Genomic DNA, 115,343 nt, shown 5'->3' with positions numbered 1-115,343 from the left:
AATCTGATAAAATATAAGAGATATTGTTCTCTGGGAGGCGATTTTGTGAGCAATAAAAATAAAGAAAAAATTATGTTTACTTTACCCGACTATATTTTATCTGAGGTGGATCAAATAGTTCAGATGGAAAATAGTAATAGGGAAGATTTTGCAAAAGCTGCTTTTCAGTTTTATATAACCCAAAAAAAGAAAATTAATTTAAAAGAAAGTATGATAAAGGGTTATAAAGAAATGGCTAAAATCAACTTATCATTAGCAGAGCTTGGTATGACAGATGACGTATCTTTGGATGATGATTCTGAAGGAGATATAGCTAAAGTTGAATAATCTTGGCTTAGATATTAAGCGAGGAGATTTATTTTATGCAGATTTAAGTCCAGTTATTGGCTCGGAGCAAGGAGGCGTTAGACCTGTTTTAATAATCCAAAATAATATAGGAAATAAATATAGCCCGACAGTCATAGTGGCGGCTATAACATCCCAGATTAATAAAGCAAAATTGCCTACTCATATAGAAATAAGCTCCAGTGAATATGGGCTTAATAAAGATTCTGTAATTCTCTTAGAGCAAATTAGAACCATAGACAAAAAGCGACTGAGAGAAAAAATAGGTTATCTAGATAATAAAACTATGCTAAAAGTAAATAATGGACTGCAAATAAGTTTAGATTTATTTAGCATATAAAAAATTATTGATATAGTAGCATATCAATAATTTTTTTGTTTTATATACAAAAAACACAAAAAAACATCATAAAGATGTTATAATATAATGAGATTTAAATACAATATGGCTAATTAACCAATAGCCTCAGTATATAACTTAGGGAGGTAAATTACATGAGAGACCATAAAGGATTAAATGAAATTACTAATGTAATAAGAAAAGACATTGTCTCAATGATATGTAAATCAAAATCAGGACATCCGGGAGGTTCATTATCAGCAGTTGAGATTTTAACAGCTCTTTATTTTGATCAAATGAATATTGACCCAACAAATCCAAAAATGGAAGATAGAGATAGATTTGTTTTATCAAAAGGTCATGCAGCTCCAGCTTTATATGCAACATTAGCTGAGAGAGGATATTTTGAGAAAGAAGAGTTAAATCATTTAAGAAAATTAGGAAGTATGCTTCAAGGGCATCCTGATATGAAAAAGATACCTGGTGTTGAAATGTCAACAGGTTCATTAGGACAAGGTTTTTCTGTTGCGTGCGGAATGGCTATGGCAGCTAAATTAGACAATGCTCCATGGAATGTATATGCATTATTAGGAGATGGAGAGGTTCAAGAAGGAATAATATGGGAAGCTGCTATGAGTGCGGCCCATTACAAGCTTGATAATATGATAGCATTCCTTGATTACAATGGACTTCAAATTGATGGAGAAGTTGATTCAGTAATGAGCATTAATCCTATAGAAGATAAGTTTAGGACTTTTGGATGGAATGTAATAACTATTGATGGTCATGACTTCGACCAAATATTTGCAGCTCTAGATATGGCAAAAGATACAGTAGGTAAACCAACAATGATAATAGCTAAAACAGTAAAAGGTAAAGGCGTGTCTTTCATGGAAAACCAAGCGTCATGGCATGGAAGTGCACCAAGTGAGGAACAACTTGAACAAGCATTATCAGAATTAGGAGGTGCTTTCCATGAGTAAAATAGCAACTAGGGAGGCTTACGGAAAAGCTTTAGTTAAATTAGGAAAAATAAATGATGATGTAGTAGTTTTAGATGCAGATTTATCTAAATCAACTAAAACAAATGACTTCTTAAAAGCATACCCAAATAGATTTTTTAACATGGGTATAGCAGAGCAAAACTTAGTAGGAGCTGCTTGTGGTTTTGCAGCAGCAGGTAAGATACCTTTTGCAAGTACATTTGCTATGTTTGCAACTGGAAGAGCGTTCGAAGTAATAAGAAACTCAGTATGCTATCCTAAATTAAACGTTAAAATATGTGCTACACATGCAGGTATAACTGTTGGAGAAGACGGTGGTTCTCACCAAAGTGTGGAAGATATATCTTTAATGAGATCTATTCCAAATATGACAGTAGTTGTTCCAGCTGATGGAGTTGAAGCTGAAAAGATGATATTTGCTGCAGCAGAGTTTAATGGGCCAATGTACGTTAGACTTGGAAGAAGTGCAGTTCCAACAATATTTGAAGAAGATTATAATTTTGAAATTGGAAAAGGTGTTGTTCTTAGAGACGGTAACGATGCTACAATAATAGCTTGTGGAATAATGGTTAACGAAGCAATAATAGCTGCAGATATGTTAAAAGAAGAAAACATAAATGTTAGAGTTATCAATATGTCTACAATAAAACCAATAGATACAGAACTTATCATAAAAGCTGCTAAAGAAACTAAAGCAATAATAACAGCAGAAGAGCACAGTATAATAGGTGGATTAGGGTCAGCTGTAAGTGAAGTTGTATCTGAAAATCATCCTACAATAGTTAAAAAAGTTGGAGTAAATGATAGCTTCGGTGAGTCAGGAACACCAAATGAATTATTAGAAAAATATGGTTTAAATGCTAAGAATATAGTAGAAAAAGTTAAAGAAGCATTAAACTAATAATATATATAAAAGGCGTATTTAATATTTTATTAAATATGCCTTTTTATGTAAAATCATATCGTTTGGGTATATAAACAAAGTGAATTTTTTGATTCTATCAAAGATTATTTCCTCATATATTTATAAGAGATAGGAGGGATAATGTGGAGATTAAGTTTAATATCAAAGGAGTAATATATGGTGTAATACTAATATTATTTATAGTTTTAGGATTTGTTTTTATACCTAAATTATTTTTAGATACTTCAAAGCCTGTAGATTTTACAATGGTGCAAAGAGAATCTATTCCAGAAAAAATATTAGATATTATGGATAAGTACGAAGATGAAGAAAGAGCTTTAGCAGTAAAACTAGATGATAAGATATATGTTATAGTAACAAGAGGAGAAAAAGAGCATGGTATAGACATAGACAAAATCACCATGGATACAGTGGAAGAAAAAACTGTTATGACAGTAAATATTACATATAAAGACAAGGATAAATCCTATCCTTTTGTAGTTGCTGAAACAAATCTTAAATCTTTGCCAGACAAGATACAATTAAATGCTTCAAAAGAAGAAAAATAAGAAATTTGAACCCCAACGCTTAGTAACAGTTGGGGTGTTTTTTATAGATGTATTCCTAATGATTATTTGTCAGAAAATTAATAATTTTCATTAAGCTTTTATATTTAAATCCGTATATTATCCATACAGTAATATTTTGGTAGAAATGGAGCTTATGCCTTTATATTATAAATATTATTTTTTGATCTATAAATCGAACAATATAAGGTGGAATTGGAAGGGGTAAACTTATGAAAAGTATTAAGACTAAAATTTTAACAATGATTGGTGGTATTGCCATTTTAGCTATGATAATTTCTGGTGTATTTACTATGAAGAATACAGTAAAAACTGTATCTAAAAATCAAGAAAGTATTTCAACACTAACTACAAAAAATATAGTTTCCAACATAAATGAATATTTTACGAGATATAAAACAATGGCAATACAAATGGCAGGGAATGCATCTATAAGAAATGTATTAACAGATGCAACTAGAAAGGATTATAAGAATCATTCATCTTATAAAGATGCCTATAAATCACTTGGATATGTAAAGGAAAAAGATACTCAAATTTTAAATGCATATATTGCTTCAGCAAATGAAGATTTAGCATTTGATAGTGGAACCTATCTTAGCGATGAAGGATTTGATTTAAAATCAAGAAATTACTGGTTTTCAAATAGTGAAGATATTGAAAATGGATTTATTATATCTGAGCCATACGAAGATTCAGTTACTGGAAATATGGTTGTTACATTTTCAGCTCCAGTATATGATGTGAATAATAAAGAAATTATAGGTGTTGCAGCAGTTGATGTTTCTATTGAAGATATAAGTCAACAAGTGGCAACAATGGAGACTGACTTTAAAGATGGTGGATACACAATGCTTATCTCAAATACTGGACAAGTATTGGCAAGTAAAGATACTGAGAAGGTTCTTAAGAATGTTAGTGAAATAGGATTTGATGATAAAATACTTAATGAAATAGATAACACAACAAATAGAATAATAGAATATACTGAAAATGGTAAAACGCGCTATAGCATAGTAAGTGGTACAAGAGATGCTGGATGGAAAGTACTTCTAAGTATTAGTAAAGATAGTTATATGGCTTTAGTAAAAACATCTATATCTACTACATTAGGAATTTATTTAATAGCATTTTTAATTCTTATAGTAGCAATCATAGCAGTAACAAAAAGTTTAGTTGCACCAATTGAAAATCTTATGAATGTAACAGAAGAACTGGCAGCAGGAAATCTTAATGCAGAAATAAATATAGAAAGTAAAGATGAGACTGGAAGACTGGCTGAATCAATGAAGAAACTTGTTTTAAGGTTGAATGAATATATTATTTATATTGATGAAATATCAGAATCATTAGATAAGTTTTCAACGGGAGATTTAAAGATTGATTTAAAGCAGAACTATGAAGGTGATTTTGCTAAGATAAAGAATTCGTTATTGCAACTTTCATCTATATTTAAAGAGACTATAGGAAAAATTGTTGAAACATCAGAAAACGTTGCAGTTGGTTCAAAAGAAATAGCAAATGCCGCTCAAGTACTTGCTGAAGGCTCACTATATCAAGCAAGTACAACAGAAGAATTAACAGCTACAGTAAATGATTTATCAGATAGAGTATCAACAAATGCAAATAATGCATTAAATGCCTCAAAACAAGTTAGATCTGCTGGAGAACTTGCTATAACAAGTAATGATCAAATGAAAAAAATGATATTAGCTATTGAAGAAATAAATTCCAAATCATCACAAATAAGTAAAATTATTAAAGTAATTGAAGATATTTCATTCCAAACAAATATATTAGCTTTGAATGCAGCAGTAGAAGCGTCTAGAGCAGGGGAAGCAGGTAAAGGATTTGCAGTTGTCGCAGATGAAGTAAGAAATCTAGCTACAAGATCTTCAGATGCATCAAAAGAAACAAATCATTTAATTGAGGAATCAGTTAAAGCTGTACAAAATGGTAACCTTATAGCCATTAAAACTGGAAAAATGCTTGAAAATGTACTTGAAGAGGTTTCTCAATCTGTAAAATTAATAGATGAAATTTCTTCAGCATCTGTTGAGCAAGCTGCAGCTCTAAAACAAACTTTAGAAGGAATTGAACAAATAAGTTCTGTTGTTCAAACAAATGCAGCAACAGCCCAAGAAAGTTCAGCAGCAAGTAACGAGTTATCAAACCAGGCTCAAATACTTAAAAATGTTGCATCGGGTTTCAAAGTTGAAAATTAAATATAAAAATCATTATAATAAAAAAACTGGTTCCTAAATTGGAATCAGTTTTTTATTTATTAATTTAAAATGTAAATATTTTTAATTTATTTTGGTGTTAATATTGTAGATTCAGTCACTAGGTAGTTTAGTTGCGCATCGTGGTCTTCTTTTGGAACTTCATCAAAAACCTGTAAATCAAAAGCTATTCCCACAGTAACCGCATCTTCTCTTAGATTCTCAAGAAATCTATCATAAAAACCGCCACCATAGCCAAGTCTATAGCAATTTTTATCGTAAGCTACAGCTGGTACTATAACCACATCTAAATCTTTGATGTCTATAGCAGGTGAGCATTCAGGTTTTGGCTCTCTAATATTATAAGCGCCATATTGAATTCCATTTTCTAGATCTGTAATTTGAGAAGGTATCAATTTTCTTTCTTCTTTTAAAGTTATAGGTGAAGCCACAGTTTTACCTAAGTTTATAAGTGTAGTAATTAAACTATCTGTGGCGACTTCGTTATTAAAGTCTAAATAAAGCATAATAGTTTGTGCGTTTTTAATACAGTCTAACTGAAGTAGTTTTTCTGTGATTATATCTGAGTTGTGTTTAATAAAATCCTTGTTTTTTTCTTTTCTAAGCATAATAACATTTTTTCTAAACTCTTTTTTCATATAATCTACACCTCTTAATTGTGGTATTATATAATTACCTAAATTTTACTTTCCTAATATAGATTTTAGTAAAATTATAGATTTAAAGCAATATAATTGATAAAGAGTAATAAAAAGACAAGCTAGTCATATAATATATAGTAGATTGATTAAAGGAGAGATGAACAAATGATATCTAAGAAAAGGGCCCTTATATATTCTATTATTCTTGTAATAGTAACTATAATTGGTACAACAATGTTTCAAATTACGTTAGGAAACAAAGTAATAATATCGAAAGACTTATATGAATCTTATGCAAAATATAACAAGCTATTGGGTTTAGAAGAACTTATTCAGGAGGATTATTACAAAGAAGTATCTAGAAATAATCTAGTTGATGGAGCATTAAAAGGATTATTTGAAGGCCTTAATGATCCATATTCACAATACTACACAGCAGATGAATTTGAAAGCTTAAAAGAACAAACAAGTGGTTCATTTGTTGGAATTGGAGTATATATAGGTGTTAATCCTGAAAACAATAAGTTAACAATAATTTCTCCAATAGAAGGTTCACCCGCAGACAAAGCTGGAATTAAATCGGGAGATATAGTTCTAAAAGTTGATGGCGAATCTGTTGAGGCTAAAAAAATTGACGATGTAATTAAACATATAAAAGGAAAAGAAAATACAACGGTTAAATTAACTATTCAAAGAAAGGGAGAAGAATTAAGTTTTGATATTAAGAGGGAAACTATAGTAACAAAGAGTGTATCAAATGAGGTTATGGATAATAATATAGGTTACTTAAGAATAAAATCATTTGATGAAAATACATATAAAGAATTTAAAGAAAACTTAAGTCAATTAGAATCTAAGGGAGTCAAAGGCTTAGTAATAGACTTGAGAGACAATCCAGGTGGATTATTAGATGTTTGCGTAGATATAGCTGATGACTTAATAGGAAAAGGAACTATTGTCTATACAAAGGATAATACAGGCAATAAAGAGTATTATAAGTCAGATGATAAACAAGTTGATATGCCAATGGTTGTTTTAATAAATGGAGGAAGTGCATCGGCATCAGAAATTTTAACAGCAGCATTGGTTGATAATAATAAAGCTATAGCCATAGGTGAAACATCTTTTGGTAAAGGTTTAGTACAAAGTGTAAAAGGATTAAAAGATGGTACTGGATATAAATTAACAACTGCTCAGTATTTTACACCAAATGGAGATTATATAAACGGGAAGGGAATTACACCTAAAATTCAAGAGACAAATGAAAATCAACAACTTAAATCAGCATTAGAATATATTAAGAAGGAAATTAAGTAATAAATATATAAATAAACTATATGTAACAAAAAATAGTTTGAGTAGATGACTCAAAATATAAATGTTGTCAATAATTAATATATAAGTAATTATAAAAATAATAGTTATTAAAATATTGATTAAAGATGGATTAGAATACATGCTAAATAAGAAAATAACAAATATTTCTACAAATTTTGATTTTAAAAATTAAAAATCTAATATTTTTTATAAAAAATAATAAAAAATTTAGAGGAAAAAGGTAAATAACCTAGAATTACTTATATAAGTTAATAATCTTAGTTGGGAAGTGAGTTTATGAAGAAAACTATGGCAAAAGTTGTTAACTTTCAAGAATATAAGGAGAAAAAGAAGCATTTAGAAGTTGACAGGAAAGAACTTTTAGAGCTTATTAAACAAATAGTAACTACAAAATAGAAAAAATTGTAACTCTTGATTAAGTTTTTTGAAAGAATAAAAGTAAAAATCATACACTTAGTTGCAAAAACATATATAATTTTGTCATTTCGTTTTACCGTAATAAGAGGGAGCTTTTGCTCCCTTTTATTATGACATTCTTAAACCACCAACGTAATCTTGGAACTGTGAAAATTCATTTTCATCTTGAAGATTTACAACTGTAGATTTCTCTTCATCAAAATTTTTTAGATATATATTTCTATCACCTTCAGTTCCGTCTTGATAAATACATCTATAACCGTCTTCGTATAGGTTTTTTAAATCATTGAAATTATTCATTCAATCATCTCCTTAAATATATTTATCTATTTATATTTTTTGTTTATTAATAAATACTATTCTCTAAAATAAAAATACCTTAAATTCCAAAAAATGTTTAAAAAGTTAATAAAATACTAGATAGTTTTTATATATAACAATATAATTATTGTAGGAAACTTAACAAACAATATAAATTTTAGACAAATTACAAAAACAAAAAGTCTAGGGGGGATGGCAACCGTGAATTTAATAGAAAATATATCAAGAAATATTTATCCATTAGAAGAAAAATACATAAAACAAGCAGAAGAAAGATTAAATAGGCTTATAAAGCCAACAGGAAGTTTAGGTAAATTGGAGCATATTTGTGCACAACTTGCAGGAATATATGGAAGAAAATATTTTGATACATCAAAAAAGGCAATAATAGCTTTTGGAGCAGATCATGGAGTTTATGAAGAAGGTGTAGCTCCAGATCCTCAAAACATTACTATACTACAATTTCAAAACTTCCCTAAAAAAATAAATGGTGTGGGGACAATTTCAAAATTTGTAGGAGCTGATGTGTTAGCAGTTGATGTAGGAATAAATTGTGATGAAAAAATAGATGGCGTAATTGATTATAAAATAAGAAAAGGAACGTCTAATATGGCAAAAGGACCTGCCATGACAAGAGCAGAAGCAGAAAAATGTATATCAATAGGAATAGAAATGGCAGAAAAGTGTATCCAAGATGATTATACTTTAATTGGGATAGGAGAAATGGGAATAGCTAATACTACCCCATCTACTGCTATAGTTTCAGTTTTTGGAAATTATGATCCAGAGGAGATTACTGGTATAGGAGCTGGTCTAAAGAAAGAGTTAATTAAGCATAAAGCAGAAGTGATAAGAAAGTCTATAGAATTAAATAAACCTAATCCAAAAGATGCAATAGATGTGTTAGCTAAAGTAGGTGGATTCGAAATAGGTTCCATGGCAGGTGTAATTATAGGATGTGCGGCTAATAGAATACCTATTGTGTTAGATGGATTTATATCTTATGCAGCAGCATTATTAGCTTATCATATTAATCCAAGAACAAAATACTACATGATAGCTTCTCATTTATCTGCAGAACCAGGAACAAAGAAAGCCTTAGAGATTATGGGATTACAACCATTTTTAGATATGGATATGAGGCTAGGAGAAGGAAGTGGAGCAGCACTATCTTTTAATATAATAGAAGCTGCAAATTATGTATATAAAAATATGGCAACATTTGATGAGATAGATATGGGAAGATAGATATCTGAAGGAGAGCATTTATGAGTAATATTATTTTAGTTACAGGTGGAGCAAGGTCAGGTAAGAGTAGTTTTGCTGAATCACTTTGTATAAAAAAAAACAACAAAACGGCATATATTGCCACGTCAGTAGCATTTGATGATGAAATGAAAAATCGAGTAAAAAAACATCAAGAGAGTAGGCCAAAAGATTGGAAAACTTATGAGATATATAAAGATATATATTCTGTAGTGGAAGAGTTGGACAACAATCATGATACAGTAATAATGGACTGTGTAACTCTTATGGTTAATAACTTAATGTTTACTCATGGGATAGAAGTTGAAGAAGCTACTTCTGAAGAATTAAATGAATTAGAAAACTATATAAGAGACCAAATAACTAAATTATTAGAAGCTGTTAAAAAAACAAATTTATATTTTGTAATAGTAACTAATGAAATTGGAATGGGAATTGTGCCAGAAAATAAACTATCTAGAATATATGGTGATTTTGTTGGAAGAGCAAATCAATTAATAGGTAGTTATAGCGATGAAGTTTACTTTGTTGTAAGTGGAATTCCTATGAAAGTGAAGTGATAATTATGAAAAGATTTATAGGATTATTACAATTTATGACTAGAATACCTATTAAAGCAGATATGGGGTTTGACGAAGAGTTCCACAAATCTATAGTGTATTTTCCATTAGTAGGATTTGTAATAGGGTTGATTTCTTTTATTATAGGAAGTTTGGCAATTCAAATATTTGATCCATTTATAACATCTATAATTATTGTGGCAGGAGAAGTTATATTAACTGGTGGATTACACATTGATGGTTTGGGAGATACATTTGATGCCATATATAGTAACAGAGACAAAGAGAGAATGCTGGAGATAATGAAAGATTCAAGATTAGGAACTAACTCTCTTCTAGCTATATTATTTTTAGTATTAATAAAAATAGGATTATTAAATTCTGCTATAAATAGCAATCTTATGTGTTTAATTATATTTATGCCTATGATATCTCGTTTGGGAGTTATAGTTATGCTTTATAAAACTGTAACACCAAGAAAAGTAGGTATGGGTAATATATTTATTGGAAAAGCAACTAAAGGCATGTTTATAACAGCCATATTATATACGATTGTTATTCTTGTAGTTATTAGTAAATTCGTATTTTTATCAACTACTTTAAATATAATAAAATTGCTATTATCAATTGTAGCGGTAATGTTATTTGATTATTTATTTAAAAATCATATTTATAAGAAAATTGATGGTGTAACAGGAGATATATTAGGATGTACTATTGAGTTGGGAGAATTAATATTTTTATTATTTTCCTATATAGTTATTCTAATTTAAGGTGATGAAATGATAAAGTTAATTTTGGTAAGGCATGGTATAACTGTTTGTAATGAAGTAGGGGATTTGTCAGGACTTACAGATAGTATATTAAGTGAAAAAGGAAAGTTGCAAGCAAATAAAATTGCAGAGTATTTAAAATATGAAGTCATAGATAAAATATATACTACACCTTTTTCTAGAACAAAAGATACAATTAAAAAATTGGCTGAAGTTAAAAATATTCAAGCTAAAGAGACTTGTCAATTGAATGAAATAAATTTTGGTGATTTTGAGGGATTATCATTTAAAGTAATTGAAGAAAAATATCCAGAAGAAGTTGAAAGAATGATAAAAGAAGGATTTGAATATAAGTATCCTAATGGTGAAAGTTCTAAAGATACTTTTATAAGAGTAAAAAATGAAATGAGTAAAATTATAAATAGTAATGATAATTCTACTGTATTAATTTGCTCCCATGGAGGTACAATTAGAAATATAATCTCTTATCTTTTATGTGATGATTATAAATATCATTGGAATTTTAAAATAGATAATGGATCTATAACAGAGATAGAAGTAGATAATAATTTTGCAGTAATCAATAAATTGAATGATACATCATATATGAATCTGTAAAATAATAAAGAGAACCTAGTTTGACAATAGGTTCTCTTTGTTATTTTTAATATAAAGATTTATAAATATTATAAACAATATCTTTATTTAGAGAAACATAAGCATTTGCCATTAATCTACTTTGTTTAACAAGAACATTTTCAGTGAAAGATAATAAATCTTCCTCAGTGACACCATAGCCTTTTAAAGATTTCTTTGGAAGTATTTTATAAAGTAAGTTATCCAATTCTTCAAAGACTTCTTTCTTAGGACAATTAAGAATTTCTGTCAAAATATTATTAAGTCTTTTAATTTTTCCACTTGGATTTAATTTTTCGTATGTTTTAAATATTTCTGTAAAACAAACATAATTAGATTCTCCATGGGGAACGTGATAAATTGAACCTAAAGGATAGCTCATGGCATGAACGGCTCCACAACCAGCATTTCCAAAAGCTATACCAGCATAAGTGCTAGCAATTAAGAAGTCATCTAAAAGATTATTCAGATCATCTTTTCCATTAGCTACAATATTCTTAAATCCATTTATAATCATTTTTATAGCTTCTATGGAACACATTTCTGTAAAAACAGAAGCTTTTGGAGATACAAAAGATTCAATTGCATGAATGAGAGCATCAATTGAGCTGGCAGCAAAAACTTTAAAAGGCAAAACCTTTAATAATTCAGGAATTAATACGGCATAGTCTGCTAGAATTTCATCATTAGCAAGACCAAGCTTACTGTTTATAGAGCTTAAATGAAGTACAGATATATTAGTAACCTCGCTACCAGTACCACAAGTTGTAGGGATAAGTATTAATTCTTTATTTTTTACAGGTTCAAATTTCTTTTCAAATAAATCATAAATAGGTGTAAGTTTTTCTAAAGCAAAAAGTTTTGCCACGTCTAAAATACTTCCTCCACCAATTCCTATAACTCTTTTATAATTAGTGTCTTTAACTTGGTTATATATTTTTTCAACCATTACGTCAGTAGGCTCGCCACTGCCAAAATCTCTTCTGTATATTACAGTAGCATCTTCAATAAAGTTTTCGAAAAATGGTTTGTAAATATATTCATTTGTTATTATTAAGTCATTTTTATTTATATTGAATTTTGAACAAAATTCTTCACACTTATTAAAAGTAAGTATTTCTGGAGATAATTTAAAGCTTTTCATATGTAATCCCTTCCAATAATTTAAATTTTATTTAATTTTAATATGAATCGTATCATGTTTATTATATCATAATATATTTAGGAAAATTATTTATGAAATGTATGTGTAAATAAAAGGTTAATTGTTAAATTTTATTGTGAATTAAGTATAACTATTGGTTTAATATATAATTAATAAATGGCAATATAAATATATAACTAGAGAGTTGCAAAAGATAAATTAAATAATATCTTGCAACTCTTCTTTATTATTAAATACTAAAAATATTACTGAATTTTAAACAAATAGACTATACTTTTATTAAGTGTAAAATTAAAGGGTTTTATTTGAAAATAAATTAAAAGGATATAATAATAAGAAGTATTACTTACAAAAGGAGATTATTATGTATATAATAGAAAACTTAAGAACTCAAGGGGTAAGTGAGTCTCTTATAGAGGATGTACAACATTTTAGAAAAGAATTTAAAGTAGACAAAGAAGTGGAGCACAGAGTGACAAAATCACCGGCTTTTTATATTGGTGAAGATATTCTGTCAATGTGTATCTCTGCTATTTTAGAAGAAGAAAATATATTATTATCTGGACCTAAGGCTACGGGGAAAAACTTACTTTCAGATAATTTATCAGAGATATTTGGAAGACCTCAATGGAATACTTCCTTCCATATAAATACAGATAGTTCATCACTAATTGGAACAGATACTTTTATTGATAACGAAGTAAGACTTAGAAGAGGGTCTGTATATGAATGTGCTCTTCATGGTGGATTTGGTGTTTTTGATGAAATAAATATGGCTAAAAATGATGCAATAGTTGTTGTTCACTCTGCCCTAGATTACAGAAGAGTAATAGATGTGCCAGGATATGAAAGAATAAACCTTCATCCAGCAACTAGATTTATAGGTACTATGAACTATGAATATGCAGGTACAAAGGAGTTAAACGAAGCTTTAGTCTCTAGATTTTTAGTAATAGACATTCCAGCAGTAAACGAAGATAAATTAATGATGATTTTAAAAAGAGAATTTCCTCGTACTGATGAGGAAAAATTAAATCAATTTGCAGGAATTTTTTTAGATTTGCAACTAAAATCCCAAAATGGAGAAATATCTACAAAGGCAATAGATTTAAGAGGATTAATAGGTGCTCTAAAAACTATAAAAAGAGGACTTAGACCATCTCTTGCCATAAATATGGGCCTTACAGGAAAAACTTTTGATATTTATGAAAAAGAAATAGTTGATGATATTATTAGGACAAGAATACCAGAAAAATGGGAAAGTAAAGATATATTTCCTAATTTAAAATAACCTGAAGTAGGTGATAAAATGAGTGGAAATACTAATTGGATATATAATAATTATGAATTTGAAAATAGAGTAAATAACCTAGCGTGGACTGTTTCTGGTATGTATGATGAAGATATAGATTCCAGTGAAAAAGATTATTCATCTAAAGATGTTTCTTTGTATTTTGGTATAATTGCTGGCGCAAGAAGAAAGTATTTAGATTGGGATATAATTAAAAAATATATAATGAGTAGAATAAAAAAATCCTACGACAAAGATATTTTATATACATTGATTGAGCTTGTTCTTAACTCTGTAGTAGAAGATAAAGTAATAAATGAAAGACCCGGCGTTGAGGAAATAAGAAGTAAAGCATACAAAGATGTTCTTGTGAATTATAGTAAAATTCACAAAGAAGATATATTACAGACTTTAAGGTATACATTTATTCTTCAAGCTATGAATAGACATCCTGCAGTAGATGGTTTGACAAGAAGAATAATGAAAGATATAAAAGCGATTGATTGTAACGATGATTTAATGAATATATTAAAAAGATTAGATGAGATTTACTTAACTTATTTTGAGTTTATAATAAACTCTCAAAGAGAAAATTTACAAGGAAATGAGCAAGATATAAAAAATGTAAACGTGGATTTTGATACTTTCTCAGATTTTATGTACGAAGAGCTGTATATGGATGAGGAAATAGAAACCATAGAAAGTGAAATTAATAATATAAGTAATACCATGCTAGTAGAAAATCTAGGTGAAATGGGTAGCGGAGATCTGGAAAAATCGCAAAATAGAGTAATCTATGTAGATGAAGTTATGGCTCAGAAAATATATGATAAAGTAGAATATTACTACGGTAAAACATTTCTAAGTGAAAGTGAAATAAGAAAAATTGAAACTAAACACTGTAGAGATGTTCATGAAGGGTGTAGAGTTCATTTTACAGATGGAGTATTACGTAGTGAATGTAACAACGCTTTTCAGTTAAAATACGTTACGAGACAAAAAGAAAACAATTTATACAAGTATAGAGATAATATTAAGCTACATAAAAGAAGCATTAATAAATTAAAAGAAAACATATCAAGAATCCTAATAGAAGAAAGTGCAATTGATAGAATTTACTCTGATGGAGGAACTATTTGTGCTAATAGAGCTTGGAGAGTAGGAAGAAGCAACAATACAAAAGTTTTTTATAAGGATATAAGAAATGAAAAAGGAAAGTATGTTATAGATATATTACTTGATGCCAGTGGCTCCCAAAGTAGAAACCAATTTAATGTAGCAATACAGGCATATATAATTGCCACTGCTCTTACATCAGTTGGTATTCCAAATAGAGTTATGGGGTATTTGAGTTTTTTAGATTATACCATATTAAAAAGATATAGAGATTATAATGACAATATCAATTCTTGTGAAAACATATTTGAATATTTTGCAGCAGGAAATAATAGAGATGGATTAGCAATAAAGGCAGCTAGTGATTCTTTATTAGAAAGAGAAGAAGAAAATAAAATACTTATAATACTTAGTGATGGAAAACCAAATGATGTTAAAATAGGAAAAGATAGATCAAGAAGTTTAAGAGGAGAAGCATCTTACAAAGGAATGGTGGCAGTAAAAGATACAGCTTTAGAAGTTCGAAAAGCGAGAAAACAGGGAATACTTGTATTAGGAGTTTTCACTGGTAAAGAAAAAGATTTAGAAGCAGAAAAAAAGATTTATGGAGGAGATTTTATTTATACTAAGGATATAGAGAGATTTTCTGATATAGTTGCTATGTATTTGAAAAAAATAATAAAAAACTAAGATATTCTAGCGAAATATATAATAAAATAATTAGTAAAAACTAACAAAAATTCTTTTTTATGTGTTATACTTATCTTAGTTGAAAATTAAATTAATTAAAATATTTTAGGTTCTTAAACTAAGATTAATAGGGAAAAAGGTGAGATACCTTTGCAGCCCCCGCTACTGTAATGTGGACGAAACTTTTAACCACTGTGGAAACATGGGAAGGGAAAGGAGTAGAATGAAGCAAAGCCAGGAGACCTGCCTACAATATAAAGTGATTTCTTCGGGGTAGGAGAAATATCTTAATAAAAATTTTTATTTGAAGATATTGTGCCTAACTTGGAGTTAGGCACTTTTTTAATAGCCCTCAACCTATTTTATTTCAAAATAGTTTGAAAATAGAATAACCCTTAACCTATGCCTTAGGATTCTCCAAAATCCTAAGGCCTTTTTTTAACGATAATTTACAGGTTAAGTATTTTATATTTTATTCATGGGAATTATTATAGTATTATGGAGTTTGAAGAAAAAATAGAATTAGATTAAAATATATTTATATGAGCATTATAGGAGGATATATATGATTTCAGATATAATAGAAAAATTAAATCCAGCTCAGAGAGAAGCAGTAGAAAATACAGAAGGACCTGTTTTAATACTTGCTGGAGCTGGATCAGGAAAGACTAGAGTTTTAACTACTCGAATCGGTTATCTTATGGAAGACAAAGATGTTAAAGCTGAAAATATTTTGGCAATAACATTTACAAATAAAGCAGCCAATGAGATGAGAGAAAGGGTAGAAGAAACTTTAGAGGGAACAGACACTAAGGAAATGTGGATTACAACATTCCACTCTTGTTGTGTTCGTATCCTTAGAAAAGGTATAAATAAAATAGGCTATAATAGAAGTTTCGTAATTTATGATAGTCCAGACCAAGTTACTTTAATTAAGGACTGCATGAGAGAATTAGATATTAGTGATAAAGCATTTGATCCTAAATATGTATTAAGTTGCATATCTAATGCAAAGGATAAATTATATTCTCCTAAAAAGTTCTTAAAATTAAACGAAGGCGACATATCTAAAACAAAAGTAGGAGAAATCTATGCACTTTATCAAGATCGTTTAAAAAGAAATAGTGCCTTAGATTTTGATGACTTAATAATGAAAACAGTTGAACTATTTAAAGAATGTCCAGATGTATTAGATTTCTATAGAAATAAATTTAGATACATAATGGTAGATGAGTACCAAGACACAAGTAAAGCCCAATATGAATTAATAAAATTATTAGCTAAACAACATCAAAATATTTGTGTTGTTGGAGATGATGACCAAAGTATTTATGGTTGGAGAGGTGCTGACATAAGAAATATCCTAGAATTTGAAAGGGATTATGACAATGTTAAAATAGTAAAACTTGAGCAAAACTATAGGTCAACACAAGTAATACTAGATGCAGCCAACCACGTTATTGCAAATAATACAGAAAGAAAAAGAAAAAGGCTTTGGAGTGACAAAAAAGAAGGACAATTAATAAAAATTCAATTAGCAGAAAGTGAAATTGATGAGGGTGATTTCATAGTAAATACTATTTCATATATGAAAAGATATGAAGATAGAGATTACAAAGATTTTGCCGTTTTATACAGAGCCAATGCACAAGCTCGTTCTGTGGAAGATGCATTAAATAGGGCAGGAATACCATACAACATTTATGGTGGTATTAAATTCTACGAGAGAAAAGAAATAAGAGATATTATAGCTTATCTTAGAGTAATACAAAACCCTCAGGATGATATATCTTTAAAAAGAATAATAAACGTTCCTAGAAGGGGAATAGGCCTTAGAACTATAGAAAAAATAGAAGATAGAGCCAGCTTAAAGGAAGAAAGTATTTACTCAGTATTAATTGATATAGAAGATAACTCAGATATATCAAGAAAAGCTAGAGCGAGTATAAGTGAATTTGTAGATTTAATGTCTACATTAAGAAGCTTTACAGACGTATATAGTGTCAGTCAAGTAATTGAAAAAGTGTTGGATGTAACAGGGTATAAAGATGAGTTATTAAAAGAAAAAAATAATGAAGGTGAAGATAGACTAGAAAACTTAGAAGAACTTATATCAGTAGCTTTAGAATTTGAAAGTTCAAGCGATGATAAGAGCTTAGAAGCATTTTTAACAGGAGTGGCTCTTAGTGCTGAACCAGATAGTGAGGAAGAATCTGAAGATAGAGTTTCTCTAATGACAATACATTCATCAAAAGGTCTTGAGTTCCCAGTAGTATTTTTAGCAGGAATGGAGGAAAAAATATTCCCAATTGCTAGAGCGATACAATCAATGAGTGATAGTGACATAGAAGAAGAAAGAAGACTTTGTTATGTTGGAATAACTAGAGCAAAGGAAGAGTTATTCTTAACCTTAACAAGAAAAAGAACCTTATATGGTAGAACTAATCCTTCAATTGCATCTAGATTTATAGAAGAATTGCCAGGTGATTGTATAGAAAGATTAAATAAAGACCAAAAAGAATTATCTTTCTCAAAGGCAAATTATAATATTCTTGATAAATATACTCAAAAATATAAGATGAACAATATGAATAAGGTTGAAGTTGCTAAAAAAGCAAATGCTACTATAAAAAATACATCAAATGAAAGTAATATAGACGACTTAAAACTTGGAGCTAAAGTACATCATCCTAAGTTTGGATTAGGAACAGTAGTTGCCTTAAAAGGTCCAGATGTGACTATAGCTTTTGATAACCAAGGTATAAAAACTATAAATAAAGAATATACAACTTTAGACTTAGTTTAATAGGAGGAGCTATGAAAAAACAATTTGCTGAAAATTTAATAGATTATATTTATAATAGTCCAACTGCATTTAATGCGGTTGAGACTAGCAAAGATTTATTATTAAAAAATGGATTTAATGAATTGAAAATGAATGAGAAATGGCAACTTAAGGTTGGTGGAAAGTATTTTATAACAAAAAATTCATCTTCACTGACAGCCTTTGTAATAAACTCTGACAATATGCAAGAGGGATTTAGGATAATAGGTTCCCACAGTGACTCACCAACCTTTAGAATTAAACCTGATGCGGAAATGACTGTGGAGAATACGTACTTAAAATTAAATACGGAAGGTTATGGTGGTGCTATACTAAGTACTTGGTTTGATAGACCATTGTCTATTGCAGGTAGAGTAGTATTAAAATCCAAAAATGTATTATGTCCGAGAGAAGAGATAATAAATATAAATCGACCAATTTGCATAATACCAAATATAGCTATTCATATGAACAGAAGTATAAATGATGGATATAAGTTTAATAAGCAAAAAGATACATTACCTTTAGTAGGACTAATTAATGGTACTTTAGAAAAAGATGATTTTCTATTAAAAGAAATAAGTAAAGAACTAAATGTGGATAAAAAAGATATTCTTGATTTTGATTTGTATTTATATGAATATGAAAAAGGAAATATAATTGGTCCAAATGAAGAGTTTATATCTTCTTCTAGGCTTGATAACTTATCTATGGCTCATGCTAGTTTATATGGATTAATAGACTCAAAAGGAAAAAATGGCATAAATATAGCTTCCATATTTGACAATGAAGAGGTAGGCAGTTCTACTAAGCAAGGAGCTGATTCTAATATGTTACTAAACCTATTGGAACGAATTTGTATAAGTCTAGGTAATGGTAGAGAAGAATTCTTTTCAGCTATTTATTCATCTTTTATGATATCTGCAGATTTAGCTCATGCTCTTCACCCAAATCTTGTTGAAAAGCATGATCCAACAAATAAGCCTATTATGGGTGGTGGGCCTGTAATAAAAATAAGTGCAAATCAAGCCTATACAAGTGATGCTTTTTCATCAGGAGTATATAAAAATATATGTGAAAAATGTGGAGTGAAATATCAACAATTTGTAAACAGATCAGATGAGAGAGGTGGATCTACAATTGGGCCAATTTCATCAACACATTTAGACATTAATTCTGTGGATATTGGTAGTCCAATTTTATCTATGCATTCAATCAGAGAACTTGGAAGTGTAGAAGATCATTTTAATATATATAAGACGTTTGTCGAATTTTATCAAATATAAAAGAATAATGCTGAAAAATTCTGTGAATTGTCAATAAAAATGTGGATAAAGACTGAATAAGATGTTAATAAATTGTAGATAAGTGGATAACTATGTGGATAAAGTGGTAATAAAACGTAATGTTTTAATTTTATATATAAACAAAAAAATTGTAATACAGTGGAAAACTTTGAAATTTAAGGTATGTGGATATTGTGGATAAAAATGCCAAGATATCCACAGGGAAATCAATAAACTGTTTTTAAATATTGTAAAATAATAATAGTGTAGTTATTTTTTTACAACTTAGTATATAATAATATATGAAAATACATAACAACCAAAGAAAGAAGGTAGAAATATGGAAAATAAAAATCCTATAGTAACTATAGAAATGGAAAATGGAAAAACTATAAAAGTTGAACTATATCCTCATATAGCTCCAAATACAGTTAATAACTTTATAAGCTTAATAGATAATCATTATTATGATGGAATTATATTCCATAGGGTAATAAGAGGATTTATGATTCAAGGCGGATGCCCACAAGGAACTGGAATGGGTGGACCAGGATACTCAATAAAAGGTGAATTTAACAGCAATGGATTTGCAAACAACCTAATACATGAAAAAGGGGTAATCTCTATGGCAAGAACTATGATGCCAAATAGTGCAGGATCTCAATTCTTCATAATGCATAAAAATTCTCCACACTTAGATGGTCAATATGCTGGATTTGGTAGAGTAATAGAAGGAATGGATGTAGTAGATGAAATAGCAGATACTCCAGTTGATAGAGGAGACAGACCTAAAGCTGATCAAAAAATAAAAACTATGACAGTTGAAAAGTTCGGAGTTGACTATCCAGAAGTAGAAAAAATGTAATAAATGTAATAAATAGAAATAAATACTATTTACAACTTGTGTTATATGATTTACAATATTTAAAGTAAATCCTAAAAACATAAACACAAACACCAGAAGAAATAAACCATTGTAATAATAAACAAAAGATTATTTTATAATAGTATTATGAAATGATGATTTAAAAATAAAAAATGACACAGATTAATCTGTGTCATTTTTTGCTTTTAATAAATTGTATTTTTATATAATTAAATTAAATGTTTTTAACTGCATCAGTTAACTTAGGCACTAATTGTTTCTTTCTTGAAACAACACCTTCAGCAAATACACCTTGAGTTGCATTTACACTGAAAGCTTCAGATATTACTTTATCTTCACATTTGTAGATTAAGTAAGAACCTTCGTTTATTATATCAGTTACAGCAAGTACTAACATATCAAACTCAGTTGCATTTATATAAGCTAAGAATTCTTCTTTTTTAGATAAAACAGCATCTATATCTAAAGTCATAACTTGTCCTATACCAACTTTTTTACCACTCATATCAAATTCTTTGAAATCCATGTTTACTATTTCTTCTATAGAGAACCCATCTAAAGAAGTACCAGCTTTAAACATTTCCATTCCATATTTTTCGTAGTCAACCTTAGCTATTTCAGCTAATGCTAAAGCAGCTTCCTTATCTTTTTCAGTAGTAGTTGGAGATTTGAATATTAAAGTATCTGATAATATTGCAGATAATAATAATCCAGCTATTTCATAAGGTATTTCCACATTATTTTCTTTATATAAGTTGTATATTATTGTGCAAGTACATCCAACAGGCATTATTCTTACTGATATTGGAAGATCAGTAGAAAGGCATCCTATTTTGTGGTGGTCTATTACTTCTACTAAATTAGCTTCTGCTATTTCATCAGCAGTTTGTGCGATTTCGTTGTGATCTACTAAAACAACGTCTTGTCCTTTTATTGCTCCAACTTGTAAAACTTCTGGTGTATCTACTTTAAAGTAGTCTAAAACAAACTTAGCTTCTTTTCTAGGCTCTTCTAAAGCATAAGCTTTAGCGTCAACTCCTAATTGTTTTTTTAAATATGCTAATGATACTGCTGAGCATATTGAATCAGTGTCAGGGCTTTTATGTCCGAAAACAAATAAACTCATATGTAAAACTCCTCTCGTAAATTACTAATAGTAATTAATTTATTGTATTTTTATTAAAACTACATATGAAAATTAATATGTAATATTATTTTATATAACAATAATTATATCAAAATCTTGGTAAGAGTGACAATAATCTTATTATTGTCTATTATTCTAGATGTAATAACAAAAAAGGAATAAATAGTAAATGTAGATTTAAACGTTAAAAATTTATCAATATATATAAAAAATAATGTATATAAAACAAAAAATTTAAAATATTCAGAAAATTCCTTGACACGAGAAAATTTTGGTATTACAATTGAATTATAAATAAAGAAATAAATAAAAATTGGGGCCTGTTAAGGCCCCCTTAATTTTTTTGAAGATTAATTTTTACTTATAATAACTTTCTCTTGAAGGTTTTTAATTTTAAAAATACTATTAAAAAAATCTACTTCAAAGTTTGCAAAAGCAGAAAATAAGTCGATATCCCTCATAAGATGTACAGTCATTAAGTGGTCTTCTTTATTAATTCTTAAAAGAATGGATCTAACGTATGGAAATTGAATTCTAGAATTAAATATTTCTGATTCTCCAACATTTATATCTACACATCTATAATTTATATCTATATATAAATCTACATCATTGTCTTCTTCTCTTATTATTCTGTAATCAAAATCACTATCTAATTTTAATTTTCCTATTTCAATCATTATTTCACCTCTTAAATAAGTATTTATATTCATATGCTTAGTATACAATATAAGTTATGTTACCATAATTTATCAATAAAAATTTAATTTATGTACTTGATAATTGCTAAAATAATAACATAGAACTATTTTAATAAAAAAATAGAGAAGAATAAATTTATTCTTCTCTATTTAGCAAAAAACGTAGCTTCCACTGGGGAAATGAAAGCTTATATTGGGGGAGATTGAGTTAAATATTTAAATTACATTAGTATTATTGTCCTTGGAATGAAAATTTATACATAAAAAATAAAAAATCTATTTAATCATATGGCTAAGGGGTTATTCACTTTGATATTACAGATAATTTTGTTTTTTAAATTAAAAATTCCGAAAGTCTTATAACTCTCGGAAATTTTATTATCTTTTAGGATTTATAAACGAAGCTCCTAAATATTTTTTTATATCTTCATCTGAAGAAAAATCGTCGATAAGTATTTCGCGCCCAGAATCTTCCAATATAACTAAAACTTCAGTATTTCCTTTTAAGAAAGCTTTTTTAACAGTTTCTTCTTTTACTTCTCTAGTTTTAGTTATTCCTTTTTTAGCTTTATCAAAATCCTTAGTGAAATAACTTTCCATCATATTGATAAATTTTGTATATCTGTTCATTTAGTAAGATACCTCCTACAATTTATAGTAATAAATGTGATATAATAAGTTTTTGTATTAACCTAATAATTATAACAAGGAGAATGTACAATGGCTAGTATAAATAATACAGATATTTTAAAAAGCATAGATTATGCTAAAAAAAATCAACTATTTGAAAAGCTTAATAATATATATGATACTTTGCCAAAGGGTGAGTGTACAGGTTGTGGAAACTGTTGTATGGAATCTGTGGGAATTAATTTAATAGAATTTTTGAATATATTTAACTATTTACAAGATAAGGATGAACTAAGAAAAAAATCTCTTGATAGCATAATAGATTATTATTTTATGGAGTTTATGGAAAAGAAAAGTTGTCCTTTCAAAGATGAAAACAATAGATGTGAAATTTATGAAGTAAGACCATTAAATTGCAGGCTATTTGGTCATTGGAAAAAGGAAGATTATAATAAAAACTTAAAAGATGTAACAGATAAAAACAAACAGTACAAAAATATTATGAAAATTAAATATGGGTTTGATATAAGTGATGAAGTAGTAAATTACAAGATAAAATATTGCGAAGAATTTATACCAGAAAATAGATATTTATCTAAAAGTGAAAGATTAAACTTTGCTGATAATATAATGGTGTTAGACTCTAGGCTTTTTTCAAAGAGAGTAATTGATATAGAATTTAGAGATAGAGGAATTGTAGAATATTTTATTGATTCACTATTAGATCAAAATATGTCTTATAATATTAAAGTGAGGATTTCTAAGGGAAGAAACATATCAAAAAGAACAATAAGTAGACTAAAAAGAATGTTAATTAAATAGAAGAATTGGCAGGTGGGATAAGTGAAATTAACAAATATAAAAGGAAACACTTATTACATTAAAGGTGGGACAAATACAGGTGTAATTAGACTAGATGATAATAAGGCCTTGATAATAGACCCAGGTCTTGGGGGAATAAGACCAAGAAAGATGATGGACCTGCTAAAGGCAAAGAATATGGATATAAAATATATTATTAATACCCATGAGCATGGTGATCATTATGGTGGATGTAGCAAACTAAAAGAACTTGATAAAAATATACAAATATTATCATCTTCAGAAGCTAAGATATTTATAGATAATCCTAGTAAATTTTCAGATTATACTGTAGGGGGAAAAACTAATAAATTTTGGAAATTCAAAGTATCTGAAGAGAAAAACAATTTAACTAAAGTGGATGATACAATTGAAGAAGGTAATATAGTATTAAATAATAAAAAAATTGAGATAATTAAACTAAGAGGACATAGTGAAGGAAGTATTGGAGTTTTAACACAAGATAAGGTTTTATTTGTGGGGGATTTATTTGTAGGAAGTCACATATTAAACAAATTCGAATTACTTTTATTATATGATGTAAAAGAATATTTAAATTCTATTGATAAAATAGAAAATATGGATTTTGAATTTATGATTTTAGGTCATGGCAAAGAAGCTTATTCAAAATCAGATAGCCAGAGTATTATAGATAATCATATAAGCGCAATTGATAAATATGTGAGTCAAGTGAAAGACTTGTTAAAATCACCTACAACTATAGATAACATATTAAAAAATATAATAATCAATAATAATTTAAGTTGTAATTATACAGAATATCACTTTTTTAGAAGTAGTATAGTATCTATAATTAGTTATCTATGCGATTTGGATCAGGTAAGTTATAGTATAGAATTGGGAGAAATGCTTTATTATTCTAAAAAAGAATAAATTATGTTAAAATATATATGATTTGAAACTAGTATAAAGGGTGAATAATATGAAGTATGAAAAATGGGATGAAGTATTAGCTCCTTACGAACATGCAGTTGAAGAACTAAAAGTAAAATTTAAAAATATAAGAAAAGAGTTTCTTACAAAGGGTGAATATTCTCCTATAGAGTTTGTTACAGGTAGAACAAAAAAAATATCATCCATAATATCTAAGGCAAATAGATTAGAAGCTGAAGATATTGAAAGAGAAATTGAAGATATAGCTGGAATAAGGATTATGTGTCAGTTTGTAGAAGACATATATACTTTAGTAGATTTAATAAAATCAAGAACTGATATGACTGTAGTATACGAAAAAGATTATATTACTAACTTTAAAGATAGTGGATACAGAAGTTATCATGTTATAATTAATTATCCGATTAACTCTATAGCAGGATATAAAGAAATATTATGCGAGATTCAAATAAGAACATTAGCTATGAATTTTTGGGCGACTATAGAGCACTCTTTAAAATATAAATATGAACATTACATACCAGAAGATGTAGCAAACAGACTTAGAAGAGCTGCAGATGCTGCATTTTTATTAGACCAAGAAATGAGCGAAATTCGAGAAGAGATAATGAAAGCTCAAGTTATGTATCAAGCCAAATCACTTACAATTAGAGAAGTTTTATGCAAGATACAAGAACTATATGATTTAGGTGAAATCAGTAGAGCTATAAATTATCAAAGAAGGCTTGATAGAATAGATAGTCAAAAAGATATTAAGGAAATTGTAGCATTAAAAGAAGAAATAGAAGAAATACTACAGTATTATAAAAATAAAAAAAGAAATAATTAGTGGGGGCTGTCTTAATTAATTTAAGGCAGCTTTTTAAAATAAGGAAGGATGAAAGTATGAGTTTATATGCAATAGGTGACTTACATTTCTCCACATCGGTAAATAAACCTATGGATATATTTGGAGATAACTGGGACAATCACCAAAATAAAATAATAAACAATTGGAAAGAAATTATAAAAGAAGATGACACAGTATTAGTGTTAGGAGATACTTCTTGGGCTATGAATATGAAAGAGGCAAAAGAAGATTTGGATATAATTGACAATTTACTAGGTAAGAAAGTGTTCATAAAAGGAAATCATGATTTTTGGTGGTCATCACTAAGTAAATTGAAATCAGCTTATAAAGAAATTACTTTTTTACAAAATAGTTATTACAAATACGGAAATATTGGGATTTGTGGAGCTAGGGGTTGGCTTTGTCCCAATGAAGTAAAATTTGATGAAGATGATGAAAAAATATATAAAAGAGAGCAACTGAGATTGAAAATGTCTTTAGAAGCAGCTATAAAAGATGGTTGTGAAGAACTAGTAGTAATAACTCACTATCCACCTACTAATGATAAGCTTGAGGAATCAGAATTCACAAAGATTTTTGAAAAATATAATGTTAAAAAGGTTGTATATGGTCATCTTCACGGAAAAGAGTCTTTTGAAATGGGCCTAAAAGGAGAAAGAAATAATGTGGAGTATATATTGGCTTCAAGTGATTATATAGATTTTAAACCAATAAAAATAATGGAGTAAGAAATTAAAAAAATGTAAATACTATAAAATATAATGTCAAGAAATAAATAAGTGGGGAATATTAGCAATTTTACTTAATTCAAGAAGGAGTGTTAATAAATGAGATGGATATTAGTATTAATACTTTTATATTTTATACCACTTACAGTGCTATTTAAAAATTATAAAAGTTTTAAAAGAGCCTGTATTTATGGAAGTATTTATATTGTTTTATCGACGACTATGGTAATTACAAATATATATTTAAGCGGTCTTAGAGTTTTAGAGGATACTTTAGATTTTGAAAATGATTTAGTATTGGAAACTTATTTAGATCAACATAATACACAAACTGTGTATTATGAAGAAAATATAAAAAAGTCAGATTTGCAAAAAATAGATGAATTTAAAAAAGATATTTATTCAATTGAAAGAGCTGCTTTAATACCTATGAGAGAATGTCTTCCTTACACTAATAATTTGCAAAAAAGCTTGGAAAATTTAACACAAATAAAAGACGATTTGGTTTATGCAAAAGAAATGTGTGAAGATGTGGTAGAAATATACGATAATATGAAAGTTCCAAACTTATCTAAAGATGAATATACTCAAGTTTTAGATAGAGCAAAAGTAAATGTAAAGAAAACTTATGAACTAAGAACTCTAGCTATGGAAAATTCAGTAAACTTAATAGATACAAAAAACCCTATTTATATTAATAAGATAACTGAATATCTAAAATTATCAGATAAAGAAATTACAAATTTCAAAAATAAAATCGATGAATTAAAAGAAACAATTAAAGAAGAATAATCAAAAATCCTATGGTTATATAGAAATAACCATAGGATTTTTTTGTAAAGTAGCATATTAAAAGGATTTAAAAACATATTACTAAAAGACCGTGGATTAAGGTTCCTAAATTTTTGCCCAAATAAGATAGTTATTACTGGTCTTTTGATTTATACTTATTTATATGATATAATTATTTTTTCATAAATATAAGATTATCAACTAACATAAAAATTTGCATGTTAGATATTGATTATAAAATAGATAAGGTAAAAGAGTTAAAATATGATATATTTATAAAGGATGACTCTTATAATAACCTGTAGTTAAATTAAGAAGTGGTAATGGTATAATTATAATAAAGACACAAAATATGACACTAGAACTAAGATTAAAAATTGGGACATCTAAAATATAATTAATAGTATGTAATCAAGTTTTAATTATTAGAAAAGGAGGCGAAGATTATGATACAACTTAAATTAAAGAATAAAAAAGGTCAGTTTAATGTTAATAGTAAGGAAGTTAAAGATATACTAGGAATTAGACAAGATATAGATTTTGTACAGGATATATCAAATACTATAAATCAAAAAAATATAATGGTATTTGACTGTAAACTTGCTGAGAGCATATTTTCAAAAGAGTTAGCACAACAACTCATTGAAGAATCAGTTGGTGAAATAGATGAATCATTCTTTGAGTTATTCTTCGAAGATGTCAGAGCCTTCTTAAAAGATACGACTGATGAAATTGAGGCAGAACTGCAAGAAATATATTTAGTAGATAATATAAGATGTTGTTCTGATATTTATAGCATTAATGATGAATTTACAGACTTTAAGTTTGTATTTGTTGTTAGCTTTAAAGAAACAACTATTGCTGTTTTAGAAAATTTGGCTAAAATTGTTTCAAAAAGACAATTAGCAGGGGCATCTAAGTTCTACTGTTAATATAAATAATAGTTTTTATATAATGATTTAGATAGTTTTGCTTATTTTTACAAACTTAAATTATTAAATTGACAATGAAAATTGTAATAATTACAATTTATTTAGGAAGACTATTTTTAATAAGAACCTAAAAGACACTTTTAGAAAAGTAAAATTTAGACAGATTATAAATATTCTATATATCCTGCTTAGTATATATAAAATATGAAGTAACAATCTGTCTTTTTTTATACGAAAAATTATGAATTAACAGAGGGGAATGAAGATTAATGAAAGAAATAAATACTGAAGACGCAATAGGACATGCTTTATGTCATGATATAACTCAGATAGTTAAGGATAAGGTAAAGGGGGTTGCTTTTAAAAAAGGTCATGTAGTAAAAGAAGAGGATATAGATATTTTATTATCTCTAGGTAAAGATCATTTATATGTTTGGGAGAAGAAAGAGGGGATGCTTCATGAAAATGAGGCAGCAATCATATTAAGAGATATATGTAAAAATGAATATATGGAAGAATCAGATGTAAAAGAAGGAAAAATAGAGCTTTCTGCGAGTATAGATGGTTTATTAAAAATAGATATCGATAAGCTTAGGGAAGTAAATTCTCTTGGTGAAATGATGATAGCAACAAGACATCAAAATTTTCCTGTGAAAAAAGGAGACAAATTAGTTGGGACAAGAATAATACCATTAATAATAGAAGAAGAAAAAATGAAAAAAGCAAAAGAATTATGTAGTAATGGCCCTATACTTAGTATCAAACCCTTTGTACATAAGAAAGTTGGAATCGTAACAACAGGTAATGAGGTATATTACGGAAGAATAAAAGATACTTTTGGACCTGTAATTATTGAAAAAGTAAAAGAATTTGATGTGGAAGTACTTGGACAAAGTATCGTAAGTGATGACCCTAAAAATATAACAAATTCAATTTTAGAGTTTATTGAAAAAGGTGCAGAAATGGTTCTATGTACAGGAGGAATGAGCGTTGATCCTGATGATAAAACTCCTAAAGCAATAAAAGATACGGGTGCAGATATTGTTAGCTATGGATCACCAGTACTACCAGGGGCAATGATGTTAGTGTCATACTATAAAAATAATGATAAACTAATACCAATTATGGGACTCCCAGGATGTGTTATGTATGCTAAAAGAACAATATTTGATTTGATTCTACCACGTATTATGGCAGATGAAAAAATTACTAAAGATGATTTAAGTAAACTAGGATTAGGTGGTTTATGTTTAAATTGTGATGTTTGTCATTATCCAAATTGTGGATTTGGGAAAGGAGTATAAAGATTCTTAATAGAAATATAGAGGTGATACTGTGAACATAGGAGCCTTAATACTTATGGGTGGACAAAACAGTCGTATGGGAGGAATGATAAAAGGTCTTTTAAAAATAAATGAGGTAACTTTTCTAGAACGAATAATAAGTGTTTTAGAAGATTTTCCTACTATATACTTGTCGGTAAATAAAAAATTTTCTTCAGAAGAAATAAAAAAATATAAAGAAATGGGATTATCAGTTGTAGTTGATATCTATGATGATATTGGTCCTATGGGAGGGATTTGTTCAGCGCTTAAAAACTGCAAAGAAGATTACCTATTTATCACAGCATGTGATATGCCTTTTATAAATAAGAATTCAATAGGCGAATTGCAGTTAAATATGAAACAAAACATAGATGCAGTACTTTTTTCAAAGAATAAATTATTATACCCAATAGGAGCTATATATTCAAAAAATATGATTCATTATATGGAAGAGTTAATAAGTAACAAAGAGTATAAGCTTTTAAAGCTAATTCGAAATAGTAATTTTATTGAATTACCATTAGAAAATACAGATTTATCAGATGATATTTTAAAAAATATTAATACAATAGAGGAATATGAGCAATTAATAAGGTGTTACAATAAGTAAAATATAATATTCTCAAGCTAACGTATCTAAGGATAATAATCTATGATACCTAGCCAGGTAATTTATATTACCTCGGGTTAATATGGAAACATGTTGGCCTTCCATTATTTGAAAAGAGAATCTATTATTAGTTAAGGGATGTTTATACCTTTAGCTTTATTTAACTATGTTTTCTTTTTAATAAAAAGAGACATAGTTTTTTTATTATAATCATCTAAAAAATATATTAAATATAATAGATTGTATAATAAGTAAATATCAAAAGGAGATTATCTATGGAAAATATTGAATTAGAGTTTGCTTTGCAAATTATAGGAGAGTCAGTAAATAGAATAAGTAGTACAGAAAAAATTAATATAGAGGAAGCACGAGGAAGAATAATAGGAGAAGATATTTATGCGCCAATAAATCAACCTCCTTTCAACAGATCCCCTCTTGATGGATACGCAATGATAGCAGAAGATACTGTAGGTGCAAGTAAAAGCAATCCTATAAAACTAAAAGTTGTAGATGAAGTTTTTGCTGGAGGAGATATAAGTACTTCAGTTAAAAACAATGAGGCCATAAGAATAATGACAGGAGCAGAAATACCTGAAGGTGCAGATTGTGTAATTAGACAAGAAAATACTAATTACAATATGGAACAGGTGGAAATTTATTCTGAACTAAAAAAATATGAAAATTACTGTTTTGCTGGCGAGGATGTAAAAAAAGGAAGTAAGTTAATTTCTAAAGGTGAAAAATTAACATACATACATATTGGATTATTGGCTATCATGGGAATTACAGAAGTATTGGTAAAAAGAAAACCTAGAATAGGAATAATTAGTACAGGAGATGAAGTTATTAGTGCTGGTCAAACTCTAACTAAGGGGAAAATTTATGATAGTAACAGAATTACTATTTCAATGAGGCTTTTGGACTTTGGATGTGAAATAGTAAGTTCTAAGATTATGGGGGATGAAGTCTATGGTGTAAGTGAAGAAATAGATAATTTGACAGGCAAAATAGATGCCATAATAACTACAGGAGGAGTATCTGTTGGTAAAAAGGATATAATGCATGAAGTTATAAAAGAAATAAATGCCAAGAGATTGTTCTGGAGAGTAAGAATGAAGCCAGGAACACCTGCAATATATTCCATATATAAAAACAAACCAATACTTTCTTTATCTGGGAATCCTTTTGCAGCAATAGCTACATTTGAAATAATGGGCAAAGAACTTATTTATAATTTAAGTGGAGATGAAGATTTAAACCAAGTTAGAATAAAATCAGTTATGGAAGAGGATTTCTTAAAAGAGAGCAAAGGCAGAAGAATCATAAGAGGAATTTATAAGAATAATAAAGTATATCTTCCACAGGGGGGGCACTCTTCAGGTATGATGTCATCCATGCTAGGATGCAACTGTTTAATAGATATAAAACCTGGAACAAAACAGCTTCTAAAAGGAGAGGAAGTAGAAATTATACTTATATAGGAGAGATTAACATGACTAAAAGACCATTTTTAATGGCAATCAGCGGATGTAAAAATTCTGGCAAAACCACATTAATTACGAAACTTATACCTAAGTTTTGTGAAAAAGGATATAAGATTGCAACTATAAAGCATGATGGGCATGATTTTAAATGTGATGTAGTTGGAACGGATACATATAAGCACAAAAATGCTGGCGCCTATGGGACTGCCATATTTTCTAATAATAAATTCATGGTGATAAAAGAAGAGAAATTTATTGATGAAACATATTTTATTAAGCTATTTCCAGAAGCAGATATTATTTTCTTAGAGGGATTTAAATCTTCTGACTATCCTAAATTAGAAATTGTAAGAAAAGGAAATTCAAATAGACCCATATGTAATGAAAAAAACTTAATAGGTATATTATCAGATATAAATGTTGTAGAAGGAAATTACAATATGATAGATTTAAATAATATAGACTTAATAGTTGAAAAAATATTAAACTATATGAAAAATTATGAGTAATAATACAGATTTACAAATAAAGATTTTTAATTTATAAATGGGGGATGTTTATGATAGATAAACTGAATAGAAAAATAGAATATATGAGAATATCAGTTACAGATAGGTGTAATCTTAGATGTGTTTATTGCATGCCAGAAGAAGGTATAGAAAATGTTTCTCATGAAGAAATTTTATCTTATGATGAAATTATTAGAATTTGTAAATGTGTTGCAAATTTAGGAATTAAAAAAATTAAAATTACAGGGGGAGAACCTTTAGTAAGAAAAGATATAATTAATTTAATTAAAGATATAAAGGAAATTGATGGTATAGATGAAGTAACTATAACTACAAATGGAGTATTATTATACGAAATGGTAGATCAATTATGTGAAGCAGGAATAGATGCAGTTAATATAAGCTTAGACACTTTATATAGAGATAAATTTTTTAAGATAACAAGACGTGATAAGCATGAAAATGTATTTATGGCAATAAATAAGCTTATTGATTTAGGTATAAGGGTGAAAATAAATTGTTTAGCTATAAAAGAACATAATTTAGATGAAATAGTTAAGATAGCAGCTTATTCTAAAAATAACAATATAGACGTAAGATTTATTGAGCTAATGCCTATAGGTCATGGTAAAAGCTATACAGGAATTTCAAATGAAGTAATACTAGATCTATTGGAAAATGAATACGGTACATTTAAAAAAGTAAAAGAAAAGAGGGGAAATGGGCCGGCAGTATATTATAAAAATGATGACTTTAAGGGTTGTATAGGTTTAATCAGTGCTATTAGCAATGAATTTTGTGAAACTTGTAATAGAGTAAGACTTACAGCTAATGGATTTTTGAAATTATGCTTACATTATAATAAAGGTATAGATTTAAAAATGCCAATAAGAAATAATATTACAGATAAAGACTTAGAAAATATGATATATCATGCCATAAGAAACAAGCCATTAGGACATAACTTTTATCATGATAGCAATATAGAAAACGTAGAAAATAAAAATATGGTACAAATTGGGGGATAAGGAGAGATTAACAATGGGAAAAATCATTGCTGTATGTATAAGTGAAAGAAAGGGTGTACAAAAGAAAAGTGTAGATGAAGGAATATTCATTGAAGACTTTGGCATACAAGGGGATGCCCATGCAGGAAAATGGCATAGACAAGTAAGTTTATTATCACATGAAAAGGTTGTAGCTTTTAATGAATTGGGTGCTGGTGTAGAGTCAGGTGCTTTTGGAGAAAATTTAATCGTGGAAGGTTATGACCTTAAAAATATTCCAGTTGGAACGGTATTTAAGTGTAATGATGTAGTTTTAGAAATTACTCAAATAGGTAAAAAATGTCACAATGGATGTGAAATATTTAAAAAAATGGGCGATTGCATAATGCCAAGAGAAGGTATATTTGCAAGAGTCCTGAATGGTGGAACAATAAAATCAGGCGATGAAATTGTAATTAAGGGAGAATAATATGTATAGAGTAGGAATAATAACAGCTAGTGATAAAGGATCAAAGGGAGAAAGAGTAGACGAAAGTGGTCCAAAAATAAAAGAAATAGTGTCTAGTTTTGGATATGAAGTAGTTTATTATAAGGTTTTACCTGATGATAAAGATATGATTTCAAGTGAAATGAAACAACTATGTGATGAAAATGTAGTAGATTTGATTTTAACTACTGGAGGAACAGGTTTTTCTAAAAGGGATAATACTCCTGAAGCTACTTTAGAAATAGCTGAAAAACTTGTACCAGGTATATCAGAAGCTATAAGAAGCTATAGTATGCAGTTTACTCCAAAAGCTATGCTTAGCAGAGGAGTATCTGTTATAAGAAAAGAAACTTTAATAATAAATATGCCAGGAAGCCCGAAAGCTGTAAAAGAAAGTATGGAGTGTATAATGCCTGCCTTAAATCATGGTATTGATATATTAAAAGGTTCTGCAAATGAGTGTGGAAGAAAATAATTAAAAAGGACTGCAATTCTATATGAATTCAGTCCTTTTTAATTATTTTAATAATATTCTATGTGGATTAGTATAAATATTCATTTTTTTATCACGTACAAAACCAATTAAAGTGATATTTAATTTTTGCGCAGTCTCTATTACTAAACTTGTAGTGGCAGACTTAGCAACAACTATGGGAACTTTGACCATTGCAGCTTTTTTTATCATTTCAAATGAAAGTCTTCCACTTACAAATATGATTTTATCATTTAGTGGAATATCATTTAGTATGCAGTGACCTATGGCTTTATCCAGAGCATTATGTCTTGCCACATCTTCACAAGCAATAATCAGTTGATTATTACCATAAATGCTAATGCAATGGACACCAGCAGTGTTCTTAAATAATTGGGATAAGTTTAAATTATTTTCCATTGTTTTATATATATCACTAGCATTAATTTTCAAGCTATCATTACAAATAGGATTAGCTTTTAGGAAATCATAATCATTCAGATAAAGAATATTTTCATAAAGATTAATATTAGATTCATTAATACATACATAAGCCACATTCCTATCATGATTTATTTCAAAACTTAAAATATCATCTTTGCAACTAATTAAATTTTTATAGCATAAATATCCAACAACCAACTCTTTAAGTTTAAAAGGGGTACATAAAAATGTATTTTCATATTTACCGTTAACAACTAACCCAAGGGGGAACTCTGCAACAACTACATCATCATCATAAATGCTATCGAAATTATTTACCTTTATCAAAGGAAATTGAAAAGAATAGTCGTATTCATAATTAGCTAAATAATCATCGTCTTTCACATTAAAATTTGCCATTTAAAAACCTCCAAATAAAATAATAAATATAGGAGATAACTGAATGTAGATAAAATTATATTGAGATGCCTATATAATACTTTAATTGTATCATTTTTATTTTTGATATAGGTTCATATTACAAAAAATAGACAAGTATTTTGGCATTAAGAATAATGTATACATGTTAGAAAAATAACAATTTTATTGAAACATTGCTATAATTAATGTAAAGGTAATAAACTTGTAAGAGGGGGTTAATTTTATGGAAAAGAGATTTTTGACACCCAAGGAAATAGCTAATACGATGATAAATGTTGGCGTGGGAAAAGCTAACTTAAAAACATCACCAATGATTTATTTAGGAATTCTAGCAGGTATGTATATTGGATTCGGTGGATTAGCTAATACAATAATAAGCCAAACTCTAGGGAATATAGACCCGGGTTTGGCTAAATTTGCGGGAGCAGTTGTCTTCCCTGTTGGACTTATGTTGGTAGTTGTTGGAGGTGCAGAATTATTTACTGGTAATAACTTAATGACATTAGCTGTTATGAACAAAAAAATTACTTTATCACAAATGTTTAGAAACTGGGGAGTTGTATGGATAGCTAACCTAGTTGGATCTGTATTTTTAGCACTAATAGTATTTTATGGGGGAGTTTTAGGAGGAGATGCAGGTACAAAGGCTATAGCAATAGCTGAAGGTAAAGCGTCCTTAGATGTTATGACATTAATACTTAGAGGAATAATGTGTAATATTTTAGTTGTTTTGGGTGTATGGCTTGCAACATCTGCTCAAGATATCGTGTCAAAAATATTCGCTTGTTGGTTCCCAATAATGTTATTTGTACTATGTGGATTTGAGCATAGTGTGGCAAATATGTTCTTTATCCCAATGGGAATGTTATTAGGTGCTAAGGTTACTATGGCAGCATTAATAAAAAATTTAGTATTTGTAACAATTGGTAATATAATTGGAGGAGGTATAATAATACCTTTCTTGTATAATTATGCGTATTTAAAAGATGAGCCTAAAGTTTCTAAACAAGAGTCATAATTAAAAATATAATTGTAGATATAAAAATACTACCTTTAGTTTAATAAAAGGTAGTATTTTTTAGTTATAAAATTAGTTTTACGTTATAAAGTAATGAAACTATAGTCTCACAGTAGCAGATTTTCTTTTATTTTTTATAGATGTAGACAAATCTTCTTCTGTTACAATTCTAAATGCAGAAGTAGGGCATACTCTTATGCAAGCAGGGCCTTCATCTGCATCACTACAAAGATCACATTTATTAGCCACCATTTTTTCTATACAAAATAGTTTATCAGTTGGAATATTTTCTAAGTTAATAAGTTTTCCTTTTTCTGTATCGTTTAAATTAATAGCACCAAAAGGACAGGCAAGCATACAGTTTTTACATCCTATACATTTTTCTTCATTAACAACTATAGAATTACCTTCTTTTGTAAGAGCATTATGAGGACATGACTTTGCACAAGGAGCATCTTCACAATGTCTACATTGTATAGGAGCACTAACTTGAGCGTTTTTTACAACTTCTAACTTAGGATTAAAATTTATATCTTTCGGATCTTGATAGAATATATCTTCTTTACTATGTTCAACGACACAAGCTACCATACAAGTCCTACATCCGATACATTTTAATGGATCAGCTATAACAAAATAATTCATTTAGTTAGTCACTTCCTTTCCTATACAATATTTAGTGTGTAATAAATGATGAGATACATTTCCTAAAGGTTCTTTTAAGAACTCTTCATATATCTTAGTTATTTCAGGATTTTCATGTGATTTTCTTAGTGGTAAGTTTTTATCATGAATATAAGTAGCTTCAGTTCTATTATTGTAAGCTAATTCTCTATACTCTTCTAGTAATAACTTAGGCTGACCACCACCACTTACACATCCAACAGGACAAGTCATAACCTCAATAAAATCTAAATTTAGTTTGCCTGATTTTAAGTCTTCTAAAATAGGAACTATATTTTTAAGACCTGTTACAATACCAATTTTTAATGTTAAATCTCCAACTTTTATTTGGGCAGTTCTAAAACCTTCGGAGCCTCTAACAGCAGGTAGATCTATACTAGGTATTTTTTCTCCAGTTATAACTTCATAACTAGTACGAAGAGCAGCTTCCATAACACCACCAGTAACTCCAAATATAGTACCAGCACCAGTATATATTCCTAAAGGACTTTCAAACTCACTGTCTTCAAGTGTATCAAAATCGATGTTAGCATCTTTTATTAAGTAAGCTAATTCTCTAGTAGTTAAAACCACATCCACATCTCTATATCCGCTAGATTTCATCTCAGGTCTATCACATTCAAATTTCTTACATGTACAAGGCATAATAGAAACACTATAAATATCTTTTGCCTCAATATTATTAATTTCCGCTCCATAAGTTTTGAAAACAGCACCAGCCATTTGCTGTGGTGATTTACAAGTAGATAGATGGTCTGTTAATTCAGGATAATTATCTTCTAAAAATTTAACCCAAGCTGGACAACAAGATGTGAACATTGGTAAAGTCCCGCCAGTTGTAACTCTTTTAATTAACTCATTTCCTTCTTCCATAATAGTCAAATCTGCTGCAAAGTTTGTATCATAAACTTTATCAAACTTAAGAGCCTTCAATGCAGCAGCCATTTTACCTGGAGCTAGAGATCCTAATTCCATTCCAAAGTCTTCACCAAGAGCAACTCTAACAGCAGGGGCACATTGAACCATAGTTATTTTACTAGGGTCTTTTAAAGCTTCTTTTACTCTATCCACATCACAAACATGATTAGCAGCAAATAGAGGCTCACTAATTACATCAGGTAATTTTCTTTTAGATTTTTTATTTTCTATAAGTTCTTCACCATGATCAATAATAGATGCATATGACTTACAAACTTGAACACATTGACCACAGACTACACAACGATCTTCATTTATTTCTTGTGGTTTACCAGCTTCTCCTTCAATTGCAAAGGCAGGACATACTTTTACGCATTCTTGACATCCTGTGCATAAATCTTTATCTATACTAACTATCATACTTTTATCCCCCTTATCCTATTTAGTTGCTGACAATAAATTCAAAGCAGCTTTTATGTTTTTCTCTTTTTTATCTTCAAGAGGAGTAACAAGTCTTAAAGCTTCATTAGGGCATGCATTTACGCAAGCTATTTTATCATTATCTTTGCATAAATCACATTTATAAGCTATTTTTTTGCTTTCATTTATTGCAATTTGTTCAACAGGTTTTTTATCTTTAAACTGAGTTAATAAGTCGATAGCTCCAAAAGGACAGGCTAGTAAGCAAGTTTTACATCCTATACATTTATCATCATCAACAATTACCATACCATCAATTCTTGAGATTGCTTTTACAGCGCAAGTATTTAAACAAGGAGCATCCTCACAATGTCTACATTGTATAGGCATACAAATATCTTCATCTTTTACTAAGTAAAGTCTTGGAATTATAGGAACTTCTACAGTACCAACTGTATAGCTGACAGAGTTACTTTTCTTGTTGTGAGTAGCGAAGCAAGCCACTTCACAAGCTCTGCAACCAGTACACTTACTAGAGTCAGCAATTACAAATGAACCTAATTTATTTTTCATACAATTTCACCTTTCTTTAATATAATTAATTCATAAAAATTAGATTGAATGTCTCCTTGATTAGATATTTTTAACACCCATTTTGATTCGTAGATCTTTATAAGTATTTTTTACGCATTCTTCGGCATAGTTTTGATCATCAATTTTTTCAACTTTAACAGCACAATATTTGTATTCTGGAGTTTTAGAAATAGGGTCAAGACTAGCTACTGTAAGTTCATTACAAGCACCTACCCACCATTGATAAGTCATATAAGTAGCGCCTTCTTGAACTCTATCTGTTACTAGGGCCCTTGTTAATACGCTACCTCTTCTAGAACTTACTCTAATTATTTCATTATCTTCAATATCAAGCTTCTGTGCATCTTTATAATTCATTTGTAAATAACCAGGTTCATCCTCCAATTGAGAAAGAGTTCTACAGTTACCAGTCATTGTTCTAACAGAATAATGTCCAACTTCTCTTACAGTTGATAAACTGAAAGGATATTCATCATCTTCAATCTCATAAGGAGGTCTCCATTCAGCAGCGAATAACTTACCTCTACCATTATCAGTAGAGAAATTGCCATCTTTGTGAAGGAATATAGAGCCTTTATCCTCATCAGACTCACTTCTACATGGCCATTGAACACAACCTAATTTTTCTATTTTTTCATAAGTCGCACCAAAGAAACTAGGAGTTAAACTTCTCATCTCATCCCAAATTTCTTTTGTGCTATTATATTGCATAGGATATCCTATAGCAGTAGAAACTTTACAAATTATATCCCAGTCAGTTTTTACATCACCTTTAGGCTCAACAGCTTTTCTGATTCTTTGAAAACCTCTGTCAGCGCAAGAATAAACACCATCATGTTCACCCCAAGATGTTGCAGGTAAAATAACATCAGCATGAAGAGCAGTTTTGTTCATGAATATATCTTGTACAACAACAAATTCACAAGCGTCTAAAGTTTCTCTTACCTCAGAAGCATCTGGGTCACTTTGAACTGGGTCTTCACCAAATATATAGTAAGCTTTTATTTTATTTTCTTCTAAAACAGCATGAGGAACTTCTGTGATTTTAACGCCTATTTCAGATGGAAGAGTAACACCCCAAGCTTTTTCGAATTTTTCTCTAATTTGAGGATTAGTAACTTTTTGATAGCCTGGATAAACATCTGGAAGGGCGCCCATATCACAAGCACCTTGAACATTGTTTTGACCACGTACTGGTCCAATACCAACATTAGGTCTTCCTAAGTTGCCTGTAAGTAAAGCTAAAGAAGCCAAACCTTTAACTACATCAACAGCTTGTGAGAATTGGCAAACACCCATGCCGTATAGAATCATAGAATCTCTTGCCTTGGCATATTCTCTCATTGCTTGTCTTATGGAGTCGGCTGGTATATGAGTGTATTTTTCTGCATATTCAGGAGTATAAGGTTCAACAATTTTCTTATATTCTTCAAAATTGTCAGCATGATTTGCTACGAAGTCTTTGTCATATAGATTTTCATTTATTAAAACATTACCGAAGGCATTAACTAAAATCATATTAGTTCCACCTTTTAAAGCTAAATGCATATCAGAAATTCTTGCAGTTTCTGTAACTCTAGGGTCAACAGTTATTATTTTAGCTCCTTTTTCTTTTGCTTTAACAATTCTTCTTGCAACTATAGGGTGAGAATCGGCACCGTTATATCCAAATACAAGTAATAAATTTGCATTTTCAATTTCAGGTATAGAGTTAGACATTGCACCACTACCTAATGAGTAAGCCAAACCGGCTACAGATGGGGCATGTCAAACACGGGCGCAGTGGTCAACATTATTAGTACCTACTGCAGCTCTCATAAATTTTTGCATAATATAGTTAGCTTCATTTCCTGGGCCTCTGGCAGAGCCAGTTCCCATTATTGAATCTGGTCCATATTTTTCTTTGATTTCATTTAGTCTAGAAGCTGTATAAGAGATTGCTTCATCCCACTCAACTTCTTCTAAGGTTCCATTTTTTCTGATTAAAGGTTTAGTAAGTCTTGGAGTTAAAATTTGCGGATCATTTAGGAAATCCCATCCATAATGACCTTTAAGGCATAATGTACCTTCATTTGTTCTTCCTTGGGCAGGTTTGCTTTTTATGATTTGATTTTTTTCTTCATCAACTACTAGATAAAACTGACATCCAGCACCACAGTAAGGACAAGTGGTTAAAACTTCTTTTTCCATGAGTTTATCCCCCTTATTTTAAAATACTTTACTGATAAATATAATATTTGCTCAATATTAATGGAAATATTGAGCAAAAGAGTAAGCTTAAATATTAAATAAAATGATGATGAAGACTTCTTATAAAAATTGAATTAAAAATTATTGGTCAGTTAGTCTTAAACATAAAAATGTTAAAATATACTAATTTTATTATATCATCTCTTATTTTCATATTCAACTTGAGTTAAAATATAATAATTTTATATTTATATCTTTAAGTTAGTCCATAATTTACATTTTTATGAAATAAAAATACATATGTAATAGATAATTAATACATTTGTATAGGTCTAAGGATTTGAGAAATTTTCATTAAATATTATAAAAATATGTGGTAAAATCATTTTATGATTAAAATTTATCCTTTTTAAAGTAAAAGCATATACTAAAAGTAAAGATAAAACGTATAATTTGAAAGTATGAAAAACATTTACAATATAAATTTGATTATTAATTAATAAAGAGAATGATCTGGGAGGAAAATATAATGAAAAAGGAATTTATATATAAACAATTATTAAATATATTAGATGAAGAAAGCATAAAGGTTGATGAACCAATGAAAAAGCATATATCTTTTAGAGTTGGAGGACCAGTAGATTTTTTACTTAAACCTAAGACTGAGGAAGAATTAAGTAAAGTAATAAAATTTGCTAAGGAAGAAAACATACCTTTTATAGTTATAGGTAATGGTTCAAATCTTCTTGTAAAAGATGGCGGAATAAGAGGAATAGTTATAGAGTTATTAGATAACTTCAATAATTATGAAATAGAAGGAAATATAATAAAAGCACAAAGTGGGGCTTTGTTATCTATACTAGGTAGAAATGCTCTTAAAAGTTCTTTAACAGGATTTGAATTTGCAGCTGGAATACCAGGAACTTTAGGTGGAGCATTAGCCATGAATGCAGGAGCTTATGGTGGAGAAATGAAACAAATTGTAAAAGCTGTAAGACTTATGGATAGAGAAGGTAATATATTTGAGTTATCTAATGAAGAAATGAAATTTGAGTATAGAAGAAGTATATTAACAACTAATGATTATATAGGTTTATCTGCTGTAATAGAATTACAACTAGGTAATGCTGATGAAATAAAAGAAACTATGTCAGACTATGCAAATAGAAGATCAACTAAACAACCTCTAAACTTCCCAAGTGCAGGAAGTACATTTAAGAGACCAGAAGGATATTTTGCAGCAAAACTAATTGATGACTGTGGACTTAGAGGACTTAGCTTAAGAGGAGCACAAGTTTCAGATAAACATTGTGGTTTTGTTATAAACCCTGGAGGAGCTAGTGCAAAAGATATATTAGACTTAATGTTTATAGTTAAAAGCACAGTAAATGCAAAATTTGGTATAATGTTAGAGGAAGAAGTGAAGATTCTAGGAGAGGATTAATAAATGAAAATTCTAGCTGATTATCATACACATACCATATACAGTCATGGTAAAGGAACAATAGAAGAGAATGTGAAAGTAGCTATTTCAAAAGGTATTGAAACTCTTGGAATATCAGATCATAGCTATGATCACTTAACCTATGGCATTAAGAAAAATGATATATTTAAAATGAGGGAAGAAATAGATTTTCTCAATGAAAAATATAAAGACAAGATAAAAATTCTATTGGGAGTTGAAAGTAATATATTAGATGATAAAGGAAATATTGATTACGATGATAAAATAGGAGAAGTTTTAGATTATGTTATGGCTGGTTATCATTTTGGATCGAAGCCAACAAACTTAAAAGGTCTACTTAATCATGCTAATAATTATATTTTCAAAGCAAATAAATCAAAAGAATATAATACTTTAGCCATAATTAATGCTATGAAAAATAATGATATATTTGTGATTACTCATCCAGGAGATAAGGGTGATGTATATATAGAAGAAATTGCAAAAGTTGCAAAAAAAACAAATACTAGATTAGAAATAAATAGTAGTCACAAATTTTTAAATGTAGAACAACTAAAAAAAATTGAGCATATAGAGAATACTTTTATAGTTGGATCTGATGCTCATATTCCGCAAAATGTTGGTAACTTTGACCTGGCATTAAACACTATTAAGGAAGCGAAGATTGATTTATCACTGATAGAAAATATTAAATTTTAATAAAAAGGGAGTTTATAAATGAAGTTTATAATAGTTACTGGACTTTCTGGATCTGGAAAAAGTGAAGCAATGAGATCTCTAGAAGATATGGGATTTTATTGCGTAGATAATTTACCACCTACTTTAATTCCTAAGTTTGCTGAATTATGCTATCAATCTAACTCAACTATAGATAAGGTAGCATTAGGAATAGATGTAAGAGGAAGGAAATTTTTTGAAGCGTTACATGAAAGTTTAAACACTTTAAGAAAGGATAAATATCCTTTTGAAGTACTATATCTAGATTGTGCTGATGATATTTTATTAAAAAGATACAAAATGACTAGAAGAAATCATCCTCTAGCAATTAACAGGCAGATACCAGAAGGTATAAAGATGGAAAGAACAATCCTAGAGCCATTGAAAGAAATTGCTGATTGTATAATAGATACATCCAATATGAAACCTAAAGATCTTAAAGAAGAAATAAGTAAGATATATGCGAATGGAGAGGTTAATAACAACTTAACTATATCGGTAGTTTCATTTGGATTTAAACATGGAATACCTTCAGATTCTGATTTAGTTTTTGATGTGAGATTTTTACCAAATCCTTATTATGTTGATGAGTTAAGAAGTAAAACAGGTGAAGAGCAAGATGTTAGAGATTATGTTATGAACTCTGATATAAGCAATCAATTTTATGAAAAATTATTAGATATGATTAACTTTTTAGTTCCTCAATATATAGAAGAAGGAAAACATCATCTAGTTATAAGTATAGGATGTACAGGCGGAAGACATAGATCTGTAACAATATCTAACTTAATAAGCGATGAACTAATGAAACAGGGATACAGAGTAGTTAAGAAGCATAGAGATTTTATGCTAAGATAGGCGGAGGCAGCTATGAAATATTTGGCTTACATTATAGATATTCTAGGCATGGTAACCTTAGTTCTAGGTATAGCTTTTTTTATAAAAGCAAAAAAACAAGTAAAAAAAGATAGTGCAAAAAAGACTATAGAGGTTGATAAAGCTCATGTAGTAGTTATTGGTGGAGGTACAGGTCAATCAATTTTTTTAAGAGGTCTTAAAAAGATTACACCTAATATAACAGCTGTTGTTACTGTTGCAGACGATGGCGGAGGATCTGGGGTTTTAAGATCAGATTTAGGAATGTTACCACCAGGAGACATTAGGAACTGTTTGCTAGCTCTAGCTAATACTGAACCTACCATGCAAGAAGTAATGCAATATAGATTTGAAGAAGGTGGTCTAAAAGGACAGAGCTTTGGAAATCTTTTTTTAGCAGCTATGAATGGATTATATGGAAATTTTGAAACAGCTGTTTATAAATTAAGTGAGATTTTTAATATAACAGGTAGAGTTTTACCAGTTACATTAGAAAGTATCGACTTAATTGCTAAATTAAATAATGGAAATGTAATAAAAGGGGAGTCTAAAATTCCTAGGGAAGTAAGAAAACAAAAAAGTAAAATTGAAGAAGTATATTTGGAGCCTAAAGACGCAAAACCTTTAAATGAAGTGATTAATTCTATTTATGAGGCTGATTACATTATAATGGGTCCAGGAAGTTTATATACTAGTATAATACCAAATTTATTAGTAGAAGGTGTGGTTGAAGCTATAAAGGGAAGTAAGGCTACAAAAATATATATTCCTAATGTAATGACTCAACCAGGAGAAACTGATGGATATGATGTATTAGACCACGTTAAAGCTATAAACAAACATACAAAAGAGAACTTGATTGACTATGTTATAGCCAACGACGAAATAATACCTGATAATCAATTTGAAAAATATAAAAAAGATGGAGCAAACCAGGTATTATTAGATAAGGAACAAAGAATAACACTAAAGAATATGGGTATCAAAATAGTCGAGGGAGATTTGATAGAAATTAAAAACGACTATATTAGACATCACGCAGATTCTATATGTGAAGTAATTAATAATTTGGCACTAAGTCATGATTATGACAGAGCAAGGTAAAAAAGGATTTTAGATTTTTATGTAGAAATCCTTATTATTATGTTAGTTTTAAGGAGTGAACATCTATGAGAGAAGAAATTAGTGCCGGTGGGGTGGTGTTATTTGGAAATGCTATTCTTCTACTGAGGAAGTTTAACGGCGACTGGGTCTTGCCCAAAGGAAAAGTAGAAGAAGGTGAAAATAACGAAGAAGCTGCATTAAGAGAAGTGTCAGAAGAAACAGGAGTAAAAGCCGAAACGTTAAAATATCTTGGAGAAATACATTATACTTTCAAAGAAAATTGGGATGAAAATAGAGCTGTTCATAAAACTGTATTTTGGTATTTGATGCAGTCTAAGAATATGGACACAGTACCACAAAAAGAAGAAGGATTTGTGGATGCAAAGTTTATTCATATAGATAGAGTTGTTGATTTGGCAAGATATGATGATGAGAAGGAAATTATAAAGGTGGCTTTAAAAGAAATAAAAAAAAGATTAAAGAAGAGCTAGAATAATAGGTGGTATGTATGTCTTTTTCTACAGAAACGAAAAATGAACTGGCAAGATTGATGCCGGAAAGCTTATGTTATAAAAAAGCTGAATTATCAGGAATAGCAAAACTAGCTGGTACTATTCAAATTGCTGGATATAAAAAGATTAACTTGAAAATTTCTACAGAATTAAATTCAGTAGCTAGAAAAGTTTTTAAAATATTAAAATCTGATTTTAATATAAATACAACTATTGTAGTTAATAAAAACCAAATGTTAAAGAGAAATAATAGTTATGTGCTAACGATAAAAAGTGATATGGGATCTGAAGAGTTAATGAAAACTTTAGGTCTATTAGATAAAAATGAAAATTTTTTACCTTCTCATACAATACCATCTTGGGTATATGAAGATGAGGAATGTAAAAAAGCATTTCTTAGAGGTGCATTTCTAGGTGGAGGTTCAATAAGTGATCCGGAAAAAAATTATCATCTAGAATTTGTTGCTAATAGCGAAGAATTTGCAGAGTCATTAATGAATTTAATCAACTCTTTAGGGTTAAATTCAAAAATAGTGTGTAGAAAAAATTCTTATGTTGTATATTTGAAAGAAAGTGAACAAATATCGGATTTATTAAGTCTTATAGGAGGTTTTCAAGCTCTTTTAAGTCTTCAAAACACAAAAATATTAAAACAAATGAGAAATGATGTAAATAGAATAGTAAACTGTGAAACAGCTAATCTTTCTAAGACAGTTAATGCAGCAGTAAGGCAAGTAGAAAATATAAAATTAATTGAACGAAAAATGGGTATAAGTAAATTGCCACAAAGCTTACAGCAAATTGCATTATTAAGAGTAGAGAATGAAGATTTAACATTAAAAGAGTTGGGAGAATTATTAACTCCTCAAATTAGTAAATCAGGTGTAAATCACAGATTAAAAAAATTAGAAGAAATAGCTAATGAATTGAGAAATAAAGAGTTTAATAGCGAATATAATGATGAAAATTAATTATTAAGGGGGTTATAATATATAACCTCTTTTTTAATTACATAATATGATAAAATAAAATAAGTTTATAAATTTAGGAGGTGAGATAATGAATAAAGATTTTATTCATCTTCATGTGCATACGGAGTACAGTTTATTAGATGGATTTTCCAGACTAGATAAATTAATAGGACGAGCAAAAGAACTAAATATGAAAGCTATAGCTATAACAGACCATGGTTGTATGTTTGGAGCTATAGATTTTTATAAAAAAGCAAAAAAGGCAGGAATAAAGCCAGTTATAGGATGTGAAGTATACACAGCATCTCGTGGCCTAAGGGATAAAGACCCAAACTATGATAAAAGATATGGTCATTTAGTTTTATTGGCTGAAAATATGACGGGATACAAGAATTTAATAAAATTAGTTTCAACATCTTATGTTGAAGGATTTTATTACAAGCCAAGAGTTGATATAGAAGAATTAAGAAAACATAGTGAAGGAATTATAGCATTATCAGCTTGTTTAGCCGGGGATGTATCAAATAATATTTTAAATAGAAACTATGAAGAAGCCAAAAGATTTGCTTTATTATACAGAGAAATATTTGGAGAAAATAATTTTTATTTAGAGATACAAGATCATCATTTACCAGAACAAAAGGAGGTAAATGCAGGATTAGTCAAATTATCTAAGGAGACGGGCATACCTCTTGTTGCTACAAACGACTTGCATTATGTAAATAAAGAGGACTCAAAAACTCATGATGTACTTATGTGTATACAAATGGGTAAAACTTTAAATGATCCAAGTAGAATGAAATTTGGTAGTGATGAATTTTATTTAAAATCAAGAGAAGACATGGAAGAACTTTTCCCTTATGCAATAGAAGCTTTAGATAATACAGTTAAAATCGCAGAAAGGTGCAATGTTGAGTTTGATTTTAATACTTATCATTTACCAAAATACGATGTACCAGAAGGTTACACAACAGAAAGTTACCTAAGAGAATTATGTTTTAAAGGACTAGAAGAAAGATATAATAATCCTACACAGGAAACAATAGACCGATTAAATTATGAAATTGATGTGATTTCAAAAATGGGATATATAGAATATTTCTTGATTACTTGGGATTTTATAAATTATGCAAAAGAAAATAATATAATGGTTGGTCCAGGAAGAGGTAGTGCGGCAGGTTCTATAGTTGCATATACTTTGAGAATAACTGATATAGATCCAATCAAATATTCACTTTTATTTGAACGTTTCCTGAACCCGGAACGTGTATCTATGCCAGATATAGATATAGACTTTTGCTATGAAAGAAGAGAAGAAGTTATAGATTATGTTAAGAGAAAATATGGTGATGACCATGTTGCTCAGATTATAACTTTCGGAACTATGAAGGCAAAAGCGGCCATAAGAGATGTTGGCAGGGTATTAGATATTCCTTACAATAAAGTTGATAAAATAGCAAAAGAAATACCTTTTGATTTAGGTATGACAATAGATAAAGCCTTGGAAGTTAATCCAGAACTAAGAAATTTATATGAGCAAGATGCTGAAACTAAAGAAGTAATAGATATTTCCAAGCAGATGGAAGGAATGTTACGTCATGCATCTACCCATGCAGCAGGTGTAGTTATATCAAAAAATCCTGTAGATGAATATGTACCACTATACAAACATCAAGAGTCTATAAGTACCCAGTTTACAATGACTACACTAGAGGAATTAGGGCTTTTAAAAATGGACTTTTTAGGACTTAGAACTCTTACAGTTATAAGAGATGCTCTTGATTTAATAGAAAATAAATATGGAAAAAGAATAGATTTTTCATCTATGGATTATGATGATTCAAAGGTTTATGAGTTACTTTCTTCAGGAAACACTTTAGGAATATTCCAGCTAGAAAGTTCTGGGATGAGAAATTTTATGAAACAGCTTAAACCAAGTAACTTTGAAGATATAGTTGCGGGGATATCATTGTATAGACCAGGTCCTATGGATTCTATTCCAACTTATATAGAAAATAAACACAACACAGACAAAATAACATATATTCATGAAAGTTTAAGGCCAATAATGGAAGTTTCTTATGGGTGTTTGGTTTATCAGGAACAAGTTATGCAAGTTGTTAGGGATTTAGCTGGATATAGTTATGGCCGTAGTGACTTAGTAAGAAGAGCCATGGGGAAAAAGAAAATGGATGTCATGGAAGAAGAGAGACAGTATTTTATACATGGTAAAGAAGATGAAAATGGAAATATTGAAATAGCAGGATGTGTAAGAAATGGTGTTCCAGAAGATATAGCAAATAAAATATTTGATGATATGATTGACTTTGCAAAATATGCATTTAATAAATCTCATGCAGCGGCATATGGAGTTGTATCTTATGAAACAGCTTATTTAAAAGCATATTATCCAGTTGAATTTATGGCTGCATTAATTACAAGTGTTATGGGTAATACTGATAAAGTTGTTGAATATATAAGGGAATGTAGTGCTTTAGAAATAGAAATATTAAAACCAGACATTAATAAAAGTTTCGGAAAATTCTCTGTTGAAGGTCACAATATAAGATTTGGTTTAGCAGCAGTGAAAAACGTAGGAATAAATGTAATAAATAATATTATTAAAGAAAGAGAAGCAAACGGAGATTTTAAAGATTTTGCGGATTTAGTAAAAAGATTAGATTCAAAGGATTTAAATAAAAGGGTATTAGAGAGCTTAATTAAATGTGGAGCCTTTGATAATATAAGTGACAATAGGGCAAGTCTAATGATGGGTTATGAAAGATTATTAGAAAGTGTATCAATGGATAGAAAGAAAAATGTTAAGGGTCAAATTTCTTTATTTGATGGACTTCAAATGGGAGGCGAAACTGTAGAAGTTGAGCAAGAAGTTAGCTCTATACCTAAGATAAATGAATTTGAAGAGAGGGAAAGACTAGCATTAGAAAAAGAAGTTCTAGGAATGTATGTTAGCGGTCACCCTCTTGGAGAATATGAAAAAGAATTAAAAAATAATACATCTATAGACAATGGTAAAATTAATGCTTTAAAAGAAGATATGGAAGCATATCTAAATTTAGATGAAAAAGAAGTCATATTAGGTGGAATGATTGTTAATAAGAGAATTCAAACAACTAAGAGAAATGACATAATGGCATTTTTAGAGTTGGAAGATTTATATGGTACTATTGAAATTATTGTATTTCCTCAAGTATTGAAACAATATAATACTATTTTAAATGAAGATAATATTATTTATATAAAAGGTAAGCTTAGTATAAAAGAAGAAGAAAGTGCAAAACTTATAGCTAGAGAAATTAAGGATATAAGTGATCGTGATAATTTTAAAATTAACAATCAAAATAGTGTATACACAAAAAACAAAAGGCCACAAACTACAGGTATTTTTATAAAAGTAGATGATATGAAGAACCAACAACTCATTAACTCTATAGAAAAAATATTACTTCAACATGAAGGAAATGAAGGTGTTTACATATGTACAGAACACCCTCGAAGAATGTTCAAGTGGACTGATATGGAAGTTAGTATAAACTCAGACTTACAATCTAAATTACAAGAACTATTAGGCGTGGAAAACGTCAAAGTTAAAAATTAGTACAAATTGATGTTTTATATAAAAACAGGTGGAAATTTGTGATATAATACACAATATATAAAGGTGAAAATGTTTTTGTAAAATAATAAGAACATGTATACCTAGGGAGTAAAAAATTACAACTTTAAGGATTTAGGATTATTAGGAGGTAGTACTATGAAGACAATAGGAATATTGACTAGTGGTGGGGATGCACCAGGAATGAATGCAGCTATTAGAGCTGTTGTTAGATCAGCCATATACTATGGATGCAAAGTTTATGGTATTAATAGAGGATATAAAGGTCTTATTGAATCTGATTTAGTTGAAATGAATTTATCATCAGTTGGAGACATTATACACAGAGGTGGAACAATACTTAAGTCATCAAGATGTGAAGAGTTTAGAACTGAAGAAGGTAGACAAAAAGCAGTTAAAATTCTTAAGAAATATGGAATAGACTGTTTAGTTGTAATAGGTGGAGATGGATCTTTCAATGGAGCACAGAAACTTAGTGACTTAGGTTTTCCAGCTATAGGTATACCAGGAACAATTGATAATGATTTAGCTTATACAGATTACACAATAGGTTTCGATACAACATTAAACACTATAGTAGATGCTATAAGTAAAATAAGAGATACTTCGTCCTCTCATGAAAGAGTTAATATAGTTGAAGTTATGGGAAGACATTGTGGCGATTTAGCTTTATATGCAGGTTTAGCTGGTGGTGCTGAAACAATAATAGTACCAGAAATAGATTATAAAATAGAAGATATCTGCTTAAGATTAGAAACTACTAAAAAAAGAGGTAAGAGACACAGTATAATAGTATTAGCAGAAGGTGTTGGAAACGCTAGTGATATTGGAAAAGAAATAGTTGAAAGAACTGGTGTAGACCTTAGAGTAACAGTATTAGGACATGTTCAAAGGGGTGGAAGTCCAACAGTTTCAGATCGTTTATTAGCAAGTAGATTAGGAGTAAGAGCAGTTGAATTACTTCTAGATGGTCAATCTGCTAGAGTAGTAGGAATAAGAGATGATAAGATAATAGATATGGAAATACATGAAGCTTTAACTATGAAAAAAGATTTTGACAAGCAAAGCTACCAAATGGCTCAAATATTATCTATATAATACATTTAGGAGGATATAATATAATGCTTAAGAATGCTAAGAAAACAAAAATAGTTTGTACTTTAGGACCAGCTTCTCAAAGTGAAGAAACATTAATAAAATTAATGGAAAATGGTCTTAATGTTTGTAGATTTAACTTCTCTCACGGTTCTCATGAAGAGCATAAGGAAAGAATGGATGTTGTAAAAAAAGTTAGAGAAAAACTTAACAAATCAGTTGCAATATTACTAGATACTAAGGGTCCAGAAATAAGAACTGGAAACTTTGCAGATCCAGAAGTTTTCCTTGAAGAAGGAAGTAAATTTACAATTACTATGGCAGATGTTATGGGGACAAAACAAATTTGTACAGTTAGTTACAAAGGATTAGCTGATGACGTTGTAAAAGGCGACTTAATATTAATAGATGATGGCCTTGTTGGATTAAGAGTTGAAGAAGTTGCTGGTGAAGAAATTCACTGTATAGTTGAAAACTCAGGTATAGTTAAAAACCACAAAGGCGTAAACGTTCCCGGTGTAAAAATAAACTTACCAGCATTAACTCCTAAAGATATATCAGATATAGAATTTGGTATAACTCAAGGAATAGATTTCATAGCAGCTTCATTTGTTAGAAAGGCATCTGATGTTCTTGCTATAAGAGAAGTTCTGGAAAATAATGATGCTACTTATATACAAATAATATCAAAAATAGAAAACCAAGAAGGTGTAGATAATTTAGATGAAATACTACAAGTTTCTGATGGTTTAATGGTTGCTAGAGGTGACTTAGGTGTTGAAATACCAACTGAAGAAATGCCAATAGTACAAAAAGAGATGATTAAAAAATGTAACGAGTTAGGTAAACCAGTTATAACAGCTACTCAAATGCTTGATTCTATGATAAGAAACCCAAGACCTACAAGAGCTGAAGTAACTGACGTTGCCAATGCTATATATGATGGAACAGATGCGATAATGTTATCTGGAGAAACTGCTGCAGGTAAATATCCAGTTGAAGCAGTTAAAACAATGGCTACAATAGCTAAAAGAATAGAAGAAACTTTAGATTATGATAATGTTCTAAGAAGCAAAGGATTAAACAATACAAATGTTACAGATGCAATAAGTTATGCTACTTGCACAACAGCTAAAAGTTTAACTGCTTCAGGAATAGTTACATCAACATCTTCAGGACATACAGCTAGAATGGTTTCTAAATTTAGACCGAATACTCCAATTATAGCAGCTACTCCTAACGAGAGAACTAGTAGACAGCTATCATTAAGTTGGGGTGTTTATACAGTAAATTGTCAACAAGCAGGAAATACAGATGATCTTATAGATAACTCAATAGAAGCAAGTAAAAACGAAGGATTTATCCACGATGGAGAGTTAGTTGTTATAACTGCTGGAGTTCCAACTGGAGTAAGCGGAACAACTAACTTAATAAAAGTACATGTTGTAAGTGAAGAAATATGCCAAGGTATAGGTATAGGAAGAACTACAATTGAAGGTAACGTACGTATAGTAAAAAGTGGACAAACTTGTGAGAATTTCAACGAAGGAGATATATTAGTTACTAGCATGACTGATAAAGAAATGAATCCATATATAGAAAAAGCTGCTGCAATTGTAACAGAAGATGGTGGAATGACTTCTCATGCTGCAATAGTTGGAATAAACTTAGGAAAACCAGTTATCGTATCTGCTACAAATATATTATCAAATGTTGAAGATGGTGAAATAATAACGGTTGATACTACAAGAGGTGCTGTATACAGAGGTTCAAGTAGAGTTTTATAGGAATAAAATAAAAAAATAATTAATATATTTTAATATAGTACATTAATATTTTACTAAAGCATGATTTATATGAATGGAAATAAATTACAAGAGAATTATTGCATGTTATAGTAAATGATGGTACTATTATATAAAATGACCACTCAGATAATACCAAAGTCTTAGTGGTTATTTTTATAAACTGAATAATCAGAATATTTACAAAAATGTGAATATATTGACAAAATAAGGGGTTTTAGTCTGGTTATTTCTTTTGGGTTTTATTTTCCGTCATACTAAAAATAAAAAGGAGGGAGTAGTAAATGGCAGAAAACAGAGAACAGTGGGGTTCTAAGATAGGTCTTATCTTAGCAATGGCAGGAAATGCTGTTGGATTAGGGAATTTCTGGAGATTCCCGTATATAGCTGCTACAAATGGTGGTGGCGCATTTATGATACCATATTTCTTTGCTCTAATAGTTATAGGTATACCTGTAATGTTAATAGAGTGGAGTATAGGACGTTATGGTGGAGCACATGGACATGGAACGGTAGGTCCGATGATTTATTTACAAGCTAAAAAAGCTGTAAAACCAAAAACTGCAATTATACTTGGGGCTCTTGCTGGAGCTATAGCATTTGGAGTTACATTATTAGTTAACTCTTATTATACTCATATAATAGGTTGGTCACTAGGATATGCAGTACAATCATTAACAGGTGGCTATGTAGGTGTAGATGGTTCTACATTCTTCGTAAATTATGTAACTGATCCTAAGATGTTGGTATTCTGGGTAATATCACTAGCATTACTTGGATGGGCAGTTATGAAAGGTGTATCTGAAGGTATAGAAGCTTGGGCTAAAGTAATGATGCCAACAATATATGTATTTGGTATTATACTTGCTATAAGAGCGTTAACATTAGGTGCTCCAGTTAATCCTGATTGGTCATCAATGAATGGATTAAATTTCGTATGGAATCCAGATTTAAGTAAATTGAACTCTGCTTCAGTAGTAACTGCAACAGGACAAATATTCTTCACATTATCTTTAGGTATGGGTATTATTTGTAACTATGCATCTTACTTACAGGCAGACGAAGATATAGTAGCTGCTTCTGTTGCTACAGTATCATTAAATGAATTTGCTGAAGTTATACTTGCTGGTACTTCTGTTATACCTATTTCTTATGCGTTCCTTGGACCAGAAGGCATAAAAGGTAGTATAGGACTTGCATTTATGGCATTGCCAAATGTATTTGCTGATATGACTGGTGGTAGAATATTTGGTGCTGTTTGGTTCTTCTTATTATTCTTTGCTGGATTTACTTCAGCTATAGCAATGTACAACTACTTAGTTGCATTACTAGAAGAAGACATGGGAATACAAAGAAAGAAAGGTGCTCTTATCATATTCGTAGCGTATTTAATAGTTGGTGCTCCAATAGCGTTAGAATCAATAATGACAGGAACTGCTAACTTATTCTACTTCACAGAAGTTGATAACTGGATAGGTAACTACTTGTTAATTGTTCTTGGATTAATAGAAATTATAGTTGTAGCCTGGTTAGTTAGAGACCCTGCATTAGAAGAAATGAATAAAGGTGGATTATGGAAAGTACCAAAATGGTTCTTTAGATTATTCCATCAATTCTTAACACCGGTTTGTATAATCGTATTCTTAGCAATATTTACTAAAGATTATGCCCTAGCTGGTAACTTTAAAGCAATACCATCTTATATGGCTGGTAATGAGCAGTTTGTTGTCTGGGTGAATCTTGCTAGAGCTGTAGTAGTATGTATATTGATAGTTGGATTTATACAAACATATAAATCTATTAAATCTAAATATACTTCTGAAATAGCTAATAATAAAGTAGAAGCTTAATAAAATTATAGATTAATTTTAAAGGATGGTGAATATAATGACAGGATTTGCTTGGACTTTTCTGTCAATAGCTTGGGTTATTATATTAGGTTGTGCTGGAATAGCATTAAATAAAATAGTAAGCCACGGTAAATAGATTTTTAATAGTACGAAGTAATTAAAACAAAAAGAACCCTACAAAACGTAGGGTTCTTTATATAAATAATGAAGATATACAAAAAAGAACTTATAAATAATATTATAAAAATGTAGAAGTAACAATACCTATATAGTATCATAAATATAAAGGGGGGTGCTTGTATGAGTACAGGATTAGTAGTTATGACAATTAGCCAATTAATCTCTGAAACGAAGAAGTTCAAGGGCATAAAAGAAAGAAAAATACAAAAATATTTGTCTGATTTAGAAAAGTTAAAATCTGAATATGAGCAGGTAGAAGTACCAGAATATTTTAGTAAACAATATAATCAGCTTAATGGAAAAGGTAAAGAATTAATTAAGGATATGAGAATGGGTAGAGATACTCAAGGCATTGAAAATGATTTACCAATATATATAAGATATTTAAAGGCATCTTTAAGAGATTTTAAAGGTGAAACAAATGTACTAAAAAATTATTTGTTAGCATTTTATTTAACTGCAGCATTATTTTTAGCTTTAACACCTCAATTTTATGGATATATGTTACCCTTATTATTTTTAGTACCAATTGTATTGGGAGTTAAAGGTAGTAAACAAAGATCAATAAATGGATTTTATATGAGTATGAGTATAGTTCCTATGGGGATTATGACAGCAATTACATGGATGAGATATGGATACCAAGCAATGCAAAACTTTAATTATTATGTTGGGAAAATTGTAAGTAGTGGATTATCACAAGGTTTAGCAGAAAAGCTAGTGTACGTAGGCTCTATAGGAGGAATTATTTTATTTATACTTGCATGTACACAATTTTATTTAGGATTAAAAAATAGAGATTTATTTATATAAGGACTTTAATAGTCCTTATTTTTTTGATAAAATAAATGTTTGAAGTCTAAATTTAATTGTTCGGAGGAAAGCCTATGTTGTCAAGAGATAAAATGTACGTTGTAGAGATAGTTGATATAGGTCAAGGTGGAGTTGGAATTGGTAAATTCGAAGGATTCACAGTTTTTGTAGATGGCGGATTAGTAAAAGACAAGATTAAAGTTAAGATAACTAAATCAAAAAAGAACTATGCCGTTGGAGAAATAGTAGAAATACTGGAACCATCACCATATAGAGTTGAAAGAAAATGTAGCAAAGAGCTTAAAGAATGTGGTGGATGTCAAATTCAAGAATTAGATTACAAAGAACAACTTAATGTAAAAACTAATGAAGTTAAACAAGTTATAAGCAGAATTGGAAAACTTGATGATGTGGTAATTCATAATGCTTTAGGAATGGAAGAACCTTTTAGATATAGAAATAAGGCTCAATTCCCTATTCAAAAAGTAGATGGAGTACCTGTAATTGGTTTTTATAAAAAGAAGAGCCATGATATTATACCTACAAACCAATGTATTATACAACACGATGTAAATGATAAAATAATTAAAATAATTAAAACTTATATAAGAGCTTATAAAGTTAGTATATATGATGAAAAAACTCATACAGGAGTTTTAAGGCACTTAGTAACAAAGGTAGGTTTTACTACTAAAGAAGTTATGGTAGTATTAGTTGCCAACGGAAGAAAATTGCCATATTTAAATGAATTAGCATCTGTATTGAAAGAAAATATTCCAGGATTTAAAACTTTAGTAGTTAACGTGAATAGAGAAAAAACTAATGTAATATTAGGAAACGAAAATAGAGTAATTTATGGAGATGGAAAGATTAATGATAATATAGGAGATTTAATATTTGAAATATCGCCTTTATCATTCTTCCAAGTTAATCCTGTTCAAACAGAAGTACTATATAATAAAGCATTAGAATATGCTAACTTAGGAGAAAATGATACCGTATTTGATATATACTGTGGAATCGGGACTATTTCATTATTCTTAGCACAAAAAGCTAAAAAGGTGTATGGAATAGAGATTGTAGGAGAAGCAATAAAAGATGCAAAGATAAATGCAAAGATAAATAATTTAGATAATGTAGAATTCTATGTGGGAAAAGCTGAAGAGGTTGTTCCAAAGATGTATAAACAAGGGAAACATGCTAATGTAGTTGTTGTTGACCCACCTAGAAAAGGTTGTGATGAAAAGGTATTAGATACAATTGTATCTATGGAACCAGACAGAGTAGTTTATGTTTCGTGTAACCCATCAACTTTAGCTAGAGACTTAAATTATCTAGACGAAAGAGGATATAAATGCTTAGAGGTACAACCGGTAGATATGTTCCCTCATAGTGTTCATATCGAAAATGTAGCTCTTATAGTTAAGAAAAAATAAAAAGTAGGGAGATTAATTTCCCTACTTTTTATTTTTATATACTAATGTATTATAAATCTATATTCATAGAACCGCCATTTTCAAGAGCGTGTTTATATATGGCTTCAGCAGCACATAAATCAAATAAACCAATTCCAACAGATTTGAAAACAGTAGTAGAATTTAACAAATTATCATTTAATTCATTAAGTTTAAGAACTTTACCTAAAGTTTGAACATCTTCTTTTTTTATTAAATTTTCTTTAACAGGGATCCCTAGATCACCACTTTCTTCTATGGCAAATAAAGTATCAGTATAAATATGATCAGCTGCTTTAATTACAGAACTAGAAAGCTCCCTAGTATGTGGTTGATAAGAACCTATTCCAATTATATGTTTTCCTTTATATAAACCAACTTCATCAGGAATAACAGGATTTGCTGATGTAGTAGCACATATTATTATGTCACTTTTCTCTACAGCATCTTTACTAGAATTACATCTGTGGAAGTTCACATTAGGAAGTAATAGCTGTAACTTTTCTATGAAAGAGTTTACTTTTGACTCTGTTCTACTATATACATACACGTCTTTTATTGGTCTAACTGCACATGTGGCTAACACTTGGAATACTGACTGAACTCCAGATCCAATTATGGCTATAGATGAAGCATCTCTTTTTGCTAAATATTTTGCAGACACGCCACCAACACATCCTGTTCGTAATGCTGTTAAATATGTACCATTTAATAAAGCTAAAGGTTTGCCAGTATTAATGTCATTTAATAAAGTAACACCTTGCGTTACAGCTTCGCCTATTTCACTATTTTTAGGATATACAGTTATTAATTTGGTAGAAAAATAATCTTCTTTAAAACAAGGCATTAATAGAAATGGATTTTCGTCTTCACCTAAGTGGATACGATCTGGTTGGCTAAAGTTGCCAGACTCTTGAATTAATAATGCTTTTTCTATAGAACCTAATACATCCTCCATTGTTATATTTTGCTCCATGTATTTTTCATTGATGATTAACATATATTTTTGTTCCCCCTTAATTTGTACTCTCATTTAATTATAATTGTAAAAAAATCTAAAGTAAATTGATATTTACATTAAAAAGAATATAAGAATGTATTAGAGTAGAGTTATACAATTGAAATGTTGTACACTAATGATATTATTATTGATAAATATGATACACAATATTGTTAATTGTATAAAATTGTACTATAATATATAGTGAATAGTGTGCATGATAGTCAATGGATTAAAAAAATGGGAGGCTAGTAAGCATGGTGGAGATAAAAAAAGATAGTAGTGAAGTTCAAGTTTGTAATAAGTGTGGAGAAGTTAACTATGATAATGTTAATTTCTGTCAAGACTGTGGCGGTATGTTAAAGGATTTTACTCATGTATTTTGTGAAGTTTGTGGGGCAAAAAACTCAATAGTAAATAAAACTTGCAATGAATGCAAAAACATACTTTAAATCATAACAATATATATTAAGCATAGATAAATTAGAAATAAACTCCTTTTATAAAAGGAGTTTATTTTTTACATTGAATTTAGTATATAATATTATTAATAAGTTTACAAACTACAATATAGGGGTAACGTATATATAATACATATGATAAAAAATTAACAATGATGAAATATATACAAAAAATTTAATTATTATATATATATAAAGGGAGGCCAATTATGGATTTTAAAGAGTTAAAAAAAGGTTTTTATTGGGCAGGAGTATTAGATAAGGATTTAAGGGTTTTTGACATTATTATGGAAACAGAGTTCGGTACTACTTATAATTCTTATGTGTTAAAAACAAATGATAAAGTTGTATTATTTGAGACAGCTAAAGCTAAATTTTTCGATTCTTACTTAGAAAGATTAAAGGAAATAGTAGACATAAGTGAGATTGATTATATTATAGTTAATCATACTGAACCGGATCACGCAGGTAGTGTGGAAAAATTAATAGACGTAAATCCAAATATAAAAGTAGTTGGAAGCACAGTAGCAATAAACTTCTTAAAAAATATAGTTAATCATGACTTCTATAGCTTAACTGTCAAGGATAACGACATCTTAAAGGTTGGAGACAAAACCCTAAGATTTATTTCTGTACCACACTTACATTGGCCAGACACTATGTATACTTATATAGAAGAAGACGAAACTTTAATTACGTGTGATTCATTTGGATCTCATTACTGTTTAGACGATGTGGTATTAAGTAAAGTAACTGATAATGAAGGATATATGAAAGCTGCAAAATATTACTTTGATAATATAATAGGTCCATTTAAACCACATATGTTAAAAGCTTTAGACAAAATAAAAGATTTAAAAGTAAATATGATTTGTACAGGACATGGACCTGTAATAGATTGTAGAATTGATGAAATAAAAGAAACTTATAAAAAATGGTGTACAGTTATAAATCCGAATTCAAGAAAAACAGTAATAATACCTTATGTTAGCGCTTATGGATATACAAAAGAATTGGCGGATGAAATAGAAAAAGGGATAAAAGATAGTGGAGATATAGATGTTAGAATTTATGACTTAGTTGAAAGTGATACAGCTAAGGTTTTAGAAGAAATAGGTTTTGCAGATGGATTGTTATTTGGAACACCAACAATTGTTGGTGAAGCATTAAAACCTATTTGGGATCTAACAACTTCAATATTTGCTGGAACTCATGGAGGAAAACTTGCCAGTGCTTTTGGTAGCTACGGCTGGAGTGGAGAAGGAGTTCCTCATATTTTAGAAAGATTAAAACAACTTAAAATGAAAGTGGTAGATGGATTTAGAGTTAAGTTTAAACCAGGTAAAAAAGATTTGAAAGATGCTTATGAATATGGATTTAATTTTGGATGTATATTATTAAACAAAGAAAATAAAAAAGCTAAAAATAAAGTAACAGAAACTCCATTAGTAAAATGTGTAGTTTGTGGAGAAATATTTGATGCTAGCTTAAATATATGCCCAGTATGTGGTGTGGGAAGAGAAAACTTTATACCTGTTAATGTGGAAGAAAGCAATCTTAAGAATAATACAAATGAGATATTCTTAATTCTTGGTAATGGTGCTGCGGGTATAAATGCTGCGAAAGCTATAAGAGAAAGAAACAATACTTGTAATATAGTTATGATATCAAATGAAAATGTATTAAGTTATAATAGGCCAATGCTTACTAAGAGTATGATCGCTAAATTTGATGCCAACCAATTGGCTATTTATAATGAAGAATGGTACAAGGAAAATAATATAACTAACATATTAGATAAAAATGTAATAGATATATATACGGAAGAGAAAATAGTAACTTTAGATGGTGATATGAAACTTAAATACGATAAATGTATTTATGCATTAGGTGCAGAATCATTTATACCATCAATTGCGGGTAATGAGAAAGAAGGAGTAATAGCAATTAGAAGAATATATGATACTGATAAGATAAATGAAGTACTTCCAAATGTTAAAAATGCAGTAGTAATTGGTGGAGGAGTACTAGGATTAGAAGCAGCTTGGGAACTTTGTAAAGCTAAATGCAACGTAACTGTTTTAGAACATGCACCTGCTTTAATGCCTCGTCAATTAGATGAAAAATCAGGAGACTTTTTAGCTAATATAATTAAAGGAACAGGAATAGACTTAAAATTAAATGTTAAAATTGATAGTATTGAAGGCGAAGACAGTGTTACAGGAGTAAAACTTGGTGATGGAGAAACAATACCAGCAGACTTAGTAGTAGTGTCTTGTGGTGTTAGAACTAATACATCATTGGCATCAACTTGTGGAATAAATGTAAATAAAGCAGTAATAGTAAATGAAAAAATGGAAACAAATAAATCAGGTATATATGCATGTGGAGATTGTGCGGAATTTGAAAACATAAATTATGCTATATGGCCACAAGCTGTGGAGATGGGTAAAGTTGCAGGTGCAAATGCAGCTGGAGATTCATTAACATATGAAACAGTTAGTGCGGGACTTACTTTTAATGGAATGGATACTTCTTTATTTGCTGTAGGAGACAATGGAAAAGATCCAAATAAAAAGTACAAAACAGTAGAATTTGCAGATGACCAGAAACAAACTTATGAAAAATACTATTTTATAAATAACCGTTTAAGTGGAGTTATACTAATAGGTGATACTAGTAAATTAGTGGATTTGGCTATAGCAGTAGAAGAAAATAGATTGTTCAGCAAAATATTTAAATAAAAATTATATGCAAAGAGGAAACCTCTAAGTTATAATGACTCAGAGGTTTTTATAATAAAACTTCAAATAAAGTATAAAAGAAGGTTAAGTAATAATTATAATATGTATATAATATAATTATGTTCTATTAAATTTGAAAAATTAAAAAATAATTTATAGAATAAAATAAATAGTATTTAATGAACAAGAGGATAAGTATGTTTGATTTTAAGGGAGCCATATTTGATTTAGATGGAACTTTAATTGATTCTATGGGGGTATGGGAGAAAATAGACAAAGAATTTTTGGAAAAGCGAAACATAGATATTCCATCTGATTACATAGAAAAAATAAATTCCATGAGTTTTGAGAAAGTAGCACAATACACCATAGAAAGGTTTAATTTGAAAGAAAGTGAAGAACAACTTATAAAAGAATGGAATGAAATGGCTATATATGAGTATTCTAATAATATTAAACTAAAGCCAAATGTAAAAGAATATTTAAAGAAACTAAAAGAGGATAATATTAGAATAGCATTATCAACATCATCGCCAAGGATACTTTATGAACCTGTATTAAAGAATAATCATATATATGAGTATTTTGATGCACTGACTTCTTTAGAAGATGTAAAACGTGATAAAAATTATCCAGATATATATTTATTAGCTGCAGAAAAATTAGATTTTAATCCACAAGATTGTGTTGGTTTTGAGGATATTTTAGTAGCAATAAATACCTTGAAAAAAGCTGGTTTTAAAGCTATAGGTGTATATGATAAATATGCAGATTCTGAGATTAAAGAGATAAAAAAAATAAGTGATAAATATATATATGATTTCAAGGAAATAATATAGTAAATTTGTTTTAAGCCTAAAAAATAAGGTATATGTTAATATATACCTTATTTTTTATCTATTTTGCAGCGACTAAAAATAATCTTTCATAATTGAATAAGACAGAACCATTAGGTCTTGGGAAATATACATTCTTAAGTTTAATATAGAAGTTATTTTTAAAGTTTGAAATTATTTCTTCATCTGGAAATGCATCCAAATAAGGGACTAAAGTTGTACTTTCATACCATTTTAAGATATCATCTAAACTATTCATGGCATGAGTATATGTAGTAGACCAAATATAGATGCTTTCTGGATTAAATAATGAAGATAAAATATCATAGTAATACTCTTTAGATTTAGTATTAAATCTTAAGCTTTTATTATCTAGATATTGCTTGTATTTTTTTACATGTTCTAATTCATACAATGCTTGTTGAGCTTTCACTTCATCAACTAAAGGTAATTGTATGGCAAGTACACCTTTATCTTCAAGCGAATTATATAAAGATTTTATTAAATTTTCATGATCAGGAATACGTTGAATAGCAGCATTAGAAAATATGATGTCAAATTTACCTAGGGCAGATAAATCATCAGTTGCATCTTGTAAAATAAATTTAGTATCATCATATAAACTTCTAGCCTTTTCAATCATAGCTTTTGAATTATCAATGCCTATTATCTCTGAATTAGGCCATCTTTTCTTTAGCTCGTGAGTACTATTTCCTGAGCCGCATCCAACATCTAGTATTTTTTTTGGATTTATTACCTCTATTCTTGATATTAAATCTTTAGCAGGTAGTGTTCTTTCTTTTTCAAATTTTAAATAAAGATCTGGATTCCAATCTAACATTTAAAGTCCCCCTTTTTAATGGAATTATTGTAATAATTCTTATAATTAGAAAATAGCATGTTATTGATGGGAATGCAAGAAAAAAATGGATGAATTCAATTTTCATAAAAAGAAAAAAATAATATAGATATATTTAGAATAGAATGATATTCCACATGACAATAATGTAATAAAATCTTAATATTATTAATTTGTAATTATGTTGTATACTTATTAATATAAGAAAATAAAAACTAGGAGATAACTATGGATAATAAAAGAAAGAAAACTTTCCTAAGGTATGTATTTTTACTATGTTTAATGGTGGGAACTATATATCTAGTTTTAAAAAGTTTAGACATAAGCATGTTGTCTAGTGTTATTACTATGGTAAATAAGGAGTATTTATTAATAGGGGGAATAGCAATTTTATTTTATATTTTTCTTGAAGGAATAATATTGCAAATGATAATTAATGAGCAACATAAATTGAAGAGTTCATTTATAGGTTTTAAGCTAGCCATAATGGGGTTTTATTATAATTTAGTAACACCTTTTGCATCTGGTAGCCAACCTATTCAAATATATGTACTAAATAAATATAAAGTTCCATTAAGTAAGGCAACGGGAATAATAACTAATAAAACTATACTTTATCAAGTAGTAATTACAATTTATTGCACTATATTTATTTTTATGAATGCTAATAAATTAAAGTATGATTTAAAAACAGTAATGCCTTTTGTTATGTTTGGATTGGCAGTAAACTTATTTACATTTATAATTGGATTTTTAGCAATTATAAATACAACAAAAATAAAAGAAATAAGCCACAAAGTAGTAAGATATTTATTAAAATTTAAAGTATTTAAGTTTTTACAATCTAAAGAAGATAATATAGATTTATTTATAGAAGAATATACAGAGTCAGTTAAGTTTTTTATGAAAAATAAGAAATTACTTATTACTACTGTAACTTTAACTATAATTCAAATATCATTCTATTTTAGTGTTTCCTATTGGATATATAGAGCATTTAACTTAAACGGACATAGTTTCATTTATCTAATGACTCTTCAAGTATATTTATATATGGCTATATCACCAATACCAACTCCAGGGAATATTGGAGCTAATGAATTAGCTTTCTTTACTATTTTCAATCGAGTATTCCCACAAACATTGCTAGGATATGCTGTATTCTTATATGGTGGGTTTATGTATTATTTAATACTAATACTATGTGGAATTTTCACTATATACTCACATTATAGAATGGATAAAAAAATGGAATCTGTAAAATTAGTTTAAAAACTACGAAAAATAGGAGGCAAAATGTCATTTGAAAAATTAAACCAAAGTTCAATAAGCGATATTCATGATAGAAGTTGCATGATTATAGTTAATTTTAATAAAAAGGAATGTAGTATGATTAAAAACATAGGAAGGCTAGTAGGAATTAAAGATTGTATTTTTGTAGATAGCAAAAATGGAAAAACTATTATAAAAGACATATTAAATGATAATATATTTGATGATAATGAAGAGGTCTGGACAAATAAGGCTGTAATCTTTAATAATATTACTCAATTAAAAATTAATGGATTTTTAGACAGTTTAAAGAAAATGAAAATTACGAGACCTTTAAGCGCAGTTGTGACAGATACAACTATAGACTGGACTTTAAACAAATTAGTTTATAATTTAATCCAAGAAAGACAGGCTTTAAAGTCAGGTCAAACTTTAAATCACTAAAATAGAAATAACATAATCATTTTTAAAATGGACAAGATAATAGTAACAAATAAATATAAATTATGATTTGATTTGTATTTATTTGTTCATATAGATTAATCCTTCAAAGTATTTTTGAAGGATTTTTTATTGTGTAACGAAGGTATTTTTTTGAAATATGTAGAATATATAATAAGTATGTGGAAATTTTTTTAGTTCAATTGAAGGGAGATGAGTTGTTATCAAAGCATTATTTACACTCAAATTTAGTGAAGAAGAATTTAATAGAATAAGGGATTTAGGATATGATGTTATTTTTAATAGTGAAGGTTCAAAATCTACTTTAGATAAAATGACAGATGAAGAGTTAGAATCTATAGATGTATTAGTAACTTATAATTCCTTTGAAAAATTAGATATATCTAAAATGAAAAATTTAAAGTACATACAGCTAGGTAGTACAGGATTTGATCAAGTACCTATAGATAAAGTCATGAATAGAAATATCATTTTATGCAATAATAAAGGTGGCTATAGTATTCCTATTGCAGAATGGATTGTATCAATGATTTTACAAATATATAAAAATACCAAAGAGTTTTATAATAAGCAGTATAAAAGACAATGGATATTTGATTATAGTGTTTCTGAAGTTTATGGAAAGAGAATCGGATTTTTAGGAACAGGAACGATTGCATCGGAGAGTGCTAAACGATTAAAAGCCTTTGGAGTAGAAATATGGGGATGTAATACAGATGGAAGAAGCATAAAGTATTTCGATAAATGTTTTTCAACAGAAGATATGGATGAGGTATTTAAAAATTGTGATATAGTAATAAGCACTATTCCATCTACAAAACAGACATATAAACTTATTAATAAATCAAAGTTTAATCTTATGAAAGAAGGATCATCATTTATTAATGTAGGAAGAGGAAAAATTGTAGATGAAGATGATTTAATAGAATATGCTCATAAATTTAGGTGTATAGCTCTTGATGTTTTTCAAGAAGAACCTTTATGTGAAAATAGTAAACTATGGGATTTAGACAATATAATGATAACGCCTCATAATTCATGGGTATCAGAACAAGACTCATTAAGGAGTTTTAATTTATTTTATAATAATTTGAGAAAAGTTATTTCTAATAAAGAATTAGAAAATAAGGTAGAAATAGAAAAAGGATATTAAAAAATAAAGCATCTATATAGATGCTTTATTTTTTTATAATGATTACATTATTGACACTATTTGGTAATTAAACTACTATTATGGTAACAAAAAGTTACAAATAATTCGGAAAATATTGAGAAATGTGGGGGAGTGTATGAAAAAGTATTTTAGAAGAATATTATGTAGTTTAATAATGGCATGTATTTTAGTAGGGAATTTGGGAATGTCTGTCATAGCAAATGCAATGGAAGGTGCTAGTATTAAAGAAGGAAACTATACTTTGAAAAATGATTATAGTGGAAAATTCTTAAATGTATCTGGTGGAAAAACAGCAAATGGTACAAATATTAATATTTATGAAGGTAATGGGAAAAAGAGTCAAACGTATAGAATATATAAAATTAATTCATCTTATGCTCTAAGCTCAACTTGTACTTCTAGTGAAAAATTAGTTAATGTAAAAGGTGATAAAGTAAAAGCAAATGCTAATGTTATGTTATATGAGAAAAGTGGAAAAGGTCATTCTACTCAAAGATGGATATTTGAGAAGGTTTCAGGTGGATATATACTTAAATCAGTAAATAATACTAAATATGTATTAACATGTACAGATAGTAAAAGTGGTTCAAATGTAAATGTACAAGTATACAAAAAGGGGAATAAAAAGCAAATATGGAAGTTAGAATCTAAAAATTCATCACCTAATACTACTGAAGAATTAAATAGTTCAAACAAAGAAAAGAGTGTTTCAGAAATAAAATTACAAATTACTAAAGCATATAAAAAATGTAGGGAAATCACAGGAAGAAGTGATTTTAAAAAGCAATGTTCACTTTATGTATACAGTCAGTTAAAAGTTTTAGGAATATATCAGACGCCAGATACATATTGGAACGGGAATCAATGGTATTCTAAATTAAAGTCAAACGCAGTGACTGAGACAGGATATACACAGAAGAAATACTCTGGTAAGTCTTGTTTAAGTAAAATAGTAGATGCTAATAATAATGAAAATGTATATGATATAGTTGTATCTTTTCCAAATAGCTATGTAGATGGAAATAATAATGGATCTGGTGGAGCAGGTCATGTCTTATTTATACATGCAATAATATATGGAAAAGTATATTACTCAGATAACTATAGATATTGCGGGATGTCAGAAGGTAGCGTAATAGTTAAAACTGTTTCTGAATTTACAAATTACTTCTCATATCATTATGGTGGACCGATAGGAGCAATACATTTTGATAAATAGAGGTTAATATAATAATGCAAAGAATCATTCCGGTGATTCTTTTTTTTGTGGGGAAAAATGGTTGACGTATGATGATTAATGAATTATCATACTTATATAGTTAATTACTTGAGTGATTAACTATATAAGGAGGTGGAATGTTGAAGTTAATACTTAATGACCATGAACCCATATTTATTCAAATCTCAAAAGCAATAGAAGATGAAATACTTTCTGGATGTGTTGATGAAGATATGCAAATACCTTCTACAACAGAGTTATCAAAGTTATATAAAATAAACCCAGCTACAGTGTTGAAAGGAATAAATATTTTAGTAGATAATAGGGTTTTATATAAAAAGAGAGGGATAGGTATGTTTGTTTCTAAGGGAGCTAAAGAAGTAATTAAGAAGTCTAGAAAAGAAAACTTCAAGAACATATATATTAAAGACTTAATTCAAGAGGCTAGTAAGTTAGATATAGAAAAAGAAGAATTATTAGATATGATTAAGAATTTTAAGGGGTGATAAAATGAGTATTGCTATAGAAGTTAAGAATATAAGTCATAATTTTAAAGATAAAGTAGTTTGTGATAACATATCTATGGACTTTGAAGAGGATAAAATATATGGACTATTAGGAAAGAATGGAGCTGGAAAAAGTACATTAATCAATATAATTACCAATCAATTAATTTGTGATAGTGGAGAAGTAAAGATATTTGGGAAAAATCCTAGAGAAGATGTGTCTGTTTTAGAAGATGTTTGTGTAGTTAGGGAAAAAGAGTTCTTTGATGCAACATATAAAGTAAAAGATATTTTCAAAGCATATTCTTATTTTTATAAGGATTATGATTATAAACTTCAAGATAAACTATGTAGACTATTTGAAATAAATAAAAAATTAGTTTATAAAAAATTGTCTAGAGGAATGAAAACTTTAGTATCAAATATAATTGGGATTTGCTCCAATGCACCAATAACTATTTTTGACGAACCAACCATAGGTTTAGATGCTGTTAACAGACAAGAATTTTATAATGTATTATTGGAATCTTACATGGATAAAAATAGAACTATTATTATTTCAACTCATTTAATAAATGAAGTGGAAGAACTTTTAGAAAAGGTATTAATGATTAAAGATGGAAAGGTAAAAGTAGATGACTATATAGATGAAGTAAGGGATAAATCACATTATATAAGTGGAAAAAGAGAAGATTTAAATAGATTATCTATCTTGCAAGAAATGATCTTAGCTAAATCTTTTGGAAATAATAAAATGTGTGCTTATTATGGAGATATAAATAATGAAGATTTCATCATGATAGAAAATTCGGATATAGAGCTAGATAAAATGAGTTTACAAGATTTATTTATAAATATGAATAAAAAAGAGGAGGCTTTGTATGAGAAATAATCCATATTTTAATTTTATAAAAAAAGATGCTACACAAATGATACTAATACTTTTACTTATAGCAGTTGTTAATCAAGGACTTACAGCCATATCTAATATATATATGGCATTAGAGCCAGGATTTAATAGACAGATAGAGTTGTATAGTCAAGCGAATATCTACAGTATGACATTTTGTTTTATGGCTGGAATTATGTTTATATTAAAGAATTTTTCTGGTGCTATTAGTATAAGAGGGGATAGAAAAAATTTCTTAAAGGCTTTAGCTGTATGGGCAGTTATAATGTCATTATCTATGATTGTATTTTCAACGGCCTTAGAAATTGGTTTAAAAACATTAGTAGAAGTGATTACACATAGAGATGTAGTTTTAATCACTGATTTTCCGTGGGCAGAAGTAGCTGGTATGGAAATGAAAAATCTTGATATAACATTTATTTGGATTATAAAAACTATATTTAGTAGATTTATGAATGGTTTAATGCTATTTTCATTGGGATATATGATAGGTGCTATTGGATATAGGTTAAGAAAAAGAACTAATATTCTAGTATTTATTGTTATACCAGTTGTATTAATAGGATATATAATAAACTCAGCTCTTAGAATGGATAAATTTATAATTGATTTAGGAGTAGTAATTTGTAACATTATAGTTTATTTTGTGGAAAATTCAGTATTAATAATATTGCTTAATATAATTTGTATAGGAATATTCTCATTTGTGGGAAATAAATTATTAATGAAAGCTCCAACAAAAGAATATGCAAATGATTTGATATAATATAGATAATTTCTAGTATATTAACTTGTACAAAGCAAATTTTTATAATAATATATTTAAAAATTTTATTTATTGCTATTTATTATCTAAAACTTCAATATGTAAACTAGTGAACCTAAATAGTATTTATATAATCCATGGATTATAATTTAATTAATACTAATATTTTTAGGGGTGGGGACATGAATGGTGAAATATTAAAGAGACAACTAAGTTTAGATAAAATAAAACTGATAGAAAAATATTCCCTTACTTGCTCAGATGATCTGAGATGGGAATTTAAGCATGATAAATATCATTCTGTTAAGTATTTTTCACATAAATTTGCCCAAAAGGAATCAGCATTAGCATTATTGTTTTATATTAATAGATTGTGTTATGCGAAGATAAAATACTTTGAGAACAACATTGATAAATATGAACCACATAAGTATGTATTTTTAAAAGGTTTTTGTAAATGTGAAATATATGATATGGAGTTTTTAAAACATAAACCTAGTAACAGTATGATTGATATTAGAAATTTAAAAGATATAAAGAATATAGATGAATTTAGGAAATTTTGTGCTGTCTTAGAGAGTTTAGAATAGTAATTGAGGTTATAAAGAAAATATATTAAAAAAATAAAGAATCTGTAACATATGTTACAGATTCTTTTTATTGTTGTATATATAATGTGTATATAAGATAAACATTAAAAATTTGGAGGGATAACAATGGATAATAAAATGTTTTGTTTTCAATGTCAAGAAACAGCAGGGTGTACAGGATGTACTAAGTTTGGAGTATGTGGAAAATCACCAGATCTAGCAAAAATTCAAGACCTATTAATATATACAACAAAAGGATTATCAGAAGTTACAACTAGACTTAGAGGAGAAGGAAAAGAAGTTAGTGGTGAAGTAAATCACTTAGTAACTATAAACCTATTCACTACTATAACTAATGCAAACTTTGATGATGCAATATTCTATGATAGAGTAAAGACTACTTTAGATACTAAGGAAGAATTATTAGCAAAATTAGATAATGCAGAAAACTTAAGTGAAGCTGCTTTATGGACTGCTTCAACTAAAGAAGAAATGGATACAAAAGCTCCAATTGTTGGTGTATTAGCGACAGAAAATGAAGATGTAAGAAGTTTAAGAGAATTAATAATCTATGGAATCAAAGGTTTATCAGCATATATGAAACATGCGAATTCTTTAGGATATGATGATGAAGCTATAAATGCATTTATGCAAGCAACATTAGCTAAAACTTTAGACAATACTCTAAGTGCTGATGATTTAGTAGCTTTAACTTTAGAAACTGGTAAAGTAGGGGTAGATGGAATGGCTCTACTTGACAGCGCAAATACTGGAACTTATGGACACCCAGAAATAACTAAAGTTAATATAGGAGTAAGAAATAATCCAGGTATCCTAGTATCAGGACATGATTTAAAAGATTTAGAATTATTATTACAACAAACGCAAGGTTCTGGTGTTGACGTTTACACTCACTCTGAAATGTTACCAGCTCACTACTACCCAGCATTCAAAAAATATTCTCACTTTGCAGGAAACTACGGAAATGCTTGGTGGAAACAAAAAGAAGAATTTGAATCTTTCAATGGACCAATACTAATGACTACAAACTGTATAGTACCACCAAAAGATAGCTACAAAGATAGAATATTTACTACTGGTGCAGCAGGATTTGTAGGAGTTAAACATATAAAAGGAGAAAGTGAAGATAATAAAGACTTCTCTCAAATAATAGAACTTGCAAAAACTTGTGAACCGCCAACAGAAATAGAAACTGGTGAAATAGTAGGAGGATTTGCTCATAATCAAGTATTTGCTTTAGCTGATGCTGTAGTAGATGCAGTTAAATCTGGAGCAATTAAGAAATTCTTTGTAATGGCAGGATGTGACGGAAGAGTTAAATCAAGAAACTACTATACTGAATTTGCAGAGGCTCTACCAAAAGACACAGTAATATTAACTGCAGGTTGTGCAAAATACAAATACAACAAATTAAATCTTGGAGATATAAACGGAATACCAAGAGTTTTAGATGCAGGTCAATGTAATGACTCTTACTCATTAGCTTTAATAGCTTTAAAACTAAAAGAAGTATTTGAATTACAAGATATAAATGAACTTCCAATAGCTTTCAATATAGCTTGGTATGAGCAAAAAGCTGTAATAGTATTATTGTCATTACTATACTTAGGAGTAAAAAACATACACCTAGGACCAACACTTCCAGCTTTCTTATCACCAAATGTAGCTAAAGTTCTTGTTGAAAACTTTGGAATAGGTGGAATAACTAACGTAGAAGATGATATAAAAATGTTCATGGAACAATAATAATATAAGAAAATATCCTATAGATTTAAATCTATAGGATATTTTTTAGTTTAAATAATGAGGTTTATATTTTTTTCTTTTGGACACACTCTAAATAAGTAAAAGTTTTTAGGGGGTATTTATTATGAAAAGAATATTTTTAGTTGATACGGAGAATGTGAATATTACTGCTCTAAGCAGTGCAAATAAATTAAATGAAGAAGATATAATAATACTATTTGTAACAGAAAGAACAAACGTATTTCAATTTGGAAGAGATAAATTAAAATGCTTAAACACAAAGGCAAATATTTTGAAAATAAATGTTACTACAGGAGTAAAAAATAGCTTGGATTTTCAATTAGTATCTTATCTAGGGTTCATAATAGGACAACATAGATATGAGGCTAACCATTATTATATAGTAAGTAAAGATCGAGGATTTTTGAGTTCTATAAATCTTTTAGAAAACTGCACTGATTATAAAATAGAGCTTATAAATAGTATTTCAGAGTTATTTAAAGAAGATGATGTAGATAATATAATAGATAAGTTTATAGAAAAAGGATTTAGATCAAAAACAGCAATAAAAATGACACTTATATTAGCTGGAGCAAAATCTCTATTAGATGCTCAAGATAGATTTCTAATGGAGTTTGGTGGAAATTTCACTGTACTATATAGATGCATAGATATATTAGAAGACTACTATAATGAAAAATCTAATATTAATGAAACTGCATAAACTATTAATAAATTATTAGGAGATAAAAAATGAATGCTAAAGACGAATTATTAAAATCACTTTTTCCGCAGATTATTAATCATTTTGCAAGTTTAAAAAATATATCATTACAAGAAAGTACAGATATATTCTTTAAATCTACTACTTATGTGAAGCTTTGTGGTGACAATGATTTTTACTCAAAAGGAATCGATTACATAGTAAATGAATTGGAAAATGAATATTTAACTTTTAGTTAAAACAAGAGTTAGCTAGTGTAGATAAAACTACACTAGCTTTTTACTGTGCAATTAGTAAAGTCAGGTCTATTTACTCGGCTAAAATATTTTCTATTTCCTCTAAGTCTAAAATCTTAATATGACTTCGTGAATAATCAATAAGCCCCATATCTTTCATATTAATCAACTCACGAGAAAGAGAAGGTCTAGTTATACCTAAAGATTCAGCAATCTTTTCTTTAGTCATTTTCAGCTTAATATTTTCGCTATTTTGTAGCTTGTATTCAGTAATTAAGAAGTTACAAATTTTTTGTTTAATACTATTAAATGTTAAGTTAGTAATAGAATTATTTAAAACAAAAATCTTGTTACTTAAATCATTTAAAAACATTTCTAAAAAGTCACTGTGAGAAGTACAAAATCTTATAAAATTATTCTTGTTTATGAACATTATTTTAGAATAAGTAGAAGACATAACTGTTGCTGGATATAAATTAATATCAGAAAAGGCAATAACTTCTCCAAAAATATGACCTTTACCAAATGATGATACGTGTATCACCTTAGTTCCTAATATTCTTTTTATATCAATACTTCCATCTAAAATTAAACCTATAGAAGAGCAAGTATCTCCTTCCATGGCGATTATATGATTTTTTGCATAGTTTTTTATTGTATAGTTAGCATCTTTAAAAAGATCTAAAATATATTCTTCGCTTTTATCTCTAAACATTTTAACTCCTTAAAATAATAAATTTCTTACTATTGATTTTATCATAAAAATGTAAATTTTATGTAGATGTAACATATGTTACAGAATGAAAGTGAATATTAAGGTATTATAGGTACAAATAATACAAAAGATAAGAAATAAAAAAGATAAAGGAGATGTGTTTATGAGTTTATTTTTAGGAAAAATACATTACTGGTTATTCAATAAAATTTTATGGTTTGAGAAACTAGAAAATGAAATAATAAATTTAGCAAAAGAAGAAGGATTTGAGGTTGAGAAATTAAGTGCTGAAATCCAAAATAAGTATGGAGAAAAACTACCGAATAAACCATTAGAAGAGTTAATAGACACAAGTAACATTCATGGGTGGTTACAAAATCAAATTCACTGTGCTGAAAGAAGAATGGCAGCTTGGACAAAATTATTAATAGAAGCTGATGAAAAAAATTATTCTAAATTAGAAGAAGTTTACAAATCACAGGGAATAGTAGCAGCTAATGAAATAAAATCAGAAGGGAAGTTGCCATCTACACCAGAAGAATTATTTAACTGTATAAACGACTATATTTTAGATGGAATGCCTTGTGATAGGGTGAATGAAGTTATATTGAAAGATGAAGATAAAATAGAATGGGTACAAAGAATTTGTGTTCATAAAGATATATGGAAAGAGGTAGGATGTAAAGTAGATTATTTTTATGATCTAAGAAATGCTTGGATAAAATATTTTGTAAATGAACTAAATAATGATTATGAATATGATTTACAAGATGGAAATACAAAAACAATAAAAAGGAGATAAATAAATGAGCGGAATTGAGTTATTAATAGAAGAACACAAATATGTAAAAAGAATGCTTCTAGTAATAAGAAAATCATGTTTTAAATTAGTAGAAGATGGAGAAATTAATTATGACGATTTTAAAAGCATGATAAATTTTGTGAAAAATTTTGCAGATAATCATCATCATAAAAAGGAAGAAATATTTTTGTTTAATAAAATGGTAGAAAACTTAGGAGAAACGGGTAAAAATATAATTACCCACGGTATGCTAGTAGAACATGACTTAGGCAGAAATTATATAAGAAATTTAGAATTAGCTTTAAAGCAATTAGAAGGTGGAAATAAAGAAGCAAAATTAGATGTTGTAGCAAATGCTATTTCTTATACAACTTTATTAGAAAATCATATTCATAAAGAAGATAACGTAATATTTACTTATGCGATGAGAACATTAGATGAAAAATTACTAAAATCAATAGATAAAGAATGTTTTGAATATGAAGAAAAAAATTCTATCACTCGAGAAGAAAATATTGGTATACTTAATAATCTAGAAGAAAAATATATAAAATAAAAAATTTAAAATAATAAGGAGATTAAAACTATGATAACTAAAAATAATACAATTGGTGAAATAATACAAATGAATCCAGCAGCAGCTGAAATACTAATGAGATTTGGAATGGGATGCATCGGTTGTCCTTCAGCTCAGGTTGAAACTTTAGAACAAGCTTCTGAAGTACATGGAATAAATTTAGAAGAATTATTAGCTGCATTAAATGCATAGTAACAATATTAAACTCTTAGGAAAAATCCTAAGAGTTTTTAGTGTTTTAGAAAATATCTACTTTTATAATTATAAAAGTAGATATTTTTTTATTTTTCTACTAATATATTTTTTTTGTGGATTATTTTGTTAAAAAAATATAATAAAATACTTTAAAAATATTATATTATTACAAAAAACAACAAAAAAATAATGTATGAAAAATAGTTAAAATAAATAAGGTAATATTAATTTTTTGCAAACTATAATGTCAGTAAAATAAGAAATTTAACAATTTTACGAAGTTTATCATATGTGTTTTAAAGAAAATTTGGCGGGTAACTAAATACCATGAACATAATAAATATAAAATGTTCTTGATGTAATGAAATAAAAAATAAATAATTAGGAGATGATTAGAATGAATGATGCACAAGCATCTCAAAAACATTCACTAACATTGTTTGCATTCTTTGCAATGACTGCATCAATGGTTATGACTGTTTATGAATATCCTACATTCGCAACATCAGGATTTCATTTGGTATTCTTCCTTTTGCTTGGAGGTATATTATGGTTTCTACCAGTTGCTTTATGTGCAGCAGAAATGGCGACAGTTGACGGTTGGCAAGAGGGAGGTATTTTCGATTGGGTTGGAAACACATTAGGTGAAAAATTTGGGTTTGCAGCAATATTCTTTCAATGGTTTCAAATAACAGTTGGATTTGTAACCATGATTTATTTTATTTTAGGTTGCATTTCATATATATTTAATTGGGATGCACTAAATAATGTTCCACTAATTAAGTTTATTGGTGTATTGGTGATTTTCTGGGCCCTAACTTTTTCACAATTAGGTGGTACTAAAAATACAGCTAAAATAGCAAAGGCTGGATTTATATTTGGTATCTTAATACCAGCGATAATATTATTTGGATTATCAATTACATATTTACTTCAAGGTAATCCTGTAAATGTAAAAATAGGAGCACAATACTTCATACCTGATTTTTCTAAGGTAAATACATTAGTTGTATTTGTTTCATTTATACTTGCATATATGGGAGTTGAAGCTTCAGCTTCTCATGTAAATGAATTGCAAGATGCTAAGAAAAATTATCCATTAGCTATGATTACACTAGTTATTCTTGCAATACTTCTAAATACTATTGGTGGATTAACAGTTGCAGCTGTAGTTCCACAAAGTCAATTAAGTTTAAGTTCAGGCGTTGTTGAAACATTTGAAGCATTAGTACTACACTTTATGCCTCATGGAACATGGATTGTAAAAATAATTGCTATATTATTAGCATTAGGTGTGATGGGTGAAGTTAGTGCATGGGTTGTAGGACCTTCTAAAAGTATGTATGCTGCAGCACAACAAGGCATCTTACCTAAACAATTAACAAAAACTAATGAACATAATGTTCCTATTAATTTGGTTTTCGTACAAGGAGTAGTAGTTACAATATGGGCTGCCGTTCTTACATTTGGTGGGGGAGGAAATAACGTATCATTCCTTACAGCTATATCACTAACAGTTGTAATATATTTAGTTGGATACTTATTATTCTTCATAGGATATTTTGCATTAATCCTTAAAAAAACTGATTTAAAACGTGCTTATCACGTTCCAGGAGGAAAACCATTTAAATTAGTAATTGCAGCATGTGGTTTATTAACATCAATATTTGCATTAGTTATCTCATTTGTGCCACCAGCTCAATTAACTGGCAAAAGTGCTCATGAATACTTAACTATATTAATAATAAGTTTTATTATTACAGTTTTAATACCATTTGTAATATATCAATTTACATCTAAAAAAAGAGATGTAAAAACAATAAATTAGGCAACATGTTTTAAATATATATATTAATTATTTAAACAGAGGAGGTTTTAAACATGTTATTTGGAAGAAATGATAAATTAGGAGATAGTTATGAAACACCGGTATTTGGATCAACAGAATCTGGCTCTAGTATACCAAAGGATATATTAGGGAAAAATTCTATTGCCCCAAAAACGGCGTATAGATTAATCAAAGATGAGTTAATGAATGAAGGGAATGCGAGACTTAATTTAGCAACATTCTGTCAAACATATATGGAAGATGAAGCAACTAAACTTATGGCAGAAACTTTAGAAAAAAATGCTATAGATAAATCAGAATATCCACAAACAACAGAAATGGAAAACAGATGTGTAAATATGATAGCTAAATTATGGAATGCTCCAAAAGATATGAATTATCTAGGAACATCAACAGTTGGATCATCAGAAGCATGTATGCTTGGTGGTATGGCTATGAAATTTAGATGGAGAAACAGAGCTGAAAAATTAGGAATAGACATAACTAAGAGAAAACCAAACTTAGTAATATCATCAGGATATCAAGTTTGTTGGGAAAAATTCTGCGTATACTGGGATATAGAAATGCGTTTAGTACCAATGGATGAAGAACATATGAGTTTAAATATAGATAAAGTATTAGACTATGTAGATGAATACACAATAGGTGTTGTAGCCTTACAAGGTATAACTTACACAGGAAAATTTGATGACATAAAAAAATTAGATGCATTACTAGAAAAATATAATAAAACAGCAAAAATAAGTGTTCCAATACATGTTGATGGTGCATCAGGAGGACTATTTACTCCATTCATAGATCCAGATATGGAATGGGATTTTAGATTGAAAAATGTAGTATCAATTAGTACATCAGGGCATAAATATGGATTAGTTTATCCAGGTATAGGTTGGGTAATTTGGAAAGATGAAGAGTACTTACCAAAAGAACTAATATTTGAAGTAAGTTACTTAGGTGGAACAATGCCAACAATGGCAATAAACTTCTCAAGATCAGCAAGTCAAGTTATAGGACAATATTATAACTTCTTACGCCTTGGATTTGAGGGATATAGAGAAATACATCAACGTACGAAAGATGTTGCTATGTATTTATCAGATGAAATAGAAAAAATAGGTTTATTTAAAATTTATGACAATGGTGAAAACTTACCAATTGTATGTTATAGATTAGTTGATGATGCTAACGTAGAATGGACACTATATGATTTAGCAGACAGATTAGCAATGAAAGGATGGCAAATACCTGCTTATCCATTACCAGAAAACTTACAAGATATTATAATACAACGTATAGTATGTAGAGCTGATTTAAGTCATGACATGGCTGAATTATTCATAAGAGATCTTAAAACAGCTATAAAAGACTTAAATAATGCAAATGTATTAGTTCATGGTAAAGAAACAGATAAAAAAACATACGGATTTACACATTAGGAGAAAACTAAAAGCAGCTGGTACCATAAAATTTGGTACTAGTTGTTTTTTTAATATAATGATTTATATTTTATTTCAAGAATTAATGATACTTAATTTCATATAACAACTATCAATATTTAAATGAATTTTCCAAATCATAATTATAATTTTACAGACTAAATATTTTCTATGCAGATTTATATTAATTTTATACAAAATAATTGTTTTCACAGGCTTTAAATTAACAAAATGTACTTATAAATAATAAAAAAGGATTATTAAATATAGAAAATAAATTTTTATTTTAGACTATTTAAAGTAGGAATATATAATCATTTTTACAAATTAGCTTTTGTAATATAATAATTATTATATATTTATAATTAAAATTTGAAATGATATACTAAAAAATAGAAGTATAGAAAATACTAAAAAGAGATACTTAAATAAGGAGATTATATTATGGATGTAGAAAGAAGAATATCTGAACTTATTGATTTAATAAATTACCACAATGAAAAATATTATAACGAAGATACACCAGAGATAGAGGATTTTGAATATGATAATTTAATGAAAGAATTAATTAAGTTAGAAGAGGAAAATCCAATGCTAAAGAGGGTTGATTCTCCATCAAATAGAGTAGGAGGGAAAGCTCTAGATAAATTTGATCAAATAGTACATAAATATCCTATGTTAAGCTTATCAAATGCATACTCAGCACAAGACTTAAGGGACTTTGACAGAAGAGTTAGAGAAGCTGTGTCAGGAAACGTAGAATATGTTATAGAGTTTAAAATAGATGGATTATCAGTAAGTCTTACTTATGAAAATGGAGAGTTTGTAAAGGGTGCTACTAGAGGCGATGGTATAGTAGGAGAAGATATAACTAAAAATTTAATGACAGTAAAATCGATACCTTTAAAAGTAGATTACAAAGATGAATTAATAGTAAGAGGAGAGGTTTATATTTCAAAAGGTAATTTTGAAAAAATAAATAAACAACAAGAGGAATCTGATCAACCTTTATATGCTAATCCAAGAAACTTAGCTGCTGGTTCTCTAAGACAATTAGATCCTAAATTAACAGCTAAAAGACCTCTTGATATATTTATATTCAATCTAGAACATTTAGCTAATGATGATTGTAAAACTCATAGTGGTTCTCTTGAGTTACTAGACAAATTAGGATTCTCTGTAAGTCCAGACTTTAAAGTATTTCATAATATTGAAGATATCATAAAATATATAGAATACTGGACAGAGCATAGAGAAGAACTAAAGTATGGAATAGATGGAATGGTTATTAAAGTTAATAACTTTGAACAAAGAGAACAAATGGGATTCACAGCGAAAAGCCCAAGATGGGCAATTGCTTATAAATTTCCAGCAGAAAGAAAGACAACAAAGTTATTGGATATAATTATAGAAGTTGGAAGAACAGGAAATATAACACCAACAGCTGTTTTAGAACCAGTTAGATTAGCAGGAACGACAGTAAGTAGAGCAACACTTCATAACGAAGACAATATAAAAGAAAAAGATATAAGAATCGGTGACATGGTTGTGGTTCAAAAAGCTGGAGATATAATACCTCAAGTCGTGGAAGTTGATAAAAAAGCTAGAACAGGCGAAGAAGTAGTTTTTGAAATGCCTCATAAATGTCCCGTTTGCGGAGAGCCAACTGTAAGATTAGATGGAGAAGCAGCAGTAAAATGCATAAATATGTCTTGTCCTGCTCAAATTAGAAGAGGTATTATTCACTTTGTCTCTAGAGATGCTATGAATATAGACGGCCTAGGTGAGTCAATAATAACATTACTATTAGAACAAAATCTTATAAAAGATGTTTCTGATTTATATTATCTTAAAAAAGAAGACGTAGTAAATTTAGAAAGAATGGGACAAAAATCAGCAACAAACCTTATAAATGCTCTAGAAAAGTCTAAGACAAATGACTTATACAGATTAATAAATGGACTAGGAATAAAACATATAGGTGTTAAAGGTGCAAAAATTATTGCCAATGAATTTAAAGACTTAGATGTAATAATGAATTTAAATTCAAATCAACTTGTTAATTTAGAAGAGTTTGGTGAAACTATGGCAGATAGTGTAGTTGAATTCTTCAAAGAAGAAAAAAATATTTCTGTAATAGAAAAATTAAAAAATGCAGGTGTAAATACTAAAATAATTGACAATGATAATGAAGATATTATAAAAGTATTCGATAAAATGAAAATTGGATTAACAGGAACGCTACCAACTCTTAAGAGAAACGATGCAAAAGACATAATAGAAAAGTTAGGTGGAAAATCAACTTCAAGTGTTAGCAAGTCAACATCCTTTGTACTTGCAGGAGAAGAAGCTGGTTCAAAACTTACAAAAGCAAATGAACTAGGAGTTAAGGTAATAGATGAAGAATTCTTCCTTAATTTATCTAAATTATCCTCTAAGGAAGAAGTTTTGGAAAGATTAAAATAATCAATAAAGAATACAAGTGGTGTTTGGATAAATGAACTATTATTTTGTAGTAAATTAAATTGAATAGTGCTAAAATTATAACTATGAATAGATTAGAATAAGTATTGAAATAATAGACATTTTCAAAAACAACTATAAGATTCTAATGAAATTTGCTAAGCGAATTTTGCAAGAAAGGAAAAACAATGATTAGAATTGATGGGAGAAAATTTGATCAAATTAGAGATGTAAAAATTACAAGAAACTTCACAAAGTATGCAGAAGGTTCTGTTTTAATAGAAATGGGAGAAACAAAAGTTTTATGCACAGCTTCAATAGAAGAAAAAGTGCCTCCTTTTTTAAGAAATACTGGAACAGGTTGGATAAATGCAGAATATTCAATGTTGCCGAGATCAACTCAACAAAGAAAAGTTAGAGATTCTTCAAAAGGTAAAATTGATGGAAGAAGTCAAGAAATACAAAGATTAATAGGTAGAGCAATAAGATCTGTTGTAGATTTAAATAAACTTGGCGAAAGAACTATTTGGGTTGACTGTGATGTTATTCAAGCTGACGGAGGGACTAGAACTGCTTCTATAACAGGAGCATTTGTAGCTGTTGCTGAGGCAATTTACAAATTATATAGTGATGGCTTAATCAAAAAAATGCCTATACAAAACTTTGTATCTGCTATAAGTGTTGGTATAGTTAATGATGAGTGTTTACTTGATATATGCTATGCAGAAGATTCAAATGCACAAGTAGATATGAATATAATAATGACTGACAGATGTGAGTTTGTAGAAGTTCAAGGCACTGGAGAAGAAAGACCTTTTTCTAGAAAAGATTTAAATAAATTGTTAGAACTAGGAGAAAAAGGGAATAAAGAACTTATAAGAATACAAAGAGCTGCATTAGGAAAAATTGCTGATGAAATATTAGGCATGGATTATGGTAATGATATAGTTATTTCTACAGGAAATGCACACAAACTAGAAGAAATAGGTGCAATACTAAAAGATTTAGATTATAATATACATTCTCTTAAAGATGTGAATTTAGATAATTTAGATATCGAAGAAAATGGAAAAACATTTGAACATAATGCACTAATAAAAGCAAGAACTGTGGCTAAACTTACTAATATGATAACAATAGCGGATGATTCAGGATTAGAAGTAGATGCCATAGGTAAAAAGCCAGGAATTTACTCAGCTAGATATGCTGGAGAAAATGCTACAGACGAAGAAAATAGAGAAAAATTATTAAAAGCTTTAAAAAATACTCCAATAAGTCATAGAACTGGAAGATTTGTTTGCTGTATAGCAGTAGTTTTTCCAGATGGTAAAGAATTTGTAGTTAGAGGAACTTGTGAAGGAACTATAGCTTTCCAAGAAAAAGGTAAAAATGGATTTGGATATGATAGTTTATTCGTAGTTGATAATTATAATAAAACTTTTGCAGAATTACCATCAGCTGTTAAAAATGGTATAAGTCATAGAGCTAAAGCTTTAGAACTTATGAAGGAAGAACTTTCAAGAAGAGTTATAAGATAATAAAGGATAAAATATATGAAAATAGGAATAATTAGTGATACTCATGGAGATATGAGAACTATAGATAAAGCAATTCCATATTTAAATAAATGCGATTTGATTATTCATGCTGGTGATTATATTGATGATGCAGAATACATATATTATTCAACAGATGTGAAAGTTAAATGTGTAAAAGGAAATTGTGACTCATATAATATGGATGGACATTATGAATTAAAATTTTCAGTTAACAATAAAAATTTCTTTGTATGTCATGGCCACCATCATGATGTAAAAATGGGTATTAACTCATTATATAGATTTGCAAAAGATAACAATATTGACTTTGTAGTATTTGGACACACTCATATTCCAATATATGAGACAATAGACAATATTACTTTTATAAACCCAGGTAGTCTTACATATCCAAGAGGTGGCAGTGATAGAGCTTTTGGAATATTAACATTAAATGATAATATTTCATATGAAGAAATAAAAATATAAACAAGAAGTGTTGAAATTAAGGGAACACTTGTAAATAAAAAACCTTGTATGATATAATTAAAGAGTTACCTATAAATTAGAATTATAATTTATAGAAATCATTACATAAGATATTTAGGAGGATAAAGTTAATGAAAGTAGAATTAATTAAAACAGAAGGCAATAAAGTAAGTTTTAAATTAACTGTAGATAACGATAAATTTGAATCAGCAATAGTTAAGGCTTACAATAAGAATAAAGGGAAATATAATATACCAGGATTCAGAAAAGGTAAAGCACCTAGAAAAATAATAGAAACTAACTACGGAAAAGGTGTATTCTATTCTGATGCAATAGACATACTATTCCCAGAGGTATATCCATCTGCTATAGATGAATTAAAAATAGATCCAATCGATGCTCCATCAATAGATATAGAAGAAATAAGCAAAGATAACGGATTAGTTATATTAGTTGATGTAGAAGTTAAGCCATCTTTTGAATTAGGTGAGTACAAAGGTGTTGAAGTAGAAAAAGTTGAAGAAACTGTAAACGAAGATGCTGTTACTGCTAAATTAGAAGAAATGAGAGAAAAAGGATCAAGATTAGTATCTGTTGAAAGAGAAATAGCTAATGGAGATACTGCTAACATAGATTTCGAAGGATTTGACGGAGAAGTTGCTTTCGAAGGTGGAAAAGGTGAAAACTATGACTTAGTTATAGGTTCAGCATCATTCATACCAGGATTTGAAGAGCAATTAGTTGGTAAAAAAGTTGGAGAAGAATTAGAAGTTAATGTTACTTTCCCAGAAGAATACCATGCTGAAAACTTAGCTGGAAAACCAGTTGTTTTCAAAGTTAAAGTAAATGATGTTAAAGTAAAAGAATTACCAGAACTAAACGATGAATTTGCTGCTGATACTACTGAGTTCAACACGTTAGAAGAATTAACAGCTGATGTTAAAGCTAAAGTTGAAGCAGAAGCTGCAGAAGCTGCTAAAAACGAATTAAGAAACAGAGTTATAGAAAAAGTTGTAGCTAATACAGAAGTAGAAGTTCCAGAAGCTATGGTTAAAAATGAAATAGAGAACCAAATGATGGAGCTTAACTACCAATTACAATACCAAGGATTTGGAATGGAGCAATTCTTACAAATGACTGGTAAAACTATGGAAGAATTCAAAGCTGAATTTACTGCTAACAGAAGAGATGAAGCTGTAAGAAACGTTAAAACTTCATTAGTTATAGAAGCGATAGCTAAAGCTGAAGATGTTCAAGTTAGTGAAGAAGAAGTTGATGCAGAAGTACAAAAAATGGCTGAAGCTTATAATATGACTGTTGAGCAAGTTAAAGAAGCTTTAAGACCAACTGACTTAAAAGACATGGAAGGTCAATTAAAAATAAGAAAAACTATAGATTTATTAGTTGATAGTGCTAAAATAGCTTAATTCTTTACAGTAGTCCCCTCGGACTACTGTAAATTATATATTAAACATTAAGAGGGGGTATGATTTATGGCATTAGTACCTACAGTAGTAGAACAAACAGGAAGAGGAGAAAGAGCCTATGATATATATTCTAGATTATTAAAAGATAGAATAATATTTTTAGGTGATGAAGTAAATGATGTAACTGCTGGACTTGTAGTGGCTCAACTACTTTTCTTAGAAGCTGAAGATCCAGATAAAGACATACATTTATATATAAATTCCCCAGGTGGAAGCGTTACAGCAGGTATGGCTATATATGATACTATGCAATATATTAAACCTGATGTAAGCACAATATGTATAGGTATGGCAGCATCTATGGGTGCATTTTTATTAAACGCTGGAGCAAAAGGAAAAAGGTATGCTCTTCCAAACAGTACAATAATGATACATCAACCATTAGGTGGTGCAAAAGGTCAAGCAACAGATATAGAGATTCATGCTAAATGGATTTTACAAATAAAAGAAAGATTAAATCAAATTCTTTCTGAGAGAACAGGTCAACCATTGGAGAGAGTGAAGGCTGACACTGAACGTGACAACTTTATGAGTGCAATGGAAGCCAAGGAATATGGGTTAGTTGACGAAGTCATAGAAAAGGCCCATAGTTAGGAAAGAGGTGCTTGTTATGTCAAAATACGAAGAAAAAAGACAACTGAAATGTTCATTCTGCGGGAAAACACAAGATCAAGTAAGAAGATTAATTGCAGGTCCTAACGTTTATATATGTGATGAATGCGTAGAACTTTGCGATGAAATCATTCAAGAAGAAATTGAAGAGACAATGGAAGAGGATACTACATCTCTACCAAAACCTAAAGAAATGATGGATATTCTTAATGACTATGTAATTGGTCAAGAAAGAGCTAAAAAAATATTATCAGTTGCGGTTTATAACCACTATAAAAGAATATATAGTAAAAAATCTACAACTAAAGATATAGAAATACAAAAGAGTAACATCCTTTTACTTGGACCAACAGGTTCTGGAAAGACACTACTTGCTCAAACTTTAGCTAGAACACTAAATGTTCCCTTTGCAATGGCAGATGCTACTTCTTTAACAGAAGCAGGATATGTAGGTGAAGACGTTGAAAATATACTATTAAAACTTATCCAAGCAGCTGATTTTGACATAGAAAAAGCAGAAAGAGGAATAATCTACATTGATGAAATAGATAAAATTGCTAGAAAGTCTGAAAACCCATCTATTACAAGAGATGTAAGTGGTGAAGGCGTTCAGCAAGCTCTTTTAAAAATTCTAGAAGGAACTGTAGCTAATGTTCCGCCACAAGGAGGAAGAAAACATCCTCATCAAGAATTCCTAAAAATAGATACTACTAATGTATTATTTATTTTAGGTGGTGCCTTTGATGGTATAGAAAAAATAATTCAAAGACGTGGAACAGAAAAAACAGTAGGGTTTGGTGCTAAAATTGAAAGTAAGAAAGATACAGATTTAGGAAAAATATATGCAAAAGTTCTTCCTGAAGACTTACTTAAATTTGGTATAATACCTGAATTTATAGGTAGAATACCTGTAGTTGCTACATTAGAGCTACTAGATGAAGATGCTTTAATGAGAATTCTACAAGAACCTAAAAATGCTCTAGTTAAACAATATAAAAAATTATTTGAAATAGACAATGTTGATTTAGAATTCGATGAAGATGCTTTAAGAGCTATAGCAAGAAAAGCTATAGATAGAAGTACTGGAGCTAGAGGTCTTAGAAGTATAGTTGAGAGTGTTATGATGGAAACTATGTATGAAATTCCATCAAGAGAAGACATCAAGAAAGTAATAGTTACGAAAGAATCTGTTGCTGATGAAACACAACCAATTATGGTTCTTAAAGATAAAGAAGAAAGTGCATAATTAATATAAAAAGGAGCTTATATATTAATAAGCTCCTTTTAATTTCCAGCTACTTAATGAAAGTGTTTTAATAACATGTAACTTAAGTAAGAAGATTATTAAATTTAGTTTTATTATGCTAAATTAATACGTACTTTATATGTATCTTTAATTATGAACAAAATAAATATTTATAAATGAATTATTATTTTATTAATATAGCATAATAAAATTAACCTAAATTATGCATATTGCTATGTTGATTTGTGTTGAAAATTAGCATACATAAATATATAATATAAAAAGCAAAGAAAATAGCACTTTAAGGAGTGATAATGATGGAACAAAATTATACTAAAATTGACCATGAGTTACCATTGATACCTTTAAGAGGATTAGCAATATTTCCATATATGATATTAAACTTTGATATAGGTAGAGAAATGTCATTAAAAGCATTAGATCAAGCTATGTTAGAAGATGAATTAGTATTTTTAACTTCACAAATAGAAGCGGAAATAGATGATCCTACAACAGAAGACTTTTATCATGTTGGAACTATTTGTAAAGTTAAACAAGTTATCAAATTACCAGGAGATACAGTTCGTGTTTTAGTAGAAGGAGTATCTAGAGGTAAAGTTAAAGAAATAGACGAAGAAGATGGATATTTCAAAGCCATAGTAGAAGAAATAATATATGATCAAGAAAATGCAGAGATAGATATAGAAGTAGAGGCATTTGTAAGAAATGTATTTGATGCATTTGAAGAATATATAAATATAGGAAATAGAGTTTCCCCAGAAATATTAGTATCTCTTGGAGAAATAGAAAATGTTGATAGATTTATAGATACTATTGCATCTAATATTTATTTAAAATCAGAGCAAAAACAAGAGATTCTTGAAGAGTTTGATATAGTTAAAAGACTAGAGTTATTATATAAAATTCTATTAGAAGAAATAGACATCCTAAAAATAGAAAAGAAAATAACCCTAAGAGTTAAGAAACAAATGAATAAGGTTCAAAAAGAATATTACCTTAGAGAACAATTAAAAGCTATACAAAAAGAATTAGGAGAAGATGAAGACTTAACTTCTGAAGTTGAAGAATATAAAGAAAAGCTTAAGAAGATTAAAGCGCCTAAGGAAACAAAGGAAAAGATAGAAAAAGAAATTAATAAATTTTCCAGAACATCTCCTCAGTCTCCAGATTCATCAGTAAGTAGAACATATTTAGATGCTATATTCTCACTACCTTGGAACAAAGAAACAAGAGATAAACTTGATTTAAAGAATGCTAGAGAGATTTTAGATGAACAACATTATGGATTAGAAAAAGTTAAGGATAGAATATTAGAATATTTAGCTATAAGAAAATTATCTAAATCGCTAAAAGGACCAATAGTTTGTTTAGTTGGACCTCCAGGTGTTGGTAAAACTTCTATAGCAAAATCTATAGCAGAAGCTTTAGGAAAAAAATTCGTAAGAATATCTTTAGGTGGAGTAAGAGATGAAGCTGAGATAAGAGGACATAGAAGAACTTATGTAGGCTCTATACCAGGTAGAATAATTAATGGTATAAAAGAAGCTCAAACTAAGAATCCAGTGTTCTTATTAGATGAAATAGATAAAATGGCAGCAGATTATAAAGGTGACCCATCTTCAGCAATGCTTGAAGTTTTAGATCCAGAACAAAATAAAACATTTGTTGACCATTACTTAGAAGTACCTTTTGATTTATCAAAAATACTATTTGTAACTACAGCAAATAGTTTAAGTACAATACCAGGTCCATTACTTGATAGAATGGAAATAATAGAAGTATCAGGTTATATTGAAGAAGAAAAACTTAATATAGCACAGAAATACTTACTTCCAAAACAAATTAAAGAAAATGGATTAAAAGAAGGATTTGTAACAATAGAAGAACCAGCAATGAGGGATATAATCAATTACTATACAAGAGAAGCAGGAGTTAGAACTTTAGAGCGAACTATAGGTAAGGTTTGTAGAAAAGTTGCTAAAAAATTTGTTGAAGATCCATCACTAGAAAGTGTTTTAGTAACATCTAAAGATTTAGAAGAATACTTAGGTAGAGATAAATATCTATACGATTTAGCAGGAACAAAACCTGAAATAGGTATAGTAACAGGTCTTGCATGGACTTCAGTCGGTGGAGTTACACTTCCTGTAGAAGTAAATGTATTAAAAGGAAAAGGACAAGTTGTATTAACAGGATCACTTGGTGATGTAATGAAGGAATCAGCTAGAACAGGTATATCTTATATAAGATCTATAGCAGATAAATTTGATATAGATCAAGATTTCTACAAAACAGAAGATATTCATATACATTGTCCAGAAGGAGCAACTCCAAAAGATGGACCATCTGCAGGTATAACAATGGCTACTGCAGTAATTTCTGCATTAACTAAAATTCCTGTTAGATGTGATGTAGCTATGACTGGTGAAATAACTCTTAGAGGTAGAGTAATGGTTGTAGGTGGAGTTAAAGAAAAGGTACTTGCAGCACATAGAGCTGGAATAAAAAAGGTTTTAATACCAAGAGAATGTGATGCTCAATTAGATGAAGTACCTGAAAATGTAAAAGAAAAACTAGAAATTGTTCTTGTTGATCATATGGATCAAGTTTTAGAACATGCTTTAGTAAAAGACGGTGATAAAAATGAAAATTAGAAGTTCAGAAATAGTAGTAAGTGCAATAAAGAAAGATCAATATCCTGCAGAAGGACTGCCAGAGATAGCTTTAGTTGGAAGATCAAACGTGGGAAAATCTTCAGCTACAAATGCTTTATTAAATAGAAGAAATTTTGCAAGAACAAGTCAAACTCCTGGGAAAACAAGAACTATAAACTTTTATAAAATAAATGATGAGTTTTATTTCGTTGACCTTCCTGGTTATGGTTATGCTAAGGTATCAAAATCAGAAAAGGATAAATGGGGAGTTATCATGGAAAGATATCTACAAGATAGACAAGAATTATGTGCTATTTTCTTACTTGTAGATATAAGACATGAACCTACAAACGAGGATGTTATGATGTATGAATGGATAAAACACTTTGGATACAACTGTGTTGTTATAGCAACAAAAGCAGATAAAATATCTAGAGGTCAATATCAAAAACATATAAGTATAATAAGAAAAAAATTACAGCTTGAAAAAGATGAAAAAATAATACCTCTTTCTTCCTCAAAGAAAACTGGAGTAGAAGATGTATGGAATGAAATAATAGCTCAATATGAAGAACATGGTTATGAAATAACAGTTGATTAGTATAAAATTGTGCTGAAATGTAAATTAACATTTCAGCACAATTTTTTTGTTGAAGAAAATTATAATCCTAAAAAATTAATTTAATCAAAATAAATACTATAGTTTATAAAAGTTTAGACGTATTATTAATAAATATAAACATTATAATTATGAGACAGAAAAATAAGTGAATTATTTAGAAATATAGATAAATTTAAGAATATAGGAGTATGATAATGCAATATACAGAGAGTGTTAGTCAAACAAAAATATTATTAGAATCGGGAACTAATGAGCTTGAAATAATGGAGTTTACAATAGGAGAAGAATTATTTGGAATAAATGTAGCTAAAGTACGTGAGATATTAAGAGCTCAAGAAGTAAAAAAAATGCCCAATTCACATGAAGTAGTAGAGGGAATATTTAAGCCTAGAGATGAAATAATAACTGTTATAGATTTAGGTAAATACCTAAATATACCTAGAAGTGGTAGTGGAACACATGACATTTTTATAAAAACTAATTTTAACAAATTAGTTTTTGCTTTTCATGTTGAGGCGGTTGTTGGGATAGGTAGAGTTTCGTGGGAAAAAATAAGAAAGCCTGACAAAATCATATATGGTGGTGGTGAAGGCGTTGCAACAGGTATTGCTGAACATAATGACAAATTAATAACTATATTAGATTTTGAAAAAATAGTAGCTGAAATAAGTCCTGAGTCTAGTATCCAATATGATGAGATAGACAAATTAGGAAAACGTGAAGATTCTTATAAACCAATATTGATAGTTGAAGATTCAACACTACTTTCTAAAATGATATGTGATTGTATGAATAAGGCAGGTTATAGAAATATAATTAAAATGGATAATGGTCAGGATGCATGGAAATATTTAAGTGAAGTTAAAGAAAGTGGAGAACATATTTCAAATCATGTTACATGTATAATATCTGATATAGAGATGCCCTTAATGGATGGTCATAGATTAACTAAATTGGTAAAAGAAGATAAGGAACTTAAAAACATACCACTAATATTATTTTCATCATTAATAAGTGATGAAATATATGCAAAAGGAAAAGAACTGGGAGCAGATGAGCAAATAACGAAGCCAGAAATCGGAAATCTTGTTAGTATTGTTGATAAATTTATAAATAAATAATACTTTTAAATATTTTATAATTAACTCATATTATACTCACATAAAACATTATAAAACTAATGTTTTTGTAGTTGATATGAGTATTTTTATATAAAATAATATGTAATTTAGATTTGTTGCATATATATAAACTAGAAAAGCGGTAACCAAATGGCTACCAATATAATAATATAAAAGGTAGAACATTTTAGGGGGCATGAATATGAAAGGCAAAATTAGAAAGATATTTCCAGGAGCAAATACAAGTAACGGTTTTTATTCCTATTTCGATTATATTATTCCCAAAGATGTAAATAGGATTTTTTGTTTAAAAGGTGGTCCTGGAGTTGGCAAATCATCTCTGATGAAAAAAGTGGCACGTGACTTTTCAGAAAGAGGATATGATGTAGAAGTATTTCAGTGTTCGTCTGATCCAGGCTCATTAGATGCAGTTGTAGTAAAAAAATTAAAGGTTGTATTGTTAGATGCGACAGCGCCACATGTTGTTGATCCTAAAATACCAGGAGCTATAGATGAAATAGTTAATTTTGGTGACTTTTGGAATGTAGATAATTTAGAAAATAATAAAGCGGAAATAGTACAATGTAATAAAGAAATAGGCTCATGTTTCCAAAGAGCATTTAAATATTTAAAGGCTTCAGAACCAATTTTTTATGACATAGAAAGCAAAAATAGCGATGCAATGGATTTTGGTAAACTTAATAAATTTACAGAAGAATTTATAGAAGAAATATTTAAGGAAATAGAAAATAAAGATGAATTTTCTAATCCTAGACATTTATTTGGAACAGCTATAACTCCAATAGGTCATATTGACTATGCAGATAGCTTGCTTCAAGATGCTAAAAAGGTTTACTACCTTAATGGGAAAATAGGTTATGGAAAGACTACTTTTTTAAAGCGAATATATGACAAAGCAGTATTAAAAGGATTAAAAGTAGAAGTGTTTCACTACCCTCTTATACCAGCAAAAATAGAATCAATAATGATTAAAGACTTGGGAATAGCAATAACTACGAGTTCTTTATTTAAAGATGAGGATGTAATTAATCTAGGTGAATTTATGGATAAAGAAAAAATAAATGATCACAAAGAAGAGTTAGAAGTAAATGAAAAAATATTAGACGAATTAATTAATTATGCTATTTCAAATTTGAAAAAAGCAAAATCAAATCATGATATAATTGAAAATTACTATATACCAAATATGGATTTTGATAAGGCTGATCAATTGAAAGAGCAATTAATAGAGAGAATTTTAAAATATGAAAATAAATAGTTAAGATAAAAAGCTATGATATTAAATGAAAAAATTCATTTTAATATTATAGCTTTTATTATTTTGGTTAAAATAAGAGTTTATATTTGTATAAATAAGAACTTAAGTGTTGATAATCATAGTAGATATTTATTGTAATCGAGGTGATTAAAATTACAACATCAGAAGTAGATTTATCCATATTAGTACCGGAAAAGCTTGCAAGGAAATACAACTTGTTTCCTATGGAGCTAAATGAAGATTCTTTAATAATAGGAATAGAAAAAGAAAACATATATGCAGCTCAAGATTTAAAGTTAGTTACAGGAAAGAATATAATTCTAAAACAAGTATCAAGAGAAGATGTTTTAGAAAATATTGAACTATGCTATGGAGATTCAATTGATGTAGATGATGATTATGCTAACTATTTATTTCAAGATATTCTACAAAAAGCTGTAAAGGAAAAAGCCAGTGATATACATATTGAACCTTTCAGTGATTTATTAAAAATTCGTATGAGAGTGGATGGAAATATGAAGGAATTGTTGAATTTGGAATTAAATTTATATCCACCCCTTGCATCTGTAATAAAATACAAAGCTAATATGGATATTACAGAAAAAAGATTACCTCAAGATGGAAGAATAGACGTAAAAATTAAGGATTCATTAGTAGATATTAGGATTTCAACTGTGCCAACTACTTATGGAGAAAAAATAGTACTTAGACTTTTAAGTAGAGATTCCTTTCTTAAAACTAAGGAAGAACTGGGATTTTCTAAAGAAGCTGTAGAAAAAATTCAAGAAATAATAAATAAAAAGACAGGTATATTGCTTGTTACTGGCCCAACAGGAAGTGGAAAAACTACAACCGTATATTCCATTTTAAAGGACTTGAGAAATACAAGTAAAAATATCATGACCATTGAAGACCCTGTTGAATACAAAATGGAAGGCATAAACCAAATACAAGTAAATCACAGAGTAGGTCTTACTTTTGAAAAAGGATTAAAAGCAATTCTAAGACAGGACCCAGATATTATTATGGTTGGTGAAATTAGAGATATAGAAACAGCAAAAACGGCTGTAAGGGCAGCAATCACAGGTCATTTAGTCATAAGTACCCTTCATACTAACGATGCAGTTTCATCCATAGCGCGATTAATCGACATGGAAATTCCACAATACTTATTAAATGCATCTTTGATTGGTGTTATATCACAAAGGTTAGTAAGAAAAGTATGTGAAAACTGTAGTAATGAAGTTATTATTAAGCAAAATGAGAAAAAATCAATTTGTACTACCATACCTATTGGATGTGAAGAGTGCTCATACACAGGATATGATGGTCGAACTGTAGCTTTTGAGATTTTGTCTATAGATGATGAAATACGAAATGGAATTCAAAAAAATAAAGAAGCTAAGGATATAAAAAATATAGCTGTTAAAAATGGAATGATTACCTTTGAAGATGTTTATTCTTATTTAATTAAAAACAAAATAACAACTTTGGAAGAATGTATCATGAATAAAGAAATTATTAATTAGGAGAAAAAATATTGTATAAATGTATAATTTACGATGAAGAAAATAATAGAAAAATTTTAAAGCTAAATATTGATAGTGAAGATGAAGTATATTCTTATGCTGATAAGAACAGATTTAAAGTAGTAGATATTAAGGAAAGAAAAACATTTTTAAAAGGGAGGAAATTAAAAAACAAGGATTTAAAAATTTTCTCAAAAGAAATGAGCATCCTCTTAAAATCAGGATGTGAAATATCTAAAATTTTAAGAATATTAATAGATGAATCAAATGATAAAGTGAGGACTGTACTAAGAAAAATACTTGGAGACATTGAGAGAGGGAATTCAATAAAAGAGTCTTTTGAAAATACGAAGGCTTTCTCTAGTTTTTACATAAGCATGATAACAGCAGGAGAAATGAGTGGTAACTTAGATGATGTTATGGACAAACTAGCAATTTATTATGATAAAGAAAATAAATTGAGAAATAAGATTATAAGTATATTAATTTATCCAACTATATTGATAATCACCATGATTATATCTTTTATATTTATTTTGCTTTTTTTAATTCCTAATTTTGAAGACATTTATGCAGATAATAATATGAAAACACCAGGATTGACTAAAATACTAATATTTTTGTCTCATTTATTTAGAGATGACTTCCTTTTAATTATAGTTGGTAATTTAGTTTTGATAGGTGGATTAATATATCTTAAGAAAAATAATGACAAGTTTAATGAAATGATAAATAAGCTTATATTTAAACTTCCAATTATAAAAACATATATGAAATTAATTATTAGTAACAAATTCATAAAGGCTTTATCAATTTTAATATCCAGTGGAGTGCAAATTGTAGACTCCATTGAAACATCAGCAAAAGCAATGAGCAATGAGTATATATATTTGAAAATATGTAAAGCAAATGAGTTTATTAAGAAAGGTAATAGCATAGGAGATTCTTTAAAAACAGTGGAAGAATTACCATCCTTACTATTATCAATGATAACCATAGGAGAAGAAAGTGGAAAACTAGATACAGTTCTAAATACTGTTACTGAGTACTATGAAAATGAACTAGATTCAAAACTTGAAATTGGAACAAAATACTTTGAAAACTTTATCACTTTATTTATAGGAGTGGTGGTAGGGATAATAGTTATATCTATGATGGTACCAATGTTTGATGCTGTATCAGCTATTTAAAAAAGGAGGTAATAGTAGTGTTTACATTAAAAAACAAAAAGAAAAGAAGGGGATTTACCCTGATTGAAATGGTTATAGTTATCACTATAATAGGTATTTTATCTAGTATTGCAGTAACAAAATATTCGAAAGTACAAGAGAATGCAAAGAAAAATGCTGATTATGCAACAGCAGCCAATTTAGCAACAGCAGCAATGATATCTGTAAGTGATGGAAATACATCAGTTCAACCAAGCAATTTAGAAAGTGATGGATATATTCAATTTGTACCAACTGCAAAGTCAGTAAAAGGCGGTTCATTTGATGTAACGGCACAAGGAGATTCTGTAACAGTTAAGATAGGTACAGAAACATTTTATCCAAAGCCTAATGAAACTACCACAAATTAGTCTCTAAACAATATCATTAATAACAATTTTGTGGAGGTGATTTTATAAAGGAATATCTTATTGTAAATATTAATAATGAAAATACAGAAATATTATTAATAAGAAAAAATAGAAATAAGTACAACATACATAATCAATTAACCTATGAAATGGGAAGCAATAACTTTAAACATAAAGAAAATAATATATATGAAGATGAAGTAGCTCAAATAATAAAAGAAAATATAAATCATAATTTTAAAAATATATATTTTAATATACAAAATGATGAAATTATTATTAGAAATATACCAAATATAGAGTCTAGAAGACAAAAAGAAATTATTCAACTAATTAAATATGAAATAGGAGGCCATATGCCCTTAGATTTACAAAATTATGTAATAAAATATAAAAAAATTATCAATACTAAGGGAAAGGGGTCAATACAAGGAATATTATTTCCAAAGAAATATGTAGACATATGCAAATCTATAAGCGAAAAGTTAAAAATTAAGAAAAAATATTTATATATTAATTTTGATATTTTACAAAAACTGATTGATATGAAAATTATTGATTTACTACAAGGTGATTATGAAAAAATAACTATAATAGAAAATAGAAAAAAAGATATGATTTTAAACACAGTTTCCAATAAAAAAATTATTGAATCTTATGTGGTGGATAAAGCTAATAGCCAGTATTCTATTAATCAATTTTCATATGATAATACATACTATTATGGAATAAGTGATGATTTTATAGAAGGATTACAAATAAAACAATTAGATCTTAAAAATAAATTAATTTCAAATAATAGAGAAGAAATTGAAGATATGACATTAGATAATTTACCAACTTGGGGGATGATAGTATAAATGAAAAAGAACAAAATTATTAATTTCTTAAAAGAAGAAAAACAAGAAGAAAAAATTTTTAAGTGTACTGTAATAATATTAATATACTTATTAATTTTTCAAACTTATACAAATATAAAATCTATTGATAACCTAAAAGAAGAGATCAATAACACTAAATCAATTACTCAATCTAATGATGTATTAAAATCGAAAAATACAAAGAGTACATTGATAAAAGATACAAATAAAATATATGATTTATTAGGTTTTGCAAATGTAGAGAAACTATCTGTTGAAAATAATAAAGTTAATATAGAAGGTAAATGCAAAAACTTAAAAAAATTAGATGAATTAAAATCTATGGATAATATAAAAAATTTTTCTATAACTAGTGTGGAAAATAAAAATAATAAATTATATTTTCATGCAGTGTATGAAATAGGAGGTTCTGAATAATTTTGAAGAATAAAAAAGAATTAAAAAAAATATGCATAGCAGTAATAACATTTACAGTAGTTAGTACAGGTGTTTCTTATCCTATGAACAATAAAATTAATGCTTTGGAACAGGAAAAAACTAAATTGACAGAAACAAAGCCACAGTATAAAGGTGATTGTTATGATGAAACAATGGATTTAAGCGATGATATAGTAATTAAGATAATTGGAAAAATGGATTCTAGTTTAGATATTAACTTTGTTAATAAATTTGATGAAATTGATGAAAATAATAAACCGTATTCATCAATTGAACTAAGTGTATCTGGAAACTTAGATAAAATCAAAGGTATAGAAAGCGTTTTAAATGATTTGAATCTAAATTACAAGATTGAAAAGATGGATATAAAAAATGCTAAAGATGAAAAGGGAAATGAGAAGAATTATGTAGATTGCATAATGACATTTAAAGTCATATAAAGGAATATGATAAGGTAATGATTTATGAATTGGAGTTTTATGAAAGTTTACAATGAAAATGGTAGTACGATTGTTAATAAATTTAGAAGGATAATAGTCTAATTTCTAGAAAATTATTATTAAAGTATGGAAGTCTAAAAGATTATATGAAACTATAAAAGGCAGATTTACAATAATAATTAACAATATAAATGAATGATAAATTCTAATATAGGGTCAAGTATATATAGCCGTGCTTAAAAATAGTAAAGGAGTGAAGATAACTTGATAGGTAGAAATGAACTATGTCCTTGTGGTAGTGGTAAAAAGTATAAAAAATGTTGCTTACAAAAAAATCAGTTAATAGAGTTTACAAGAAACAAAATATTATATGCAAAAGGTTTGTATAAAAATATGGAAAATAAAATATATGAATATTCTAAGACATCAAGTTTCCACAATGATAGAGACGTGTGTACGAAGAAATTTCATATTTCACAAGATAGTAACCCTACAATAGACAAACTATATAATACATATTTTATGTATGATTATAGAAATGATAAGGGAAACACTATAACCAAAATGTTTATAGACGATAATAAATTAACTTTAAGCAAAAATCAAATAAATTTATTATCATCAATGCTTAAAGCTAATATAAGCATATTTAAAATTGAAGATATAGGAATTACAAAATCAATAATTAGAGATTATTTTAATGATAATAAAATAGTAGTGGAAGATGTGGATGCTTTAAAAAACTTAAAAGTTGGACAAAGTATAATAGGAAGAACGGTAAATGTTCAAGGAATGAACATATTTGTTGATGAATGTATAAAAGTATCTGATAAAAACTTAAAAATAATACTTGATAATATTAAGCAACTATATAAATCTAACAGTAGGAAAACAAAGAGTATAAAAGAATTTGTAATTTATAACAGTGAATTAATTTATAAATTTGGACAACAAATATTATTAAATGATAAATCACATATTTTAAATTCATTAAATACTCAAGTTAAAAAAGAAATAGAAAGTAAAGATAACAATAATTCAGATGTAAATATATATGATGCATTAAGAAATAACATGGAAGAAAAATATTTACAAAAGGGATTAGATTTATGGAGAGGGTTTATTAAATCCAATAAATCTATAAAAGGTAGTGAAAATGGATGGGCTGCTGCAATAGAATATTATATTAAAAAGGATGCAGGCGAGATTATAACTCAAGCCCAAGTATCTGAAAAATATGAAATAAGCCCTCGTACTTTAGGCAAAAGATATAAAGAATTAAGAGCATCATAAAATTTATTACTATTAAAAATTAATTAGATTAATAATAAAAATACTATTAAATTTTACATTTAATAGTATTTTTGTATTTAAAATATAAAAAGTTATGAAAAAAAGGTTTTAATATATCTAAAAGGTGATAAAATAATACATATATAATAGAGAAAGAGGTAAAAATATGAGTCTTAGTTTAGGAAATGGAATTGCAGTATCAACTAACTATATAAAATCAAATCCAGCAGTGCCTGTATATAATGGTGAGGAAAGTCCTAGCAACTTATATGCTGTAATTTATCATATAGAAATAGGATACAATGAAGGTAAAGAACAAAAAGTAAAACAATACATAATAATTGACTATAAAGACTTTGATTTATCTTCAGAAAAGAAAGATGAATTATTAGATACAGCAAAGAAATACTGTGAAATGAAAAATATACCAGAGGGAGATCAGCTGGAAATAACATTATTAGATAATGATGAAGCTGAAGATTTCTTAGAAAAGGTATTTAATAATATGAAAGTTATAAGAGGTCTTATTACTAAAAGAGACTAATAGTATCTAATAGCTAAAAATAAATAATAATTTTTAAAAATCAAAGGCTTTGGAAAACTCCTAGCTTTTGATTTTTTTTGAGTAATGAGAGTAAGATTATTTTTTTAGTGGTAAACATAATAGGTAAGGTAAAATAAACAATTAAGATAAGGAGAAAAAAATGTTAAGAGTATCGAATATAAAAATTAGTATTAATGATGATAAATCAAAAATACTAAAGTTAGTACTGAATAAATTAAAAATAAAAGAAAATGAGTTGATAAAATATCATATTTTTAAGGAGTCTATAGATGCAAGAAAAAAGGGAAAAATAGATTTTGTATATACTGTAGATGTGGAACTTAAAGATGAACAAAAACTATTAAAAAAGGGCCTAAGGGATGCGGTTGAAGTAAAACAACCTAGCTATATAGATGTTAAACATGGAAGTAATAAAATAAATCATAGACCAGTTGTTGTTGGAAGTGGTCCAGCAGGTTTATTTGCATCTTTACTTTTGGCACAAAGAGGATACAATCCACTATTACTTGAAAGAGGATTAGATGTGGATGAGAGGACAAAAGATATTAATAACTTTTGGAATAGTAGAGTTTTTAAAAATAATTCAAATGTACAATTTGGAGAAGGTGGAGCGGGAACATTCTCTGATGGTAAACTTACAACAAGAATAAAAGATATAAGATGTAGAAAGGTTCTAGAAGAACTTGTAAACTTTGGGTCGCCTGATGAAATATTGTATTCTCATAAACCTCATGTGGGAACTGACATACTTAAAAATGTGGTAAAGAATATAAGAGAAGAAATAAAAAGATTAGGTGGAGAAGTAAGATTCAATACTCAAGTTACAAATATAGAAGTAGAAAATGATAGTATAAAAGCTGTAATAGTAAATAATGAAGAAAGAATAGAATGTGACCATGTGATTTTTGCTGTAGGTCATAGTGCAAGAGATTCTTACGAAATGTTATATAGCAAAGGTGTAAAAATAATTCAAAAACCATTTGCCATTGGAGCAAGGATAGAACATCCACAAGTATTAATAAATAAATCTCAATACAAAGAATTCTATGACCATCCAAGACTTGGAGCAGCGGATTATAGATTAATTGAGCATACATCTAATGGAAGAACTGCATATTCATTCTGTATGTGTCCAGGAGGGACTGTAATAGCCTCTGCATCAAATGAATTTGAAGTAGTAACAAATGGTATGAGTGAACATGCTAGAGATAAAGCCAATGCAAATAGTGCTTTCTTAGTTAATGTTACGCCAGAAGACTTTGGAAGTACTCATCCTTTGGCAGGCATTGAATTCCAAAGAAAATATGAAAAACTTGCCTATGAATTAGGTGGAAATAATTATAATGCACCAATGCAGTTAGTTGGAGATTTCTTAAATGATAAGATAACAACAGATATAGGAAAGGTTGAACCTTCATATAAACCAGGTGTAACAGGTACTGATTTAAGGGAATGCTTGCCGGAGTTTGTAACATCAACTATGAAAGAAGCTTTAGTATCTCTTGATAAAAAACTAAATGGATTTGCTATGCATGATGCAGTATTAACAGGTGTGGAGACAAGATCATCAGCACCAGTTAGGATAGTTAGAGATGAAGAAACATTGCAATCAGTAAGTACTAAAAATTTATATCCTTGCGGTGAAGGTGCAGGTTACGCAGGAGGAATAGTTACAGCTGCTGTTGATGGGATAAAATGCGCAGAAAAAATAATTGGAAATTATTGCCCTATTGTTAAATAATTTTAACAATTATGAGGGAATTGATAAAAAAAATTAACAAAGATTTATGATATAATGTTTATGCATTAAATCATAAATACATAATAGTAAAAAATTTTTTAAGATTAGAAGCAAAATATAATAATCAATGAACGAATGTAACTAAGGAGGAATAAAATTTGGAAATAATCATAGGTATTATGGGTGGATTAGGACTATTCCTATTTGGGATGAATCTTATGGGAGAAGCCCTAGAAAAAGCAGCTGGAAGTAAGCTTAAAAAGATTATAGAACTTCTAACTAGTAATATATTTATGGGAGTCCTTGTTGGGACATTAGTAACAGCTGTAATCCAGTCATCAAGTGCTACTACGGTAATGGTAGTTGGTTTTGTCAATGCTGGTATAATGACATTACCACAAGCAGTAGGAGTAATTATGGGTGCAAACATAGGTACAACAGTTACAGCTCAATTAGTATCTATAGATATGAATGGACTAGCTCCTGTAGCTTTAGGAATAGGTATTATTCTTTATTTATTCGGTGGAAAGCCAAGAACTAAGCATATAGCAGAAGTTTTAATAGGATTTGGTATTCTATTTACAGGTATGGACTTTATGAAAGAAGCAGTTAAACCATTATCGGAGTATACAGGATTTACTAACGCATTACTTACTTTTGGTAAACATCCAATCTTAGGATTATTATTAGGGTTTGGAATAACAGCAATAATACAAAGTTCAAGTGCTTCAATGGGTATGTTAGTTGTTTTAGCTTCACAAGGGCTAATACCACTTAATAGTGCACTACCAATATTATATGGCCAAAATATAGGTACTTGTGTTACATCTTTATTATCAAGTATAGGTGCAAGCATAAGTGCAAAAAGAGCAGCCCTTATACATTTAATATTTAATATACTTGGAACGGTAATATTCTTAATATTCTTAAATAAATTAGTTGTTACTGCAGTAACTTATATGGATCCAAATAATGTTGCAAGACAAATTGCCAATGTTCATACAATATTTAATATAGCATCAACTTTAATTTTATTACCATTTAACAAAGTTATAATAAAATTAGCTACTAAATTAGTACCAGATAATCATACAGAAGATGATGATGTAAAAGTCGTTAAATTTATAGATGATAGAATGATTGAAACACCTTCAATAGCATTAGTGAATGTTGAAAAAGAAACATTAAGAATGGGTGAAAAGTCTAAGCAAAGTTTAGATTGCGCCATGAGAGGTGTATTGGAAAAATCAGAAAAAGATATATCTAGCACTTTAAGAAAAGAAAAAAGAATAAATGAATTACAAAAAATGATATTAAATTACTTGCTTAAATTATCAAAAGCACCTTTAAATGAAGAGTCAAGGGAAGTAATAGATTCATTATTTAATACAGTTAATGATATAGAAAGAATAGGAGATCATGCTGAAAATATAGCGGAATTAGCTCAAAATAGTATAACTAATGACGTTACATTCTCAGATCATGCAAGAAATGAGTTGAACGATATGTACAATAAAGTCTTATCAACATATACTTATGCATTAGAGTCTATGAGAACTTCAGATGTAGATCTTGCTTGTAAAGTAATCAAAATGGAAGAACAAGTAGATATTATGGAAAAATCATGTAGAATAAATCATATGAGAAGATTAAATAATAATATGTGTAGTATAGACAATGGTATTATTTATTTAGAAGTAATAGCTAACTTAGAAAGAGTTTCAGACCACGCTGTTAATATAGCTCAACAAGTTATAGCACAAAGTGTAAATGAAAAATAGATAACATATAAAGCTTTAGAGATAATATTTATTTCTAAAGCTTTTTATATTTTTTATAAAAATGCAAATATTAATTGATGTAATAAAAAAATAATATAAACTAAACAATTTTTTAACAAGAAGGCAAATTGGTTTTATGATATAATTTTATGGTATAAATATTATAAAAAAGGGAGTAGAATTATGAACAAAATTAAATTTAATTATAGTAAAGCCTTAGATTTTTTTGCTAAGGAAGAAGTTGATACATTACAACCTTATGTTGATGTTGCACATGAAATGCTTCATGAAAAAACTGGTCCAGGAAAGGATTTTTTAGGGTGGATAGACCTTCCTAATAATTATGATAAAGAAGAGTTTGCAAGAATAAAAAAAGCAGCTCAAAAGATACAATCAGATTCAGATGCACTAGTAGTAATAGGAATTGGTGGTTCATATTTAGGAGCTAGAGCTGCAATAGAATGTTTAGGTCACTCATTCAGAAATAGCTTAAGCAAAGATGATAGAAAAGCTCCAGAAGTATATTTTGCAGGGAACAATATAAGTTCAACTTATTTAATGGACTTAATTGAAATAATTAAGGACAAAGATGTATCATTAAATGTTATATCTAAATCAGGAACTACTACTGAGCCAGCTATAGCTTTTAGAGTTTTAAAAGAGTTCTTAGAAAACAAATATGGTAAAGAAGAGGCAGCAAAAAGAATATATGCAACTACAGATGCTAAAAAAGGTGCATTAAAACAAGTTTCTGATGAAGAGGGATATGAAACTTTTGTAATACCAGATGATGTTGGGGGAAGATTTTCTGTATTAACAGCAGTTGGACTATTACCAATAGCTGCAGCAGGATTTGACATAGATGAAATGATGCAAGGAGCTAACGATGCTCGTATAAAATATTCTACATCTAACTTAGAAGAAAATGATTGCTACCAATATGCAGCTGTAAGAAATATATTACATAGAAAAGGTAAAGACATAGAGTTACTAGTAAACTATGAACCAAACTTACACTTTGTAAGTGAATGGTGGAAACAATTATACGGAGAAAGTGAAGGGAAAGATCAAAAAGGTATATTCCCAGCTTCAGTAGATTTTTCAACTGACTTACACTCAATGGGACAATATGTTCAAGATGGTAAGAGAATATTATTTGAAACAGTTTTAAATGTGGAGAAACCAAGAAAAGTAGTTGAATTAAAATCAGAAGAAAAAGATTTAGATGGACTTAACTACTTAAGTGAGAAAACTATGGATTTTGTAAATGAAAAAGCATTCCAAGGTACTTTACTTGCTCATACTGATGGTCAAGTTCCAAATTTAATAATAGATATACCAACATTAAATGAGTATAACTTTGGATACTTAGTATATTTCTTCGAAAAAGCTTGTGGAATAAGTGGATATCTATTAGGAGTAAATCCATTTAATCAACCGGGTGTTGAAGCATACAAAAAGAATATGTTTGCTTTATTAGGTAAACCAGGATTTGAAAAAGAAAAAAAAGAATTAGAAAAAAGACTTTAAAAATTAAGGTTTAATTAAGAATAAAATATTATAATGAAATCATCATAAGAGATTTATATCGAATTTGATGATTTCTTTTTTTTAGAAAAGATTATAAACATTAATAATATAAAAAAATAATGATAAGTTTATTTTGTTAGGAGGAGAAAAAATGGCAAGAAAAAAAGGGATAGGATTAGTAGTAGTTGTAGCTGTAATATGCTCAGTACTTAGCTCGTTTTTAACAGTAGTATTATTGAAAAATAATTTAAGTGCATCATCTGGACCATCTTCATCACAAAGTATAAGTATAAATAGCAAAGGAAAAAGCACAAATGTATATCAGGCAGTAACAGAAAAGGCAATGCCATCTGTAGTAGGTATTACTACAACTGTTATGAGTTCAAATAATATGTTTTCTATTCCAACTGAATCGGAAGGCGTGGGAACAGGTATAGTAGTAGATTCAAATGGATACATTCTTACAAACTCTCATGTTATTTCTGATGGAGAAGCTAAAAAAGTAAATGTACTATTCAACGATGGTTCAAGTGTTGATGGTAATGTAGTTTGGCATGACTCACAATTAGATTTAGCTGTAGTAAAAGTAAATAAAACTGGTCTTACTCCAGCAGAACTTGGAGATAGTGATAAAGTTTCAATAGGTGATATAGCAATAGCTATAGGTAATCCACTTGGATTAGAGTTACAAAGAACAGTTACACAAGGTATAATAAGTGGGCTAGATAGAACTATAAAAACTGAACAAGCTACTATGACAGGGCTTATTCAAACAGATGCAAGTATAAACTCTGGTAATAGTGGTGGACCATTATTAAACGAAAGTGGCCAAGTTATAGGAATAAATACAGCTAAAACATCTGAAGGTGAAAGTTTAGGATTTGCTATTCCAATTAATCAAGCAAAAGAAATAATACAATCAGTAATTAAAGACGGAAGTTATAAAAAAGTAACACTAGGTATAAAAGGATATGATGCATCAACTTATGCAGCTTATGCTCAGTCTCAAGGACAACAAGTAGCTACTGACGAAGGTGTATTTGTTGGAGAAGTAGTTGATAATTCTCCAGCTAAAAAAGCAGGAGTTAAAGCAGGAGATATAATAGTCAAATTAGGGGACACAAAATTAACAAGTATGTCAGACTTAACTAAACGTCTATATGAATATAAGAGTGGTGACAAGACAAAATTAGTAGTGAATAGAGATGGTAAAGAGGTAAAATTAAACGTAAGCTTTTAACGACAAATATTAGTAAAAATGGTGGGGATTATTATCCTCACTATTTTTTTAACACATAATAAATTTCACAATATATAAATTTAATTTATATTGAGATTTAGAGATTAAATTATTACTATTTATATATAAGTACAAAAAGAAAGAAGATGAAAAATATATGAAAAATCTTGTAGTTTTTTATTCATTAGAAGGTAATACAAAATTAATAGCAGATATTATAGCTGAAAAAACTAATTCAGACATATTGGAACTAAAACCAAAGAAAAAGTATCATAATTCAGGATTTAAAAAATATTTTTGGGGAGGAAGAAGCGTACTATTTAAAGAAAAACCAGAACTTTCATCATATGAAATAAATATAGACAATTACGAAAATATTTTTATTGGGACACCTATATGGGTTGGTACTTACGCACCTCCTTACAATACTTTTTTAAACCAAGAACGTATATATGATAAAAATATATACTTATTTGCTTGCCATGGAGGCGGTGGAGCAGATAAGTTCTATAAGAATATAAAAGAATCTATTCCAAAGAATAATTTTAAAGGGCAAATAGATTTTAATGATCCTTTAAAAGAGAATAAAGAAGAAGTATCAGAAAAAGTTGATACCTGGTTAAACAATGTATATTTGAATAATTAAATATTAATAGATAAGATAAAGATTGTTTATTTACAAAAAGAAAAATGAAAATGGGAGAGTATTATGAATAAGATAATGATATTTGGGTCAGGTCAAGCTGGGAATATGATATCAAATTGGATAAGTGGAGATTTTGAACTATTAGGATTTATAGATAATAATCCAAACTTGTGCGGAAAATACAAAAATAATAAAAGAATATATTCGGCTAAAGAATCTGTAAAAATTATGCCGGATATTATTGTTATTGCAGTTCTAAATAAAGAATCAGCTGAAGAAATTCAACTTCAATTAGAATTATTAAACTATGAAGGAATAGTATTTGATATTAATGATTTTAAACAATATCTTGATATAAGGTTGGCATCATTAAGATTAATAGCATCAGAAATAAATGAACAAAAGTTAGATGGGGAGGTTGCTGAGCTAGGTGTATATAAAGGTAAATTTGCATCAGAAATAAATAAATTATTTCCAAATAGAAAACTATACCTCTTTGATACTTTTGGAGGATTTTATAGTGATGATATTGATATAGAAAGAAGTCAGGGATATTCAAAAACCAAAGAAGGAGATTTCTCAGATACTAATGTGGAGTTGGTGAAGGATAAGCTTCCATATCAAGAACAAGCAGTGTTTATAAAAGGACATTTTCCTGAAAGTATAAAAGAAGATTTGCCAAGTTTTTGTTTTGTTAGCTTAGATACCGATTTATATAAACCGACTTATGAAGGGTTGAAAATATTTTATCCAAAGCTTGTTAAAGGTGGAATGATTATAGTACATGATTACAATAGTAGTCGACTTCCTGGGGTAAAAGATGCGGTAAAAGAATATTGTAGGGAGAATAATATTTTTATTGCGCCATTATGCGATATACATGGTTCAGCAGTGTTAATAAAATAGCTAATAAAAATTGCTATATCTTAATAGATATAGCAATTTTTTATTTATTATTCATTTGTAGCTTTTGCATGGCAAGAACCACTTGATGGGCAAGAAGAACAACCACTACAACCGCCCTTATTATTTGATTTATTTTTAAACATTCTAAATAGGATAAATGCTGCAGCTAATACGATTGCACCACCAACAATATATTCGATAGATGCATTATTTCCAAGTATAAGATTTCCGATTACATTTACTAATAAAGCAGCTACCCAAGCTAGTATAAATTGATAAGATAAAGATATCATCATCATTTTATTTCCGTATTCTTTTCTCATAGTGGCAAGAGCTGCTATACATGGAGTATATAGTGCAGAGAATGCTAAGAATGAAAGTGCTGTAACTCCAGTGAATACAGTAGGTAAAACTTGAGCTAAGTTACTACCAAATAAAACTGACATTGTATTTACAACTATTTCTTTAGCGCCAAGCCCTGTAAGTATAGAAACTGAAATTCTCCAGTCTGTAAATCCTAAAGGAGCAAATAATGGAGCCAGTAACTTACCAAATGAAGCTAAGAAACTATGGTTAATATTTTCAGTAAATCCATGTAAGTTAAATGATGATAAGAACCATATAACTACTGACATGGCAAACATTACAGTAATAACTCTTATTAAAAATCCTTTAGATTTGCTCCAAGTATTTTTTAATAAAGCTGATAAAGTAGGAACTCTATATTCTGGTAACTCAAGAACAAAAGGTTCTGCTTGAGTTTTGTATACCGTTTTATTTAATACTAAGGCAACTAATATTGCTACAACTACACCTAATATATATAAAGATGTAGTAACTAAAGCTTTATGTTTTGGGAAGAAGATAGATACGAATAAAGCATATATAGGTAATTTAGCACCACAAGTCATAAGTGGAGAAATTAATGCTGTTATCTTTCTATCTTTTTCACTTTCCAAAGTTCTAGTTGCCATTATTGCTGGAGATGAACATCCAAGTCCCATGACCATAGGTATGAACGCTTTACCAGATAAACCAACTCTATACATTATTTTATCCATTAAAAATGCGGCTCTTGACATATATCCACTATCTTCAAATAATGATATTCCTAAGAATAAAGTGAAAATCAACGGGAAGAAAGGTAAAGTACCAGCTACACCGCCAAGTACACCGTCAACTATAAGTGATTTAAACCATAAACTTGAATTAGCTAACATACCGTCAACTGGAGTCATTACATAGGCTTCTATTGCTCCTCCAAACCATTCTTGTAAAGGCCCACCTACCCAATCAAAAGTAAACTTAAATAATAAAAGTAAAATTCCTATGAAAATTGGATAAGCAAGTATAGGATTAAGAACAACATCATCTATACGATCACTTATTGATTTTTTCTTAATCGAAGGAACTATAGTTGCATCAGATATAATTTCTTCTATTTTTTTATAAGTTTCAGTTTCATCTCCAAAATTTACAGAGTGATTAACTCTAGATTTTGAAGCATTTTCAATTACAGATTTAATATTTTCTAAACCAGTTTTCTTCTTTGCCACTATAGGAAGAATAGTAACGTTAAGGTTTTTAGCTAATTTATCATAATCTAGTTTTATTCCTTTAGACTCAGCTAAATCAACCATATTAAGTAAAATAACGATTGGTTTATTATATTTCATAAGCTGAGTAGTAAGGTATAAGTTTCTGTCAAGATTAGAAGCATCCACCACATTTACTATTACATCAACATTCCCTTGTTCTAAAAAATCTTTAGACACTTTTTCCTCGTTAGAGAAAGTATCCATGGCATATATACCAGGTAAATCTACTATTTTTATATTATCATCTAAATAGCCTTCCTTTTTTTCAATTGTTACCCCAGGCCAGTTACCAACATATTGGTTAGAACCTGTTAATAAGTTAAAAACAGTAGTCTTACCAACGTTAGGGTTACCGAATAAAGCTACGTTAATCAACTAAATCACCTCGCTGTCTTTTAAGTAAATACTTTTAGCATCAGATTTTCTTAAAGCTAAGTTAAGTCCTCTAAAATTTACTATTATTGGATCTCCTAATGGAGCAATTTTCTTTATTTCTATTTCAGTATTAGCAATACATCCTAAAGCAAGAAGTCTTTTTGCTAATTTTTCATCACCATCTATATTATTAATTGTGCCGCTTTGGCCAACTTTTAAGTCGTAAACAGTCATCATTAACACCTCCTAATGAGTTTCATTATCAATTAAATTATAACTATATTTAGTTCAAATGTCAATATAATCATAATTTTAATATTATATTTTTAAAAGTCATATAAAAAAATTTAAAATATAGAGGTTTTCAACTATATATTGTATTATAGTAGTAGGTTGAAAAATGGAGATGAAAATTAATGAAGACTAAAAAGATGACTTTTTTAGGTTTGATGGTTGCATATAGCTTAGTATTATATATATTTGAAACTTATATACCTAACCCATTAATAGCTATTTTTCCAGGAGCTAAGCTAGGTTTATCAAATATAATAACGCTTATATCATTGATAATTTTAGGTTTAAAAGATACTTGTATAATACTAACTGTTAGAATTATATTATCTTCTATTTTTGCTGGACCTATTTCATACTTATTATTTAGTATAGGGGGAGCATATCTAAGTTTAATAGGTATGTATTTATCTAGTAAAATAAAAGGTTTTTCTATTGTAGGAGTGAGTATTATAGGTGCAATAGGACATAATATAGGACAATTATTAGTAGCGAGTATAATAGTACAAAATATTAATATGGTAGGGTATTTACCATTTATGCTTATAGCATCTTTAGTTACAGGGATGTTTGTAGGATTAGTATCAAAGTATTGTTGCCCAAAATTGACAAAATTTTCCGTGAAATTGTTGACAAAGAATAACAATTTTTGATAAAATTAAATAAAATACATGTTGATAGTGGTGGTTTTTATGGATAAAAGTGAATTAGAAGCGCTGAAGAAGGAAATTGAGGAAGTAAGGGAATTAATAAATACGTATATAGAATATCCTGAAATCTTTAGGGATGAACTAGTTGAGTCAAGTAAGAAAATAGATATGTTAATAAATGAATATATAAAACAAGCAAGCGACCCACAGTAATGTGGGTTTTTTCGTACAAATTTTGTGATTTTAAATAGGAATTATGAGTATACTAAAATATAAATATTAAAGCAAATTTTATTTTTGAGTTTATTATAATTTAAAGGTGATTAGATGTTTGTTTCAAAATTAATTCGTAGCATGGTTATCATAATAATCGCTTGTATTTTGTTAAAAATTATACAATTTTTATTAAAGAACTTATTTAAAATTACAAAGTTTGATGAGAGATACGAAGATACTCTTTGTAGTGTATTGTGCTCTGTGTCATACTATATAATGTTTTGCTTAAGTGTAATATTAATCCTTAGAGAATTTGAAATTGTTGATGCAACTGCTTTTGGATCAATAGTTACTGGAGCAAGTATAGTTGGGATTGTAGCTGGTGTAGCTTCTCAAAGTATATTAAAAGATATATTTAATGGATTTTTCATTCTATTTGAAAAGCAAATTCATGTAGGAGATTTTATTGTAATAAATGAAGAGTTTAAAGGTAATGTGGAGGAAGTTGGTATAAGAAGTGTAAGTCTTAGAGATTGGGATTTAAAAAGAATTACAATACCAAATGGTAATATTAACAGTATAAGAAACTATAGTAAGGATGTAATGAGAGTTATCGTTCATGTTAGAGTTTCTTATGAGGAGGATCCTATGAAAGTTTTGGAGTCTCTGCAAGAAGTATGCAATATAATGAATGAAAAGTATAAAGATTATCTTGTAAAATTAAGACCATCAAGTTACTTAGGATTTAAAGTATATGGAATAACAGATATAGAAAAAATATCTATAGGTGCAAAGTATACAATTACAGGCGTTGTTACTTCAGAAAAATATTTCGCCATATTAAGGGAAGCTAAGTTACAAGTTTTAATTGTATTTAAGAAGAATAATATTAAGATAGGATATCCAACAAATATAAATATCTTATCAAATGAAGATAATATAAATGAAGAATTATAAATCATAATTGCAAATGAAGAATAAAAACATATACTATACTAATAGGTATATATAACACTTATACAATATTAATATATGATTCTAAGGGGGACAAAATGGGGGACATAATATTAAAAAATCAGGAAATCATCATAAAACTCCTATTAGCAGTGATAGTAGGCGGTTTTACAGGCTATGAAAGAGAAAAATCAAATCAGTTTGCTGGTTTTAGGACACATATTTTAGTATCTATTGGATCATGTATTACATCTATTATAGCTCTAGATTTGTTTACTAAGTATAGTGGAATTAGTACGATGGATCCAGCCAGGTTACCGGCACAAGTATTGTCAGGAATAGGTTTTTTAGGTGCAGGAGCTATATTAAAAAACTCTAATGGAATAAGGGGACTAACAACTGCAGCAGGGATATGGACTACAGCCTGTATTGGTATAGCTATAGGATATGGCCAATACGTACTTGGAATTACAGCATGGATATTAGTAATGTCAACATTATACGTATTGAAAAATTTTGACAAAGTAATATCTAAAAGAAGTCAAACGGTATTGAAAGCAACTATAACATGTTTAGATGTGACATCTACCATATTCAATACTATCAAAGCTTCTGAGATAGCTATTAAAAATTTTCAAATAATAACTAAATCAGATACCATATGGGAAATTGTATTTTTAATTGAATATGATAGAAGATTAATATTAGATGAACTAATTATACAATTAAAGAATATTAACCATGTAATAAATATGGAATATGTAAAGTGATTTTAAGTAGAGGAGTATTCTTTTTTGGAAATAATAAAATAAAGCAATCTAATAAATTGTTTATTAGATAAATAATTTACTAAGGAGTGAAAACAATGGAGAGAAGTGCAGTAGAAAATAAGTTCAAATGGGCTATAGATGAAATGTATCCAAACGAAGAAGCTATGGAGAAAGATATACAAAAATTAAAAGAACTAATTGAGGAAGCTAAAAAATACAAAGGAACTTTAGCTGATAGTGAAGAGAATTTATACAATGCATTAAATATATCAGAACAAGCCTCTAGAATACTTCAAAATTTATATGTGTACACTCATATGAAAAGTCATGAAGATACTAGAATAAATAAAAATCAAGGAAATGCTACTAAAACAGATATGCTATCTACAGAATTATCAATGGCTACATCTTATATGGTGCCAGAAATAATAGCAATGGATAGTGAAAAGCTTGAAAACTACTTAAAAAGTGAAAAAATGTCTTACTATAAAAAGCATGTGGATGAAATATTAAGATTAAAACCACATACTTTAAATGAAAGGGAAGAGGAATTACTAGCAGCAGTATCTGACTTATCAGGTGTTCCAGAAAATATATATGATATGTTATCTTTTGCTGATTTACAATTCCCAGAAATAGAGGATGAAAAGGGAGAAAAAGTTAGAGTAACTCATGCAAATTTTAGTTTATTCTTAAAAAGCAAAGACCAAAGAGTAAGAAAAGATGCATTTGATGCAATGTATTCTGTTTATGGTCAATACAAAAATACTTTTGCATCTACTTTGTATGGTGGAATAAAAAGTGAAATATTCTATGCTAAAACTAGAAAATACGAATCAGCGTTACAAGGCTCGCTATTCCAAGACGATGTTAGTGTGGAAGTTTATAATAATTTAATATCTGCAGTACATGAAAATTTAGATTCATTAAATAAATATACTGATCTTAAAAAGAAATTCTTAGGATTAGATAAAATAAATATGTATGATTTATATGTGCCATTAACTGAAAACTTTGATATGAAAATACCTTATGAAAAAGCGCAAGAAATTATATTAGAAGCTTTAAAACCTTTAGGTGAAGAATACTTAGAAAATGTGAAAACAGCATTTGCTGAAGGTTGGATAGATGTATATGGAAATGAAGGAAAGCAAGGTGGAGCTTATTCTTGGGGTAGCTACGACTCTAAATCATATATACTACTTAGCTATAAAGATGATTTAAATTCGTTATTTACTTTAATACATGAAATGGGTCACTCAATGCATAGTTATTATTCAAAAAATAATCAACCATACTTATATTCAGGATATAAAATATTCGTAGCAGAAGTGGCATCAACTTTAAATGAATTATTATTAATCAACTACTTATTAAAAAATGCAAAATCAAAAGAAGAAAGAGTATACCTATTAAACTACTACTTAGAACAATTTAGAACAACTGTATATAGACAAACAATGTTTGCTGAGTTTGAAAAAATATGTCATGGAAAAGTTGAAGGTGGAGAACCTTTAACATCAGAGGAATTCACAAATATTTATTATGATTTAAATAAACAATATTACGGTGAATCTTGTGAAGTAAATGAAGAAATAGGATTAGAATGGGCTAGAATACCTCATTTCTTTAGTAACTTCTATGTATATAAATATGCTACAGGATTCTCTGCAGCTTCTACTTTAAGCAAACAAATACTTGAAGAAGGTGAAAGTGCAGTAGCAAGATACAAAGAATTCCTAAATAGTGGTGGTTCAGACTTCCCATTAAACCAACTAAGAAAAGCTGGTGTAGACATGGAGAAGAAAGAATCTGTTGACAAGGCATTACATGTGTTTAAAGACTTAGTAGACGAATTAGAAAAAGAGCTATAATATTAATAAATAAGGAGCTATTTTCATTAAATATATGTATAAATAGCTCCTTATTTATTGAAATAGATTTAAGATAAATATATTGGGGGAGTTTATGAAAAGTAAATTAATTAAAGTGTTGCCATACATTGTTGGAGCACTAATAGGTCTAATATTAGGACTGAATGGATTTTATGTAGAGATAAAAGGTGTGATAATAGGGGCAGTGTCTATAGTTTTAGTAGGAATAGTAGAGTTATTGATTTTTACCACAATTCACGAGTTAAGCCATGGCTTTGTAGCAGAAAAGAATGGACTTAAGTTTACGGTATTATATATAGGACCGTTTACATTTAAAAGAGAAAATAAGAAATTTAAAAGAATGAAGGGGCTTACCAAACAATTAATGTATATAGGAAGGGCTCAAATTGATAATTTTGAAATTTTAAATGAAGATGATATTGAAAAAGCAAGGAAAGCATGGATAAAAGCACTTCAAGCGGGTCCATTAAGTGATTTAATATTAAGTATAATAGCCATAGTTTTAGGATTGATATTTAAATCATATATTTTAGTTATTGCAACTATTATAGTAGTTATGTTTATGTGTTTACCGAGCTATATTATGGGAGATGGACAACATACTAAATTAATGAAAACAGATAAAATATTTACCCATGTAATTTTATATACATATAGTATTATAGGTAATACGCTTGTTTCTGAAGAGTCTAGACGATTTCTTTTAGAAAAAATTGAGAAAGATATAGTTGAAAATGAAGTTGACAAAAATAACTTAATTTCTTTATCACTAAGTGCTCATTCAATATATGTAAATGCTATGTACAATGACAGAAGAGGTTTGTCAGAAAGTATAAATAAAATAGTTGAAATGACAATAAAGAATAAAGACATATTCTATAAGAAAGAAATAGAATCATCTTATTATAGAAATGTGATTAATACTGCAATAATATATGAGGTATTAATAGAAGATAATAAAGAAAAGGCCTTAGAGCTTTATAAATATGTACAAAATGAAAAACATAATATGCCAGGAGAAAAGCTTGATTTTTACAGAGTTGAGCATGTTTTAGGAATTGCAAATAGAAGAAGTGAAATTTTAAATGAAAACTTAATGAATCCTGTTTTAAAAGGATGTGAAGGTATAGATGCAATAGAAAGAAGAATAAATGAACTAATATTAGAAAAAATTTAATGTTTTTTATACTTAATACGGATTTAACAAACTTTACATCTCTTTAATGTATACTTAATACTCTCTTAACACTCTAACTGTATTATTAAATTGTAAGATAAATCAAATCGAGGAAGCAAAAAACAAGTAATAATAAAAAAGTTTCGGTATTCGAAAGGAGATTATTAAGATGTTTAAAAAGAAAATAATGGCATTATTATGTGGAGCAGTAATGGTAAGTGGACTTGTAGTAGGATGTGGTTCAGGAAACTCTTCAGAAGGAGATGCTTCTAAAATAACTATATCAGGATCAACTTCAGTAGGACCAACAATGGAGGTTCTAGCAGAAGCATATCAAAAAAATAATGATGTAAAAATAGAAGTACAACAAGTTGGATCATCAGCAGGTATAAAAAATACAATGGAAGGAACTTCTAACTTAGGAATGTCTTCAAGGGATTTAAAAGATGAAGAGGCGCAAAGTGTAGAAGGAACTCAAATAGCAATAGATGGTATAGCAGTCGTAACAAATAAAAATAATAAAGTTCAAGACTTAACAGTTGAGCAAGTTAAAGATATATTTACAGGAAAAATAACTAACTGGAAAGAAGTTGGTGGAGAAGATGCACAAATAGTTGTAGTATCAAGAGAAGAAGGTTCTGGAACTAGAGATGGATTCCAAGATATATTAGGATTTAAATCAGAAGAATTAATTAAAGATGCTCAAATAAGTGATGGTTCTGGAAATGTTAAATCAACAGTTGAAGGAAATGAAAATGCTATAGCATATATATCTTTTGGATATGTTAAAGATGGGATTAAGTCAGTTAAAATTGATGGTGTAGAAGCTAATGATGACAATGTTGTAGCTGGAAAATACCCAATATCAAGACCTTTCTTAGTAGTAAATAAAAAAGATGCTATGAGTGATGAAGCTAAATCGTTTGTTGACTTCATAATGAGTGAAGAAGGACAAAACATAGTAGC

Annotated in this window: 108 protein-coding genes and 2 riboswitches (1 of these 110 cut by a window edge); of the genes, 92 read left to right on the top strand and 16 right to left on the bottom strand. The window is 28.6% G+C overall.

Translation table 11 applies throughout. The features are described from left to right. Positions 1–45 precede the first annotated feature (45 nt). From K0039_RS13195 to K0039_RS13170, 6 genes are all read left to right on the top strand, one after another. On the top strand, positions 46–327 hold the full coding sequence (locus K0039_RS13195; RefSeq protein WP_018591921.1) for a hypothetical protein: 282 nt from the start codon (positions 46–48) through the stop codon (positions 325–327). Continuing rightward, positions 320–685 carry a type II toxin-antitoxin system PemK/MazF family toxin gene (locus K0039_RS13190; RefSeq protein WP_228105534.1) on the top strand — a complete coding sequence of 122 codons (366 nt, stop codon included), beginning with the start codon at positions 320–322 and terminating at the stop codon, positions 683–685. The genes K0039_RS13195 and K0039_RS13190 overlap by 8 nt, the downstream gene beginning before the upstream one ends. 155 nt (positions 686–840) lie before the next feature. After that, positions 841–1,668, top strand: a complete 828-nt coding sequence (locus K0039_RS13185) for a transketolase (protein WP_228105533.1) — start codon at positions 841–843, stop codon at positions 1,666–1,668. Beyond that, a complete protein-coding gene (locus K0039_RS13180; protein ID WP_228105532.1) occupies positions 1,661–2,590 on the top strand; it encodes a transketolase family protein in 930 nt (309 codons plus the stop codon). The genes K0039_RS13185 and K0039_RS13180 overlap by 8 nt, the downstream gene beginning before the upstream one ends. Before the next feature lie 146 nt (positions 2,591–2,736). Beyond that, the gene (locus K0039_RS13175) at positions 2,737–3,162 is read left to right on the top strand and encodes a hypothetical protein (RefSeq protein WP_228105531.1); all 426 of its coding nucleotides are present in this window, start codon (positions 2,737–2,739) and stop codon (positions 3,160–3,162) included. A 230-nt stretch (positions 3,163–3,392) separates the two neighbouring features. Then, positions 3,393–5,405: a methyl-accepting chemotaxis protein gene (locus K0039_RS13170; RefSeq protein ID WP_228105530.1), complete on the top strand. Its 2,013-nt coding sequence runs from the start codon at positions 3,393–3,395 to the stop codon at positions 5,403–5,405. 86 nt (positions 5,406–5,491) lie between these two features. Here the strand turns inward: K0039_RS13170 and K0039_RS13165 are convergent, their stop codons facing one another. After that, a complete protein-coding gene (locus K0039_RS13165; protein ID WP_228105529.1) occupies positions 5,492–6,061 on the bottom strand; it encodes a 5-formyltetrahydrofolate cyclo-ligase in 570 nt (189 codons plus the stop codon). A 168-nt stretch (positions 6,062–6,229) separates the two neighbouring features. On the opposite strand from K0039_RS13165, the gene K0039_RS13160 reads away from it, so the two are divergent. Beyond that, a complete protein-coding gene (locus K0039_RS13160) occupies positions 6,230–7,381 on the top strand; it encodes a S41 family peptidase (RefSeq protein WP_228105528.1) in 1,152 nt (383 codons plus the stop codon). A 546-nt stretch (positions 7,382–7,927) separates the two neighbouring features. On the opposite strand, the gene K0039_RS13155 is transcribed toward K0039_RS13160, so the two are convergent. Further along, complete coding sequence (locus K0039_RS13155; protein WP_228105527.1) at positions 7,928–8,119, bottom strand: hypothetical protein; 192 nt, start codon at positions 8,117–8,119, stop codon at positions 7,928–7,930. Between the two features lie 222 nt (positions 8,120–8,341). On the opposite strand from K0039_RS13155, the gene cobT reads away from it, so the two are divergent. Genes cobT through K0039_RS13135 form a run of 4 tightly spaced genes read left to right on the top strand, consistent with a single transcriptional unit; the run spans position 8,342 to position 11,357 of the window. After that, positions 8,342–9,388 carry a nicotinate-nucleotide--dimethylbenzimidazole phosphoribosyltransferase gene (gene cobT / locus K0039_RS13150; protein WP_228105526.1) on the top strand — a complete coding sequence of 349 codons (1,047 nt, stop codon included), beginning with the start codon at positions 8,342–8,344 and terminating at the stop codon, positions 9,386–9,388. A gap of 20 nt (positions 9,389–9,408) precedes the next feature. Then, positions 9,409–9,966: a bifunctional adenosylcobinamide kinase/adenosylcobinamide-phosphate guanylyltransferase gene (gene cobU, locus K0039_RS13145; RefSeq protein WP_228105525.1), complete on the top strand. Its 558-nt coding sequence runs from the start codon at positions 9,409–9,411 to the stop codon at positions 9,964–9,966. A gap of 5 nt (positions 9,967–9,971) precedes the next feature. Beyond that, positions 9,972–10,739 carry an adenosylcobinamide-GDP ribazoletransferase gene (cobS, locus tag K0039_RS13140; RefSeq protein ID WP_228105524.1) on the top strand — a complete coding sequence of 256 codons (768 nt, stop codon included), beginning with the start codon at positions 9,972–9,974 and terminating at the stop codon, positions 10,737–10,739. 9 nt (positions 10,740–10,748) lie between these two features. Further along, positions 10,749–11,357 carry a histidine phosphatase family protein gene (locus tag K0039_RS13135; protein WP_228105523.1) on the top strand — a complete coding sequence of 203 codons (609 nt, stop codon included), beginning with the start codon at positions 10,749–10,751 and terminating at the stop codon, positions 11,355–11,357. A gap of 46 nt (positions 11,358–11,403) precedes the next feature. Here the strand turns inward: K0039_RS13135 and K0039_RS13130 are convergent, their stop codons facing one another. Next, on the bottom strand, positions 11,404–12,519 hold the full coding sequence (locus tag K0039_RS13130; RefSeq protein WP_228105522.1) for a 4-hydroxybutyrate dehydrogenase: 1,116 nt from the start codon (positions 12,517–12,519) through the stop codon (positions 11,404–11,406). A 385-nt stretch (positions 12,520–12,904) separates the two neighbouring features. Here K0039_RS13130 and K0039_RS13125 point away from each other — a divergent pair, with 385 nt between their 5' ends. The 5 genes from K0039_RS13125 (at position 12,905) to K0039_RS13105 (ending at position 20,612) form a co-directional block, all read left to right on the top strand. Continuing rightward, positions 12,905–13,831 (top strand): AAA family ATPase, encoded by a 927-nt coding sequence (locus K0039_RS13125; RefSeq protein WP_228105521.1) that lies wholly within the window; start codon positions 12,905–12,907, stop codon positions 13,829–13,831. Between the two features lie 18 nt (positions 13,832–13,849). Then, the gene (locus K0039_RS13120) at positions 13,850–15,637 is read left to right on the top strand and encodes a vWA domain-containing protein (protein ID WP_228105520.1); all 1,788 of its coding nucleotides are present in this window, start codon (positions 13,850–13,852) and stop codon (positions 15,635–15,637) included. Positions 15,638–15,727: 90 nt separating this feature from the next. Beyond that, positions 15,728–15,902: riboswitch (cobalamin riboswitch) on the top strand. Between the two features lie 300 nt (positions 15,903–16,202). Further along, a complete protein-coding gene (gene pcrA / locus K0039_RS13115; protein ID WP_228105519.1) occupies positions 16,203–18,443 on the top strand; it encodes a DNA helicase PcrA in 2,241 nt (746 codons plus the stop codon). A gap of 11 nt (positions 18,444–18,454) precedes the next feature. Next, a complete protein-coding gene (locus K0039_RS13110) occupies positions 18,455–19,747 on the top strand; it encodes a M18 family aminopeptidase (protein WP_228105518.1) in 1,293 nt (430 codons plus the stop codon). A 340-nt stretch (positions 19,748–20,087) separates the two neighbouring features. Beyond that, complete coding sequence (locus tag K0039_RS13105; RefSeq protein ID WP_228105517.1) at positions 20,088–20,612, top strand: peptidylprolyl isomerase; 525 nt, start codon at positions 20,088–20,090, stop codon at positions 20,610–20,612. Positions 20,613–20,847: 235 nt separating this feature from the next. Here K0039_RS13105 and K0039_RS13100 read toward each other — a convergent pair whose 3' ends face one another. The 3 genes from K0039_RS13100 to K0039_RS13090 all read right to left on the bottom strand — a co-directional run bounded on the left by K0039_RS13100 (position 20,848) and on the right by K0039_RS13090 (position 23,111). Further along, the gene (locus K0039_RS13100) at positions 20,848–21,759 is read right to left on the bottom strand and encodes a manganese-dependent inorganic pyrophosphatase (RefSeq protein ID WP_228105516.1); all 912 of its coding nucleotides are present in this window, start codon (positions 21,757–21,759) and stop codon (positions 20,848–20,850) included. Positions 21,760–22,130: 371 nt separating this feature from the next. Next, a complete protein-coding gene (locus tag K0039_RS13095; RefSeq protein ID WP_228105515.1) occupies positions 22,131–22,460 on the bottom strand; it encodes a hypothetical protein in 330 nt (109 codons plus the stop codon). Positions 22,461–22,859: 399 nt separating this feature from the next. Further along, the gene (locus K0039_RS13090) at positions 22,860–23,111 is read right to left on the bottom strand and encodes a hypothetical protein (RefSeq protein ID WP_228105514.1); all 252 of its coding nucleotides are present in this window, start codon (positions 23,109–23,111) and stop codon (positions 22,860–22,862) included. A gap of 90 nt (positions 23,112–23,201) precedes the next feature. On the opposite strand from K0039_RS13090, the gene K0039_RS13085 reads away from it, so the two are divergent. The 13 genes from K0039_RS13085 to K0039_RS13025 all read left to right on the top strand — a co-directional run bounded on the left by K0039_RS13085 (position 23,202) and on the right by K0039_RS13025 (position 34,086). Beyond that, entirely contained in the window at positions 23,202–23,933 is a 732-nt protein-coding gene (locus K0039_RS13085; protein WP_228105513.1) for a YkgJ family cysteine cluster protein, read from the top strand. A 21-nt stretch (positions 23,934–23,954) separates the two neighbouring features. Further along, on the top strand, positions 23,955–24,866 hold the full coding sequence (locus K0039_RS13080) for an MBL fold metallo-hydrolase (protein ID WP_228105512.1): 912 nt from the start codon (positions 23,955–23,957) through the stop codon (positions 24,864–24,866). Between the two features lie 49 nt (positions 24,867–24,915). Then, positions 24,916–25,716 (top strand): GTP diphosphokinase, encoded by an 801-nt coding sequence (gene yjbM / locus K0039_RS13075; RefSeq protein ID WP_228105511.1) that lies wholly within the window; start codon positions 24,916–24,918, stop codon positions 25,714–25,716. A gap of 56 nt (positions 25,717–25,772) precedes the next feature. Then, positions 25,773–26,465: a metallophosphoesterase gene (locus K0039_RS13070; protein WP_228105510.1), complete on the top strand. Its 693-nt coding sequence runs from the start codon at positions 25,773–25,775 to the stop codon at positions 26,463–26,465. Positions 26,466–26,564: 99 nt separating this feature from the next. Next, entirely contained in the window at positions 26,565–27,257 is a 693-nt protein-coding gene (locus K0039_RS13065; RefSeq protein ID WP_228105509.1) for a hypothetical protein, read from the top strand. Between the two features lie 446 nt (positions 27,258–27,703). Beyond that, a complete protein-coding gene (locus K0039_RS13060; protein ID WP_228105508.1) occupies positions 27,704–28,189 on the top strand; it encodes a hypothetical protein in 486 nt (161 codons plus the stop codon). 269 nt (positions 28,190–28,458) lie between these two features. Beyond that, positions 28,459–29,493 (top strand): molybdopterin-binding protein, encoded by a 1,035-nt coding sequence (locus tag K0039_RS13055; protein ID WP_228105507.1) that lies wholly within the window; start codon positions 28,459–28,461, stop codon positions 29,491–29,493. A 31-nt stretch (positions 29,494–29,524) separates the two neighbouring features. After that, entirely contained in the window at positions 29,525–30,124 is a 600-nt protein-coding gene (gene mobA / locus K0039_RS13050) for a molybdenum cofactor guanylyltransferase (RefSeq protein ID WP_228105506.1), read from the top strand. Further along, positions 30,123–30,259, top strand: a riboswitch (molybdenum cofactor riboswitch). (Overlaps the previous gene by 2 nt.) A 140-nt stretch (positions 30,260–30,399) precedes the next feature. Beyond that, positions 30,400–31,605 carry a molybdopterin molybdotransferase MoeA gene (locus K0039_RS13045; protein WP_228105505.1) on the top strand — a complete coding sequence of 402 codons (1,206 nt, stop codon included), beginning with the start codon at positions 30,400–30,402 and terminating at the stop codon, positions 31,603–31,605. Between the two features lie 11 nt (positions 31,606–31,616). Then, complete coding sequence (gene mobB / locus K0039_RS13040; protein WP_228105504.1) at positions 31,617–32,117, top strand: molybdopterin-guanine dinucleotide biosynthesis protein B; 501 nt, start codon at positions 31,617–31,619, stop codon at positions 32,115–32,117. A gap of 50 nt (positions 32,118–32,167) precedes the next feature. Next, entirely contained in the window at positions 32,168–33,145 is a 978-nt protein-coding gene (gene moaA / locus K0039_RS13035; RefSeq protein ID WP_228105503.1) for a GTP 3',8-cyclase MoaA, read from the top strand. 13 nt (positions 33,146–33,158) lie between these two features. Next, a complete protein-coding gene (locus K0039_RS13030; RefSeq protein WP_228105502.1) occupies positions 33,159–33,593 on the top strand; it encodes an MOSC domain-containing protein in 435 nt (144 codons plus the stop codon). 1 nt (position 33,594) lies between these two features. Beyond that, on the top strand, positions 33,595–34,086 hold the full coding sequence (locus K0039_RS13025; protein WP_228105501.1) for a MogA/MoaB family molybdenum cofactor biosynthesis protein: 492 nt from the start codon (positions 33,595–33,597) through the stop codon (positions 34,084–34,086). Between the two features lie 42 nt (positions 34,087–34,128). On the opposite strand, the gene fdhD is transcribed toward K0039_RS13025, so the two are convergent. Further along, positions 34,129–34,926, bottom strand: coding sequence for a formate dehydrogenase accessory sulfurtransferase FdhD (fdhD, locus tag K0039_RS13020; protein ID WP_228105500.1), 798 nt, complete (start codon positions 34,924–34,926; stop codon positions 34,129–34,131). Between the two features lie 244 nt (positions 34,927–35,170). Here fdhD and K0039_RS13015 point away from each other — a divergent pair, with 244 nt between their 5' ends. Next, positions 35,171–35,965, top strand: coding sequence for a formate/nitrite transporter family protein (locus K0039_RS13015; protein ID WP_228105499.1), 795 nt, complete (start codon positions 35,171–35,173; stop codon positions 35,963–35,965). Between the two features lie 99 nt (positions 35,966–36,064). Here the strand turns inward: K0039_RS13015 and K0039_RS13010 are convergent, their stop codons facing one another. Genes K0039_RS13010 through fdhF form a run of 4 tightly spaced genes read right to left on the bottom strand, consistent with a single transcriptional unit; the run spans position 36,065 to position 40,771 of the window. Then, a complete protein-coding gene (locus tag K0039_RS13010) occupies positions 36,065–36,610 on the bottom strand; it encodes a 4Fe-4S dicluster domain-containing protein (RefSeq protein WP_228105498.1) in 546 nt (181 codons plus the stop codon). Then, on the bottom strand, positions 36,611–37,987 hold the full coding sequence (locus K0039_RS13005; RefSeq protein WP_228105497.1) for a [FeFe] hydrogenase, group A: 1,377 nt from the start codon (positions 37,985–37,987) through the stop codon (positions 36,611–36,613). Between the two features lie 18 nt (positions 37,988–38,005). Then, positions 38,006–38,560: a 4Fe-4S dicluster domain-containing protein gene (locus K0039_RS13000; RefSeq protein ID WP_228105496.1), complete on the bottom strand. Its 555-nt coding sequence runs from the start codon at positions 38,558–38,560 to the stop codon at positions 38,006–38,008. A 60-nt stretch (positions 38,561–38,620) separates the two neighbouring features. Beyond that, positions 38,621–40,771, bottom strand: a complete 2,151-nt coding sequence (gene fdhF / locus K0039_RS12995) for a formate dehydrogenase subunit alpha (RefSeq protein WP_228105495.1) — start codon at positions 40,769–40,771, stop codon at positions 38,621–38,623. 529 nt (positions 40,772–41,300) lie between these two features. Between fdhF and murB the strand changes: the two genes are divergently transcribed. The 12 genes from murB (at position 41,301) to rlmD (ending at position 57,232) form a co-directional block, all read left to right on the top strand. Then, entirely contained in the window at positions 41,301–42,215 is a 915-nt protein-coding gene (murB, locus tag K0039_RS12990) for a UDP-N-acetylmuramate dehydrogenase (protein WP_228105494.1), read from the top strand. A 3-nt stretch (positions 42,216–42,218) separates the two neighbouring features. Next, positions 42,219–42,935, top strand: a complete 717-nt coding sequence (locus tag K0039_RS12985) for a PHP domain-containing protein (protein ID WP_228105493.1) — start codon at positions 42,219–42,221, stop codon at positions 42,933–42,935. Between the two features lie 18 nt (positions 42,936–42,953). Next, positions 42,954–43,811 carry an RNase adapter RapZ gene (gene rapZ / locus K0039_RS12980; RefSeq protein ID WP_228105492.1) on the top strand — a complete coding sequence of 286 codons (858 nt, stop codon included), beginning with the start codon at positions 42,954–42,956 and terminating at the stop codon, positions 43,809–43,811. Between the two features lie 12 nt (positions 43,812–43,823). Then, positions 43,824–44,933, top strand: a complete 1,110-nt coding sequence (gene mgfK / locus K0039_RS12975) for a gluconeogenesis morphogenetic factor MgfK (protein ID WP_228105491.1) — start codon at positions 43,824–43,826, stop codon at positions 44,931–44,933. Between the two features lie 65 nt (positions 44,934–44,998). Further along, positions 44,999–45,424 (top strand): NUDIX domain-containing protein, encoded by a 426-nt coding sequence (locus K0039_RS12970; RefSeq protein WP_018591873.1) that lies wholly within the window; start codon positions 44,999–45,001, stop codon positions 45,422–45,424. 17 nt (positions 45,425–45,441) lie between these two features. After that, positions 45,442–46,416, top strand: coding sequence for a DNA-binding protein WhiA (whiA, locus tag K0039_RS12965; RefSeq protein ID WP_228105490.1), 975 nt, complete (start codon positions 45,442–45,444; stop codon positions 46,414–46,416). 88 nt (positions 46,417–46,504) lie between these two features. Next, a complete protein-coding gene (locus tag K0039_RS12960) occupies positions 46,505–50,035 on the top strand; it encodes a DNA polymerase III subunit alpha (protein ID WP_228105489.1) in 3,531 nt (1,176 codons plus the stop codon). Positions 50,036–50,191: 156 nt separating this feature from the next. Beyond that, a complete protein-coding gene (gene pfkA, locus K0039_RS12955) occupies positions 50,192–51,151 on the top strand; it encodes a 6-phosphofructokinase (protein ID WP_228105488.1) in 960 nt (319 codons plus the stop codon). Between the two features lie 23 nt (positions 51,152–51,174). Beyond that, the gene (gene pyk / locus K0039_RS12950) at positions 51,175–52,935 is read left to right on the top strand and encodes a pyruvate kinase (protein WP_228105487.1); all 1,761 of its coding nucleotides are present in this window, start codon (positions 51,175–51,177) and stop codon (positions 52,933–52,935) included. Between the two features lie 302 nt (positions 52,936–53,237). Then, entirely contained in the window at positions 53,238–54,803 is a 1,566-nt protein-coding gene (locus K0039_RS12945) for a sodium:neurotransmitter symporter family protein (RefSeq protein WP_228105486.1), read from the top strand. A gap of 300 nt (positions 54,804–55,103) precedes the next feature. Continuing rightward, on the top strand, positions 55,104–55,796 hold the full coding sequence (locus K0039_RS12940) for an HMG-box domain-containing protein (protein WP_228105485.1): 693 nt from the start codon (positions 55,104–55,106) through the stop codon (positions 55,794–55,796). 74 nt (positions 55,797–55,870) lie between these two features. After that, positions 55,871–57,232, top strand: a complete 1,362-nt coding sequence (gene rlmD, locus K0039_RS12935) for a 23S rRNA (uracil(1939)-C(5))-methyltransferase RlmD (protein ID WP_228105484.1) — start codon at positions 55,871–55,873, stop codon at positions 57,230–57,232. A gap of 49 nt (positions 57,233–57,281) precedes the next feature. On the opposite strand, the gene K0039_RS12930 is transcribed toward rlmD, so the two are convergent. Further along, the gene (locus tag K0039_RS12930) at positions 57,282–58,250 is read right to left on the bottom strand and encodes an ornithine cyclodeaminase family protein (protein ID WP_228105483.1); all 969 of its coding nucleotides are present in this window, start codon (positions 58,248–58,250) and stop codon (positions 57,282–57,284) included. Positions 58,251–58,507: 257 nt separating this feature from the next. Between K0039_RS12930 and K0039_RS12925 the strand changes: the two genes are divergently transcribed. From K0039_RS12925 to K0039_RS12915, 3 genes are all read left to right on the top strand, one after another. Next, entirely contained in the window at positions 58,508–58,702 is a 195-nt protein-coding gene (locus K0039_RS12925) for a double zinc ribbon domain-containing protein (protein ID WP_228105482.1), read from the top strand. A gap of 218 nt (positions 58,703–58,920) precedes the next feature. Beyond that, positions 58,921–61,455: an FAD-dependent oxidoreductase gene (locus K0039_RS12920; RefSeq protein WP_228105481.1), complete on the top strand. Its 2,535-nt coding sequence runs from the start codon at positions 58,921–58,923 to the stop codon at positions 61,453–61,455. 197 nt (positions 61,456–61,652) lie between these two features. Next, positions 61,653–62,294 (top strand): HAD family hydrolase, encoded by a 642-nt coding sequence (locus K0039_RS12915; protein WP_228105480.1) that lies wholly within the window; start codon positions 61,653–61,655, stop codon positions 62,292–62,294. 58 nt (positions 62,295–62,352) lie between these two features. On the opposite strand, the gene K0039_RS12910 is transcribed toward K0039_RS12915, so the two are convergent. Beyond that, entirely contained in the window at positions 62,353–63,132 is a 780-nt protein-coding gene (locus K0039_RS12910; protein WP_228105479.1) for a methyltransferase domain-containing protein, read from the bottom strand. A gap of 246 nt (positions 63,133–63,378) precedes the next feature. Here K0039_RS12910 and K0039_RS12905 point away from each other — a divergent pair, with 246 nt between their 5' ends. The 11 genes from K0039_RS12905 (at position 63,379) to K0039_RS12855 (ending at position 72,779) form a co-directional block, all read left to right on the top strand. After that, positions 63,379–64,422, top strand: coding sequence for a lysylphosphatidylglycerol synthase transmembrane domain-containing protein (locus K0039_RS12905; RefSeq protein ID WP_228105478.1), 1,044 nt, complete (start codon positions 63,379–63,381; stop codon positions 64,420–64,422). Between the two features lie 24 nt (positions 64,423–64,446). Continuing rightward, positions 64,447–64,866 (top strand): DUF3783 domain-containing protein, encoded by a 420-nt coding sequence (locus K0039_RS12900; protein WP_228105477.1) that lies wholly within the window; start codon positions 64,447–64,449, stop codon positions 64,864–64,866. Positions 64,867–65,086: 220 nt separating this feature from the next. Continuing rightward, entirely contained in the window at positions 65,087–66,037 is a 951-nt protein-coding gene (locus K0039_RS12895) for a phosphoglycerate dehydrogenase (RefSeq protein WP_228105624.1), read from the top strand. Between the two features lie 136 nt (positions 66,038–66,173). Further along, positions 66,174–67,277 (top strand): RICIN domain-containing protein, encoded by a 1,104-nt coding sequence (locus K0039_RS12890; RefSeq protein WP_228105476.1) that lies wholly within the window; start codon positions 66,174–66,176, stop codon positions 67,275–67,277. A gap of 137 nt (positions 67,278–67,414) precedes the next feature. After that, positions 67,415–67,783 (top strand): GntR family transcriptional regulator, encoded by a 369-nt coding sequence (locus tag K0039_RS12885; protein ID WP_331476755.1) that lies wholly within the window; start codon positions 67,415–67,417, stop codon positions 67,781–67,783. Between the two features lie 4 nt (positions 67,784–67,787). Beyond that, positions 67,788–68,675 (top strand): ABC transporter ATP-binding protein, encoded by an 888-nt coding sequence (locus tag K0039_RS12880; protein WP_228105475.1) that lies wholly within the window; start codon positions 67,788–67,790, stop codon positions 68,673–68,675. Further along, the gene (locus K0039_RS12875; protein ID WP_228105474.1) at positions 68,665–69,459 is read left to right on the top strand and encodes a hypothetical protein; all 795 of its coding nucleotides are present in this window, start codon (positions 68,665–68,667) and stop codon (positions 69,457–69,459) included. Before K0039_RS12880 ends, K0039_RS12875 begins: the two co-directional genes overlap by 11 nt. A 182-nt stretch (positions 69,460–69,641) precedes the next feature. Beyond that, positions 69,642–70,049, top strand: coding sequence for a hypothetical protein (locus tag K0039_RS12870; RefSeq protein ID WP_228105473.1), 408 nt, complete (start codon positions 69,642–69,644; stop codon positions 70,047–70,049). A gap of 126 nt (positions 70,050–70,175) precedes the next feature. Then, complete coding sequence (gene hcp, locus K0039_RS12865) at positions 70,176–71,816, top strand: hydroxylamine reductase (protein WP_228105472.1); 1,641 nt, start codon at positions 70,176–70,178, stop codon at positions 71,814–71,816. A gap of 124 nt (positions 71,817–71,940) precedes the next feature. After that, positions 71,941–72,540 carry a PIN domain-containing protein gene (locus tag K0039_RS12860; RefSeq protein WP_228105471.1) on the top strand — a complete coding sequence of 200 codons (600 nt, stop codon included), beginning with the start codon at positions 71,941–71,943 and terminating at the stop codon, positions 72,538–72,540. A 29-nt stretch (positions 72,541–72,569) separates the two neighbouring features. Next, positions 72,570–72,779, top strand: a complete 210-nt coding sequence (locus K0039_RS12855; protein WP_228105470.1) for a hypothetical protein — start codon at positions 72,570–72,572, stop codon at positions 72,777–72,779. 70 nt (positions 72,780–72,849) lie between these two features. Here K0039_RS12855 and K0039_RS12850 read toward each other — a convergent pair whose 3' ends face one another. After that, a complete protein-coding gene (locus K0039_RS12850; protein WP_228105469.1) occupies positions 72,850–73,491 on the bottom strand; it encodes a Crp/Fnr family transcriptional regulator in 642 nt (213 codons plus the stop codon). Positions 73,492–73,654: 163 nt separating this feature from the next. Here K0039_RS12850 and K0039_RS12845 point away from each other — a divergent pair, with 163 nt between their 5' ends. The 29 genes from K0039_RS12845 to K0039_RS12705 all read left to right on the top strand — a co-directional run bounded on the left by K0039_RS12845 (position 73,655) and on the right by K0039_RS12705 (position 106,451). Next, positions 73,655–74,293, top strand: a complete 639-nt coding sequence (locus K0039_RS12845; RefSeq protein ID WP_228105468.1) for a hypothetical protein — start codon at positions 73,655–73,657, stop codon at positions 74,291–74,293. A 4-nt stretch (positions 74,294–74,297) separates the two neighbouring features. After that, positions 74,298–74,849 (top strand): hemerythrin domain-containing protein, encoded by a 552-nt coding sequence (locus K0039_RS12840; RefSeq protein WP_228105467.1) that lies wholly within the window; start codon positions 74,298–74,300, stop codon positions 74,847–74,849. Between the two features lie 30 nt (positions 74,850–74,879). Next, positions 74,880–75,062: a DUF1858 domain-containing protein gene (locus K0039_RS12835; RefSeq protein ID WP_074919608.1), complete on the top strand. Its 183-nt coding sequence runs from the start codon at positions 74,880–74,882 to the stop codon at positions 75,060–75,062. 400 nt (positions 75,063–75,462) lie between these two features. Continuing rightward, entirely contained in the window at positions 75,463–76,893 is a 1,431-nt protein-coding gene (gene gadC, locus K0039_RS12830; RefSeq protein ID WP_228105466.1) for a glutamate/gamma-aminobutyrate antiporter, read from the top strand. Between the two features lie 53 nt (positions 76,894–76,946). Beyond that, complete coding sequence (gene gad, locus K0039_RS12825) at positions 76,947–78,350, top strand: glutamate decarboxylase (protein ID WP_228105465.1); 1,404 nt, start codon at positions 76,947–76,949, stop codon at positions 78,348–78,350. Positions 78,351–78,794: 444 nt separating this feature from the next. Continuing rightward, positions 78,795–80,816, top strand: coding sequence for an NAD-dependent DNA ligase LigA (gene ligA / locus K0039_RS12820; protein ID WP_228105464.1), 2,022 nt, complete (start codon positions 78,795–78,797; stop codon positions 80,814–80,816). A 185-nt stretch (positions 80,817–81,001) separates the two neighbouring features. Further along, the gene (rph, locus tag K0039_RS12815; protein WP_228105463.1) at positions 81,002–82,351 is read left to right on the top strand and encodes a ribonuclease PH; all 1,350 of its coding nucleotides are present in this window, start codon (positions 81,002–81,004) and stop codon (positions 82,349–82,351) included. A gap of 15 nt (positions 82,352–82,366) precedes the next feature. Further along, positions 82,367–82,840 carry a metallophosphoesterase gene (locus K0039_RS12810; RefSeq protein WP_228105462.1) on the top strand — a complete coding sequence of 158 codons (474 nt, stop codon included), beginning with the start codon at positions 82,367–82,369 and terminating at the stop codon, positions 82,838–82,840. A 131-nt stretch (positions 82,841–82,971) separates the two neighbouring features. Then, positions 82,972–84,267: a trigger factor gene (tig, locus tag K0039_RS12805; RefSeq protein ID WP_228105461.1), complete on the top strand. Its 1,296-nt coding sequence runs from the start codon at positions 82,972–82,974 to the stop codon at positions 84,265–84,267. A gap of 66 nt (positions 84,268–84,333) precedes the next feature. Then, a complete protein-coding gene (clpP, locus tag K0039_RS12800) occupies positions 84,334–84,921 on the top strand; it encodes an ATP-dependent Clp endopeptidase proteolytic subunit ClpP (RefSeq protein ID WP_228105460.1) in 588 nt (195 codons plus the stop codon). Between the two features lie 16 nt (positions 84,922–84,937). Continuing rightward, positions 84,938–86,185, top strand: coding sequence for an ATP-dependent Clp protease ATP-binding subunit ClpX (clpX, locus tag K0039_RS12795; RefSeq protein WP_228105459.1), 1,248 nt, complete (start codon positions 84,938–84,940; stop codon positions 86,183–86,185). A gap of 317 nt (positions 86,186–86,502) precedes the next feature. Beyond that, a complete protein-coding gene (gene lon / locus K0039_RS12790; protein WP_228105458.1) occupies positions 86,503–88,860 on the top strand; it encodes an endopeptidase La in 2,358 nt (785 codons plus the stop codon). Then, a complete protein-coding gene (yihA, locus tag K0039_RS12785; protein ID WP_228105457.1) occupies positions 88,850–89,461 on the top strand; it encodes a ribosome biogenesis GTP-binding protein YihA/YsxC in 612 nt (203 codons plus the stop codon). The genes lon and yihA overlap by 11 nt, the downstream gene beginning before the upstream one ends. A gap of 215 nt (positions 89,462–89,676) precedes the next feature. Continuing rightward, a complete protein-coding gene (locus K0039_RS12780) occupies positions 89,677–90,603 on the top strand; it encodes a chemotaxis protein (RefSeq protein WP_228105456.1) in 927 nt (308 codons plus the stop codon). A gap of 202 nt (positions 90,604–90,805) precedes the next feature. Continuing rightward, positions 90,806–91,882, top strand: coding sequence for an ATP-binding protein (locus K0039_RS12775; RefSeq protein WP_228105455.1), 1,077 nt, complete (start codon positions 90,806–90,808; stop codon positions 91,880–91,882). A 143-nt stretch (positions 91,883–92,025) separates the two neighbouring features. Further along, the gene (locus K0039_RS12770; RefSeq protein WP_228105454.1) at positions 92,026–93,411 is read left to right on the top strand and encodes a GspE/PulE family protein; all 1,386 of its coding nucleotides are present in this window, start codon (positions 92,026–92,028) and stop codon (positions 93,409–93,411) included. Positions 93,412–93,422: 11 nt separating this feature from the next. After that, entirely contained in the window at positions 93,423–94,601 is a 1,179-nt protein-coding gene (locus K0039_RS12765; RefSeq protein ID WP_228105453.1) for a type II secretion system F family protein, read from the top strand. 17 nt (positions 94,602–94,618) lie between these two features. Beyond that, positions 94,619–94,990 carry a prepilin-type N-terminal cleavage/methylation domain-containing protein gene (locus tag K0039_RS12760; RefSeq protein WP_228105452.1) on the top strand — a complete coding sequence of 124 codons (372 nt, stop codon included), beginning with the start codon at positions 94,619–94,621 and terminating at the stop codon, positions 94,988–94,990. 149 nt (positions 94,991–95,139) lie between these two features. Further along, positions 95,140–95,850 carry a hypothetical protein gene (locus tag K0039_RS12755; protein WP_228105451.1) on the top strand — a complete coding sequence of 237 codons (711 nt, stop codon included), beginning with the start codon at positions 95,140–95,142 and terminating at the stop codon, positions 95,848–95,850. After that, complete coding sequence (locus K0039_RS12750; RefSeq protein WP_228105450.1) at positions 95,851–96,288, top strand: hypothetical protein; 438 nt, start codon at positions 95,851–95,853, stop codon at positions 96,286–96,288. A 2-nt stretch (positions 96,289–96,290) separates the two neighbouring features. Further along, positions 96,291–96,749, top strand: coding sequence for a hypothetical protein (locus K0039_RS12745; RefSeq protein ID WP_228105449.1), 459 nt, complete (start codon positions 96,291–96,293; stop codon positions 96,747–96,749). 264 nt (positions 96,750–97,013) lie between these two features. Continuing rightward, positions 97,014–98,042, top strand: a complete 1,029-nt coding sequence (locus K0039_RS12740; protein ID WP_228105448.1) for a YecA family protein — start codon at positions 97,014–97,016, stop codon at positions 98,040–98,042. A gap of 166 nt (positions 98,043–98,208) precedes the next feature. Beyond that, the gene (locus tag K0039_RS12735; RefSeq protein ID WP_228105447.1) at positions 98,209–98,586 is read left to right on the top strand and encodes a hypothetical protein; all 378 of its coding nucleotides are present in this window, start codon (positions 98,209–98,211) and stop codon (positions 98,584–98,586) included. 160 nt (positions 98,587–98,746) lie between these two features. After that, positions 98,747–100,348, top strand: a complete 1,602-nt coding sequence (locus K0039_RS12730) for an NAD(P)/FAD-dependent oxidoreductase (protein WP_228105446.1) — start codon at positions 98,747–98,749, stop codon at positions 100,346–100,348. A gap of 158 nt (positions 100,349–100,506) precedes the next feature. Then, a complete protein-coding gene (locus K0039_RS12725) occupies positions 100,507–102,129 on the top strand; it encodes a Na/Pi cotransporter family protein (protein ID WP_228105445.1) in 1,623 nt (540 codons plus the stop codon). A gap of 183 nt (positions 102,130–102,312) precedes the next feature. Next, the gene (locus tag K0039_RS12720; protein ID WP_228105444.1) at positions 102,313–103,659 is read left to right on the top strand and encodes a glucose-6-phosphate isomerase; all 1,347 of its coding nucleotides are present in this window, start codon (positions 102,313–102,315) and stop codon (positions 103,657–103,659) included. A gap of 151 nt (positions 103,660–103,810) precedes the next feature. Beyond that, positions 103,811–104,899, top strand: a complete 1,089-nt coding sequence (gene htrA, locus K0039_RS12715; RefSeq protein ID WP_228105443.1) for a serine protease HtrA — start codon at positions 103,811–103,813, stop codon at positions 104,897–104,899. Positions 104,900–105,056: 157 nt separating this feature from the next. Then, complete coding sequence (locus tag K0039_RS12710) at positions 105,057–105,545, top strand: flavodoxin family protein (protein ID WP_228105442.1); 489 nt, start codon at positions 105,057–105,059, stop codon at positions 105,543–105,545. 63 nt (positions 105,546–105,608) lie between these two features. Continuing rightward, positions 105,609–106,451 (top strand): TylF/MycF/NovP-related O-methyltransferase, encoded by an 843-nt coding sequence (locus K0039_RS12705; protein ID WP_228105441.1) that lies wholly within the window; start codon positions 105,609–105,611, stop codon positions 106,449–106,451. Between the two features lie 47 nt (positions 106,452–106,498). Here the strand turns inward: K0039_RS12705 and feoB are convergent, their stop codons facing one another. Beyond that, positions 106,499–108,424, bottom strand: coding sequence for a ferrous iron transport protein B (gene feoB, locus K0039_RS12700; protein WP_228105440.1), 1,926 nt, complete (start codon positions 108,422–108,424; stop codon positions 106,499–106,501). Then, complete coding sequence (locus tag K0039_RS12695) at positions 108,425–108,658, bottom strand: FeoA family protein (RefSeq protein ID WP_228105622.1); 234 nt, start codon at positions 108,656–108,658, stop codon at positions 108,425–108,427. It abuts the gene before it with no gap. A 182-nt stretch (positions 108,659–108,840) separates the two neighbouring features. Here K0039_RS12695 and K0039_RS12690 point away from each other — a divergent pair, with 182 nt between their 5' ends. From K0039_RS12690 to K0039_RS12660, 7 genes are all read left to right on the top strand, one after another. After that, positions 108,841–109,368, top strand: a complete 528-nt coding sequence (locus K0039_RS12690) for a Gx transporter family protein (RefSeq protein WP_228105439.1) — start codon at positions 108,841–108,843, stop codon at positions 109,366–109,368. Between the two features lie 39 nt (positions 109,369–109,407). After that, a complete protein-coding gene (locus K0039_RS12685; protein WP_018591818.1) occupies positions 109,408–109,578 on the top strand; it encodes an aspartyl-phosphate phosphatase Spo0E family protein in 171 nt (56 codons plus the stop codon). 114 nt (positions 109,579–109,692) lie between these two features. Next, a complete protein-coding gene (locus K0039_RS12680; protein ID WP_228105438.1) occupies positions 109,693–110,538 on the top strand; it encodes a mechanosensitive ion channel family protein in 846 nt (281 codons plus the stop codon). A 95-nt stretch (positions 110,539–110,633) separates the two neighbouring features. Continuing rightward, entirely contained in the window at positions 110,634–111,305 is a 672-nt protein-coding gene (locus tag K0039_RS12675; protein WP_228105437.1) for an MgtC/SapB family protein, read from the top strand. Between the two features lie 95 nt (positions 111,306–111,400). After that, positions 111,401–113,179 carry an oligoendopeptidase F gene (pepF, locus tag K0039_RS12670; RefSeq protein WP_228105436.1) on the top strand — a complete coding sequence of 593 codons (1,779 nt, stop codon included), beginning with the start codon at positions 111,401–111,403 and terminating at the stop codon, positions 113,177–113,179. Between the two features lie 94 nt (positions 113,180–113,273). Beyond that, the gene (locus K0039_RS12665) at positions 113,274–114,377 is read left to right on the top strand and encodes a site-2 protease family protein (RefSeq protein ID WP_228105435.1); all 1,104 of its coding nucleotides are present in this window, start codon (positions 113,274–113,276) and stop codon (positions 114,375–114,377) included. Between the two features lie 169 nt (positions 114,378–114,546). Further along, positions 114,547–115,343, top strand: partial view of a phosphate ABC transporter substrate-binding protein gene (locus K0039_RS12660; RefSeq protein ID WP_228105434.1) — the 5' portion only. It continues 34 nt past the right edge of the window; only the first 797 of its 831 coding nucleotides appear in the window; its start codon is at positions 114,547–114,549; its stop codon lies beyond the right edge, outside the window.

Origin of the sequence: Terrisporobacter mayombei (assembly GCF_020748465.1) — a bacterium.
GTDB classification, from domain to species: Bacteria; Bacillota; Clostridia; order Peptostreptococcales; family Peptostreptococcaceae; genus Terrisporobacter; species Terrisporobacter mayombei.
The sequence above is the reverse complement of the archived record's forward strand: the minus strand, read 5'-3'. Positions and strand labels throughout refer to the sequence as shown.

What these genes read in the sequence shown, in the direction of transcription:
- K0039_RS13185 (WP_228105533.1), top strand. Translation starts at nt 841, where the DNA reads ATGAGAGACCATAAAGGATTAAATGAAATTACTAATGTAATAAGAAAA.
- K0039_RS13180 (WP_228105532.1), top strand. Translation starts at nt 1,661, where the DNA reads ATGAGTAAAATAGCAACTAGGGAGGCTTACGGAAAAGCTTTAGTTAAA.
- K0039_RS13170 (WP_228105530.1), top strand. Translation starts at nt 3,393, where the DNA reads ATGAAAAGTATTAAGACTAAAATTTTAACAATGATTGGTGGTATTGCC.
- K0039_RS13165 (WP_228105529.1), bottom strand. Translation starts at nt 6,061, where the DNA reads ATGAAAAAAGAGTTTAGAAAAAATGTTATTATGCTTAGAAAAGAAAAA.
- K0039_RS13160 (WP_228105528.1), top strand. Translation starts at nt 6,230, where the DNA reads ATGATATCTAAGAAAAGGGCCCTTATATATTCTATTATTCTTGTAATA.
- K0039_RS13155 (WP_228105527.1), bottom strand. Translation starts at nt 8,119, where the DNA reads ATGAATAATTTCAATGATTTAAAAAACCTATACGAAGACGGTTATAGA.
- cobU (WP_228105525.1), top strand. Translation starts at nt 9,409, where the DNA reads ATGAGTAATATTATTTTAGTTACAGGTGGAGCAAGGTCAGGTAAGAGT.
- cobS (WP_228105524.1), top strand. Translation starts at nt 9,972, where the DNA reads ATGAAAAGATTTATAGGATTATTACAATTTATGACTAGAATACCTATT.
- K0039_RS13135 (WP_228105523.1), top strand. Translation starts at nt 10,749, where the DNA reads ATGATAAAGTTAATTTTGGTAAGGCATGGTATAACTGTTTGTAATGAA.
- K0039_RS13130 (WP_228105522.1), bottom strand. Translation starts at nt 12,519, where the DNA reads ATGAAAAGCTTTAAATTATCTCCAGAAATACTTACTTTTAATAAGTGT.
- K0039_RS13125 (WP_228105521.1), top strand. Translation starts at nt 12,905, where the DNA reads ATGTATATAATAGAAAACTTAAGAACTCAAGGGGTAAGTGAGTCTCTT.
- K0039_RS13120 (WP_228105520.1), top strand. Translation starts at nt 13,850, where the DNA reads ATGAGTGGAAATACTAATTGGATATATAATAATTATGAATTTGAAAAT.
- pcrA (WP_228105519.1), top strand. Translation starts at nt 16,203, where the DNA reads ATGATTTCAGATATAATAGAAAAATTAAATCCAGCTCAGAGAGAAGCA.
- K0039_RS13110 (WP_228105518.1), top strand. Translation starts at nt 18,455, where the DNA reads ATGAAAAAACAATTTGCTGAAAATTTAATAGATTATATTTATAATAGT.
- K0039_RS13105 (WP_228105517.1), top strand. Translation starts at nt 20,088, where the DNA reads ATGGAAAATAAAAATCCTATAGTAACTATAGAAATGGAAAATGGAAAA.
- K0039_RS13100 (WP_228105516.1), bottom strand. Translation starts at nt 21,759, where the DNA reads ATGAGTTTATTTGTTTTCGGACATAAAAGCCCTGACACTGATTCAATA.
- K0039_RS13095 (WP_228105515.1), bottom strand. Translation starts at nt 22,460, where the DNA reads ATGATTGAAATAGGAAAATTAAAATTAGATAGTGATTTTGATTACAGA.
- K0039_RS13090 (WP_228105514.1), bottom strand. Translation starts at nt 23,111, where the DNA reads ATGAACAGATATACAAAATTTATCAATATGATGGAAAGTTATTTCACT.
- K0039_RS13085 (WP_228105513.1), top strand. Translation starts at nt 23,202, where the DNA reads ATGGCTAGTATAAATAATACAGATATTTTAAAAAGCATAGATTATGCT.
- yjbM (WP_228105511.1), top strand. Translation starts at nt 24,916, where the DNA reads ATGAAGTATGAAAAATGGGATGAAGTATTAGCTCCTTACGAACATGCA.
- K0039_RS13070 (WP_228105510.1), top strand. Translation starts at nt 25,773, where the DNA reads ATGAGTTTATATGCAATAGGTGACTTACATTTCTCCACATCGGTAAAT.
- K0039_RS13065 (WP_228105509.1), top strand. Translation starts at nt 26,565, where the DNA reads ATGAGATGGATATTAGTATTAATACTTTTATATTTTATACCACTTACA.
- K0039_RS13060 (WP_228105508.1), top strand. Translation starts at nt 27,704, where the DNA reads ATGATACAACTTAAATTAAAGAATAAAAAAGGTCAGTTTAATGTTAAT.
- K0039_RS13055 (WP_228105507.1), top strand. Translation starts at nt 28,459, where the DNA reads ATGAAAGAAATAAATACTGAAGACGCAATAGGACATGCTTTATGTCAT.
- K0039_RS13045 (WP_228105505.1), top strand. Translation starts at nt 30,400, where the DNA reads ATGGAAAATATTGAATTAGAGTTTGCTTTGCAAATTATAGGAGAGTCA.
- mobB (WP_228105504.1), top strand. Translation starts at nt 31,617, where the DNA reads ATGACTAAAAGACCATTTTTAATGGCAATCAGCGGATGTAAAAATTCT.
- moaA (WP_228105503.1), top strand. Translation starts at nt 32,168, where the DNA reads ATGATAGATAAACTGAATAGAAAAATAGAATATATGAGAATATCAGTT.
- K0039_RS13030 (WP_228105502.1), top strand. Translation starts at nt 33,159, where the DNA reads ATGGGAAAAATCATTGCTGTATGTATAAGTGAAAGAAAGGGTGTACAA.
- K0039_RS13025 (WP_228105501.1), top strand. Translation starts at nt 33,595, where the DNA reads ATGTATAGAGTAGGAATAATAACAGCTAGTGATAAAGGATCAAAGGGA.
- fdhD (WP_228105500.1), bottom strand. Translation starts at nt 34,926, where the DNA reads ATGGCAAATTTTAATGTGAAAGACGATGATTATTTAGCTAATTATGAA.
- K0039_RS13015 (WP_228105499.1), top strand. Translation starts at nt 35,171, where the DNA reads ATGGAAAAGAGATTTTTGACACCCAAGGAAATAGCTAATACGATGATA.
- K0039_RS13010 (WP_228105498.1), bottom strand. Translation starts at nt 36,610, where the DNA reads ATGAATTATTTTGTTATAGCTGATCCATTAAAATGTATCGGATGTAGG.
- K0039_RS13005 (WP_228105497.1), bottom strand. Translation starts at nt 37,987, where the DNA reads ATGATAGTTAGTATAGATAAAGATTTATGCACAGGATGTCAAGAATGC.
- K0039_RS13000 (WP_228105496.1), bottom strand. Translation starts at nt 38,560, where the DNA reads ATGAAAAATAAATTAGGTTCATTTGTAATTGCTGACTCTAGTAAGTGT.
- murB (WP_228105494.1), top strand. Translation starts at nt 41,301, where the DNA reads ATGAAAAAGGAATTTATATATAAACAATTATTAAATATATTAGATGAA.
- K0039_RS12985 (WP_228105493.1), top strand. Translation starts at nt 42,219, where the DNA reads ATGAAAATTCTAGCTGATTATCATACACATACCATATACAGTCATGGT.
- rapZ (WP_228105492.1), top strand. Translation starts at nt 42,954, where the DNA reads ATGAAGTTTATAATAGTTACTGGACTTTCTGGATCTGGAAAAAGTGAA.
- mgfK (WP_228105491.1), top strand. Translation starts at nt 43,824, where the DNA reads ATGAAATATTTGGCTTACATTATAGATATTCTAGGCATGGTAACCTTA.
- K0039_RS12970 (WP_018591873.1), top strand. Translation starts at nt 44,999, where the DNA reads ATGAGAGAAGAAATTAGTGCCGGTGGGGTGGTGTTATTTGGAAATGCT.
- whiA (WP_228105490.1), top strand. Translation starts at nt 45,442, where the DNA reads ATGTCTTTTTCTACAGAAACGAAAAATGAACTGGCAAGATTGATGCCG.
- K0039_RS12960 (WP_228105489.1), top strand. Translation starts at nt 46,505, where the DNA reads ATGAATAAAGATTTTATTCATCTTCATGTGCATACGGAGTACAGTTTA.
- pfkA (WP_228105488.1), top strand. Translation starts at nt 50,192, where the DNA reads ATGAAGACAATAGGAATATTGACTAGTGGTGGGGATGCACCAGGAATG.
- pyk (WP_228105487.1), top strand. Translation starts at nt 51,175, where the DNA reads ATGCTTAAGAATGCTAAGAAAACAAAAATAGTTTGTACTTTAGGACCA.
- K0039_RS12945 (WP_228105486.1), top strand. Translation starts at nt 53,238, where the DNA reads ATGGCAGAAAACAGAGAACAGTGGGGTTCTAAGATAGGTCTTATCTTA.
- K0039_RS12940 (WP_228105485.1), top strand. Translation starts at nt 55,104, where the DNA reads ATGAGTACAGGATTAGTAGTTATGACAATTAGCCAATTAATCTCTGAA.
- rlmD (WP_228105484.1), top strand. Translation starts at nt 55,871, where the DNA reads ATGTTGTCAAGAGATAAAATGTACGTTGTAGAGATAGTTGATATAGGT.
- K0039_RS12930 (WP_228105483.1), bottom strand. Translation starts at nt 58,250, where the DNA reads ATGTTAATCATCAATGAAAAATACATGGAGCAAAATATAACAATGGAG.
- K0039_RS12925 (WP_228105482.1), top strand. Translation starts at nt 58,508, where the DNA reads ATGGTGGAGATAAAAAAAGATAGTAGTGAAGTTCAAGTTTGTAATAAG.
- K0039_RS12920 (WP_228105481.1), top strand. Translation starts at nt 58,921, where the DNA reads ATGGATTTTAAAGAGTTAAAAAAAGGTTTTTATTGGGCAGGAGTATTA.
- K0039_RS12915 (WP_228105480.1), top strand. Translation starts at nt 61,653, where the DNA reads ATGTTTGATTTTAAGGGAGCCATATTTGATTTAGATGGAACTTTAATT.
- K0039_RS12910 (WP_228105479.1), bottom strand. Translation starts at nt 63,132, where the DNA reads ATGTTAGATTGGAATCCAGATCTTTATTTAAAATTTGAAAAAGAAAGA.
- K0039_RS12905 (WP_228105478.1), top strand. Translation starts at nt 63,379, where the DNA reads ATGGATAATAAAAGAAAGAAAACTTTCCTAAGGTATGTATTTTTACTA.
- K0039_RS12900 (WP_228105477.1), top strand. Translation starts at nt 64,447, where the DNA reads ATGTCATTTGAAAAATTAAACCAAAGTTCAATAAGCGATATTCATGAT.
- K0039_RS12890 (WP_228105476.1), top strand. Translation starts at nt 66,174, where the DNA reads ATGAAAAAGTATTTTAGAAGAATATTATGTAGTTTAATAATGGCATGT.
- K0039_RS12885 (WP_331476755.1), top strand. Translation starts at nt 67,415, where the DNA reads ATGTTGAAGTTAATACTTAATGACCATGAACCCATATTTATTCAAATC.
- K0039_RS12880 (WP_228105475.1), top strand. Translation starts at nt 67,788, where the DNA reads ATGAGTATTGCTATAGAAGTTAAGAATATAAGTCATAATTTTAAAGAT.
- K0039_RS12875 (WP_228105474.1), top strand. Translation starts at nt 68,665, where the DNA reads ATGAGAAATAATCCATATTTTAATTTTATAAAAAAAGATGCTACACAA.
- K0039_RS12870 (WP_228105473.1), top strand. Translation starts at nt 69,642, where the DNA reads ATGAATGGTGAAATATTAAAGAGACAACTAAGTTTAGATAAAATAAAA.
- hcp (WP_228105472.1), top strand. Translation starts at nt 70,176, where the DNA reads ATGGATAATAAAATGTTTTGTTTTCAATGTCAAGAAACAGCAGGGTGT.
- K0039_RS12860 (WP_228105471.1), top strand. Translation starts at nt 71,941, where the DNA reads ATGAAAAGAATATTTTTAGTTGATACGGAGAATGTGAATATTACTGCT.
- K0039_RS12855 (WP_228105470.1), top strand. Translation starts at nt 72,570, where the DNA reads ATGAATGCTAAAGACGAATTATTAAAATCACTTTTTCCGCAGATTATT.
- K0039_RS12850 (WP_228105469.1), bottom strand. Translation starts at nt 73,491, where the DNA reads ATGTTTAGAGATAAAAGCGAAGAATATATTTTAGATCTTTTTAAAGAT.
- K0039_RS12845 (WP_228105468.1), top strand. Translation starts at nt 73,655, where the DNA reads ATGAGTTTATTTTTAGGAAAAATACATTACTGGTTATTCAATAAAATT.
- K0039_RS12840 (WP_228105467.1), top strand. Translation starts at nt 74,298, where the DNA reads ATGAGCGGAATTGAGTTATTAATAGAAGAACACAAATATGTAAAAAGA.
- K0039_RS12835 (WP_074919608.1), top strand. Translation starts at nt 74,880, where the DNA reads ATGATAACTAAAAATAATACAATTGGTGAAATAATACAAATGAATCCA.
- gadC (WP_228105466.1), top strand. Translation starts at nt 75,463, where the DNA reads ATGAATGATGCACAAGCATCTCAAAAACATTCACTAACATTGTTTGCA.
- gad (WP_228105465.1), top strand. Translation starts at nt 76,947, where the DNA reads ATGTTATTTGGAAGAAATGATAAATTAGGAGATAGTTATGAAACACCG.
- ligA (WP_228105464.1), top strand. Translation starts at nt 78,795, where the DNA reads ATGGATGTAGAAAGAAGAATATCTGAACTTATTGATTTAATAAATTAC.
- rph (WP_228105463.1), top strand. Translation starts at nt 81,002, where the DNA reads ATGATTAGAATTGATGGGAGAAAATTTGATCAAATTAGAGATGTAAAA.
- K0039_RS12810 (WP_228105462.1), top strand. Translation starts at nt 82,367, where the DNA reads ATGAAAATAGGAATAATTAGTGATACTCATGGAGATATGAGAACTATA.
- tig (WP_228105461.1), top strand. Translation starts at nt 82,972, where the DNA reads ATGAAAGTAGAATTAATTAAAACAGAAGGCAATAAAGTAAGTTTTAAA.
- clpP (WP_228105460.1), top strand. Translation starts at nt 84,334, where the DNA reads ATGGCATTAGTACCTACAGTAGTAGAACAAACAGGAAGAGGAGAAAGA.
- clpX (WP_228105459.1), top strand. Translation starts at nt 84,938, where the DNA reads ATGTCAAAATACGAAGAAAAAAGACAACTGAAATGTTCATTCTGCGGG.
- lon (WP_228105458.1), top strand. Translation starts at nt 86,503, where the DNA reads ATGGAACAAAATTATACTAAAATTGACCATGAGTTACCATTGATACCT.
- yihA (WP_228105457.1), top strand. Translation starts at nt 88,850, where the DNA reads ATGAAAATTAGAAGTTCAGAAATAGTAGTAAGTGCAATAAAGAAAGAT.
- K0039_RS12780 (WP_228105456.1), top strand. Translation starts at nt 89,677, where the DNA reads ATGCAATATACAGAGAGTGTTAGTCAAACAAAAATATTATTAGAATCG.
- K0039_RS12775 (WP_228105455.1), top strand. Translation starts at nt 90,806, where the DNA reads ATGAAAGGCAAAATTAGAAAGATATTTCCAGGAGCAAATACAAGTAAC.
- K0039_RS12755 (WP_228105451.1), top strand. Translation starts at nt 95,140, where the DNA reads ATGGGAAGCAATAACTTTAAACATAAAGAAAATAATATATATGAAGAT.
- K0039_RS12750 (WP_228105450.1), top strand. Translation starts at nt 95,851, where the DNA reads ATGAAAAAGAACAAAATTATTAATTTCTTAAAAGAAGAAAAACAAGAA.
- K0039_RS12735 (WP_228105447.1), top strand. Translation starts at nt 98,209, where the DNA reads ATGAGTCTTAGTTTAGGAAATGGAATTGCAGTATCAACTAACTATATA.
- K0039_RS12730 (WP_228105446.1), top strand. Translation starts at nt 98,747, where the DNA reads ATGTTAAGAGTATCGAATATAAAAATTAGTATTAATGATGATAAATCA.
- K0039_RS12720 (WP_228105444.1), top strand. Translation starts at nt 102,313, where the DNA reads ATGAACAAAATTAAATTTAATTATAGTAAAGCCTTAGATTTTTTTGCT.
- htrA (WP_228105443.1), top strand. Translation starts at nt 103,811, where the DNA reads ATGGCAAGAAAAAAAGGGATAGGATTAGTAGTAGTTGTAGCTGTAATA.
- K0039_RS12710 (WP_228105442.1), top strand. Translation starts at nt 105,057, where the DNA reads ATGAAAAATCTTGTAGTTTTTTATTCATTAGAAGGTAATACAAAATTA.
- K0039_RS12705 (WP_228105441.1), top strand. Translation starts at nt 105,609, where the DNA reads ATGAATAAGATAATGATATTTGGGTCAGGTCAAGCTGGGAATATGATA.
- K0039_RS12695 (WP_228105622.1), bottom strand. Translation starts at nt 108,658, where the DNA reads ATGACTGTTTACGACTTAAAAGTTGGCCAAAGCGGCACAATTAATAAT.
- K0039_RS12690 (WP_228105439.1), top strand. Translation starts at nt 108,841, where the DNA reads ATGAAGACTAAAAAGATGACTTTTTTAGGTTTGATGGTTGCATATAGC.
- K0039_RS12685 (WP_018591818.1), top strand. Translation starts at nt 109,408, where the DNA reads ATGGATAAAAGTGAATTAGAAGCGCTGAAGAAGGAAATTGAGGAAGTA.
- K0039_RS12680 (WP_228105438.1), top strand. Translation starts at nt 109,693, where the DNA reads ATGTTTGTTTCAAAATTAATTCGTAGCATGGTTATCATAATAATCGCT.
- K0039_RS12675 (WP_228105437.1), top strand. Translation starts at nt 110,634, where the DNA reads ATGGGGGACATAATATTAAAAAATCAGGAAATCATCATAAAACTCCTA.
- pepF (WP_228105436.1), top strand. Translation starts at nt 111,401, where the DNA reads ATGGAGAGAAGTGCAGTAGAAAATAAGTTCAAATGGGCTATAGATGAA.
- K0039_RS12665 (WP_228105435.1), top strand. Translation starts at nt 113,274, where the DNA reads ATGAAAAGTAAATTAATTAAAGTGTTGCCATACATTGTTGGAGCACTA.